This window comes from Flavobacterium sp. RHBU_3, assembly GCF_046613565.1.
Classification (GTDB): domain Bacteria; phylum Bacteroidota; class Bacteroidia; order Flavobacteriales; family Flavobacteriaceae; genus Flavobacterium.
The window spans coordinates 1-115,343 of record NZ_JBKJHC010000010.1; the positions used below are offsets into that span (position 1 = coordinate 1).

The 115,343-nt window shown below is 43.8% G+C and carries 101 protein-coding genes and 1 tRNA gene (1 of these 102 running past the window's edge); 53 read left to right on the forward strand and 49 right to left on the reverse strand.

Going from position 1 to position 115,343, the window contains the following annotated elements; genetic code table 11:
- Positions 1–184 precede the first annotated feature (184 nt).
- The 3 genes from ACLI1A_RS14140 to ACLI1A_RS14150 all read left to right on the forward strand — a co-directional run bounded on the left by ACLI1A_RS14140 (position 185) and on the right by ACLI1A_RS14150 (position 4,605).
- On the forward strand, positions 185–703 hold the full coding sequence (locus tag ACLI1A_RS14140; RefSeq protein ID WP_411409489.1) for an RNA polymerase sigma factor: 519 nt from the start codon (positions 185–187) through the stop codon (positions 701–703).
- Positions 687–3,506 carry a YfbK domain-containing protein gene (locus tag ACLI1A_RS14145; protein WP_411409329.1) on the forward strand — a complete coding sequence of 940 codons (2,820 nt, stop codon included), beginning with the start codon at positions 687–689 and terminating at the stop codon, positions 3,504–3,506. Before ACLI1A_RS14140 ends, ACLI1A_RS14145 begins: the two co-directional genes overlap by 17 nt.
- 103 nt (positions 3,507–3,609) lie before the next feature.
- Positions 3,610–4,605 carry a hypothetical protein gene (locus tag ACLI1A_RS14150; protein WP_411409330.1) on the forward strand — a complete coding sequence of 332 codons (996 nt, stop codon included), beginning with the start codon at positions 3,610–3,612 and terminating at the stop codon, positions 4,603–4,605.
- A 37-nt stretch (positions 4,606–4,642) separates the two neighbouring features.
- On the opposite strand, the gene ACLI1A_RS14155 is transcribed toward ACLI1A_RS14150, so the two are convergent.
- Entirely contained in the window at positions 4,643–5,293 is a 651-nt protein-coding gene (locus ACLI1A_RS14155) for a hypothetical protein (RefSeq protein WP_411409331.1), read from the reverse strand.
- A gap of 71 nt (positions 5,294–5,364) precedes the next feature.
- A complete protein-coding gene (locus tag ACLI1A_RS14160; protein ID WP_411409332.1) occupies positions 5,365–5,622 on the reverse strand; it encodes a hypothetical protein in 258 nt (85 codons plus the stop codon).
- Positions 5,623–5,774: 152 nt separating this feature from the next.
- On the opposite strand from ACLI1A_RS14160, the gene ACLI1A_RS14165 reads away from it, so the two are divergent.
- On the forward strand, positions 5,775–5,984 hold the full coding sequence (locus ACLI1A_RS14165) for a hypothetical protein (RefSeq protein ID WP_411409333.1): 210 nt from the start codon (positions 5,775–5,777) through the stop codon (positions 5,982–5,984).
- A gap of 59 nt (positions 5,985–6,043) precedes the next feature.
- On the opposite strand, the gene ACLI1A_RS14170 is transcribed toward ACLI1A_RS14165, so the two are convergent.
- The gene (locus ACLI1A_RS14170) at positions 6,044–6,469 is read right to left on the reverse strand and encodes an Hsp20/alpha crystallin family protein (protein WP_411409334.1); all 426 of its coding nucleotides are present in this window, start codon (positions 6,467–6,469) and stop codon (positions 6,044–6,046) included.
- Positions 6,470–6,724: 255 nt separating this feature from the next.
- Here ACLI1A_RS14170 and ACLI1A_RS14175 point away from each other — a divergent pair, with 255 nt between their 5' ends.
- From ACLI1A_RS14175 to ACLI1A_RS14190, 4 genes are all read left to right on the forward strand, one after another.
- Positions 6,725–7,510: a sterol desaturase family protein gene (locus ACLI1A_RS14175; RefSeq protein ID WP_411409335.1), complete on the forward strand. Its 786-nt coding sequence runs from the start codon at positions 6,725–6,727 to the stop codon at positions 7,508–7,510.
- A 46-nt stretch (positions 7,511–7,556) separates the two neighbouring features.
- A complete protein-coding gene (locus ACLI1A_RS14180) occupies positions 7,557–8,741 on the forward strand; it encodes a DUF1624 domain-containing protein (protein WP_411409336.1) in 1,185 nt (394 codons plus the stop codon).
- Positions 8,742–9,281: 540 nt separating this feature from the next.
- A complete protein-coding gene (locus ACLI1A_RS14185) occupies positions 9,282–10,544 on the forward strand; it encodes a dipeptidase (protein ID WP_411409337.1) in 1,263 nt (420 codons plus the stop codon).
- Positions 10,545–10,649: 105 nt separating this feature from the next.
- Positions 10,650–11,090 carry an HAD domain-containing protein gene (locus ACLI1A_RS14190; protein WP_411409338.1) on the forward strand — a complete coding sequence of 147 codons (441 nt, stop codon included), beginning with the start codon at positions 10,650–10,652 and terminating at the stop codon, positions 11,088–11,090.
- A gap of 1 nt (position 11,091) precedes the next feature.
- Here the strand turns inward: ACLI1A_RS14190 and ACLI1A_RS14195 are convergent, their stop codons facing one another.
- Positions 11,092–11,376, reverse strand: coding sequence for a hypothetical protein (locus ACLI1A_RS14195; RefSeq protein WP_411409339.1), 285 nt, complete (start codon positions 11,374–11,376; stop codon positions 11,092–11,094).
- A 133-nt stretch (positions 11,377–11,509) separates the two neighbouring features.
- Entirely contained in the window at positions 11,510–12,607 is a 1,098-nt protein-coding gene (locus tag ACLI1A_RS14200) for an AI-2E family transporter (RefSeq protein WP_411409340.1), read from the reverse strand.
- Positions 12,608–12,706: 99 nt separating this feature from the next.
- Here ACLI1A_RS14200 and ACLI1A_RS14205 point away from each other — a divergent pair, with 99 nt between their 5' ends.
- Both ACLI1A_RS14205 and ACLI1A_RS14210 read left to right on the forward strand, forming a co-directional pair.
- Positions 12,707–14,575 (forward strand): ABC-F family ATP-binding cassette domain-containing protein, encoded by a 1,869-nt coding sequence (locus ACLI1A_RS14205; protein WP_411409341.1) that lies wholly within the window; start codon positions 12,707–12,709, stop codon positions 14,573–14,575.
- 305 nt (positions 14,576–14,880) lie between these two features.
- Positions 14,881–15,501 carry a hypothetical protein gene (locus tag ACLI1A_RS14210; protein WP_411409342.1) on the forward strand — a complete coding sequence of 207 codons (621 nt, stop codon included), beginning with the start codon at positions 14,881–14,883 and terminating at the stop codon, positions 15,499–15,501.
- Positions 15,502–15,523: 22 nt separating this feature from the next.
- Here the strand turns inward: ACLI1A_RS14210 and ACLI1A_RS14215 are convergent, their stop codons facing one another.
- Positions 15,524–16,636 (reverse strand): polysaccharide lyase family 1 protein, encoded by a 1,113-nt coding sequence (locus ACLI1A_RS14215; RefSeq protein WP_411409343.1) that lies wholly within the window; start codon positions 16,634–16,636, stop codon positions 15,524–15,526.
- Positions 16,637–16,891: 255 nt separating this feature from the next.
- On the opposite strand from ACLI1A_RS14215, the gene ACLI1A_RS14220 reads away from it, so the two are divergent.
- A complete protein-coding gene (locus tag ACLI1A_RS14220) occupies positions 16,892–17,482 on the forward strand; it encodes a Crp/Fnr family transcriptional regulator (protein WP_411409344.1) in 591 nt (196 codons plus the stop codon).
- 58 nt (positions 17,483–17,540) lie between these two features.
- Here the strand turns inward: ACLI1A_RS14220 and ACLI1A_RS14225 are convergent, their stop codons facing one another.
- Positions 17,541–18,215 (reverse strand): hypothetical protein, encoded by a 675-nt coding sequence (locus ACLI1A_RS14225; protein ID WP_411409345.1) that lies wholly within the window; start codon positions 18,213–18,215, stop codon positions 17,541–17,543.
- Positions 18,216–18,538: 323 nt separating this feature from the next.
- On the opposite strand from ACLI1A_RS14225, the gene ACLI1A_RS14230 reads away from it, so the two are divergent.
- On the forward strand, positions 18,539–19,651 hold the full coding sequence (locus tag ACLI1A_RS14230) for a DUF4476 domain-containing protein (RefSeq protein ID WP_411409346.1): 1,113 nt from the start codon (positions 18,539–18,541) through the stop codon (positions 19,649–19,651).
- A 211-nt stretch (positions 19,652–19,862) separates the two neighbouring features.
- Here ACLI1A_RS14230 and ACLI1A_RS14235 read toward each other — a convergent pair whose 3' ends face one another.
- From ACLI1A_RS14235 to ACLI1A_RS14265, 7 genes are all read right to left on the reverse strand, one after another.
- Entirely contained in the window at positions 19,863–20,975 is a 1,113-nt protein-coding gene (locus tag ACLI1A_RS14235; RefSeq protein ID WP_411409347.1) for an ATP-binding protein, read from the reverse strand.
- A 261-nt stretch (positions 20,976–21,236) separates the two neighbouring features.
- A complete protein-coding gene (gene secA / locus ACLI1A_RS14240) occupies positions 21,237–24,614 on the reverse strand; it encodes a preprotein translocase subunit SecA (RefSeq protein WP_411409348.1) in 3,378 nt (1,125 codons plus the stop codon).
- A gap of 106 nt (positions 24,615–24,720) precedes the next feature.
- Positions 24,721–24,942, reverse strand: coding sequence for a DUF2795 domain-containing protein (locus tag ACLI1A_RS14245; protein WP_002986941.1), 222 nt, complete (start codon positions 24,940–24,942; stop codon positions 24,721–24,723).
- A gap of 196 nt (positions 24,943–25,138) precedes the next feature.
- Positions 25,139–25,711, reverse strand: coding sequence for a cob(I)yrinic acid a,c-diamide adenosyltransferase (locus ACLI1A_RS14250; protein WP_411409349.1), 573 nt, complete (start codon positions 25,709–25,711; stop codon positions 25,139–25,141).
- A 113-nt stretch (positions 25,712–25,824) separates the two neighbouring features.
- Entirely contained in the window at positions 25,825–26,526 is a 702-nt protein-coding gene (locus tag ACLI1A_RS14255) for an ABC transporter ATP-binding protein (protein WP_411409350.1), read from the reverse strand.
- Positions 26,527–27,116: 590 nt separating this feature from the next.
- Positions 27,117–27,413 carry a DUF721 domain-containing protein gene (locus ACLI1A_RS14260; protein WP_411409351.1) on the reverse strand — a complete coding sequence of 99 codons (297 nt, stop codon included), beginning with the start codon at positions 27,411–27,413 and terminating at the stop codon, positions 27,117–27,119.
- Positions 27,413–27,832, reverse strand: a complete 420-nt coding sequence (locus ACLI1A_RS14265) for a lipocalin family protein (RefSeq protein ID WP_411409352.1) — start codon at positions 27,830–27,832, stop codon at positions 27,413–27,415. The genes ACLI1A_RS14260 and ACLI1A_RS14265 overlap by 1 nt, the downstream gene beginning before the upstream one ends.
- A gap of 333 nt (positions 27,833–28,165) precedes the next feature.
- Here ACLI1A_RS14265 and ACLI1A_RS14270 point away from each other — a divergent pair, with 333 nt between their 5' ends.
- Positions 28,166–29,227, forward strand: coding sequence for a serine hydrolase domain-containing protein (locus tag ACLI1A_RS14270; protein WP_411409353.1), 1,062 nt, complete (start codon positions 28,166–28,168; stop codon positions 29,225–29,227).
- A gap of 60 nt (positions 29,228–29,287) precedes the next feature.
- On the opposite strand, the gene ACLI1A_RS14275 is transcribed toward ACLI1A_RS14270, so the two are convergent.
- The 11 genes from ACLI1A_RS14275 to ACLI1A_RS14325 all read right to left on the reverse strand — a co-directional run bounded on the left by ACLI1A_RS14275 (position 29,288) and on the right by ACLI1A_RS14325 (position 37,122).
- Entirely contained in the window at positions 29,288–30,526 is a 1,239-nt protein-coding gene (locus ACLI1A_RS14275; protein ID WP_411409354.1) for a hypothetical protein, read from the reverse strand.
- Positions 30,527–30,631: 105 nt separating this feature from the next.
- Positions 30,632–31,861 carry a hypothetical protein gene (locus ACLI1A_RS14280; RefSeq protein ID WP_411409355.1) on the reverse strand — a complete coding sequence of 410 codons (1,230 nt, stop codon included), beginning with the start codon at positions 31,859–31,861 and terminating at the stop codon, positions 30,632–30,634.
- 13 nt (positions 31,862–31,874) lie between these two features.
- Positions 31,875–32,198, reverse strand: a complete 324-nt coding sequence (locus tag ACLI1A_RS14285) for a hypothetical protein (protein WP_411409356.1) — start codon at positions 32,196–32,198, stop codon at positions 31,875–31,877.
- A gap of 148 nt (positions 32,199–32,346) precedes the next feature.
- A complete protein-coding gene (ftsY, locus tag ACLI1A_RS14290; RefSeq protein ID WP_411409357.1) occupies positions 32,347–33,300 on the reverse strand; it encodes a signal recognition particle-docking protein FtsY in 954 nt (317 codons plus the stop codon).
- Between the two features lie 100 nt (positions 33,301–33,400).
- Positions 33,401–33,553 (reverse strand): DUF4295 domain-containing protein, encoded by a 153-nt coding sequence (locus tag ACLI1A_RS14295; protein WP_074961599.1) that lies wholly within the window; start codon positions 33,551–33,553, stop codon positions 33,401–33,403.
- A 13-nt stretch (positions 33,554–33,566) separates the two neighbouring features.
- Complete coding sequence (gene rpmG, locus ACLI1A_RS14300; protein WP_411409358.1) at positions 33,567–33,749, reverse strand: 50S ribosomal protein L33; 183 nt, start codon at positions 33,747–33,749, stop codon at positions 33,567–33,569.
- A gap of 36 nt (positions 33,750–33,785) precedes the next feature.
- Complete coding sequence (gene rpmB / locus ACLI1A_RS14305; RefSeq protein WP_054409746.1) at positions 33,786–34,022, reverse strand: 50S ribosomal protein L28; 237 nt, start codon at positions 34,020–34,022, stop codon at positions 33,786–33,788.
- A gap of 79 nt (positions 34,023–34,101) precedes the next feature.
- Positions 34,102–35,349: a CinA family nicotinamide mononucleotide deamidase-related protein gene (locus tag ACLI1A_RS14310; protein WP_411409359.1), complete on the reverse strand. Its 1,248-nt coding sequence runs from the start codon at positions 35,347–35,349 to the stop codon at positions 34,102–34,104.
- Between the two features lie 3 nt (positions 35,350–35,352).
- Complete coding sequence (locus tag ACLI1A_RS14315) at positions 35,353–35,697, reverse strand: Hpt domain-containing protein (RefSeq protein WP_411409360.1); 345 nt, start codon at positions 35,695–35,697, stop codon at positions 35,353–35,355.
- A gap of 14 nt (positions 35,698–35,711) precedes the next feature.
- On the reverse strand, positions 35,712–36,323 hold the full coding sequence (locus tag ACLI1A_RS14320) for a fumarylacetoacetate hydrolase family protein (RefSeq protein WP_411409361.1): 612 nt from the start codon (positions 36,321–36,323) through the stop codon (positions 35,712–35,714).
- Between the two features lie 22 nt (positions 36,324–36,345).
- The gene (locus tag ACLI1A_RS14325; protein ID WP_411409362.1) at positions 36,346–37,122 is read right to left on the reverse strand and encodes an exonuclease domain-containing protein; all 777 of its coding nucleotides are present in this window, start codon (positions 37,120–37,122) and stop codon (positions 36,346–36,348) included.
- 193 nt (positions 37,123–37,315) lie between these two features.
- On the opposite strand from ACLI1A_RS14325, the gene ACLI1A_RS14330 reads away from it, so the two are divergent.
- Complete coding sequence (locus tag ACLI1A_RS14330; protein WP_411409363.1) at positions 37,316–38,881, forward strand: T9SS type A sorting domain-containing protein; 1,566 nt, start codon at positions 37,316–37,318, stop codon at positions 38,879–38,881.
- A 4-nt stretch (positions 38,882–38,885) separates the two neighbouring features.
- Here ACLI1A_RS14330 and ACLI1A_RS14335 read toward each other — a convergent pair whose 3' ends face one another.
- The 5 genes from ACLI1A_RS14335 to ACLI1A_RS14355 all read right to left on the reverse strand — a co-directional run bounded on the left by ACLI1A_RS14335 (position 38,886) and on the right by ACLI1A_RS14355 (position 47,170).
- Complete coding sequence (locus tag ACLI1A_RS14335; RefSeq protein ID WP_411409364.1) at positions 38,886–39,506, reverse strand: M15 family metallopeptidase; 621 nt, start codon at positions 39,504–39,506, stop codon at positions 38,886–38,888.
- A gap of 83 nt (positions 39,507–39,589) precedes the next feature.
- Positions 39,590–42,049, reverse strand: coding sequence for a hypothetical protein (locus ACLI1A_RS14340; protein ID WP_411409365.1), 2,460 nt, complete (start codon positions 42,047–42,049; stop codon positions 39,590–39,592).
- Between the two features lie 47 nt (positions 42,050–42,096).
- Entirely contained in the window at positions 42,097–44,553 is a 2,457-nt protein-coding gene (locus ACLI1A_RS14345; protein ID WP_411409366.1) for a hypothetical protein, read from the reverse strand.
- A gap of 77 nt (positions 44,554–44,630) precedes the next feature.
- Positions 44,631–45,938 (reverse strand): dihydrolipoamide acetyltransferase family protein, encoded by a 1,308-nt coding sequence (locus tag ACLI1A_RS14350; RefSeq protein WP_411409367.1) that lies wholly within the window; start codon positions 45,936–45,938, stop codon positions 44,631–44,633.
- Between the two features lie 92 nt (positions 45,939–46,030).
- Positions 46,031–47,170 (reverse strand): glycosyltransferase family 2 protein, encoded by a 1,140-nt coding sequence (locus ACLI1A_RS14355; RefSeq protein WP_411409368.1) that lies wholly within the window; start codon positions 47,168–47,170, stop codon positions 46,031–46,033.
- A 156-nt stretch (positions 47,171–47,326) separates the two neighbouring features.
- Here ACLI1A_RS14355 and ACLI1A_RS14360 point away from each other — a divergent pair, with 156 nt between their 5' ends.
- Both ACLI1A_RS14360 and ACLI1A_RS14365 read left to right on the forward strand, forming a co-directional pair.
- Positions 47,327–49,171 carry a patatin-like phospholipase family protein gene (locus ACLI1A_RS14360; protein WP_411409369.1) on the forward strand — a complete coding sequence of 615 codons (1,845 nt, stop codon included), beginning with the start codon at positions 47,327–47,329 and terminating at the stop codon, positions 49,169–49,171.
- Positions 49,172–49,219: 48 nt separating this feature from the next.
- On the forward strand, positions 49,220–50,836 hold the full coding sequence (locus ACLI1A_RS14365; protein ID WP_411409370.1) for a M1 family metallopeptidase: 1,617 nt from the start codon (positions 49,220–49,222) through the stop codon (positions 50,834–50,836).
- A 277-nt stretch (positions 50,837–51,113) separates the two neighbouring features.
- Here the strand turns inward: ACLI1A_RS14365 and ACLI1A_RS14370 are convergent, their stop codons facing one another.
- Together ACLI1A_RS14370 and ACLI1A_RS14375 are read right to left on the reverse strand one after the other, a co-directional pair.
- Positions 51,114–52,178, reverse strand: coding sequence for an AMP-binding protein (locus tag ACLI1A_RS14370; protein ID WP_411409371.1), 1,065 nt, complete (start codon positions 52,176–52,178; stop codon positions 51,114–51,116).
- Positions 52,179–52,198: 20 nt separating this feature from the next.
- Positions 52,199–53,107 carry a lysostaphin resistance A-like protein gene (locus ACLI1A_RS14375; protein ID WP_411409372.1) on the reverse strand — a complete coding sequence of 303 codons (909 nt, stop codon included), beginning with the start codon at positions 53,105–53,107 and terminating at the stop codon, positions 52,199–52,201.
- Positions 53,108–53,197: 90 nt separating this feature from the next.
- Here ACLI1A_RS14375 and arsC point away from each other — a divergent pair, with 90 nt between their 5' ends.
- Both arsC and ACLI1A_RS14385 read left to right on the forward strand, forming a co-directional pair.
- Positions 53,198–53,539 carry an arsenate reductase (glutaredoxin) gene (gene arsC / locus ACLI1A_RS14380; RefSeq protein ID WP_411409490.1) on the forward strand — a complete coding sequence of 114 codons (342 nt, stop codon included), beginning with the start codon at positions 53,198–53,200 and terminating at the stop codon, positions 53,537–53,539.
- Positions 53,540–53,626: 87 nt separating this feature from the next.
- Complete coding sequence (locus ACLI1A_RS14385) at positions 53,627–56,209, forward strand: TonB-dependent receptor domain-containing protein (protein ID WP_411409373.1); 2,583 nt, start codon at positions 53,627–53,629, stop codon at positions 56,207–56,209.
- A gap of 84 nt (positions 56,210–56,293) precedes the next feature.
- Here the strand turns inward: ACLI1A_RS14385 and ACLI1A_RS14390 are convergent, their stop codons facing one another.
- Both ACLI1A_RS14390 and ACLI1A_RS14395 read right to left on the reverse strand, forming a co-directional pair.
- Positions 56,294–56,707, reverse strand: a complete 414-nt coding sequence (locus ACLI1A_RS14390) for a hypothetical protein (RefSeq protein WP_411409374.1) — start codon at positions 56,705–56,707, stop codon at positions 56,294–56,296.
- A gap of 51 nt (positions 56,708–56,758) precedes the next feature.
- A complete protein-coding gene (locus tag ACLI1A_RS14395) occupies positions 56,759–57,184 on the reverse strand; it encodes a hypothetical protein (RefSeq protein WP_411409375.1) in 426 nt (141 codons plus the stop codon).
- Between the two features lie 140 nt (positions 57,185–57,324).
- Here ACLI1A_RS14395 and ACLI1A_RS14400 point away from each other — a divergent pair, with 140 nt between their 5' ends.
- Both ACLI1A_RS14400 and ACLI1A_RS14405 read left to right on the forward strand, forming a co-directional pair.
- A complete protein-coding gene (locus ACLI1A_RS14400) occupies positions 57,325–58,662 on the forward strand; it encodes a sensor histidine kinase (protein WP_411409376.1) in 1,338 nt (445 codons plus the stop codon).
- On the forward strand, positions 58,655–59,356 hold the full coding sequence (locus ACLI1A_RS14405; protein WP_411409377.1) for a response regulator transcription factor: 702 nt from the start codon (positions 58,655–58,657) through the stop codon (positions 59,354–59,356). The genes ACLI1A_RS14400 and ACLI1A_RS14405 overlap by 8 nt, the downstream gene beginning before the upstream one ends.
- 319 nt (positions 59,357–59,675) lie before the next feature.
- Here ACLI1A_RS14405 and ACLI1A_RS14410 read toward each other — a convergent pair whose 3' ends face one another.
- The 3 genes from ACLI1A_RS14410 to ACLI1A_RS14420 form a co-directional block, all read right to left on the reverse strand.
- Positions 59,676–60,059, reverse strand: coding sequence for a hypothetical protein (locus ACLI1A_RS14410; protein ID WP_411409378.1), 384 nt, complete (start codon positions 60,057–60,059; stop codon positions 59,676–59,678).
- A gap of 9 nt (positions 60,060–60,068) precedes the next feature.
- Positions 60,069–60,275, reverse strand: a complete 207-nt coding sequence (locus tag ACLI1A_RS14415; RefSeq protein WP_411409379.1) for a hypothetical protein — start codon at positions 60,273–60,275, stop codon at positions 60,069–60,071.
- Between the two features lie 84 nt (positions 60,276–60,359).
- The gene (locus tag ACLI1A_RS14420) at positions 60,360–61,631 is read right to left on the reverse strand and encodes a Glu/Leu/Phe/Val family dehydrogenase (protein WP_411409380.1); all 1,272 of its coding nucleotides are present in this window, start codon (positions 61,629–61,631) and stop codon (positions 60,360–60,362) included.
- A gap of 352 nt (positions 61,632–61,983) precedes the next feature.
- On the opposite strand from ACLI1A_RS14420, the gene ACLI1A_RS14425 reads away from it, so the two are divergent.
- The 4 genes from ACLI1A_RS14425 to ACLI1A_RS14440 all read left to right on the forward strand — a co-directional run bounded on the left by ACLI1A_RS14425 (position 61,984) and on the right by ACLI1A_RS14440 (position 65,966).
- Positions 61,984–63,393 (forward strand): MBL fold metallo-hydrolase, encoded by a 1,410-nt coding sequence (locus ACLI1A_RS14425; protein WP_411409381.1) that lies wholly within the window; start codon positions 61,984–61,986, stop codon positions 63,391–63,393.
- Positions 63,394–63,435: 42 nt separating this feature from the next.
- Positions 63,436–64,608, forward strand: coding sequence for a redoxin domain-containing protein (locus ACLI1A_RS14430; protein ID WP_411409382.1), 1,173 nt, complete (start codon positions 63,436–63,438; stop codon positions 64,606–64,608).
- Positions 64,609–64,822: 214 nt separating this feature from the next.
- Positions 64,823–64,903 (forward strand) — tRNA-Tyr (locus tag ACLI1A_RS14435).
- A gap of 61 nt (positions 64,904–64,964) precedes the next feature.
- Positions 64,965–65,966, forward strand: coding sequence for a phosphotransferase enzyme family protein (locus ACLI1A_RS14440; protein WP_411409383.1), 1,002 nt, complete (start codon positions 64,965–64,967; stop codon positions 65,964–65,966).
- Positions 65,967–66,219: 253 nt separating this feature from the next.
- On the opposite strand, the gene ACLI1A_RS14445 is transcribed toward ACLI1A_RS14440, so the two are convergent.
- Both ACLI1A_RS14445 and ACLI1A_RS14450 read right to left on the reverse strand, forming a co-directional pair.
- Positions 66,220–67,023 carry a polysaccharide deacetylase family protein gene (locus ACLI1A_RS14445; RefSeq protein WP_411409384.1) on the reverse strand — a complete coding sequence of 268 codons (804 nt, stop codon included), beginning with the start codon at positions 67,021–67,023 and terminating at the stop codon, positions 66,220–66,222.
- Positions 67,024–67,041: 18 nt separating this feature from the next.
- Positions 67,042–69,009 (reverse strand): sialate O-acetylesterase, encoded by a 1,968-nt coding sequence (locus ACLI1A_RS14450; RefSeq protein WP_411409385.1) that lies wholly within the window; start codon positions 69,007–69,009, stop codon positions 67,042–67,044.
- Positions 69,010–69,192: 183 nt separating this feature from the next.
- Between ACLI1A_RS14450 and trhA the strand changes: the two genes are divergently transcribed.
- Positions 69,193–69,837 (forward strand): PAQR family membrane homeostasis protein TrhA, encoded by a 645-nt coding sequence (gene trhA / locus ACLI1A_RS14455; protein WP_411409386.1) that lies wholly within the window; start codon positions 69,193–69,195, stop codon positions 69,835–69,837.
- A 201-nt stretch (positions 69,838–70,038) separates the two neighbouring features.
- A complete protein-coding gene (locus ACLI1A_RS14460; RefSeq protein WP_411409387.1) occupies positions 70,039–70,773 on the forward strand; it encodes an alpha/beta hydrolase in 735 nt (244 codons plus the stop codon).
- A gap of 2 nt (positions 70,774–70,775) precedes the next feature.
- Here ACLI1A_RS14460 and ACLI1A_RS14465 read toward each other — a convergent pair whose 3' ends face one another.
- The 3 genes from ACLI1A_RS14465 to ACLI1A_RS14475 form a co-directional block, all read right to left on the reverse strand.
- Positions 70,776–71,696, reverse strand: a complete 921-nt coding sequence (locus tag ACLI1A_RS14465) for a tetratricopeptide repeat protein (RefSeq protein ID WP_411409388.1) — start codon at positions 71,694–71,696, stop codon at positions 70,776–70,778.
- A gap of 90 nt (positions 71,697–71,786) precedes the next feature.
- A complete protein-coding gene (locus ACLI1A_RS14470) occupies positions 71,787–72,200 on the reverse strand; it encodes a DUF6691 family protein (RefSeq protein WP_411409389.1) in 414 nt (137 codons plus the stop codon).
- A 1-nt stretch (position 72,201) separates the two neighbouring features.
- Positions 72,202–72,765 (reverse strand): YeeE/YedE family protein, encoded by a 564-nt coding sequence (locus ACLI1A_RS14475; RefSeq protein WP_411409390.1) that lies wholly within the window; start codon positions 72,763–72,765, stop codon positions 72,202–72,204.
- A 114-nt stretch (positions 72,766–72,879) separates the two neighbouring features.
- Here ACLI1A_RS14475 and ACLI1A_RS14480 point away from each other — a divergent pair, with 114 nt between their 5' ends.
- From ACLI1A_RS14480 to ACLI1A_RS14550, 15 genes are all read left to right on the forward strand, one after another.
- Positions 72,880–73,329: a 2-dehydro-3-deoxyphosphooctonate aldolase gene (locus ACLI1A_RS14480; protein WP_411409391.1), complete on the forward strand. Its 450-nt coding sequence runs from the start codon at positions 72,880–72,882 to the stop codon at positions 73,327–73,329.
- Positions 73,330–73,420: 91 nt separating this feature from the next.
- Positions 73,421–74,239: a 3-deoxy-8-phosphooctulonate synthase gene (gene kdsA / locus ACLI1A_RS14485; protein ID WP_411409392.1), complete on the forward strand. Its 819-nt coding sequence runs from the start codon at positions 73,421–73,423 to the stop codon at positions 74,237–74,239.
- A gap of 40 nt (positions 74,240–74,279) precedes the next feature.
- A complete protein-coding gene (locus ACLI1A_RS14490) occupies positions 74,280–75,140 on the forward strand; it encodes a hypothetical protein (protein ID WP_411409393.1) in 861 nt (286 codons plus the stop codon).
- 118 nt (positions 75,141–75,258) lie between these two features.
- Complete coding sequence (gene ligA, locus ACLI1A_RS14495) at positions 75,259–77,259, forward strand: NAD-dependent DNA ligase LigA (RefSeq protein WP_411409394.1); 2,001 nt, start codon at positions 75,259–75,261, stop codon at positions 77,257–77,259.
- A 38-nt stretch (positions 77,260–77,297) separates the two neighbouring features.
- Positions 77,298–78,029, forward strand: coding sequence for a hypothetical protein (locus tag ACLI1A_RS14500; RefSeq protein ID WP_411409395.1), 732 nt, complete (start codon positions 77,298–77,300; stop codon positions 78,027–78,029).
- Positions 78,030–78,096: 67 nt separating this feature from the next.
- Positions 78,097–78,570 carry a 23S rRNA (pseudouridine(1915)-N(3))-methyltransferase RlmH gene (rlmH, locus tag ACLI1A_RS14505; protein WP_411409396.1) on the forward strand — a complete coding sequence of 158 codons (474 nt, stop codon included), beginning with the start codon at positions 78,097–78,099 and terminating at the stop codon, positions 78,568–78,570.
- 243 nt (positions 78,571–78,813) lie between these two features.
- Positions 78,814–79,512, forward strand: a complete 699-nt coding sequence (locus ACLI1A_RS14510) for a phosphoadenylyl-sulfate reductase (RefSeq protein WP_411409397.1) — start codon at positions 78,814–78,816, stop codon at positions 79,510–79,512.
- A gap of 20 nt (positions 79,513–79,532) precedes the next feature.
- Positions 79,533–80,438, forward strand: coding sequence for a sulfate adenylyltransferase subunit CysD (gene cysD, locus ACLI1A_RS14515; RefSeq protein ID WP_411409398.1), 906 nt, complete (start codon positions 79,533–79,535; stop codon positions 80,436–80,438).
- A gap of 18 nt (positions 80,439–80,456) precedes the next feature.
- Positions 80,457–81,719 (forward strand): sulfate adenylyltransferase subunit 1, encoded by a 1,263-nt coding sequence (locus ACLI1A_RS14520; RefSeq protein WP_411409399.1) that lies wholly within the window; start codon positions 80,457–80,459, stop codon positions 81,717–81,719.
- A 7-nt stretch (positions 81,720–81,726) separates the two neighbouring features.
- On the forward strand, positions 81,727–82,977 hold the full coding sequence (locus tag ACLI1A_RS14525) for a TSUP family transporter (RefSeq protein ID WP_411409400.1): 1,251 nt from the start codon (positions 81,727–81,729) through the stop codon (positions 82,975–82,977).
- Positions 82,978–83,078: 101 nt separating this feature from the next.
- Entirely contained in the window at positions 83,079–84,908 is a 1,830-nt protein-coding gene (locus ACLI1A_RS14530) for a cytochrome-c peroxidase (RefSeq protein ID WP_411409401.1), read from the forward strand.
- Between the two features lie 4 nt (positions 84,909–84,912).
- The gene (locus ACLI1A_RS14535; protein WP_411409402.1) at positions 84,913–86,874 is read left to right on the forward strand and encodes a cytochrome-c peroxidase; all 1,962 of its coding nucleotides are present in this window, start codon (positions 84,913–84,915) and stop codon (positions 86,872–86,874) included.
- 401 nt (positions 86,875–87,275) lie between these two features.
- On the forward strand, positions 87,276–95,399 hold the full coding sequence (locus ACLI1A_RS14540) for a LamG-like jellyroll fold domain-containing protein (protein WP_411409403.1): 8,124 nt from the start codon (positions 87,276–87,278) through the stop codon (positions 95,397–95,399).
- Between the two features lie 60 nt (positions 95,400–95,459).
- The gene (locus ACLI1A_RS14545) at positions 95,460–96,362 is read left to right on the forward strand and encodes a leucine-rich repeat domain-containing protein (protein WP_411409404.1); all 903 of its coding nucleotides are present in this window, start codon (positions 95,460–95,462) and stop codon (positions 96,360–96,362) included.
- A 60-nt stretch (positions 96,363–96,422) separates the two neighbouring features.
- Complete coding sequence (locus ACLI1A_RS14550) at positions 96,423–97,169, forward strand: DUF434 domain-containing protein (protein WP_411409405.1); 747 nt, start codon at positions 96,423–96,425, stop codon at positions 97,167–97,169.
- Here the strand turns inward: ACLI1A_RS14550 and ACLI1A_RS14555 are convergent, their stop codons facing one another.
- Genes ACLI1A_RS14555 through ACLI1A_RS14570 form a run of 4 tightly spaced genes read right to left on the reverse strand, consistent with a single transcriptional unit; the run spans position 97,170 to position 99,273 of the window.
- Entirely contained in the window at positions 97,170–97,607 is a 438-nt protein-coding gene (locus ACLI1A_RS14555; RefSeq protein WP_411409406.1) for a DUF6526 family protein, read from the reverse strand.
- Positions 97,608–97,612: 5 nt separating this feature from the next.
- Positions 97,613–98,182: a YdeI/OmpD-associated family protein gene (locus ACLI1A_RS14560; protein ID WP_411409407.1), complete on the reverse strand. Its 570-nt coding sequence runs from the start codon at positions 98,180–98,182 to the stop codon at positions 97,613–97,615.
- On the reverse strand, positions 98,175–98,870 hold the full coding sequence (locus ACLI1A_RS14565) for an HAD family hydrolase (protein WP_411409408.1): 696 nt from the start codon (positions 98,868–98,870) through the stop codon (positions 98,175–98,177). Before ACLI1A_RS14565 ends, ACLI1A_RS14560 begins: the two co-directional genes overlap by 8 nt.
- A gap of 31 nt (positions 98,871–98,901) precedes the next feature.
- Positions 98,902–99,273, reverse strand: coding sequence for a nuclear transport factor 2 family protein (locus tag ACLI1A_RS14570; protein WP_411409409.1), 372 nt, complete (start codon positions 99,271–99,273; stop codon positions 98,902–98,904).
- A 109-nt stretch (positions 99,274–99,382) separates the two neighbouring features.
- Between ACLI1A_RS14570 and ACLI1A_RS14575 the strand changes: the two genes are divergently transcribed.
- Positions 99,383–100,270, forward strand: coding sequence for a hypothetical protein (locus ACLI1A_RS14575; protein WP_411409410.1), 888 nt, complete (start codon positions 99,383–99,385; stop codon positions 100,268–100,270).
- 18 nt (positions 100,271–100,288) lie between these two features.
- On the opposite strand, the gene ACLI1A_RS14580 is transcribed toward ACLI1A_RS14575, so the two are convergent.
- Positions 100,289–101,608, reverse strand: a complete 1,320-nt coding sequence (locus tag ACLI1A_RS14580) for an erythromycin esterase family protein (protein ID WP_411409411.1) — start codon at positions 101,606–101,608, stop codon at positions 100,289–100,291.
- A gap of 10 nt (positions 101,609–101,618) precedes the next feature.
- Positions 101,619–102,908, reverse strand: a complete 1,290-nt coding sequence (locus ACLI1A_RS14585; protein ID WP_411409412.1) for an erythromycin esterase family protein — start codon at positions 102,906–102,908, stop codon at positions 101,619–101,621.
- A gap of 88 nt (positions 102,909–102,996) precedes the next feature.
- Between ACLI1A_RS14585 and rmuC the strand changes: the two genes are divergently transcribed.
- The 5 genes from rmuC to ACLI1A_RS14610 all read left to right on the forward strand — a co-directional run bounded on the left by rmuC (position 102,997) and on the right by ACLI1A_RS14610 (position 109,364).
- Positions 102,997–104,388: a DNA recombination protein RmuC gene (gene rmuC, locus ACLI1A_RS14590; protein ID WP_411409413.1), complete on the forward strand. Its 1,392-nt coding sequence runs from the start codon at positions 102,997–102,999 to the stop codon at positions 104,386–104,388.
- Positions 104,389–104,405: 17 nt separating this feature from the next.
- The gene (locus tag ACLI1A_RS14595) at positions 104,406–104,957 is read left to right on the forward strand and encodes an acyl-CoA thioesterase (RefSeq protein WP_411409414.1); all 552 of its coding nucleotides are present in this window, start codon (positions 104,406–104,408) and stop codon (positions 104,955–104,957) included.
- Positions 104,958–104,994: 37 nt separating this feature from the next.
- A complete protein-coding gene (locus ACLI1A_RS14600; RefSeq protein WP_411409415.1) occupies positions 104,995–106,080 on the forward strand; it encodes a hypothetical protein in 1,086 nt (361 codons plus the stop codon).
- A gap of 144 nt (positions 106,081–106,224) precedes the next feature.
- A complete protein-coding gene (locus tag ACLI1A_RS14605) occupies positions 106,225–107,313 on the forward strand; it encodes a hypothetical protein (protein WP_411409416.1) in 1,089 nt (362 codons plus the stop codon).
- Positions 107,314–107,351: 38 nt separating this feature from the next.
- Complete coding sequence (locus ACLI1A_RS14610) at positions 107,352–109,364, forward strand: FG-GAP-like repeat-containing protein (RefSeq protein WP_411409417.1); 2,013 nt, start codon at positions 107,352–107,354, stop codon at positions 109,362–109,364.
- A 68-nt stretch (positions 109,365–109,432) separates the two neighbouring features.
- On the opposite strand, the gene ACLI1A_RS14615 is transcribed toward ACLI1A_RS14610, so the two are convergent.
- Entirely contained in the window at positions 109,433–110,698 is a 1,266-nt protein-coding gene (locus tag ACLI1A_RS14615) for an aminotransferase class I/II-fold pyridoxal phosphate-dependent enzyme (protein ID WP_411409418.1), read from the reverse strand.
- A gap of 242 nt (positions 110,699–110,940) precedes the next feature.
- Between ACLI1A_RS14615 and ACLI1A_RS14620 the strand changes: the two genes are divergently transcribed.
- The 6 genes from ACLI1A_RS14620 to ACLI1A_RS14645 all read left to right on the forward strand — a co-directional run.
- The gene (locus tag ACLI1A_RS14620; RefSeq protein ID WP_411409419.1) at positions 110,941–111,276 is read left to right on the forward strand and encodes a TM2 domain-containing protein; all 336 of its coding nucleotides are present in this window, start codon (positions 110,941–110,943) and stop codon (positions 111,274–111,276) included.
- A gap of 6 nt (positions 111,277–111,282) precedes the next feature.
- Positions 111,283–111,690 carry a DUF2752 domain-containing protein gene (locus ACLI1A_RS14625; RefSeq protein WP_411409420.1) on the forward strand — a complete coding sequence of 136 codons (408 nt, stop codon included), beginning with the start codon at positions 111,283–111,285 and terminating at the stop codon, positions 111,688–111,690.
- Positions 111,687–112,148: a DUF4870 domain-containing protein gene (locus tag ACLI1A_RS14630; RefSeq protein ID WP_411409421.1), complete on the forward strand. Its 462-nt coding sequence runs from the start codon at positions 111,687–111,689 to the stop codon at positions 112,146–112,148. Before ACLI1A_RS14625 ends, ACLI1A_RS14630 begins: the two co-directional genes overlap by 4 nt.
- 14 nt (positions 112,149–112,162) lie before the next feature.
- Complete coding sequence (locus tag ACLI1A_RS14635; protein ID WP_411409422.1) at positions 112,163–112,735, forward strand: non-canonical purine NTP diphosphatase; 573 nt, start codon at positions 112,163–112,165, stop codon at positions 112,733–112,735.
- Between the two features lie 99 nt (positions 112,736–112,834).
- On the forward strand, positions 112,835–114,625 hold the full coding sequence (locus ACLI1A_RS14640; RefSeq protein ID WP_411409423.1) for a DEAD/DEAH box helicase: 1,791 nt from the start codon (positions 112,835–112,837) through the stop codon (positions 114,623–114,625).
- Between the two features lie 75 nt (positions 114,626–114,700).
- On the forward strand, positions 114,701–115,343 hold the 5' portion of the coding sequence (locus ACLI1A_RS14645; protein WP_411409424.1) for a carboxypeptidase-like regulatory domain-containing protein. Its footprint extends 113 nt past the window's final position; only the first 643 of its 756 coding nucleotides appear in the window; it begins with the start codon at positions 114,701–114,703; the stop codon falls past the right edge of the window.

The window sequence follows — 115,343 nt, forward strand, 5'->3', positions numbered from 1 at the left end:
AATATCAAGGAACAATTTAATCTATTCAGTAACAATAAACTATAAACGCATCAGTAATAATCTAAAATATAAAATCTGAAATAAAAAATTTCACTCCCTTCCCAACCTTTTGCCAACTTATGTTATCTATATAAAAAAAGCCACGATAGTGATAGCAGAAACACTCATAATAGCATGCCGGAAAATGCAGCGCGATGCGCAGCGGCAGGTGTACGAGCTGTTGTCGCCCAAGTTGTACCATACCTGTAAGCGGTACCTGAAAAGCGAGGAAGAAATAGAAGAAGCCATGGCCGATGCCTTCTTTAACATCTTTACCAAACTGGACCAGCTGAAGGAGGACAAAGCCTTTGAGGCCTGGGCGCGAAAAATAGCCGTAAACCAATGCCTGCATACCCTGAAACGCAAAGTGAACTTTAATATTTATATAGAAGACATGGGGCGCAAAGACGAACCGTCTCAGCACTACTCATCGGGGCTTGAAGAAGAAGACCTGATGCACCTGCTTACGTACCTGCCCGAGGGCTGCCGTACGGTTTTTAACCTGTTTGCCATAGAAGGCTACTCGCACAAGGAAATAGCGCAAATGCTGAATATTACCGAGGGCACCTCTAAATCGCAACTAAATGCCTCACGCGGCAAGCTAAAAGAACTGGTACAAACCATGTATTATCAAAACGACAAGAGTCATGGAAAAACACGATAAACTATACTCGCAATTTGAGGAAGCAGCCCGCAAGCAGGAGCAAAAGGGCTTTGACCGCATGGACGCCGTATGGAACCGTGTGGAAGATAAACTGGATCGCGAAAAAGAACGCCGCGCCGCTACCCGATGGAAATACATGGGCATAGCTGCCATGCTGCTGCTGTTCCTTACCATAGGCTTTACGCTGATGCAAAATGACCACAGCAGCGCACCGATAGTAACCCCGGCACAACCTCAGGTTACCGTAACACCGGCGATAGATACCCAAGCGGTTAAGGAGGCCGTACAGCCTAAAGCTGATATTAAGCAAGCGAAGAATACTGTTGCTTACGAAGATACCCAAGCTGAAAAGACTGAGGAGAGGGATACACAAGGAAGGATCATTGAAGCTGATTCTATTCATTTTGATGCTAAACCAAAAAGGTCGCGGGTATACTTTAAAGATGATAAATATAAAGATGAAGCTGTAGCAAAAGGTAATGCTACTCCAGCCCAATCACTGGAGAAATCATTGCCTGCAAACAATGCATTGGTACAAAACTACCTCTCAAACAGTGCCATGGCCGACCCATCAGGTTATTTTGCTAATGCCAACAAACCCGGTGATAAGAGGTTTAACAATAGTATTGCTAAAGAAGCCGCACCTGAAGTAAAGAAAAACCTTGTTGTGGCTACGTATACGGGTACTGTTGTTTCTGCTACAGACGGACAGCCTATACCCGGCGTAAACCTCTACATAAAAAACACTACCAAAGCATGGGCCACAGATATGGATGGAAAATTCTCCATTGAAGCCAACAAGGGCGATATACTGGTAGTATCATTTATAGGGTTTACCACGCAGGAAATTAAGCTTGGCGACAAGATGAATTTCACAGTAAAATTACAGGAAGACTCTCAGGCTTTGGAAGAAGTGGTGGTTATAGGATATGGAACCAATAAAAATTATAAACCTTCTAAAGCTGAAAAGCTAAAAATGGAAACTTTCCGTAGGGATGATATACGCACTAAGCCATTAGCCACAAACAATACATATACATGGAGCAATGCCGACAAAGACGGCAAAGCTGAAGAAGAGAAACAACAAGATGATGACATAACAGCCGGCTACCTGGGCAATATGGAAGCCGATACCAATCCGCTGTATATTATAGATGGTATTATGGTAAAGGCCGGTATTGTAGAACAGCTGGATCCGGCTTATATAAAATCGTATAAGATTATTAAAGAGGACGATGCCATTAAAGTATACGGCGGCAAGGCAGTAAACGGTGCAGTAATCATCAAAACGCAAAAGCTGGGCAAGCAAAAACAGGAAAAGCTGAACAAAATTATTGATGAGTTCCGCATTAAGGAAGACGAGCTGCGCAAATACGACGAGGGCTTTAAGATACCGGTAGACAACAACGAAGAATACGGTTCGTTTGAGGAAAACCGCTTCGAGAGCCCGGCTACTGCGCCGCTGTCTACCTTTGCCATAGATGTGGACAACGCCAGTTATACAAACATCCGCAGGTTCATCAGTATGGGGCAAACCGTGCCTAAAGATGCGGTACGTATAGAGGAGATGATTAACTTCTTTAAGTACAAATACCCGCAGCCTAAGGGCGACGACCCTATCTCTATAAACAGCGAATACAGCAGCTGTCCGTGGAACCCGCAGCACACTCTGCTAAAAATTGGCCTTAAAGGCAAAGAGCTCAGGGAAAGCGAGCTGCCATCAAGTAACTATGTATTCCTTATAGATGTATCAGGCTCAATGTCAGATGAAAACAAGTTGCCATTACTTAAAAAGAGTATGAAGTTACTGGTAGACAAAATGAAAGCCAGCGACCACCTGGCTATTGTTACCTATGCAGGTTCGGCACAGTTGGCTCTGGATTCTACCCCCGGAGACCAAAAGGAAACTATAATGCAGGCCATATACAGGCTTAAGGCCGATGGCGCCACAGCAGGCGGCGATGGTATAAAAATGGCATACGATATAGCCGAGGAGAACTTTATAGACGACGGCAACAACCGCATAGTGCTGGCTACCGATGGCGACTTTAATATGGGAGCGTCGTCTGATAAGGACATGCAAACACTAATAGAGGAAAAACGTAAAACAGGTGTGTTCCTTACCTGCCTGGGCTTCGGTATGGGCAATTATAAAGACAGTAAGCTGGAAACACTTGCCGATAAGGGCAACGGCAACTACGCCTACATAGACAACTTTGACGAAGCCGACCGTTTTTTGCGCAAGGATTTTAACGCCTCTATGTATACCATAGCCAAAGACGTGAAGATTCAGATAGAGTTTAACCCTGCCAATGTACAGGCGTACAGGCTTATTGGCTACGAAAACCGCAAGCTGCACGACGAGGATTTTGCTAATGATGCCGTAGATGCCGGCGAAATGGGCAGCGGGCATACCGTTACCGCACTGTACGAGATTATACCCGTGGGGGTTAAGAGCAGTTTTTCTCCGGTTCCGGAACTGAAATATACACTTACAGGTGAAACCAATACCAAATTTGGGCACGAACTGGCTACGGTAAAATTCCGATACAAGCAACCGGATAGCGATACCAGCACCGAAATGACCGAGGTTATAGCCAATAAAAAAGCTGTGCTTGCTGATACGTCTTACGACTTTAAGTTTGCTGCTGCCGTGGCTTGGTTTGGTCTCAAATTAAGAGACAGCAAGCTGGTACCAAACAAACAAACACAAGCTATAATAGAACTGGCAACGGAGGGCGTAAAAAGAAACCGCGACAGTTACAAAACCGAGTTTATAAAACTGGTAGGAAGAGTAGAATAGACTAACTAACCAATTATATTTTCTCTGTAGGCAGGGCTGCTTTTTAGGCAGCCCTTTTTTTGCACATTGCAGTTATTAGCTATATTTGCCAAAAACCAACCGTATGCTTAACAGAATTATATACCCGATAATAACATTATGCCTTGCCGGGCTTTTTGCATTTTGCATTGATATTTTCGATTTCTACCAATGGAATACCCTGTTTACCATAGTAGGCGGACTATGCACCACGGCTGCACTTGCACTATCGCTTAGTGCATGGCTGCTTAAAGACCGTGAACTTACTGATGCACAGGAAAAACAATTTAAAATTGTGGTATGGGCAGCATCTATAGTGTTCCTACTTGGGTTTGGGTACTTCCTTTCGCATGATTCCAAGAAACAGGTAATGGCAGCACTGGACGAAGACGGGGTTTATGCCACAGGGACTTTGTTAACCGGACGATCTGACCATTCGTTAAAGACCGATGATAAATTTATCCTTGTAAATTTCTATGACGGCAAACGTAAAAAGCAGGAGGCTCAAATCTATGTAAATGACTCCGTATTCAGCACTTTCCTGAAAGGACAGAAGATACCTTTGATTTACCACCCGGAACACCCGGAGCTGGTCAGGATGCTGCTTACCAATGAAGACCTTAGCCGATACAGTGGTTTTAAAAACAGGCCTTTAACGCTAACGGACATGATGAAAATGGTTGATTTAAAACCGGGTAAGCAAATACAAAACTACCTTAACGGTGTAAACCTGCAATGGCGCATACTGCCCGGTTACTACGAAGACAATTACCGATATTTTAACGAACTGAAATTGCTTTTAGTGGCCTCTCAGGACGGAATAATACGGTACATGCATAACGAATTTAACCCGGCTCTTTTTAACCGCGAATTGAAAAAATACGGTTTTAAGCAAGCTGTAGTAATGGGTGAAAAAGTATATGTAAACGACAAATACGTGGTAGCCATACGATCTGAAGAAATACCATTGGTACCTAAAGACTACGACGAAATTGATTACTCAGACGCCCACAGCGGCGAAAATATGAGGAAAGTAAGTGCATTTGCAGTAACGCACAAAAGTACCTTAGGAGTAAAATAATTCATTTTATTTCAGAATAAAGTACTCTAAAAACAGCTTATTCTGTTACGGTATAGTCCATGTCTTCGTTACTGAAGTATTTTTCGGCAGCCTCTGCAAAGCGCGACATGGTAACGTAGTTAAACGTGCCACCCACTGCAGCCCCGATACCAAAAGGCACCAGTGTACCCAGCGCTACCCCTCCACGTTTAGAGCCATATTTGGTAACCAGTTTGCGGCCTATTTTTTGGTTCATGCGGTTACGGATACGGTCGGTTATATGCTGGTCAAAGTGCTTTACGGTAATGCGTTCGCCCACGGTAAGTGCTGCTTTTTCGGGCACTACTACCCCACTCCACAACCCCAAAACCACAGTAAACCGATCATCAAAATCGGTCTCGGTATCCTGCCCGTAAATAAGCCCTGTGCCGTAGCATAACGATGCCATCCAGCGGAGCATGAGCAACACATCAGCCGAAATAGCTCCGGCTTCTATAGCCACCTGTGCGGCAGTACCCAGCCCGGGTATTACCCCCGGCAACGCACTAACTACACCTACCGAGGTATACTTGCGGCGCACCTGCCTGCGGTATAGCCCTGCAAGTTCCTTAGGGTTTTTACCGGGATGCTTAAACTTTAGCGCGGCTATTTCCTTGCGGACTTCCATAAACGGAGGCATCAGTTTTTTTATAAGGGTATTGAAATCCATGACTGTAATTTTACTTAAAGGTAAGAAATTACGGGTAGTTATTAAACGGTTTTAAGATGGCATTGGGAATTCTAAGCCCTGAAATCCAGCATCCTGTCTACGGGGTATTTATCTAAATACTTCTCCAATAACTTGCCTTGTTTAAAACTCAACTTCCACAGTATCTTATTAGTAGCCGTATGGCACCACAGCTCTACATAAAAATTGTCTATGGCATAGAGCAATTTGCGCACATGCCCTTCCAGGCAGCCGTCTATCAGTTCGCCCTGTGCCCATAGCACCCGGTACTGTTCCTCATCATTCAGCTTCTTATACTCATACAGTTTCATAGGCTCTAAAATACAAATTATCTTATTACGTTAAAAGCCGGCTACTTCATTAAAGATTAAACGGACTTTTAACGCTTTATTATGAGAGCATTGGCAAAAATTAATAGTTAAAAACCTGACCTTGCACTTAGAAACCTATAAATGAAACGATTATGAGACTGATGATTCTACTACCGTTCCTGATTATTGCCGCCATAGCCGGCTATAACTTTATAAACGAACTTCAATCAGATAGTACCTATTACATGGTTGCTGCGCTGCATGCAGTGGTAACGCTGGTGTGCCTGGGTATAAGCAGCTATATCGTGGGTAATGCATTCCGCATAAAACGTACCGAAATTAAAGAGCCGCAGTTGGCATAAAATAAGGAAGCGCCCCATTACAGGGCGCTTTCCTAAAAAAACCAACTAACCAATCATCATTATGAAATCTCTATCAACCTTTTGGCTTTAGGCTGTGCTTCTTCTTTTTTAGGCAACGTAAGGGTAAGTATACCATCGGCATAATTAGCGTTTATACCTTCCTCGTTTACCGTTTCAGGCAATGTAAATGCCCTTTTAAATGAAGTATGAATGTATTCCCTGCGGGTATACTTGCCGTCTTCCTGTACGTTTTCTGCTTTCACCTCACTCGAAATCGTAAGAAGACCTTTGTCTACTTCTATATTAAAATCCTCTTTTTTAAGGCCCGGCGCCACAAGCTCTACATTAAATGCTGTTTCGGTTTCCTTAATATTAACCGGGGGTACTACCCTGTTTACCAGTTGGCTACCACCTCTCCAGTCTTTAAAAATTTCGTCCATTACATGAGGGAATGCGCTACCGTGTTGTCTCTTAATAAGGTTCATATGTGTAATCGTTTTTATAAGTTAGAAATCTTGTTTACGCTTAATAAATAGACAAGCTTTGTACCAATACATTTTTTAATAACAAAACGTCAGTTTGAGTGACTTTTTGTCATTTTTACTTGTTAACACATTCATAAACAAGACATTTTTGCAGTTAAAAACCCAAAACAAACCTGAACAGGACATATCAGCAAATGAGCGGACAGCCCCGTATTGCATTGAAAACTAACTTTGTATTACAATAAAAACGAGGTCATGGACAATGCAGCAAGGATAATAGCAGGAATTACAGGAGCAAACATTATACGCTATTTTGCAATAGCCGGACTGGCTTTTATACTGTTCTATAAACTGTTTCCCAAACAGTTACAGCATTTAAAGATACAGGCACGGAACGCCCGCATAAAGGACTTCACCCGCGAAATAGGGCATTCTATGCAGTCGGCGGTGGTGTTTGGGCTGGCAGCATTTATTATACTGAGAAGCCCACTACGCAATTACACTCTGATTTACAACAATATAACCGATTTCCCATTGTGGTACATACCCATTAGCCTGATACTGGCGTTGGTAATACAGGATACCTACTTTTACTGGATGCACCGGTTGCTGCACAATCAGCAACTGTACAAGTACACCCATGCGGTGCACCACCGGTCGGTAAACCCATCGCCGTTTACAGCGTATTCGTTCCATGTGCTTGAGGCTGTGGCAGAAGCACTGGCACTAGTACCCATTGTACTACTGCTACCCATACACAAAATAACCATAATACTATTCACACTTATCGGCTTCATTATCAATGTTTACGAGCATTTAGGCTACGAAATAGCTCCCCGTTGGTTACGCTATACCCCACTTTTTGAAGTGCTTACAACATCAGTATACCACAACCTGCACCACAGCAAGTTCAGGGGGAATTACGGGTTGTATTTCAGGCTTTGGGACAGGCTCCTGAAAACGGAAAACCCTGATTATGTGAGGGAATACGACCGTATACAGGCACAACGCTTTGCAAAACAAGCATCCGCAAAGCATTGAAAATAAACAGTTTTAACTATATTTACATTGTTAACCAACAGTGTATATGGACACCATTAAAAAAAGGATACTAAGCATAGACGTACTACGGGGAATCATTATGGCTATTATGGCGCTGGATCACACCCGTGATTATTTCCACCTTGATGCAGTAACACAAGACCCTACAAACCTTACCACCACTACACCTATATTGTTCTTCACCAGGTTTATAACCCACTATTGTGCACCTACGTTTGTATTCCTTTCGGGGTTATCCATCTACTTACAAAGCCTTAGAAAGAATAAACCTGAGCTATCCAAATTCCTGCTAACAAGGGGGTTATGGCTGGTTATCATGGAGTTGACTTTTGTAAACTTCGGGTGGAGTTTTAACATCTACTTCAATTTTGCATTCCTGCAGGTTATATGGGCCATCGGGTGGAGCATGATATTCCTTGCCGCACTAATACGCCTGCCTTACCCTGCTATTGTAGTTACCGCGTTGTCTATCACACTGTTACACAACCTCACCGACATCTACAAACCCATAAACGAAGAGCTTTACGTGGCTTCTAACTTCCTGATGTTCACTGATTTTACACTCTACCATATAGGCCCGGTTAACATAATAAGCGCCTATGCCATACTGCCCTGGACGGGCGTAATGCTGCTGGGCTACAGTACCGGAAAATGGTTTGAAAGTGAACGTGTTAGCCCTGAAAAACGTCAGCGTTTACTCATCATTAGCGGGCTATCGCTCATAGTGCTTTTTGTAGTATTAAGGCTTATAAACGGTTACGGCGACCCAAGCCCGTGGAAACCGCAAAAAGACAGCGTATATACCTTATTATCAATACTAAACATTACAAAATACCCTCCGTCGCTTATGTACGTATGCATAACCCTAGGGCCGTCGTTACTGGTGCTGGCAGCCCTTGAAAACGTGCAGGTTAAGGGCTTCTGGAAGGTAATGAACACCTTCGGGAGGGTACCGTTTTTCTATTATCTACTGCACGTGTATATCATTCATTTACTGTGTGTTGTGGTGTATTTTGCACAGGGTTATACCCTTGGCCAACTGTTTACAATACCGCAGCAATTTGCCTTCAGGCCAAATGAAAACTTCGGGTTTTCACTGGGTTATGTATACCTTATGTGGCTGCTGGTTTTGGTGCTGTGTTACTTCCCGTCACGGTGGTACGACAGGTATAAAACCGCCAACAAAAAATGGTGGCTCAGCTACCTTTAAAATTTGTCGAAAACAGCAAAATATTTTTTTGTGATATTTCTAGCGTGTACACACCATCAACAATGTGTATACAATGAGTGAACATAGTGTATACAATGGTGCAACAGGCCAATTAACAAAAAATCATAATGCGCTAAAAATCAAAGCATTAATAAATAACCAAATTTCAAGGTGCTACAGTGTGTATTCGCTTTTTTTACTGAACACACGGCTTCAGTACTTTGAACGAGTTTATTGTTTACGGTTCGCCGTTCTTTGTTCGCCGTTCATTGTTCCAAAAAAACTGAACGATTGCCTTCAGTACTTTAATATAGTTTATTGTACATGGTTCATGATTTTTAGCTACTGAACGAATGCCTTCAGTACGCTTCACAATAAAACCAGCAACCAGCAACCAGCAACCAACAACCAGCAACCAACAACCAGCAACCAGCAACCAACAACCAAAAAAAAAATCACCGGGCTATTAAACCATTCCCCACTCTTATAGTCATACTAAGGTTAACACACCACACACTACCTTAAAAACTATATTAAAATATGGGGATTTACGATTACCAATGGTCGCGCCGAAAGTTCCTGGGCTCTGTAGCCGGCACCGGTGCCTTAATGGCACTAAACCCGTACCTGAGTTGGGCACTGGAAAACGAAGACCCTAAAGTAGCCGCCATTGTGGCTAAAACCATGGGCATAGACACCCACAACCACGTAGATGTACCGCTTAATGCCGCCGAACTTCCCGGCCCTAAAGCCGATCTTGCAAGCGAACTGAAAAAATCGGGCTTATCAGCTATTTGTGCCACCTTTGCCGTGGATTACCAAAAACTGGTAAACCCGGGCGATGCCTACAACCGTTTCATTACCGGGCTCGATGCTATGGATATAATGCTTAAGGATAACGGCATGAAGCGCGCCCTGAACATGGCCGACCTTACTGCCGCTAAAAAAGCGAAACAGCCTATTGTAATTCAGTCCGTTGAGGGATGCCATTTCCTGGAAGGCGATGCCGGCCGTGTGCAGGTAGCCTACGACAGGGGACTGCGCCACCTGGGGCTGCTGCACGATAACGATGCCTCAGTGCCGCTGGGCGATGTATATACTAACGACCCTAAATACGGCGGACTAACAAAACTGGGCGCCGATACCATAGCCGAATGCAACCGCCTGGGTATAGTAATAGACCTGGCACACGCCAGTAACGATACTATAGACATGGCGTTTAAAGTCAGTAAAACCCCAATGTTTATCAGTCATACCGGGCTAAGCACCCAGCTGGGCGCCAACCCGTTTATGGCCAAGATGATGCGCCCGAGGCTCATAAGCCCCGAACAGGCTAAAAAAGTAGCCGATGCCGGTGGCGTAATTGGCGTATGGACGCACCTTGCCGATACCCCGGCAGAATTTGCCAAAAACATGCGCGCTATGGTAAATGCCGCAGGTATTGAGCACGTGTGCATAGGTACCGATACCAAGATAACTGCCCCGTACCGCTCCCCTAACGACAAATGGGGCGGACCTGGCGGATCCGGTGGCGACAAAAAACCCGAAGGGCAGCCCAAAGAAGGTGACAAACCGCAGGGCAAACCCGAAGGTGATAAAAAAGACGGCGGAAAACCACAGGGTGGCCCCGGAGGCAAACGTGTGGGCGAACGCACCAACGAAGCCTGGGCCGACCAAAAGACCGGTTTTTATTACGCTGTGGTAGACGCACTGCTGAAAGAGAAATTTACCGAAGAAGAGATAGGCAAAATAGGCGGCGGAAACTTTTGCCGTGTATTTAACGATGCCACAAAAGGACACTAATAAAAATTTGCTCCATTAAACTATCCCTATTTTACTAATGGCGAGAGCTGCCCGCAATGGGCAGCTTTCTTTTTTATAGAATCCTTATATTTATCAAAATTTAAAATGAAAATATTCCTGGACATTGATGGCGTAATGGTGCATGCTAATCCTGCATTGAAAGTAGAAGCGGACACTGATGGATTTTATAAATTCAGCACTCCAGCTATCGATGCCTTACTATTGCTTTTGAAAAAGGTTTCCGAACCTGAAATCATACTTACCACCTCACACAGGTTTAGGTACAATATTGATGAATGGAAAGAAATCTTTAAAACTCGAGGTATAATTATTAATAACCTCAGCCGTATAGAACGGGAAACACCATTTAGTGAAAGCCGAAAAGAAACCTTGTTAACCCATTTCAATAATTTTAATATTTCAGCAGAAGATATTTTAATAATTGATGATGACCGATCACTAAACGGCTTACCCATCACACTAAAAGAAAGGCTTATACTAACAAATACGCTTACAGGATTAACGATGAAGGATGTGATATTATAAATTACTTATATACTCCATAGCGTTGCATCCCATACTCAAACTTAGTAAAATCAAAATCCAAAGGTTCTTTGAGAAAACTATTCAATAATACAGATTGCTCTTTATTTATAGCGTATGCCCAAACCAACTCATAATCATCTTCCGGCTCTGGAATAAATACTTTCAATAAATTTTCAAGGGACACATAACTAATATCGTACTCCTCTAATATTTCATCTCCATCCGGATAAGCCACCTCTATATAGGTTTCAATACGTTCAAGATTTTCGCGGGTGTATTTAGACATCGTATTTAAGATTGGTTTGCTTCAAAAATACAAAACATTCGTGCTAATTCCTGGCATTGCTTTATTTAAGGCGTGTGCCGTGGCAAACAAACCCCTTCCCAAAAATTCTGACCTCTGACCTCTGACTTCCAATTTACTCCAAAGGCGGTAACTCCTCATCAGCCGGGATAGTAACCTGTGCAGCAGCCATATCGTCTTCGCCCAGCACCATCCCCCAGGGTTTCAGTCCCTCCACCCTATCAAAAATTACCTTGGCAATGGCTATAACCGGTATGGCCAGGAACATGCCTGTAACACCCCACAGCATTTCGCCCACCACAAGGCCCAGCACGGCGGTAAGGGTATTCAGTTTTACCTGGCTGCCCACAATTTTTGGCATAATATAGTTTCCGTCTATCAGGTGTACGCATACTACCGCAATGGCTACAAACAGAACGTGCGCGGCATCTCCGGTGGCAAACGTAACCACTGCCGAAAGCACCAGCGACGTAAATATACCCACATACGGAATTACATTGAGTATCCCCGTAAGCAGCCCCAGTAAAAAGGCGTACTTAATACCCAGCAACATAAAAACAGCACAGGTAAGTGTGGCTACAATAGCCATTTGCAGCAGCAGCCCCACAATATATTTCCTAATGATGTACTGCACACGTTCTACCACCTCCAGTACTACCGGGCTGTGGTTTTCATTAAACAGCGCCACCATAAAACGCAGCAGCAACCCCCGGTGCAGCAACAGGAAAAATGTGTACAAAAAGGTAAACACCAAAAACAGCAACGACGATGATAGTGATATAAGCGTGGTGCTTATAAACTCGGTGCCGTGCCCCAGTGCCGTTTCGGCAGTTTGGTTAATGTACGCTGCCTGCTGGCGGTTGTTTATATTAAACGAATGCGAAATCCAGTGTTGCAGGTCGTCCAGCGAAAGCATCAGCTGTTTCTGGAATGCAGGCAGCTCCAGCGAAAAATCAGACATTTGGCTCCCCAGCAATACCATAAGCCCCACTACGCCACCCGTAATTACCAGCAGTACTGTAAAGGCCGCAGCGGCCCTCGGAAACCTGAGCTTTCGTTCTAAAAAAGAAGCCGAAGGTATAAGCAGTAACGCAATTAGCAGTGCTATAATAAGCGGTGCCAGTACGCTTTTGCCTATTACTGCAATAAAGCCTATGGCCAGTATACTGATACTGATGTGCGCCAGCTTGGTGTAAAACGGGGTGGGTTTCATAACTGTGGTTTGCTCCAAAAATACAAAACATTGGTGTCAATTAGTGTAATTCGTGCCGAATACAATTAAAAGGTTATTTTTGCACAAAACTTAGTAACTGTGAATTACCTTTCAGTAGAAAATATAGCCAAGTCGTTTGGCGAACGCACCCTTTTTGAAAACCTTTCCTTTGGCATCAACAAAGACCAGAAGATAGCCTTTGTGGCCAAGAACGGTACCGGGAAAACCTCCATCCTTAAAATCATTACCGGGCAGGATAACCCCGATGCAGGGCAGGTGGTAATGCGTAAGGAAATAAAGATGGAGTTCTTAAGCCAGGAACCAAACCTGCAGCCGGAGCTTACCATAGAGGAAAGCATTTTTGCCAGCGACAACGACATACTGAAGGTAATAGAACAATACGAAAAGGCGCTTGAAAATCCTGAAAATGAGGAAGCCTATCAAAAGGCTTTTGAGAAGATGGAACTGTACAACGCCTGGGATTTTGAAACCCAGTATAAGCAAATCCTCTTTAAGCTGAAGCTGGACGACCTGAAACTGAAGGTTAAAAACCTATCGGGGGGACAAAAAAAGCGTTTGGCACTGGCCATTATCCTGATAAACAAGCCCGATTTGCTTATCCTGGATGAACCTACCAACCACCTTGACCTGGAAATGATTGAGTGGCTGGAAAATTACTTTGCCAAAGAAAACATGACGCTGTTTATGGTAACGCACGACCGTTTCTTTTTGGAGCGCGTGTGCAACGAAATCATAGAGCTGGACAATGGAAAACTATACCAATATAAAGGCAACTACAGCTACTACCTGCAAAAAAAGGAGGAACGCCTGGCTGCCGAAAGTGCAAGCATAGACAAAGCAAAAAACCTCTACGTAAAAGAGCTGGACTGGATGCGCCGCCAACCTAAGGCACGTACCACTAAGAGCAAGAGCCGCCAGGACGACTTCTACGTAATAAAGGAAAAGGCACACAGCCGCCGCAAGGAGCAGCAAGTAGAGCTGGAAATAAACATGGAGCGCATGGGCAGTAAGGTGGTGGAACTGCACAACCTGGGCAAAACCTTTGGCGACAAAAAGATTGTAGACGGTTTTAACTATAACTTTAAGCGTGGAGAGCGCATAGGTATCATTGGTAAAAACGGTACGGGTAAAACCACGTTCCTGAACCTGCTTACACAAACCATGGAACCCGATAGCGGTAAGGTAATCGTAGGCGATACCATAAAGCTGGGATACTATACCCAAAGCGGCATTAACCCGAAACCGGAGCAAAAAGTAATAGACATAATTAAGGAATACGGCGAATACATTCCGCTGGCTAAGGGCAGGATGCTGTCGGCAGCACAGTTGTTGGAGAAATTCCTGTTCGACCGAAAAAAGCAATACGACTTTGTAGAAAAACTAAGCGGTGGCGAACTAAAGCGCCTGTACCTGTGTACGGTACTGATACAAAACCCTAACTTCCTGATACTGGATGAGCCTACAAACGACCTTGATATTGTAACACTAAACGTACTGGAGCAGTTCCTTATAGACTATCCGGGCTGTTTGCTGGTGGTAAGCCACGACCGTTACTTTATGGATAAAATTGTAGACCACATGTTTGTATTCCGTGGTAATGGCGAAATTGAGGATTTCCCGGGCAACTACAGCGACTGGCGTAGCTACGAAGACAGCGCCGAACCTGTAAAAGACGACAAAAAAGCCGATAGCGGTAACGATAAAAAAAGCTGGAAACAAAACAATGTAAAGGCCGGGCTTAACTTTAACGAGCAAAAGGAGTTTGACAAAATAGAAAAAGAAATAAAAGACCTGGAGCGTAAAAAGGTGGAGATAGAGCAGCACTTTAGCGACGGCACTATAGCGGATAAGGATATTGCTGCAAAAGCCAATGAACTGCAAAAGGTACTGAACGACATAGAAACCAAAACCGAGCGCTGGTTTGAGCTTAGCGCGAAGATGGAGTAGCCCCCTAACCCCCGAAGGGGGAATTGTAGATTTTAGATTGAGCTTCACTCAGGGTGAAATTAGTTTACAGTCGCAATTAGTAGATACAGTCATTAAGAGAGAGGCACGACCGCGGCAATCTATAGCAACAGCAGAGTGGCATTCCCCTCCTACGGAGGGGTGGCTGAAAGCCGGGGTGGATATAAATTTTATCACGAATATTTCCCGCCCCGCCCTGCGGGCACCCCTCCGTAGGAGGGTATAGGAAACCGATAAAACTGGCAGCTCCCCATAAACAAATTAACACATTAACGAATTAACAATAAATGAGTTACTTATCCTTTCTTTGGAAATCGACTAACGACCACGGCATCCATTCGCCGTTTGTATACTCATTTATAAGTACGGCGTTTTATAACGGCCACCAACTGCCCGAACTAAAAAGGGCTACAGGATCGGCTGCGCTGAACAAGCAGGCACTGCAAACGCTGTACAAAATCATTGCAAACAAAAAAGCATTCAAGCTACTGGTTTTAGGCGATAATGCCACCGAAGTTACCGATACCATACGCAATGTAGCCGAGCAGAAAAACAGCCAGTTGTGGTTCTTTTCTCCATTGGCCTCTGTACCGGGCGGGCTCGATTTGGGTATTATTACCGGCACTAACAGGCAGGCTGTAATGGAGCAGCTGCACCGCCTGCAGGAAGACGTAAACCAAAAGAGCATTATAGCAATACCAAACATACATGCCACACCACAAATGGAACAGGCATGGGAAACCATAAAAAAAGACCCAAATGTTACGGTAACTATAGACACGTATCATTTGGGCCTTATATCACTGCGAAACGGGCAGGCCAAACAGCACTTTCTTATCCGCCCGTACAAATCGTTTTTTACCGATGCTCTACTGGGCGCACGCAGGCTGTGGGGTCTTTTAGGCTAAGCAGCTATCAATATTTTACTGCTTAAAACGAACCGCAGATGTTTCCGGTAAGGGTAGCGCCCGCACCTGCCGTAACATTAGACTCTACAGACGAAGCCGATAGCAGCACTATAGAATACGGTGGCGTAAAAGCCGTACCGCTGCCGGCCGTAGTACCAGTGGTACTGGTAAACGTATTTCCGGTAGAAGTTACCGCCGTGTAACCACTTAACAGGTAAATAGGATTGGCCACGTTTTTAAACACGTTGTTTTCCACCCTTATATTCGCCTGCACACCCGCCTGAATACACTTGCTGCTCACAGTACTGTTAAACAGGCTGTTTACCACGTGTACTTTACCAAAACGCACCCTTGGCATACGCTCTTTACAGCCGCTTGCCCACCAACAGCGCGCAAAGGTAACATTCAGTTTACCTGCATCGCTTGTGGCGCTGTCGCTTGAGCCTATCAGGTTAGAAAACCTGTGGTCGTCTGTTCCGCCCGATCCACCCGCTGTAGGTGCCTTAAGGTAAGTAAACTTAGTGTAGGATACAGTGATGTAATTCGACTGGTTTTTAATATCCAGGTTACCGTCTACCCCATCGCGAAACTCGCAGTGGTCTACCCACACGTTTTGGCAGTTGTCCAATACGGCGTTATCCCACCCATCGGTATCATACGCGCCGGGACCTTCAAAAATCAGGTTACGGATGATGATGTTAGTACATCTTTTAATATTAAAGATACCCGAACCGGAAGCGGTTTGGTCTGTAGAAACCAGCTTGGCACCCGGGGCGCCGTAAATGGTTTTACCGCTTTGGTCCTGGAATGTTATGCGGGTAGTAACAGTAATGGTACCCGACACTTTTATCACTTTTACAGACGAGCTTTCTACCGCGGTTTTTAACTGTGCATAGGTGGTTACCGTAGTTTCTGTAGCGCTGCCACCCCCGGTTGTACTACCGTTTTGCGATGCCCAGCCCGGTACTGCCGAACAGTCGCCTACAGCTGTAATGGCATAGCCGGTAGTATCGGCTTCGGGAGCAATAATAGCTTCGGTTTCAGGATTACCTGTTGCTATTTCATCTTTAGAACAACATACGAGTGTTAGCCCCGTTAGCGCAAGGGCTATGGGAAATACATACTTAAACTTCATAATAGTTTGGTTTTTTTAAATATTTTTTACAAAAGCATCCGGTAACAGAATCTGCAGCTACCCCACCGAAAGCCTCTCACTTAACAGCGGTAAAATTGTTTTTATATTTTTTATGAAAAATTGAACAAGTTTAATATTTTTATCAAAAAATATATGATATTTAGCAATATTCAATGCAATTAATGCAATAAAAACACACAATCTGTAACTATTAGATATTTTCACAAATAAAAAACTAAAACGCGAATAATCACCATGGATTTACTCAGAAAAAGCATAGAGCGTGTTACACCGCTTACAAATGAGGAATGGAAGCTTATTGTAGAAAAATCTAAACGCATACAATTAAAAAAAGGGGAGTTTTTGCAAACGCAGCATTCATTTGTAGTATATGAGTGCTTTGTTTTAACCGGAAGTTTTAAAACCTACATTATGGGAGAGAACGGAACAGAAACGGTTATCTTCTTCACCTTTGGTAATGAGTGGATATGCGACCTTAATGCTTTTTACCATAAAAAGCAGGCCAGCTACAACATACGGGCCCTTGAAGACAGCGAGCTGGTGGTAGTAACAAAGCCCGCCAAAGACGTACTGTTTAGCAAAATACCCAAGCTGGTAAACTTTCACATACACATGATAGAAAAGGCTAATATAGTGCTGCAACAGCGCGTGCTGGACCTTATGAATAAAACTTCTAAAGAACGCTATGTAGATTTTATTGAAAAAAATTCGGGGCGGCTGCAAAAAGTAAACAACAAAAACCTTTCGTCTTACCTGGGCATATCGCAGGAATTTTTATCCAAGATAAAAAGGGAGGGCGAAGTGTATAATGAAAAAGCCAGATAAAAAAAGGCACGCTATACAGCGTGCCTAAGGGGGAATTGAATGTAATAACTACCTTGTATTATTTGTTAGCCTCTTCTTTGGCTTCTTTGTTTTCTTCACCTTTTGCGGTAATGCGGTCCCACTTAAACATTGGGGCAAATTTTAGCTTAATAGCCGCAATTTTAGTGTTGTCTGATGCCGAAAGACCTTCTTTTTCTACAGTGTTTTTACGGGCATCAAGCGCCTCGTACCACGCCTTTATTTTGTCCAGGTCTTCACGCGAGTAAGAATCTTTGTTAGCTTTAAAGTTGTCATAAAAGCTTTGGTACACATTAAGAATGTTGTCCTTGTTTACCCAGGCAAAGCTTTTATCGTCGCCTACTACCTTACCGGCACCAAACAGTGCATCGGCAACAGCATTACCCGCAGCGGCAGTTTTTTGTTTAGCCACTTCAATAGAAACTGTTTTAATAGAATCGTACTTTACCTTGGCATCCTGTATTTTTTCGCTGGTTTTAGCGTCGTTTTCCAGTACTGCCAATGATGAGTCGGCCTTAGCGGTCATTGCCTCATATTCATTTTGGATAGCTTCCCAGTTTGCAGCCCTTTCTTCGGCGGCAATATTGTTAACCGAATCTATGAAGGCCACATATTGGTCTACTTTCTTTTCGGCATTCATTTTAGCTTCATCTTTACAAGACGTTAGCGAAAGCGCCCCCAGGGCAACTACCGCCATAACATTTAATTTTTTCATGGTTATAATTGTTTTATTTTGATGTTACTTACAGGTAAAATTAGCCATATGATAAAACAACACACACCGAATTAAGAATACTTTAAATTATTTAAGTATGTTTTAGCATTTTTAATAATATTTTAAAACTTTACAAATCTGCCCTTACAAAAAAAATCTCCGCTGTAAACTCCCAGTAAACACTGGGCTTTTTAACAATGCAGGGTAGTATTTTATCATAAATTAACATTTTTGGCACGTAAGTTGTTTTTCTTCTATCAGGAATTAATATTTTTATTCCCAAAAAAATGAAGTAACCGATATCATACAAACAATTAATCAGCATGAAAAAAATTACCCTACTCTTAATCGTACTTGTGCTACAATCTTTTGCGGTTAAAGCACAGCACTACCCTACCGGTAACCTGACTATTTTTAGCGAAGACGGCAGTCCGTTTTACCTGATACTAAACGGCCAGCGCTATAACGACAAGCCACAGACCAATGTGCGCCTGGAAATGCTACCGGACCCCTACTACAGCTGCAAGATTATATTTTCTAACACCAAAATTCCGGCCATAAGCAAGAACATACAAATTGCCGATGTAGACGATATAATGCAGGATGTAACCTACCGCATTAAAAAAGACAAAAAGGGAAAACGCTTCCTTAAGTTTTATTCGCAAAGGCCTGCCGAACAAAACATGATAAGGCCAAACAACTGTGCCGTATACCACTATGGAGAACCAAATGATATGTACGTAGGTCCGGACGGCACTATTTACCATGAGGAAATAACCACTACCACCACTACATACGGCGGCGGAGACAGTTTTGGCATGAATGTAAATATGGGCGGCGTGGGCATGAGCGTAAACGTACCCGGCGATAACGTAACCACTACCACAACAACTACCACTACCACCACTACCGGAGGTTATCAGCAAAACGGCAACTATAATAACGGTGGAAATTATAACAATGGTGGTTACAATAACGGAAATGGTTATAACAACGGAAATGGAAACGGTTATAACAATGGCGGAAACTACAACAACGGTAATGGAAACGGCTACAACAACGGAGGCAACCATAACAATGGAAACGGAAATGGCTACAACAATAATGGCGGTTATAATAACGGCAACAATAACAACGGAGGTTGCTATGCCATGAGTAATGCCGATTTTGAAGCAGCGGTAACCACCATTAAAGGCAGCAGCTTTGACGATACCCGCGAAGGCACAGCCAAACAAATACTGTCTAACAACTGCATGAACACAGACCAGATCATCAGCCTGATAAAACTATTAAGCTTTGAAGACAATAAACTGAGCCTGGCCAAATATGCTTACAACTACTGTGTAGACCGCAAAAACTATTTTAAGGTAGCCAATGCATTTACATTTGATGCCTCTAAACAGGAAATGAACGAGTTTTTACAAGGGCAGCGATAGGCTATTTTAAATTTTGAATTGAAGCCAGGCCAGCCTCATCCGGACTGTCATTGCCAAGAGGTACTACGAAGCAATCTCATAAAGTTAGTTTTTCACTTTACATGATGAGATTGCTTCGTTTCTAACAAAGACGGGACGTGAACTAAATGGTGTATAATCTCACCAAATACACGCATCCACAAATTAACGAATCCACATAAACAAAAGTCTTCTATAAAAAATCACGGAAATTATCCCGGTTAATTACTATCACCTCAGCATTATAGGCTTCTGTAAATTGTTTTGGTATTTTTACTTTCGCTATAGGGCTCCATTTAAATTCATATCCTGCAGGCTGGCCCGCAGTTGTTTCTATATAATCTATTTCCTGCTGCTGTGTAGTACGCCAAAAATATGGTTTGGCAAGTGAATCTTCATAATTCAGTTTCTTTATACGCTCGCTTATCAGGAAATTTTCCCACAATACACCTTTATCCTGTCGAACATCGAGGCTGTTAAAGTTTCCTATGACCATATTCCTTATGCCATTGTCATAAAAATAGATCTTTTGGTTTGTCTTTATTTCATTACGCAGGTTTTTGCTGAAACTTTTGAGTTTAAAAATTACAAATGCCTGCTCTAAAAGGTCTATGTAGTTACTTACGGTATTTTTATCTACACCCAGCAATTGTGCCAGTTCATTATAGCTTACCTCGCTGCCCACCTGCATGGCCAGCGCCAGTAAAAGCTTCTCTAATATTTCGGGCTTACGAATTCCCCCAAACGATAGCAAATCCCTGAAAAGGTAACTATTAGTGAGTTGTTTCAGTATTTCCAGCTCATCCCCTGCGTTGTTTATAACATCGGGGTACATACCGTACAGCAGCCTCAGTTCTAATTGCTGTTCTGCTTTTGTATAACCTACATAAGCCTCAAACTCTTTCCATGAAATGGGAAACAAGTGGTACTCCCATTTACGTCCGGTAAGTGGTTCATTAATTTTGTTATTCAGGTCAAAAGATGAAGAACCGCTTACAAAAAGCTGTACCTCCCTAAACTGATCGTTGATTATTTTAAGCGTAATACCAATGTTCTCTATACGCTGCGCTTCGTCAATAAACACAGTAGTATAGCTGCCAATGATACTACGCAACTCTTCCGTATTAGGATTTGTAAGCAATCGCCTTATTGTAGGGTCATCCCCGTCCAGGAAAAGGTAATTTTTATCCTCAATGATACTTTTTATTAGTGTAGTTTTACCCACCTGCCTTGGGCCAATAACTATGATGGATTTCCCTTTGCCAATTTTTTTTGAGACTTTATCGGTTATCGTACGAGCTATCATTTCATTTTAACTTTACACAAAAGTATAAAATTGGTGAATACAATCACTAAAAAAATAATATATTTGGTGAATACAATCACTAAAAAACACATTTATATGAAATGATTTCTGAGATTGCTTCATTCCTCGCAAAGATGGTACGTGAACTAAATGGCGTATAATCTCACCAAATACACGCATCCAAAAATAACCGCATAACCCCAAAAACAAAAAAGCCCGAAACAATACGTTTCGGGCTTTTGCTTTATATCTTAAAAGTAATTACTCTTCAGATTTTGTAAGGATCCATTCGCCTGTGTTTAGCAGGGTTTCGGCCTTTTTGTATTTCATAACTTCGGTTTTGCCGCTCATTATGTGCCTAACCGTTACGTTATCGTTACGGTTAATTTTTGGAGCATCCCTTACCACGGTTTCCGTTACCGGAGCCTGTTGCTGCTGGCTTTGTTTTGCAGCGGCCTCGCGTGCGTTTCTTTCCAGTTGCTCCTCGGTGTTCAGTACTTCTTCTTTAGATTCTATATACTGCTCCCTTGGTGGCTCGGGCATCCTGTTTTGCTGAATGTTAGTTACATTCTGTTGTGGCAGGTTAGCCCTGAACAGGAACGAAATCACCTCGCGGTTAATCTCAGTAAGCGTTTTACGGAACAGCTTGTACGCTTCTTCCTTATAAATAAGAAGCGGGTCTTTCTGCTCGTGCACCGCCAGCTGAACCGATTGTTTCAGCTCGTCCATTTTGCGCAGGTGCTTTTTCCATGCGTCGTCTACTACCGCAAGCGTAATGTTTTTCTCAAAGTCATCTATAAGAGATAAACCTTCCGTTTGGTACGCTTTTTCAAGGTTAGTAACCACGTTTAGGGTTTTAATACCGTCTGTAAACGGAACCACGATACGCTCGTACTGGCCGTTGTTGTTTTCGTATACGTTTTTAATCACTACAAACGCTTCAGAAGCATTGTGGTGGTTTTTGTGGTTATACGTTTCGGCTACAGCCTTATACACTTTGGCAGAAAGCTCCTGCTCAGACAGTTTATTAAAATCTGCCTCAGTAACCGGCGCACTCATAGAGAACGTACGGATAAGGTCGAACTCAAAGTTTTGGTAGTCGCGTACCGGCTTGTTATTGCCCACTATGGTTTCCACCATATCATACATCATGTCGGCAATATCTACTTTAAGCCTGTCGCCAAACAGTGCGTGCTTCCTTTTCTTATATACGTTTTCACGTTGCTTGTTCATTACGTCATCATACTCCAGAAGGCGCTTACGCTGGCCAAAGTTGTTTTCCTCCACCTTCTTCTGTGCACGCTCTATAGACTTGGTCATCATACCGTGCTGAATAACCTCACCTTCTTTAAGGCCCATACGGTCCATAACTTTTGCTACCCTTTCCGAACCGAAAAGACGCATAAGGTTATCTTCAAGCGATACGTAGAACTGCGAGCTTCCCGGGTCACCCTGGCGGCCTGCACGGCCTCGCAGCTGGCGGTCTACACGGCGCGAATCGTGGCGCTCTGTACCGATGATTGCAAGTCCGCCTGCAGCCTTAACATCCGGTGTAAGCTTAATGTCGGTACCACGGCCTGCCATGTTGGTAGCTATGGTTACCACACCCGGCTTACCGGCTTCGGCTACAATGTCGGCCTCTTTTTTGTGGAGCTTAGCGTTCAGTACGTTGTGGTTAATACCCCTCATTTTAAGCATACGGCTTAAAAGTTCAGATATTTCTACCGATGTGGTACCTATTAGCACCGGACGGCCTGCCTGTGCCAGCTGCACCGTATCTTCTATAACTGCATTGAATTTCTCACGCATGGTTTTATAGATAAGGTCGTCGTGGTCTTTACGGGCTATGCCGCGGTTTGTAGGTATCTCTACAACGTCTAGTTTATAAATCTCCCAGAATTCACCCGCTTCGGTAACGGCAGTACCCGTCATACCTCCAAGCTTGTTGTACATCCTGAAATAGTTTTGCAGGGTAATGGTGGCAAAGGTTTGCGTAGCAGCCTCTATCTTCACGTTCTCCTTGGCTTCTATCGCCTGGTGAAGTCCGTCTGAATAGCGGCGCCCGTCCATAATACGGCCGGTTTGCTCGTCTACAATCATTACCTTGTTTTCCATCACCACATACTCAGTGTCTTTTTCAAACAGGGTGTATGCCTTAAGCAATTGCGTAAGGGTGTGTATACGCTCGCTTTTTACAGAGAAATCGGCAAAAAGGGCTTCTTTTTCCTCAGTTTCCTGCTCTTTGTCCAGCTTTTTCTTTTCAATATTGGCTATTTCGGTACCAATATCCGGAAGTACGAAGAAATCACTGTCAGTATCCTGAGAAAGGAACTGTATACCATTATCAGTAAGTTCTACCTGGTTGTTCTTCTCTTCTATAACAAAGTACAGTGCCTCATCAACCTTGTGCATGTCGCGGTTGTTATCGGCCATGTACTGGCTTTCTGTTTTTTGCAGTAGCTGCTTTACACCTTCCTCACTAAGGAATTTAATAAGCGCCTTGTTCTTTGGCAAACCGCGGTGTACCCTTAGCAGCAGGAAGCCCGCTTCTTTGGTTTTACCTTCTTTCAGCAGTTTTTTAGATTCTGCCAAAACACCATTTAGCAGTGTACGTTGCAGGTTTACAAGGTTTTCTACCCTTGGTTTCATTTCGTTAAACTCGTGGCGGTCACCGTTAGGCACCGGACCCGAAATGATAAGCGGCGTACGGGCATCGTCAATAAGTACCGAGTCTACCTCATCCACTATGGCAAAGTTGTGCTTGCGCTGTACCAGGTCGTCCGGCGAGTGCGCCATGTTATCCCTAAGGTAGTCAAAGCCAAACTCGTTATTTGTTCCGTATGTAATATCGGCAGCATAAGCGCGGCGACGGCCTTCGCTGTTCGGCTGGTGATTGTCTATACAGTCTACGGTAAGCCCGTGGAACTCAAATAGCGGAGCTTTCCATGTACTATCGCGTCGGGCCAGGTAGTCGTTCACCGTTACCAGGTGCACACCGTTTCCGGTAAGTGCATTAAGGTATATAGGCAGCGTAGCCACAAGGGTTTTACCCTCACCCGTTTGCATTTCAGATATTTTACCCTGGTGCAGTACTATACCGCCTATAAGCTGTACGTCGTAGTGAATCATGTCCCAGGTAATTTCCTTACCTGCGGCATTCCACTGGTTAGCCCATACGGCGTTGTCGCCTTCTATGGTAACGTATGGCTTAGTAGCGCTAAACTCCCTGTCTTTAGGGGTAGCGGTTACGGTTACAGTGCTGTTTTCCTTAAAGCGGCGTGCAGTTTCCTTAACTACGGCAAAAGCCTCAGGAAGCAGTTCCAGCAGGGTTTTTTCAGAGATGTCATAGGCTTCTTTTTCAAGAGCATCTATAGACGCGTATATGTCTTCGCGTGCATCTATATCCTGGGTATTTTCTACTTCTTTAAGGTAAGAGGCTATCTTAGCGTCTTTATCGGCGCGGGCTTCCTGTATCTTTTCTTTAAAGTATACGGTCTTTGCCCTGAGCTCGTCGTGCGAAAGTTGTGCAAGGGCACCCTCGTACGATTTTATTTTCGTAACAAGCGGCTGAAGTGCCTTGATGTCTTTTTGCGACTTATCGCCCACAAAGGCTTTAAGTATGCTGTTAATTAAACTCATTATTGTATGTATATAATTACTTGTTTTATACTGATATTGCGGCAAATTTAACCAAAAAAAAAGCCTCCTGAAAGAGACTTTTTCTAATTTGATCTATTTTGTGCCTTTAATATTCATCCTCGTTCCAAAGATAATCTTCGTCGGTAGGATAATCCGGCCATATTTCTTCCATAGACTCGTATATTTCCCCCTCGTCCTCAATAGATTGAAGGTTTTCAACAACCTCAAGCGGAGCGCCGGTCCTTATGGCGTAGTCTATCAGCTCGTCTTTAGTGGCCGGCCACGGGGCATCACTTAAATAAGATGCCAATTCTAATGTCCAATACATCTTCTAAACGATTAAAGTTTATGCAAAAATAAATTTATTACTGAAAAAGTCAAGTAAAATTTTGCTTATTTTATTAAAATTAAAGAACGTTTTAGGGTTATAAGCTGAAAATTTACTATTTACAGTTTTCACAATGCTGCTTAGCCCCATATTTGTGCGTCTGCATTGGCAACCATCAACCATAAACCATGAACAATTACAGCTTTTCGGGTATCCACTTTACCTCATTGGCACCCAAATCTTTTGACAACTTCCGTGCCAATACAAAAAGGTAGTCAGAAAGGCGGTTTATGTATGCCAAAACGTTGTCATCAAACGGCTCTAACTCGTATAAATGCGTAGATAAACGCTCGGCACGGCGGCAAACACAGCGTGCTATGTGACAATATGACACAGTTGTATGCCCCCCCGGCAACACAAAATGTGTCATGGGCTCCAGCGCGCTTTCCATATTGTCTATTTCGTTTTCAAGGAGTTGGATATCCAGCTCCGTTATAAGCGGAATGTTCAGCCGGTCTTTACCGTTCTTTAAAATGGCCTTATCGGGCGCCGTTGCCAATATGGCACCTACGGTAAACAGCCTGTCCTGTATTTTTTCAAGGATTTTCTTGTACGAAGTGGCTATATTCTGGTCACGAATAAGCCCCAGGTACGAGTTTAGCTCGTCTATAGTACCGTAACTCTCTATGCGTATGTGGTGCTTTGGTACACGCGTACCCCCAAATAGGGCTGTAGTACCTTTATCGCCGGTTTTTGTGTATACTTTCATTTTTAGTTGTTGGCTGTCGGTTGATGGTTTTTAGTAGCTTCACTCTTAATCTATACGGTGTTTACGTATATGGGTTTGAGTGAGGCCAACAACTAACAACCATCAACCAACAACTATTTATGCGGATTAGGATTTACATTATCGCTTTCTATAACGCCGTCGCGCAGGCGGATAACACGGTGTGCGTAGGCGGCTATATCTTCCTCGTGGGTAACAAGGATTACTGTATTACCGCTAGCGTGGATATCACCAAATAGCTTCATGATTTCTATTGATGTCTTGCTGTCCAGGTTACCCGTAGGTTCGTCTGCCAGTATTATAGACGGGTGGTTTACCAGTGCCCTTGCCACCGCTACACGCTGCCTCTGCCCACCCGAAAGCTGGTTTGGCTTGTGATCCATACGGTCGTTCAGGCCCACTTGTGTAAGCACCTCGGTAGCACGGGCATTGCGCTCGGGCTTTTTATAGCCTGCGTATATCATGGGCAGGGCTACGTTGTCTAATGCTGTGGTACGCGGCAAAAGGTTAAACGTTTGGAACACGAAGCCTATCTCCTTGTTGCGTATGCCCGCCAGTTCGTCGTCGCTCATGTGGCTAACGTTTTTGCCGTTCAGCACATAGCTGCCGCCACTTGGCGTATCCAGGCAGCCCAGCAGGTTCATTAGCGTACTCTTCCCCGAACCCGAAGGCCCCATCAGGGCTACGTACTCGCCTTTGTTTATGGTAAGGTTTACGCCTTTCAGCACCTTTACAATTTCGCTGCCCAGCGGAAAATCTCTGGTAATGTCTGTTATTTCTATAATCGGTTTAGCCATTGCTACGGGTTATTGCGCTTTAAAATTACTAAAGTTTAGCCACGGATTACACTAATTTCCACAAATTTGGCAAGCCGTAACTATTAGACGCAATTATGGCGCAGGTGTTACAATTGGCGTTGTTAGATTTTTGGATTATTAGATTGGTTAGATTTTTTACACACCCCTAACCCCTCTCAAGAGCTATCGTGTGGACACATCTTTGCGACTTAGCGGCTTTGCGAGGATTTTTCTACCACAAGGTGCACAAAGTTTTTCACAAAGGGCACAAAAGACCTAAATAATGCTCAATACGAACACGAAGGCTTTCCTTTGGAAAGCAAAAAAGTTCACAAAGCGATTTGTGTCCATACGATAGTCTCAAGAGGGGAACTGCCACTCATACCCTTTAAACTTCACTCAAATTAGGCAACAATTTTTACATCAGAGTGAAGCTGTTCCCCTCTTGAGAGGGGTCAGGGGTGTGTTACGCTTAAGATACCCAACAAAAAATTGGATTCCCGGAGCACATCGCTTCCAAAAATCCAATCCTTCTATAATCTGACTTTCTAAGAAGTCCAAAAATCTAACAATCCAAAAATCCAAGTAGCCTACCTCAAAACCACATCGCTAACCACATCGCGGCCAAATGATTCGTTTATCATTTTTACAATTTTTTCGCGGCCATAGCTCAGTTCCTCGCGCAGCACCGCCGATGTTAGCTCTACATACAGCACCGTACCCTTTAGCACCACGCTGCGTGTATAGTTATTTACCCCAGGCCCCATAAGCGACGCCCAGGCATCTCGCACGGCTACCACGTCTATCCCCTTTTGCAGGTGGTTTTGTTGTATAAAAGCCTTCAGCACATCGCCTACCGCATTAGAATCGTTTAGCCGTTTTGCCATTATTTAAGTGTAAAAGGTTCTGATTTTTTATAGTGGTATTCCATTTGGTGCTGGTTTTTTACCACCAGTTCTTTATCATCTGCGCTCAGCAGGGTTTCATCCCACTGGGCATACGGCGTAGTGTAGTGCATTACCACACTATCCCCCTGGCGCTTTATGGTAAAGCTTTCGCTCAGGTCATTAGCACGGTAAGTGCCGTCAATCTGCGGCATGGCCTTTTTACGGAAACCTGCCGTATCTTTTACCTCCAGGTAGTCTATAGTCGGATTAGCACCATAGTCTTTCTCAGTACCATCGGGCAGTACCACTTTTTCTATTTCCCAATAGCCGTTCAGCTTGGCATAGCTGTTACCTTCAAAACGTTTTTTGCAGCCGGTCATTGTGGCCAGCGCTAAAAAAATAAAAACCAGTTTCTTCATAACCGTAAAAGTATAGTGGGCAAATTTACGCATAAATGTGGTGTGCAAACGAACAATCTGTATTTTAAAAATCAAGTAAATTTTTACCACTAAGCCCACAAGGTTTTTCACGAAGATGCATAAGGCAAAGCCTGTCCGCCAAAGGCGGAAGAACACTAAGCTTTGCGTTATGCCCCGTGTACTTCAATCCCAATAATGTGGGATTGGCAACTTTTGGCAATAAACTAAATAATGCCTTAGTGTCCACCGTGAAAAACTCAGTACCCTTTGTGGTAAAAACTATTAGCCAGAGATTGACCCAATTTATTATCTTTGGTATAAAACCGCTTGTTTATGAAAAAGATAGTCCTGTTTTGCGCCATGGCCAGCGCAGCACTTACCTGTTTTGGTTTTAAACAAAAGCCTGAAAACGATATGTATTTCCCGCCTGTAGGCTCGTCAAACTGGGAAACCGTAAGCATGGCATCGCTCGGCTGGAACGAAACGGCGGTTCAGCCTTTGTACGATTTCTTAAAAGAAAAAAACACCAAGGCGTTTATAATATTGGTTAACGGGCGCATAGCGGCAGAAAAATACTTTAACGGCGGTGGGCCTCGCAAACCCTGGTACTGGGCCAGTGCGGGTAAAACACTTACAGCTACCGTTTTTGGCATTGCACAACAGGAAGGCTATGTGAATATTGACGAAAAAGTAACAACCTACCTGGGCAAAGGCTGGACAAGCGTACCACCCGATAAAGAAAACCTGATTACCTGCCGCCACCTGCTTACCATGACCAGCGGCCTGGCCGACGGCGACAACGAAGTAACACCCGAAAAACTTACCTATAAAGCCGATGCCGGTACACGCTGGGCCTACCACAATGCCTATGTAAAACTACAGGATGTAATAGCCGCCGCTACAAAACAAAGTTGGGAAGAATACTTTAACCAAAGCCTGAAGGAAAAAATAGGCATGACCGGCGCGTGGACTAACCTGGGCAAGCACGACGTATTTAGCGTATACTGGAGTAATGCGCGAAGCATGGCACGTTTTGGGCTCCTGGCACTAAACAAAGGCAACTGGAACGGCACGCAGGTGGTAAACGAAGCGTATTTTACCGATGCGGTAAACACATCGCAGGAACTGAATAAATCTTACGGGTACCTGTGGTGGCTAAACGGCAAGGAAAACTTCAGGCTACCCACCACACAAATGGACTTTAAAGGTCCGCTGATACCTGATGCACCTGCCGATATGTATGCCGCCTTGGGCAAAAACGACCAAAAGATATACGTAATACCGTCGCGGAATATGGTAATCATCCGATTAGGAAATGCCGCCGAAGGGAAGAATTTTGCCAAATCGGGCTTTGACAACAACCTCTGGAAAAAAATAAACGACGTTATAAAATAACGCCGTTTATGGTATTTTTTTATGTTTACAATTTCTTGCAAAAACGCAGCCGTAAACTAATTACATCAATCGGTACAGCACGTTTAGGGTTACACCGGAGTTATTAAACGAGGTATTAATATAGTTTTCCAGGTAATTACGCTTAGGTATATAGCGTACCTCGGCACTGATTTTTTCAGTAATATAGTAACCCGCACCTACGCTAAAATACGCGCCACTCTCTGCATCAACACTCCAGCCTGTACTTGACGACACACTAGAGCTGGTCATTTCACGATTCATCGTTACCTTAGTACCCAGTGGTACCAGTATACCTATAGTACCATCTATGTAAATACGTTTTTCATCGTTAACAGAAAACGAATAACGCGGCCCCACAGCAATATCAGCCGAAATGCCCGAAACTTTATAAACGTCTTTAAATGTATACACAGAACTTCCTCCCGGAGCGTAGGTACCGGTAACCTCAGTATCCATATAGTCAAAACCTGCTCTTCCGAAAAAAGACAGTCCTTTATATTCATTATAAAAAGAAACCTCTACACCGGCACGGTAAGCCAAAGCACCATCTGTAGCCGAAAAATTATAATCGGTAGTAGATGCCTTATTGCTGGCAAACATAACCCCCGCATAACCCAAAAGCGCAAAGTGGCTATCGCTTTTTTCTTTAGCCACTTTTGGTATTTCAGATGTGTGGCCCGTACAGTCATTATAATGTTTTAAGGCATCGGTAAGTGCCTGGCGGCTGTAAGCGGTTTTAGCATACACCTGCGGGCTCTCGCCTTTGCACAAAAAGTTCTGCGCCAGCTGCCTCCTAAATTCAGTGTTTAATGCTTCCTGGCCGGTTTCCAGCTTATACCTGCGGTATACCAGCTGAATATACCTTACGTCACCTTCCTGCTTGTAAAAAAACTTTTCATTATCACTTACAGTATTCACGTATAATGATACATTACTTTTTAGCAGCAACTCTAAGTACACTTCTTTTTTTACATAATCAGCCTCTTTACTCAGGGCTAATTTATTGCTGCCTCCATCGGCATCAATATCAACAAGGAGCTTGGTAAATATGCGGCCACCCACACCGTACTCCTTTACATTTTCAGACGAAATTTTCTGGTAATCACCTTTTTCGCTTTCGCTAAAACGCAATAATGAAACATCGGTAAAATCGGTATACTTAAAGTATCCCTCTTTTTTCTGCCCTGTGGCAGAAACATAATATCCTTTTACACTTTCCTGCGCAAAGGCACACACTGCTGTAAAGAACAATACAGCTGCAAACAAGCATTTTTTCATGGTTAGTTAGTTATAAAATACGCGGCAATATATTAATTATCTAAGAATAAACCTGTAAATAATGTTAAATCAATTTACATAAGTTAATCTAAACTCTAAATCAGGTTAAAATGTATAACGAAGGTTTACCCACAACCTGTTTAGTTTCACAGTAGTTAGATCAACTCCGTCATACTCACGCGAAAAATCGGAATGCACTTCCACCCCATACTTGTTATTATACTGGTAACCAACACCTGCTGTATAAAAGAAATCGCTTTTTAGCGTATATTCATGATAGTAGGAAACAGTACCATCTACTGTTGTGGTTTGGTGCTTACGAGACGTATCCCCAAAAGGTATAGCTACGGCATAGGCCACATCTGCAAACAACGTGTGCTTGCCTGCAAAATTAAAGTTATAACGTGGCCCTATGTACAGGTCAGCAAAGCTGCTTTTTATAGTATGGGTATCTACACTGGTACGTGTAGGAGTTGTTGTTGTTATTTGAGTTTCTGCAGACACATCTTCGTACATTGCCTTAAAGAAAAACGAAAACATACCCGATGGCAGGGTCAGCGCCATTTCTGCACCACCGGTAAACAAAGTATTTGTTGTACTGCCCGGCACCGGATCTATATTGCCCGTTTCTACTTTGGTACTACCCGCACCGGCCAGTAATGTAAAAGTAAACTTAGATTTTCTGCTGGCAGTAGCCTCCAGCTCCTTTGTTTCTTTTCCGCTACCTGTACAGCTATTGTACTTACGGAATACATTTTGAATCTCCTTTTTGCTATAGTTTAAAGACGAATATGCAGACACGTTGTCGCCGGGGCAGCTTACACTATTATATAACTGCTGGCGAAACTGGCTATTCTCCCCTATGGCATTTTGCTTGGCCATATATTGCTTGTACACAAGCTGGTTTAAAGCAATATTTTTACTCTTTACATCAAAGAAATACTTCACACCCTTGTCACTGGTATACGAATACAGCGAAGCATCACCGTCTATAATTAAATTCATAAACACAGTCTTGGTAACCCATACCGGCATTTTTTCAGGGCCTACATCAGTACCCATAAGCTTACTGTCATCAAGCTGTACGGTAAACTTTTTAAAAACCACATCATCACCCGCACCGTATTCACTTACGGTCTCAGGGTCAACTTTAGCGTAATCGGTTCCGGTTTCAGCCGATGTAAACAACAGGTTGTTTTCGTTGTAAAAATTAACCGACTTGAAGTAGCCTTCAGTCCTTTGGCCTGAGGTGGTAATATAATACCCCTTTACATTTTGTGCGTTAAGGGCAAATGAAGCAAAAAACAGCATAATAGATAATGCAAATTGTTTCATAAGTATAATTGGTTTAGGAGATAAATTGGTAATAAAAACGCTCTGTAAGGTGGCCAATAACAATCAGTATTGCTCCTGCTACAACACTTAGGCGTGAAAATTTTGTGCTATACAGTGCCAAAACCTGCAATACTATTGCAGCCACATACATACCCGATGAATAATAGTACGGCGTAAGTATATGATGTAAAAGTGACTTAGGGATAAGAGGATTGGTCATATCACTCTTGGCATCAAAATAACGGATGCAGAAACGAACCAGCTCAAAAACGGCTATTGCCAGGATAATGTAGTGTGATTTCCTGTTATTGGTTGCTTGGTTTTCGGTTGGTTGCATAAACAGCTTTTATTGCTGTCCCATTTCGAGCGAAACGCAGTGGAGTCGAGAAATCCCTATGGTTCAATGAAATTAAATCTCTTTAAATCGAGATACCAATACTGAGATGTCTCCGCTACGCTGCGTTTCGGTCGACTTGGAAAAAATCTTATTTAAAGAAAGAATCCACAAATTCATATTTGTTAAATACCTGCAGGTCTTCTATGCCTTCGCCTACACCTATGTATTTAACCGGTATTTTAAACTGGTCAGATATTCCTATAACCACACCACCTTTGGCAGTACCGTCCAGCTTGGTTACAGCAAGGCAGGTAACCTCAGTAGCAGCGGTAAACTGTTTGGCCTGTTCAAAGGCGTTTTGCCCGGTAGAACCATCCAGTACCAGCAGTACATCGTGCGGGGCATCGTCTACCACTTTCTGCATTACGCGTTTTACCTTGGCAAGCTCGTTCATAAGCCCCACCTTATTATGCAGTCGGCCTGCGGTATCTATAATTACCACATCGGCGTTTTGTTTTACGGCACTCTGTATGGTATCAAACGCCACCGAAGCAGGGTCGCTGCCCATTTGCTGGCGCACTATAGGCACCCCTACCCTATCTGCCCATACCTGTAGCTGGTCTATGGCTGCCGCACGGAAGGTATCGGCTGCACCAAGCACCACGTTAAGGCCGGCTTTTTTAAACTGGTAGGCCAGCTTGCCTATGGTAGTGGTTTTACCCACACCGTTTACCCCTACCACCATAAGCACATACGGCTTCTTGTTGGCAGGAATTTCAAAGTCCGATGCATCGCCGGTATTGGTTTCGCTAAGCAGCGAACCTATTTCCTCGCGCAGTATGCCGTTTAGCTCATCTGTGCCCAGGTATTTATCGCGCGATACGCGCTCTTCTATGCGCTCTATGATTTTAAGGGTGGTATCTACGCCTACGTCAGAACTCACCAGTACTTCCTCAAGGTTATCCAGCACTTCCGAATCTACCTTGCTTTTACCGGCTACGGCTTTAGATAATTTAGAAAAAAAAGAGGTCTTCGTTTTTTCAAGGCCCTTGTCAAGGGTCTCCTTTTTCTCCGAAGAAAATATTTTTTTAAAGAAATTCATATATACAGTTACTTCGTCTTTAGTTTTATGGGATAAAGATAAAAACAAAAAAGCTACTTTCTTTAACTGAAAGTAGCTTTTCTATATATTGTAAGGATAATTATTTCTTCTTAAGAAATGCATCCACCTCTTCAGGAGACATTACGCTTTCAACGAAAGTATAAGCACCTGATTTAGGTGATTTTACCATCTTGATAGCTTTAGTTAACCTCTTTGAAGCTGTCTGTAACGTTGCTACGGTTTTCTTTGCCATGACTCAGTCCTGATTATTTAATTTCTTTATGAACAGTTACTTTCTTCAACACAGGGTTAAACTTCTTGATTTCAAGCCTGTCTGGAGTGTTTTTTTTGTTTTTGGTAGTAATATACCTTGAAGTACCCGGCATACCAGAAGCTTTGTGCTCAGTACACTCTAGGATTACCTGGATTCTGTTACCTTTCTTTGCCATCGTGTATTATATATTAAGGAGGTGTAACCGGATTAATTATTTAATGAACCCGTTAGCTTTGGCCTCTTTTAAAACCGCGGCTATACCATTTTTGTTAATCGTTTTGATTGTAGAAGCAGCTACCCTAAGAGTGATCCACCTGTCTTCTTCAGGAAGATAAAAACGCTTCTTAACTAAGTTCACACTAAACTTACGCTTAGTCTTGTTCATCGCGTGGGAAACGTTATTTCCAACCATCGCTTTTTTACCGGTAAGGGCACAAACTCTTGACATTATTTCTTGCTTTTATATCGTTATTCAAAATCAGGGTGCAAAGTAACAAAAAATAAAAATATTACGCAAACGTAATGTATTAGTTTTTTAAAATTTCCTTATAAAGCAGTTCCAGTGCCTTTTCAGATGCCCGTGCAATCACCTTTTCACGCGGTTGACCAAAGTCAAACTTATGACTGTAAACACCGTTAGGCGTAGCTACACCTATAAAAACGGTGCCCACATCGGCCGCAGCATCACCCTTAGAAGGCCCCGCATTTCCGGTAGTGGAAACAGCATAATCCGTCCCGAATAATTTTTTTGCGCGCGTAGCCATCACTTCGGCCACCTTAGCGCTTACCGGGCTGTATATATCTATAAGCTGGTGTTCTACACCCAGCACTTTAATTTTACTCTCTGTAGCATAGGTTACCGCACTACCCTTAAAATACGCAGACGAACCCGGCACACTGGTAAACAGCGTACCCACCCTGCCACCGGTACAACTCTCGGCAGCAGCTACGGTAACACCTTTTTCCTGCATCAGGCGGCCTATAACCACCTCTATAGGATCGTCTTCGTCCATGCCTACAATAATATCACCTATAATATCCTGTAGCTTGGCAGCCTCAGCTTCCACTGCATTTCGCAGTTCGGCCTCATCGTTACCATGGGCGCTCAGTCTTAACCTTACCTTACCGGGACTTGGCAGGTAGGCCAGCTTTATAAACTTAGGCAAATTGTCTTCCCAGCTCTCTATACGTTCGGCTACGAGGCTTTCGCCCTGCCCGTACGTAAGTATGGTTTTATGGATAATGTACGGACGCTCAAACTCGGCTACAAGCTTAGGCAGCACCTCATGCTCCATAATATATTTCATTTCATACGGCACACCCGGCAGCGATATAAACACCGTATCGGCTCTTTTCATCCACATACCCGGGGCAGTACCAACAGCGTTATGTAACACTTTGGCTTTGCTGGGCACCAGCGCCTGATCTTTGTTCATTTGGCTTGCGGGGCGGTTCATTGCCTTTTCTATAAGCTGAACCACATGGGCTTCCACTTCCTCGTTTCGCACAAGGTGGTCGTCAAAATATTCACAAAAAGTGCTTTTTGTAATATCGTCTTTTGTGGGACCCAAGCCTCCCGTAACAATTACAACCTGAACCCTGTTTTGCAAATACGCCAGCGTATCCAGTATGTGGCGGCGGTCATCGCTTACAGAGAACATTTCAAATACGCTTATACCTATTTTATCCAGCGACTTAGCTATATATGCCGAGTTTGTATCTACAATCTGGCCTATAAGTATTTCATCGCCTACGGTTACTACAGCAGCTTTCATATTCTACAGGTTATAGTTTTTTTTAACTTCCTTAAGTGTATTTTCTACATGACCCCTCAGACTTTTTACCACATCCTTTATTTCCTTTCGCCTGCCTTCGGCCTTGGTCCATTTTTCTATGGCCAGCACATCGTCATAAGCCAGTTCCATTCCCAGCAAATCAAGCGTAGGCTTTATTTTATGTGCCGCCTGGTATACCCTTTTATGGTCTTTATCTTCCAGCCCTTCGCGAATGTTTTTTACCTCCGCCGGAACCTCATCAATAAAAAGGGTTATTATCTGTTTTGCAAAATCCTGATCGTTATCAGAAATCGCATATACTTTTGATAAGTTGTAATGAAGCGCCATATCTCGTTTCCTTATTACTTTACCTGAATTTTAAACAGCTTTTTTCCTTCCAGGTAGCCTTCCAGCACATCGCCTTCAGCTACCTTACCCACGCCCTCAGGAGTACCGGTATACAGTACATCGCCGGTGCGCAGCGTAACATATTTACTCACTTCAGCTATAAGCTCGTTTATTTTCCAAATCATGTGGCTTGTATTGCCCTGCTGCACTATGTTACCGTTTTTGTGCAGTTCAAAGTTTATATCGTCTACCGATGCGTAATCGGTTTTCGGCACAAAATCGCCCACCACAGCCGAACCGTCAAACGCCTTGGCTTTTTCCCATGGCAGGCCTTTTGCTTTTAACGCGTCCTGAACATCGCGTGCGGTAAAATCAATCCCCACACTTATTTCATCATAATACTTATGTGCAAATTTAGCATCTATGTACTTACCTACCTTGTTTATTTTTACAATAACCTCTACCTCATAGTGTACCTCATCAGAAAAATCAGGGATAATAAAGGGGTATTGCTTTTGCAGTACGGCGGTATCGGGTTTCATAAACACCACAGGTTCTGCCGGACGCTCGTTTTGCAGCTCGGCAATGTGGTTTACATAGTTCCTCCCAATGCAGATGATCTTCATAACTATAAAATTGGATGGTGCGTTATGCTAATTTATTGTTTAATTTCCTAAGCTTAATGGCCGTTAATACTTTTTTAGTATACAACGGGAAATCAGCACTCTGAAACCAGCCGTAGTAGCCCGGTTCCTGCTGAAGCACCTGCTCTACTTTTACGTTTTTAAATTTGCCAAAGGTAAATACCTCCTGACCCTGATCGTCCAGCGCAATGAAACCGGCAAAGTCTACCGCTTTTTTGCGTGTGGTAAATTCCGACAGCAGTCGCATATCGTTTTCAAGATCGTCATAACGGTCCAGCTGAGCCTTAAGTATTTCGTAAGTAGCATTAGTATCGGCAGCGGCAGTGTGCGCGTTTTCCAGGGTTTGCCCGCAGTAAAACTTATAGGCAGCACTAAGGGTGCGCTCTTCCTTTTTATGGAAAATGGTTTGCACGTCTACAGCCACGCGGTTTTTCATATCAAAATCTACCCCGGCACGCAGCAGTTCTTCTGCCAGCAACGGAATATCAAAACGATCTGAATTGTACCCCGCCAGATCGGCATCCTTAATCATGGCATACACCTGCGCCGACAGTTGTTTAAACGTAGGCTCATTAGCCACTTTTTCATCGGTTATACCATGAAATGTAGTGGTAATGGGCGGTATAGGCCTTTCGGGATTTACCAGCCAGGTACGGCTTTCCTTGTTTCCGTTAGGATATACCTTTAATATAGCGATTTCTACAATACGGTCTTTGGTTATATCAGTGCCTGTAGTTTCCAGGTCGAAAAAACAAATAGGACGGTGCAGTTTCAGTTCCATACAACATTTATATTATAACAAATATAGGGCAGCAAAATTATAAAAAGAATAACATCGGCGTTATTTTATCTCAAATTCGACCCTGACACAATTCAATTACTGATGCACAACAGATTATTGCACATAAAGAACTGACACCACAAAAAGTGTTAAAAAATAATATATATTTGCGTGCAAGAATAAAACCTAACCAATGCACAATAAAATTATACTCTTTGTTTGCTCGCTTTTTTTTACTGCGATAACAACCGCACAAAGCGAGTTTTTAAATTCAGCTTTCGGAAATAACGGCTCGGTATGTATTACCACACCCGAAGAGTTTTCTCCTGTGGTAATGGGCGACCTTGTAAAGGTAGGCCAAAATTACTACGGCATTACAGGCTTTGGCGCATACTATCTGATAAAACTTTCAAGCACAGGTGTAGTAGACAGCTCATTTGGCACAAATGGATATATTCAGCTTAACCTTGGTAATCCGGGTGGCGGCCTGTATGATCTTAGCAGTACATTTATAAAACATACAGCAGACAACAATCTTGTTATAGTAAACAACTCCAGAGGGCTGGCCGGACATAGTTTTATGGTAAAGACCGACCTTGACGGTAATGTTGTAACCGGCTTTGGTACTAACGGATATATAGACCTGGTATGGCCGGAAAGACTAAACTTTATTACGGTAGATATATCAGGAAACGAAATTATACTAACAGGAACAAACGATTCTACAACAGGAGATGAGCCCTACCGCTATGTAATAGCATTAAAATACGACCTGAACGGAAACCCTGTTACAGCTTTTGGCAACAGTGGAAGCATGGTATTTTATCTTAACGACGTATATAGCTTCCCCAAGGCCGGATACTATGACACCGCAACCGGTATGCTTACTGTAAATGTAGACGGCTATGCCGATACTGATTTACAGTTTGGATACTCCGGCCTGATGCAATATGACATAGCCAATGGTACCCAAAACACATCTTTTGGTATAAATGGCATAGTATATGTACAAGATCCTTACGAGACTGCTACATATAGCGTGATTACTAATTTAACTGTTGACTCAGATGGCAATGTATATGCCGGCGGGCACATTACTGACGAACTTTCTGAAAGCCATGTATTCTTAAAAAAATACAACCCCTCAGGTATTGCCGACGCTTCTTTTGGCGACGCTGGAACAGCATTATTTGATATAGAAGGTGCCAATTATGAAGCTGTAAGTACAATAAACAAAACCGCAAACCATGTAACGATTACCGGTATGTTTAGTCCTGAAAATGCAGCTTACGAAAAGCTTTTTTTACTCCGCACACAAAACAATGGTGCCTTAGCAACCGATTTTGGCAATAACGGTATTGTTATAGATGAAACTCCTTCAGGTGTTGTATATACGGCGTCATATAAAACACTTGAGGAAAATCAAAACCTTATTACAGTAGCCACACTTTCTAATGCGTGCACAAACTCGCAACCAAAGCCGTCGGTAGTGCAATTTATAACCGGTACGCTTGCCGCTGCAACTGCTTCAACAAACAAAACAGTACTATACCCTAACCCGGTTAAAGCCAATCTTTATATTAATAGCACTACCCCAATAAAAAATGTAGAAGTGTATGATATTTCAGCAAAGCTGCTTAGCGTTCCTGTAGATATCAATGCCCAAAAAGTAGACTTTTCAACACTTAAGCCGGGCGTTTACATCTTAAAATTACATACTGTAGATGGCATTACAACTTCAAAAATTATTAAGGATTAGAGGCTTAGGGGCATTCCCACACATAGTTTGATGTTTCGTAGGTTTTCTGCTTATAATCAAAGTGCCACCACTCGCTTTCAAAGGGCGTAAAACCCGCCTCAATCATTATGGTACGCAGGCGTTTACGATTTTTTCGAGCCTTCCTCGGTATGTCCTTATACGCATAATGCGATATTTCCGAAAACTCATCAAAAGCCCCACCCATATCCAAAAGTTCGCCGTTTTCATCTGCCAGCGAAATATCTACCGCCTGCCCCCGGTTGTGGTTGCTGCCCTTACCCGGCTTGGCCACGTACAGGGGGTTGTTTACCAACTCATACATCTTATATTGTATAGGATACGGACGGTAGCAGTCGTACATCACGAGCCTATATCCTTTTTCGGCAGCCAGTACATTTGCGCGTTCCAATGCTTCGGCAACCTCAGGGCGCAGCAGGCAGCGCGCGCAGGGATATACCTTTTCGTGCATAAAATTAGCCGTATCGGCATACGCCATTTTATTCAGCGGCCCCAGCGAGTCAAACTGCACCTCAGCCCACTCATCACTGAGCTTGTGGGTTATTTTTGCAGGCTGGGCGAATGCGGTTATGGTAATAAAAAGGAGTATGTAGCGGAATAGTTTCATGTAAAGGGTTTGTGTAAATATAGGGGAATTATATAAAAACAGAAAATCCCGCATCGGCGGGATTTTCAATATTCTTTTTTTGCCTACATTATCTTTTTAACCAATATACTGCCGTCCTGCAACTTAGCCTGAACAATAAGCACACTGTCTGTAACACCTGCGTATTTTAAAGATACTTTGTTATCCTGAAGTTTATTTGCGCTGGCTACCAGCCTGCCCGAAAGATCGTACACAGTAACCGATGACAATGCCATGGTAGGACATTCTACATCTACCGTATTATTTTTCTTAAGCGCGATAAGCGATGGTTTTACAACAACCTCAGGGGTTGCTGTTTGCAGGGCTGCACCTGTACTGTTAAAACGGGCTATATTGCTGCGGTGGTTACCGTCATAACGGCTGAACCTTCCGCCTATAACCACTTTATCTTGCTGGTACAATACTGCATTTACTTTAGGGCTATATTCATAAATGGTGTGGTCGCCAAAAGTTTCATCTAAGGTACCATCGGCATTAAACCTTTTAAAAGAAGAGGTAAGCCCATCATTTTTTATAAAAAACATTTTGCCATCGCCTTGGATAAAAGATAACGAACCATAATCGTTTTCAGGCAACTCGAAATCTGTATCGTAAATCCCATTTGCATTCATCCTGCGGTATATGGTTGTATTTGGCACGCTTCCTCCATTATATATTCTTTGTGACGTAATGTATTTCCCGTTATTATCCGACCATAATTTTCTCGTATTAGAAAGATAATCCCCCCCTATAAAAGGGAAGCTATTATCAACACTACCATCACTGTTTGCTCTCGCTATCTTAAGACCATTAGTACCGCCATTTAAACTTAACAGCATTTTACCATCAGGTAAAATTTCTAAATATTCTAAGGGACTATATCCTGACGTAAAAAAATATGTGGCAAATAACTGAAAACTTTCATCCAGTGTACCGTCTGTATTAATACGACATACAAGATAAGTATTTACTGTTCCACTACCGTATATTACGGTAAGTCCTCCGTAAAGCAATAATTTATTATCAGACTGCAGTTTACCACCATACAAATATTGAGAATAAGGCCCTGAAAAGAGTCCACTTAAATCATACGACATATCCAGGCTACCATCCGCATTAATTCGGGCTACGTATTTACGGGCCACGCCGTTATAAGTGGTAAAATCTCCATAAACTATATACTTACCATCACTTTGACGAACAACACCATTAATATTACCATTTGGTCCTTCTCCCGGGTTAAAATCATCCAGAAGTTCTCCATCTTCATTTATAAGAGCAAGCCTGTTCCTGGCTTCTCCATTATAGTATGTAAAACTTCCGCCAACAAGCATGTTACCATTACCTGCATATGCAATTGCAGTAACTGGGTTATTAGCCCCGGTAGGCTGCACGTACCCCGTATAATCTGGCGTTCCATCATAGTTCAATGGGAAAATATAATTTGCCGGTGTGTTATTATAATTTATAAACATACCACCTAAATAAATATTATTTTCAGTAAGCTCCACAGCAAGTATACTACCAACCGGGTCTGTTTGCGGAGCAGTAAAGGTAGTATCTACAGTTCCGTCTTCATTTAACCTTAAGCTCCCTCGCGCATAATAATCACCTAAATTCGTTATCAATCCCACAAAAATAATCTTACCGTCCGGCTGAATTGCTATATCGGTCACAGTTGCATACATGCCCGTGCCTATAGCAAATGTAGTATCTTTAGTCCCATTGGCATTTATCCTTGCAATGCCTTTATGACTCACCCCATACAGAGTTTCAAAACTTCCGCCAATGACTATTTTGCCGTCAGATTGTAGTTCTACCGCTCTTATGCCATAATCTGTGTACACTGGTGTAAACGAAGAGTCGGTAGAGCCGTCTGTATTAAAACGCCTTAACTGAGAACCTGCAACTATTACTTTTCCATCTTCCTGTAAAGCAATATCTAATATATTTGAGAAGTTTACTGCAAGATTAAAAGTTGGATCAAGCGTTCCGTCAGTATTTAGCCGTATTACCATTTTTACAACAACATCATTATAAGTAGTGAAACTACCACAAACCAGCAGCTTATCATCGGCCTGTACTTTTATTTCATATACAGAGTTATTAAGCACACCACTTGTAAACGAAGTATCCAGCGAACCATCACTATTAAGGCGTATTACATTCCCCACAGGGGTATCATTATATAATGTAAAGCCTCCGGCAATCACTATTTTACCATCACTTTGTAATGCTGCGGCAGATACCCAACCGTTTAGGGCGCTACCAATGGCAAATGAAGTATCTATACTTTTATCTCCATTAATGCGAACAATATGGTGCGAATCTACATCATGGTATTTTTCAAAATATCCATAGATAATAAGTTTCCCGTCCGGGCATACTAAAAAATCTTGTACAGCCCCATCTGTGCTGGCACCAATAGAAGTATCTGCGGGGTTAAACGTAGCGTCGTTAGCGCCCTCCTGGGCATAAAGGGTAAATCCCAATAAAAATACAGCGAGTAATTTTAAGAGTTTCATATATGGTTGGTATTGAATATTCTAAAGTTTAAGAGTCAAAAAAAATCCTACATTATCTTTTTAACCAATGTACTGCCGTCCTGCAACTTAGCCTGAACAATAAGCACACTATCTGTAACACCTGCGTATTTTAAAGATACTTTGTTATCCTGAAGTTTATTTGCGCTGGCTACCAGCCTACCCGAAAGGTCGTACACCGCAACCGATGACAATGCCATGGTAGGGCATTCTACATCTACCGTATTATTTTTCTTAAGCGAGATAAGCGATGGTTTTACAACAACCTCAGGGGTTGCTGTTTGCAGGGCTGCACCTGTACTGTTAAAACGGGCTATATTGCTGCGGTGGTTACCGTCATAACGGCTGAACCTTCCGCCTATAACTACTTTATCTTGCTGGTACAATACTGCATTTACTTTAGGGATATACTCATAAATGGTGTGGTCGCTAAAAGTTTCATCTAAGGCACCATCGGCATTAAACCTTTTAAAAGAAGAGGTAGGTCCATCATTTTTTATAAAAAACATTTTGCCATCTCCTTGAATAAATGAAAGTAAACCATAGTCAACAGACGAAAGTTCAAAGTCATCATCAAATATGCCGTTTTCATCAATTTTCCGATAAGTTACTATAGTACTATTAGGATAACTGTAAGCCTCCTTAGAAACTATATATTTACCATCATTATCAGGAACAATAGCAGTATTAACACTCACCATATCATTTCCAATAAACGGAAAGGAATTATCAATACTGCCATCTGTATTTAATCTCACAATTTTAGACGACGAGTCTGTTCCATCATAATTTATCAAAATTTTCCCTCCTGGCAATAATACCAATTGCTTCAGAAATGAAATACTTCCACTCCCTAAAAAATTTGACATAGGAACCTTAAAATTCTGGTCCAAGGTACCATTTTCAGTAATACGACAAGCATAATAATATTGACTCGAAACCCCGTTATATGATATATATAATGAACCATAAAGTATTAATTTACCATCAGGCTGTAACACCCCATTCATTACATTTCCTAAATAACCTAAATCATATGATGTATCAAGGCTACCGTCAGTATGTAAACGAGCTACTCCATAACGAAGAATACCATTATAATTGGAAAATTTTCCAATTACAATATATTTTCCATCTGCCTGCCTACAAATTGAAGTTACTTCCTTGTTAAAACCTAAACCGGGATTAAAACTTTCAAGAAGTTCACCATTAGCATCTACGAGAGCAATCCTATTTCTGGTTTGCCCACCATACTCTTTAAATGCCCCTCCTATAAGCATATTTCCGCTATCAGTTTCAACAATACTATTTATAGGATTATTTGCCCCAGTTGGTTGCTCAAAATTTGTGTAATCTATTGTTCCATCAAAATTTAAAATCCTTAGATAATTAGAAGGCTGCAAATTATATGAAGTAAAAACTCCTCCAACTACTACATTATTTCCAAATCTTATAGCACAACTTATATAACTATTACCACCATCATAAACAGGTTGAACAAACATACCATCACAAGAACCATCTTCAAATAATCTAACAATATTGTTAGTCGAAAAATTACCGTAACCAAAAAAGTATCCCACAACAATAATTCCTCCCTCAGGTTCAGAGACAACATCAAAAATATCACCACTAATACCATTGCCTACTTCAAAAAAATCATCGATGGTACCATCGATATTAATTTTTGCAATACCATTAGAGGCTTGGCCATTAACCATATGAAACACCCCTCCAATAAAAATTTTTCCATCTGAAAGTATTTCAAGCACCCTTATTGTTAAATCTACTCCAACAACTGAAAAAGAACTATCTGCCGAACCATTTGCATTGAAACGTTTAACTTGCCAATTATTTAAAGCACCCGCCACAACAATTTTACCATCTACCTGTATACCAATATCTGATACGGCTTCATATGTTACAGCAAGACTGAAAGTACTATCAAGCGTCCCATTAGCATTTAATCGTATTACCTTTTTTACAGCAATCCCATTAAAAGTAGTAAAAGCACCACAAAGCATCAACTTATCATCATCCTGTACCTTTATTTTATATACGTCACTATTTGCAGTTCCGTTTGTAAAAGAAGTATCCAGCGAACCATCACTATTCAATCGTATCACATTTGCTACAGGAGCACCATTATATTCTGTAAAATAACCAGTAATTACTATTTTTCCATCACTCTGTAAAGCAGCAGCCGTTACTGTATTATTTAAGGCTGAGCCAATATTAAAAGACATATCTATACTCTTATCGGCGTTAATTCGCACGATTTTATAGGAATCTATATCATGATATTTCTCAAAAGCTCCATAAATAATCAGCTTACCATCAGGTTGATTTAAAAAGCCTTTAACCGGTCCGTCTACTGTGGTACCTATAGAAGTATCTGCGGGGTTAAACGTAGCGTCGTTAGCGCCCTCCTGGGCATAAAGGGTAAATCCCAATAAAAATACAGCGAGTAATTTTAAGAGTTTCATATATGGTTGATTTAGTTCCAAATATAAAAAAAGCCTCACAAAGTGAGGCTCCTATATAAAATAAAAAATTTAAAATCTTAATAGTCCCTGTTTACATCAAACGCCTCCAGGTATTCGGCAACGCGTTTTACAAAAGAGCCGCCCAGTGCACCATCTACCACACGGTGGTCGTAGCTGTGCGACAGGAACATCTTTTGGCGGATACCTATAAAGTCGCCATCAGGGGTTTCTATAACCGCAGGTACTTTGCGAATAGCACCCAGGGCAAGGATACCCACCTGTGGCTGGTTGATTATCGGCGTACCAAACACACTGCCAAACGTACCCACGTTGGTTACCGTATAAGTACCGCCCTGCGTATCGTCCGGTTTTAGCTTACCTGCCTTAGCGCGGTTGCCCAGGTCGTTCACAGCCTTAGCCATACCCACAAGGTTCAGTTGGTCGGCATTTTTAATTACCGGCACTATAAGATTACCATTTGGCAGGGCCGCAGCCATACCCAGGTTAATGTTTTTCTTTTTAATGATGTAATCGCCATCCACGCTTATGTTCATCATCGGGAAGTCCTTCAGCGCTTTGGCTACGGCTTCCATAAATATAGGGGTAAAGGTAAGCTTCTCGCCTTCGCGTTTCTCGAAAGCCGACTTCACCTTATCGCGCCATTTCACTATGTTGGTCACATCCACTTCTATAAAAGACTGCACGTGCGCCGATGTTTGCACGCTCTGTACCATATAGCCCGAAATAAGCTTACGCATACGGTCCATTTCCACAATCTCATCACCACCGTTTACCGATACCGGAGCAGCCTTTGGCGTTTCAGGTTTTGGAGCGGATACTACAGCCTCCACAGTTCCCCCTTTGGGGGTTAGGGGGCGTTTTTGAACATACTCCAGTATATCATTCTTGGTAACGCGGCCGTCTTTTCCGGTACCGTTTATGCTTTCCAGTTCGGCAAGGCTTACACCCTCCTCTTTGGCAATATTTTTCACTAATGGTGAGTAGAACTTATCCGTACCCGAAAAATCTACGGGAGCAGCTACACTTTCTACCGCAGCAGCAACCGATTTCTCTATAGCTTCCACATGGGTTGCAGTTTCGGCAGGAGCCGCTTCGGCAACCGGAGCCGCAGCTACAGCGCCGCCTTCGGTTTCTATATAGGCTATCGTCTGGCCTACCTGCACCACATCGTTTACATTAAAAAGTATTTCGCTCAGTACCCCAGATACTTCAGACGGCACTTCAGAATCCACCTTATCGGTAGCAATTTCCAGCACAGCCTCGTCGGCCGCGATAGGATCGCCTACTTTTTTAAGCCAATTCGTTATGGTTGCTTCGGCAACACTTTCGCCCATTTTGGGCAATTTAAGTTCAAACTTTGCCATATTGTTAATCAAATGGTGTATTTCAATTTTATGTTTGCGAATTTAATAAAAAATCAAAGCAAAAAATATTTCGAAAACATTTTTTATCATATTTACACGCTTCTTACTGTACCACGGTCGTCGCTGCTGTTGCTTCCTATGATAAAACCGGCACCTTCGGGCTTCATTTTATAGGTAAACGCACCGCCGTGTTTTTCCATAAAGGCTATCACCTGTCCGTAAGACACGGTAGCCGCATCAAAGATAACCTCGGCACCTGTATGCTGTAAAAATACGCTTTCTGTCTGTAAATCGGGTACGGTTAGCAGTGGTTTTTGCAAAACCTGTTTCAGCCCCTCGCCCAGCAGCGCATCTTTCGATACTAAAATATACGACTGCGGCACCACAACTTTACCCGTACGGTTCTTTTTTACAAACATAAAAGCAAACGCCCCCATGCGCATAAACAAATCGAAAACGGGGTACGACCTAAAGTGCTTTTTATAGAAAAACTGCATCGCCTCCCTAAAACGCCTCATGTATGTGCCGTCCTTTACCGTGCTTTCTCCCTTAAAGTGAATGGCTGTTGCCTTTCCGAAGTAATAATTTCCCAACCCCTTTTTGGTTACAGTATACGACAGGTCGAAATCATCGCTATACATAAAGCAGTCCTCGTCAAAGCCGCCCACCTCCAGGTACAGGTTGCGTTCCATAAACATAAAGGCACCCACCAGTATATCGGTAGTACCTATGCCATTTGTAGTAACGGCCTTGTTATAGTATTTGTTGAATGATTGTACCCCCGGGAACATCTTATACAGCCCCGATATTTTTGTAAATGCCACCCAGGGTGTAGGCAACCCGCGCTTGCTTTCCGGTAAAAAGTTACCACGCCCGTCTACCAGCTTTACACCTGTAATTCCGGCATTTGGGGTATCGTTTACAAATTGAAACAGCTTGTCAAATGTATCTTCAGCCACTACCGTATCGGGGTTTAGTATGCATACGTAGTCGCCTTTGGCAACAGCCACACCTATATTATTACCTTTCGGGAAACCGCTGTTTTCGGGGTTTTCTATCAGCACTACATCGGGGAAGTACTGCTTCACCATGGCGCAGCTGTCGTCGGGTGAGTTGTTGTCTACCACTATAATCTCCGCATCGAGGTGGCGGGTGGCATGCTGCACGCTTTGCAGGCACAGGTGCAAAAAATGGCGCACATTGTAGTTTAGTATAATAACCGATAAACGCATTGCACAAAGATAAAAAAAGATAATGTGGCTACGACACTCATAATATAACTATGAAAACGCCTATTAAAAAGTAGATAAAACACTAATTTACAAAACATTAATTCTGACTTCATTTTTATTATCTTTACAGAAATCAAACCTTAAAACCACAATATTATGCCAGAAAACAATACTTTTCATGCAGGTATATGCATGGCCGGGGCAGTATCTGCCGGGGCTTACACTGCCGGGGTAATGGACTATCTTATTGAAGCCCTGGAAAACTGGGAAAAAGCAAAAAAACTACAGTCAGAAGGAAAACTTAGCGGTATACCTAAACATAACTTTAAAATCGAAGTTTTAGGTGGTGCCTCGGCAGGCGGCATGACGGCTGCTATTTCGGCAAGGGGTTTACAGGAAAATTTTGAACCTATAACACAACAAAACGTAAATACTGCCGGCACCGCTAATGCTAATCCTTTTTATAATTCTTGGGTAAACCTGAAGGAAACTGCTAAAGCCGACATGATGGCGCTGATGCTTGATACATCGGATATTGACAAGGATATCAATAACAGCTTTAAAGAAGTGCGTGCAGGGCTTAATTCTTCCTTTATAAAAGACATTGCATCAGATCTTTTAGGTAAGCCTGTAACCAAGTCTTACACACGTACTTACGTAGCCGAAGACCTGGATATATTTACAACGCTTACTAATTTAAGGGGATTTCTATATGAAGTAAAATTTAAAACCGCAAGCGTCGACCGTACCCACCGTATGCGCATGCACAGGGATTATGCTTTTTTCTCTCTTGACAATAATAAAAACGGATATATCCCGCTTGATTTTAAACTAAATAATAATGCAACCGAAATACTTAAAGCCGCTGCCATGGGCACGGGTGCATTTCCTGTGGGGCTCGAAAGCCGTGAACTTAACCGTGAGGTTAGCTATATAGCAAACAACAAATACCTTAACCTAATGAAAAATAAGGGCGGGGCAAAATATGAGCTGGTGGCTGAAACCGGGAGTTTTGAATCACTGAATGTTGACGGCGGCGTTATTAACAACGAACCTTATGAAATAACTGAATCTTTACTGGAAGACCGTCAAGGTACTACTGACTTAAAACGTTCGGCAGCAACGTTTGACAGTGTGGTACTAATGATAGATCCTTTTCCGAACGATGATGAAATTTTACCTCCTTACAAAATAAAAAAAGCCTGGAAAAATGTACTGCCTTCAATACTTTCGGCTATGCGGGGGCAGCTGATGATGAAAGATGCCGAAATAGAACGGGCGTATACTGACGACGATTTTACACGTTTCATGATACTACCCGAGCGCTATAATAAAAACAATAAACGTCAAAAGTATACCATAGCCTGTGGAGCGCTGGGAGGATTTAGCGGATTTCTTAGTAAAGAGTTCCGTAAGCACGACTACTTTTTAGGACGAAGGAACTGCCAGCGTTTCCTTGAAAAATATTTTAATGCTCCCGAAAGCGCAAAAAATCCTATACTTGAATCTGGTTATGAAGAAGATACCAAATTTGGTATTACATTAACTAATGAGGGGAAAAAATTACTGGCTCTAATACCTGACATGAGGGTAGAAGGCAATGAAACTACAGGTTATAAAATAGTAGCCCCACAGGAGGAAGGTATATATCCTTATCCGAAACTAAGCCTTAAATATATTATAGGCCTCAAAGACAAAATTGAAAAAAGGCTGGAATGTATTATTAATAACGTTTTGAATGAATACAAAGAAGTGGAAACTGATGCTACCATAAAAATAGCAACCGATGCTGAAAGGCTTATAGCCAAAATGAATGAAAAAAGTTGGCTTGGAAAGAAAACCGATAAGCTAAAAAAACCATTCGTCAACTGGTACCTTAGCATAGGCAAAAGCAATGTTAAAGACCTTGTGGCCGATGCCGCGATTGAAAGTATTGTAACAGACCTTGCTACACGCGGGCTACTTAAGGATGATGTTTATGATACTCAAATTGGGCATTAAATGTAACAAATAACTACATTTAGTCACCAATAGTGTAAATACCCTTTTATGAAAAGATTTATCGTACTATCCGCTGTGTTCTTCTGTTTATCGACTTACGCCCAAAACTATACCCGCCGCGACAGCCTGCAGGGTGGCCTGCGCCCCGAGCGTACCAGCTACGATGTGCTGCGCTACGACCTTAATATTAGCGTAGACCCCGAAAAGAAGTTTATTAAGGGGTACAACGATATTACCTTTAAGGCCACCGAAGCCACCAGCCGCATACAGGTAGACCTTTTTGAAAACATGAAGATAGATGGCATAACCCTGGATAAGGTAAAACCCACTTATAAGCGCGATAACGATGCCGTGTTTATCACCTTCCCGAAACCATTAGAAAAAGACAAGGAGTACACGCTGCGTTTTTCATATTCGGGTAACCCGGTTATTGCAAAAAATGCCCCGTGGGACGGCGGTTTTGTGTTTACCCAGGACACTAACGGCAAACCATGGATAGGCGTAGCTGTACAGGGCACCGGTGCCAGCCTGTGGTACCCCGTAAAAGACCACCAAACCGATGAACCCGACCGCGGTGCAAGCATAAAAGTAGCAGTACCAAACGGCCTTATGGATGTGAGCAACGGCCGTTTTATGGGCAGTACCGACCTGAAAAACGGGTACACCCGCTGGGACTGGGAGGTAAAAAACCCTATAAACAACTACGACATTACCGTAAACATAGCCGACTACGAACACATACACGACGAGTACAACAGCCTGAGCCTGGACTACTACGTACTGCGTGGCAACGTTGACAAAGCCAAAACACAGTTTGACGAAGTAAAGCCGATGCTGCAATGCTTTGAGGAAAAATTTGGTCCCTACCCTTTTTATGAAGACGGCTATAAGCTGGTAGAAACACCGTACCTGGGCATGGAGCACCAAAGCGCCGTGGCCTACGGAAACAACTACCGCAAGGGCTATATGGGCATGGACATATCGGGTACGGGGGTAGGTATGAAATTTGACTATATAGTGGTACATGAAAGCGGCCACGAGTGGTTTGGTAACAGCATTACCAGCAAGGATATAGCCGATATGTGGATACACGAAGGGTTTACCACCTACAGCGAAACTGTGTATATAGAATGCCGCCAGGGCTATGACCAGGCCATGAAATACATTTACGGCCAGCGCCGCAGCGTAGAAAACCGCAAGCCGGCCATAGGCATCTTTGGGGTGAATAAGGAAGGCAGCGGCGATATGTACTTTAAAGGTGCCCTGATGCTAAACACCATGCGCAACATAGTTAACGATGATGCCAAATGGTGGAAACTGATATACAACTACAGCACCACCTATAAAAAGCAGGTTATAGATACCGAAACGGTAGTAAACTTTTTTAATAAAGAAACCGGCATAAACCTTACTCCTGTGTTTAACCAGTACCTGCGTTATGCAAAAATTCCTGTGCTGCAACTAAAACTGGAAGGTACTATACTGCAATACCGCTGGGTAACAGACGAACCTAACTTTGCTATGCCAATAGAAATATCTTTAGGCAGTAAAACCCTTAGGCTTGATGCCACTAACGACTGGAAAAAGGAAACAATTCAGGCTACATCATTAAGCGATGTTACTGTAGCGGATAAAAAGTTTTATGTAAAGGTTGAGAAACTGTAGTTTTTTCTCTTGCTATCCCATTTTTCACTTACTGTCAGTGCAAGAAACTAAACAATCTGAGAATTAATTCATTAATTTTAAAGATTGCCACGCTCCGTTGCACTTCGCTTACAATGACATGACGCATTCGCATGGATTAACGCGCCGTTTTTCACGTCCCGTCATTGCGAGGAACGAAGCAATCTTATAAGGTGGTTTTAGCCTGACGATGAGATTGCTTCGTCGTTCCTCCTCGCAATGACAGACGGAATTGGAGTCAGATATACATAAGTATAAACTACGCCCTTTCCTCAGTAAAAAGAATCTTTACCGTTTCGCTGCGCTGTATCTTACCGGTGCCGGTTTCTGCAAACTGTGCTACAAACAGTACCTCTTTAGGCTTTTCGTATTTATCAAGGGCTATGTAAGCATCACTGCTAATTATATAAGGCTCTCCCTCTACTACCAGCACCAGTCTTTCGCCTAAAATATCATCCTGAATGCCGTGTACAAAAAAGCGCTGCGAAATAAACGACGACAGCTTTTCCTCTATCTGTTCGGGGTACAGCTTTATGCCGCCGCTGTTTATTACATTATCTACCCTGCCCTGCCAGATGAAGTGTTCGGCATCCTGCACGGTAGCTAGGTCGTTTGTTACCACCGTGGTATCGGCTACATTTGGTGCATGTATTACCAGGCAGCCACGGGCATCGGTACTTACACTTACGCCCGGCAGTGTTGTAAACGCCACCTCTCCAATACGCTTTGCTGCAATATGGGTTACGGTTTCGGTCATGGCATAGGTTTCCCAAATTTCGGTAGACAGGGTTTGCAGTTTTGCCGCCAAAGACGGACTTACCCTGCCACCGCCCAGTATCAGTTTTTTTACCTGGCCCAGCTTTTCAAACGAATGTTCTGCCTGCAGGGGTACCATAGCAGCAAAATCGTATACCTTATCGTTCCCTTCCAGCGGATTAGACACCGGCGGAGCCATATCCAGCTTCCAGCCATTTATCATGGCACGCACCAACATCATTTTACCGGCTACATATTGGGCAGGCAGGCACAATAACGCTTTGGTATGGCTGTGCTCGTTAAAAAAATCTGCGGTAGCCATTGCCGAGTTTACCATATGCTCTTTTTTAATGCGTACAAGCTTAGGTGTACCTGTAGTACCGGAAGTACGTATGGCTACATAATCTCTGTCATCAAACCAGTCCAGCAAAAAATCGCCCACAGGTTTCTCATGGGGCTCACCCTCTTTTATAAGATCGTAAGCCAGTTTGCGAAGTTCCTCTGCCGACAGGCGAAAACCGTTCAGCCTGAAGTCGGGGTGTACAAATCCTGATTCGTGGTGGTGCATAATGTATCGATTTTAGGTTGTTAAGCCGGAACTTCCGGAAGCACTATCTTGCCTGTAAGGCGTTGTTTCCAGTTGTTCCATTTATATATTCTGGAGAAAATAAACAGCAATATAGGGTACAGTACCAGCACCGGCAAAAGCACATCTATACCTGCCGATGGTGCTGTAACGTCTTTAAACACAGACGGAGTTTGTATGGCGCTGTAATCGCTGGTAAGCAGCAGGCAGGCCACAAGGTTATTAGCCGCATGAAAACCCAATGACAGTTCCAGGCCTTCGTCCATAAGGGTTATAATCCCTAAAAAGAAACCCGTACCAATGTAATACAGCAGTACCAGCGGCCCCATGGCTGCCACCTCGGGGTTGGCTATGTGCATAAGCCCGAACATAACCGAGGTTACAATAAAAGGCACCAGCCTGCTACGGGTGGCAATGCCTATACCCTGCATAAGGTAGCCCCTGAAAAAATATTCTTCAAAGCTGGTTTGCATGGGCAGCAGCACTACAGATATGGCAGTAAGTATAAGGAACGGCTTTAAGTGAAAATTCAGCACAAAGCTTTCGGGGCTTGCATAGTACGACGCAAATATGGTAACGGCGTTAAATGTACCCCATATAAAAAATGAGGTAAAAATCCGTTTCCAGTCTACGCTGCTGCGCGATGTGGTAAGGCTGCGAACGGACTGATGATGCACCAGCATTACATACCCTAACAGCATAAGCAGGAAAATACCCATAGGCCCCACAGTTTGTACAAATACAGGCATTTCGCCAGATTGCTCTATCTCCTGTTGCATAACAGCATTCTGGTCTATGTTGTAATAAATAATCGCGGCAAGGTTAAGCAGTATTATAGAAATAAAAAATGCCGAAAATGGTATGTACCTGCTAAATTTAAAATTACTGCTGTAAGCCTGCTCTATAAACATTATTAAAGAATTGTTAGTTTTTGTATTAGTACATTAAATATACAATAATTTGTAATGATATTGGCATACCTTTGCAAAAAAGAATTAAAAGTGCTTACCATATACCATAATCCCCGTTGCGGCAAATCGAGAGAGGGACTACAACTTATTGAAAACCTAAACCTTCCGTTTACAACCATTAACTACATTAAGGAGCCGCTTACCCAAAACGAGCTTACTGCCCTTATAAAAAAACTGGGCATAGCGCCTATAGACTTAGTACGCACCAAAGAAGCCCTGTGGAAAGAACAGTACAAGGATAAAAACCTTACCGATGACGAGATACTACAGGCATTGGCACAAAACCCTGTACTTATAGAGCGCCCCATAGTAGTAAACGCCAACAAGGCTGTAATAGCCCGTCCGGCTGAGCGCATCCACGAAATTCTGTAATAGAATTTAACAAAGCTTTAAGAATTACAGATTAAACCTTTTGGTATACACAGCGTCAAATCACCTAAACTTACTATATATTATTTCATGAAAAAACATCTGTACACAACCTTTTTACTTGTGTTTATGCTTATGGCATTTACCGGTTTTGCGCAATCACCTGCCCAGCGTGGTGGTGGCGGTACCGTAAAAGTTACCGGTAAAGTAATGGAGCAGGACAGCAAGCAGCCCCTGGAATTTACAAACGTTATTATACAAACTACTGATAATGTAACCGTAGCCGGTGGCCTTACCGATGCTAACGGTCAATATAGCCTAGAGGTAAAACCGGGCACCTACAACATTAAATTCGATTTCATTTCGTTTAAGCCGCAGGTAATAAGCGGTAAACAAATAACCGGAGATACTAACCTGGGTGTAATAACCCTGGCACCCGATGCTACCGTACTTAAAGACGTGGAAATTACATCAGAACGTAGCACAGTAGAGATAAAACTGGACAAACGCGTATACAGCGTGGGCAACGACATGATGGTAAAAGGCGGTACCGTAAGCGACGTGCTGGACAACGTACCTTCGCTTTCTGTAGATGCCGAAGGTAACGTGGCACTGCGTGGTAACCAGAGTGTAACCATACTTATAGACGGCCGCCCCAGCAACCTTGCAGGCAGTAACGTAACCGAAGTGCTGCGCCTGCTTCCGGCAGACTCTGTGGATAAGGTGGAAGTAATAACAAACCCATCGGCGCGCTATGATGCCGAAGGCGGGGGCGGTATTGTAAACATTATCCTTAAAAAGGGTAAGGCAAATGGCTTTAACGGATCTGTTATAGCCAATACCGGCGACCCGGCTAACCACGGTATAAGCACTAACCTTAACTTTAGGGGCGACAACTTTAACCTGTTTAGCAACCTTGGGTACAACTATCGTAACAACCCGGGCAACTCGTTTACAAACAGCCGTTACCTTGATGAAGATAACAACACTACAAGCTATACAAACGAGCGCCGTACTAACGAACGCCTTCGCAAAGGCTATAACGCCAGCCTGGGCCTGGAGTGGTTTATAGACAGTACCTTTACCTGGACAAATACGGTTAGTTTACGCCGAAATGTGGGTGGAAACCCGGCAAAAACCTACTACGACAACTATTTTGCCGATGGCAGTTTTAACAACACCCGCTACCGCTACAACGACGAAGACGATAAGGAAAGTAACGTAAACTACGCTACAAGCTTCCTGAAGAAATTCAACAAAAAAGGACACGAACTTAAGGTAGATGCTTCAATTTCCAAGAATATGGATGATGAGGATGCCAATATTTCGGACATGATACTGAATGCTGCAGATACATCAGACGACACATACCAGCGCACCCGTAACGACCAGGACGAAACCCGCGGACTGGTTCAGGCCGACTATGTATTGCCTGTAGGTGAAAACGGAAAATTTGAAGCAGGGTACCGCGGCAGTTTTGCAACCATAACTACCGATGCCGTAGCCGAAAACCTGGAAAGCGGTGAATGGGTAAACAACGCAAACTACAGCAACCTGCTGGAGTACAAAGAGAAAGTAAATGCCCTATACACCCAGTACGGAAACAAAATAGGTAAATTCTCTTATATGGCAGGGTTGCGCTGGGAAGACTCTAACATAGATGTAAACCAGCTAAACCTGGACGACTACCACAACAAGCATTATAACAACTTTTTCCCAAGTGCATTCTTAGGGTACGAGTTTTCTAACGGTAGTAACCTTACACTAAGCTACAGCCGTCGTATAAACCGTCCGCGCGGCAGGTTCCTTAACCCGTTCTCGGGCCTTCAAAGTAACATTAACATCTTTAGGGGTAACCCGGAGCTAAACCCGAGTAAAACACACGCTATAGACCTTGCTTACCTTAAAAAGTGGGATAAGGTAACACTAAGCACATCTGCCTACCTGAACGTAACTGACGACAGTTTCCAGTTTGTAAGGCAGCTATCGGGCGATTATGTAACACAGGCCGTAGGCGGCGAAGATATTGTAAACCCTGACGGTTCTGTTACCGTAGTAGACGGACAGGATGTAAGGACACCGGTAATACTTACCACCCCTATTAACCTTGCCAGCGAATACCGTTTCGGTTTTGAGTTTAACATAAACTACAATCCGTTTAAATGGTGGAGAATAAACAGTAACTTCAACTTTTTCCGTAACCAAACCAAAGGTGACTACACCTTTAGCTACCAGGACAGCGATACCGGAGAAACCATTACCGACTACCAGGACTTTAACTTTACAGCCTATACCTGGACAAGCCGTATCAACTCTAAAATCACGCTGCCATACAAAATAGACTGGCAGCTGAACGGCCAGTATGAGGCGCCACAAAAAAGTGCACAGGGCAAACGCCGCGCGCAGGCAGGCCTTAACACAGCACTTAGCAAGGATATACTAAAAGACAAAGCTACCATAGCCCTGAATGTACAGGATATTTTCAACTCGCGTAAGATGAAGAATGAAACGTATATAGCAGGCCAGGTACAATCATACAGCGAAATGCAATGGCGTGTAAGGCAGGTAACACTATCGTTTACCTACCGTTTTAACATGAACAAAAACGACAGGCAGAAAGAACAACAACGCCAACGCCAGGACGACGGCGGCGGCGACTATATGGGAGGTTAATTATAACGAAAAGGAGGCTTTAAGGCCTCCTTTTTTTTGCAGCACGGGGGCTAAAGCCCATGCCGCTGTCAATCACAAAAACAATTAGTTTCCTTCCTCAACGCTTACTTGCGCCTGTTCCAGGATATTTAGTTCTTGTATCTTATTGCTTTTGGCAGCAATAAGCAAATTAGCCGGATACCTGAAATTGGCACCTTTTATAATAAAGTCTACCTTAATACGGATATTGCCATTCTCCTTCGTTTCACTTTTTATCTCGTAACTGTCAAATTTTGGCAACTGTTGCAGTATCTGAGGCAACAGTAAATCTTCAGTACCCGGTTCTAACTGGCCTACGGTGTAGCCTTCAGCCAAATAGCCTTTTAGAGCATCGGCATTTTGCGTATTCAGTGTAGTCAGCACGGCATCAACCTGGGCTTTGTACTCACTTTTTTTCTGAGCCGACACTGTTAATGATGCAAACAGTAGTATTAGCGGCAATATCAATTTTGTTTTCATGACTAATTTTGTTTAAAATATTTATGTGTAGTTAAAAATGTTGTTTAAGGATTAATTCTGCGCTGTAGGCAGTTTGGTGTCTACTTGTGCACCTTCAAGTACGTTAAGCTCCGCTATCTTTTTATTGCTGTCCAGTATAAGGAAGTTGGTAGCGTAAGCAAACATGCCGTAGTCTTTTATAAAGAAATCTACTTTAAGCCTTACACCGTCTTTCTCTTTGGTTTCAGAAATTATCTGGTAACTGTCAAAATCAGGTAATTGCTGCAATATCTGCGGAAGTGCTTTTACTTCAGTACCGGGAAATACTTTATTAATGGTATACGGATCGTTTATTACGCCGGCAATAGCCGATACATCTTTTGTAGCAAACATCTTTTCCACAGCGTCTATCTGCGGTTTATATTCGCTTATTTTTTGTGCCGAAGCTGTTAATGAAACTAACAGTAACACTAACGGTAATATCAATTTTGTTTTCATGACTAAATATTGTTTTAAGATTACAGTACAAATGTAAACCGCTAAAAAGCAAAGGATTGTTATGTAGTATTATCTAGTGTTATTTAGTGTTAAGCGGCAAAAACGCTTTGGTAAAATAATTACATTTGGGCATGAATAATATGAAACAAACAAAAACGGGGATGTTTTGGGTATGGCTCTACGCAGGGCTAATCATACTGTTTTTTACTGCATTTCAGGGCTATTGGCTTTTCGATGTATATAATAGCAGACATGATGTAACCGTGCAGGAAACCGAAAACATTATGAAAGAGTACGTACTGGGGCGTGATGCACTAATACTTACTAACAGTATTTCTAAAGACGTTAAGGTAGCACCCCAAAACCTGGGTGAAATGATGGCACTGAAACCAAAGTCGGCGGTACATGTAGAGGTAGTAAGCGGCGGCGACCTGGACGAAAAAAAACTGACACAGGCACTGGACAGCCTTATGAAAAAGGACAAGCTGGTTAACCTTGTAAACGAAATGCTGGAGCCGGTTATGAAAGCAGAAATCAATAAAAAATTTCCGGGGTTGGAATTCAGCCTGAAAAAAAATGCCCCGGCCACAAATAATATAGACGACATTAAGGTTGGGTCTAAAACAAACCCAAAAGACAACTACACCTTATCTTTTACAAACCTTCGTAATTTCCTTATATGGAATATGCGCGGCATTATACTATTGTCATTGCTTTGCCTTGCAGTTTGTGTTACATCGGTACTGCTTTTGGTAAAAAACATAAGCAAAAGCCGCAGGCTCATGGAAATGAAGGACAACTTTACCCACAACATTACCCATGAGATAAAAACCCCCATAGCCACGCTGTTTGCTGCCACTGAGGCACTGGACAAATACAATATGATACAGGATGAAAATATGTCGCGCGAGTACATAGGTATTATCCAGTCCGGACTGAAACGCCTGCAGTTTATGACCGAAACCATGCTGAACAGCGCCAGCCTTGCCGAAGGTAAACTACAACTGCAAAAAGAGGAAGTAAGTGTAAACAGCCTGCTGCAGGAAGCGGAAAAAACGGTTACCCCCCTGGCAGACAAGAAAGAAGCTACCATAACTTTTACCGGATTACACGAAGATATTAGTATATTAGCAGATAAAGAACACTTAACCAATGTGTTGTGTAATCTTATAGACAATGCCTTTAAGTACAGTAAAAAAGATATCCGCATAGCCATTAGCGCTACAGATAACAATAATAATGTAAGCATTAAGGTAGCAGATAACGGCATAGGCATACCCCAGGAATACCAAAAGGAAATTTTTAAACCTTACTTCCGGGTACCCGAAGGCGACAGGCATACCGTAAAAGGCTACGGGCTGGGCCTAAGCTATGTAAAGGATATTATGGAGCTGCATGGCGGAGGCATAAAACTGGCAGAAAGCAAATTAGGCGAAGGTACGGTTTTTGAAATAACAATTCCCAAAACAAATGGATGATATTAAGGTACTGTACGTAGAAGACGAGCTGATGCTGGGCAAGGTAACTACTGATGTGCTTACCCGAAACGGTTTTTCGGTACGGTGGTTTCATGACGGAGCCAAGGCACTGGAGGGTTTTGTACCCCATCAGTTTGATATTTGTGTGGTAGACATTATGCTGCCCGGCATAGACGGCTATTCTCTGGTAAAAGAGTTCAGGAAAACCGACCCCGATGTGCCTGTTATCTTTCTTACGGCGCGTTCGCTAACCGAAGATGTGCTTAAGGGATACGATTCCGGTGGCAACGACTACCTAAAAAAGCCCTTTAGCATAGAAGAGCTTATGATACGCATGAAGGAACTACTGAAACGCCATAACAAAACGGCTGTTAATACAGAAGAACCTGCGAGCCCTGGTGCAGTAGAAATTGCAGGCCTGCACTACAATTACGAAACCATGGAACTGGAACGCGACGGTAAAAAAATTCTGCTCACCCACCTGGAAAATGAATTGCTGCACCGCCTTATAACCCACAAAAACAAGATACTGGAACGCCACCAGGTACTTATGGAACTGTGGGGCGACGATACTTTTTTTAATGCCCGCAGCATGGATGTGTTTATTACCCGCATACGCAAGCACTTTGCAGGTATAGAAAGCGTATCACTGGTAAATATTCGTGGTATAGGCTATAAGTTTATAGTTAAGTAAGGAGCCCCCCTTCTCCGACAGCTATCGTGTGGATACATGTCGCTTTGTGGGCTTCTTTGGCTTTCCAAAGGAAAGCCTTTGTGCCCATATTGAGTATAATTACATGTTTTGTGTACCTTGTGAAAGTCTTGGTGAACCTTGTGGTGAAAAATTTCTCGCAAAGACGCTAAGCCGCCAAGATTTGTCCACAATATAGTCACCAGCAGAAAGAAAGCAACTTCACTCAAACATCAAAATCTGTGTGAATTCGTCCAATACGCGTCATCAGTGTTCAAAAAAAATCAGTCCCGATAGCTATCGGAATCAGTGTTCCCAAAAACTACTTGTTACTTTTAAAAATATAGATTTCGGTGTTGGTACCCGTAATCGCATTAATAATCCCCGATACTATATCGCCACCCTGGTAGTTATAAAACAACGGCGAGTTACCGGCTATGGGCATGGTAGGCACATAACGGCCATCGCCCAATGAGTAATAATTGCCATCGGGTGCGGCATAAATGCTGCGGTTGTTTATTGCACCCCTGTCAAAGGTGTACTGGAAGCGCCCAAAAACACTTTCGTAGTTTTTACTGAAATAACTAAAATCGGGCAACTTAAGTTTCAGGCTATCCTGTGGTATGGCAGTAAATGATAGCTTTTTCTGCTGCGCAAAGCCCGCCGTGGCAGTAATTAAAACAGCTATGATGAATATCTTTTTCATATACTTCGATTATTTAAACATATCCCTGTTTTTCAGAAAATAAAGTAATGTAGCAGTAAAGCAAAGAAGATGACCGGTAGCCATAACAGCTTTTCCAAGAGGATCATTTAAATCTCCTATCTGAACACCATAACTAATATACGCAATGATATTAAATATCAAAAAGCTAACGATAATATTCGTGCCAGTCAGCAGCTTACGCAATTTATCTTTCATAAATAATGATTGGTAATCAAATATATAAAAAAAGCACCTTAAATAAGGTGCTTTTGCTGTAGAATATATAATAAGAAGTTGTTTTTATGGGAAAATACCCCTCTGCTTGTACGCCATTTCTATCCTGGTAATCGCTACTATATAAGCAGCAGTCCTCCAGTCGGTTTTGTACTTGTCAGCGGTTTCGGCTACTTTACCAAAAGCGTCTTCCAGTTTCTTACGCAGTTTGGTAATCACGTCATCCATAGTCCATATCTCACCGTTACGGTTTTGCAGCCACTCATAGTAGCTACCTATAACACCGCCCGAGTTACACAGGATGTCCGGAATAATCTCTACGCCGTTAGCCAGTAGTATAGCCTCACCTTCAGTGTCTGTAGGGCCGTTAGCACCTTCAGCAATTACGCGGGCTTTAATAGTAGCGGCATTTTCTTCGGTAATCTGGTTGCCCAGGGCAGCCGGGATAACAATATCACAATCGATACCAAAGAAAGAAGCACTATCATAATCGGCAGTAAAGCCTTTAATTGTAGCATTTTTGCTTTGGTAGTCAAGCAGTGCTTCAGGGTCTATACCATCGGCATTGTATATGGTACCGGTGGCATCCTGTACACCTACAAGTATAGCACCGTTTTTGTTCATAAAGTGTGCGCTCCAGTACCCTACATTACCAAATCCCTGAATGATATACTTTTTACCTTCAAGCGAAGTATTGCGCAGCTTAGCCCAAGATTCAAGGGTTACCACCACACCAAAACCGGTAGCACGGTCGCGGCCTTCAAGACCACCCGAACCTACAGGTTTTCCTGTAACTACGTGTTGGTTTTTACTACGCTCCGCCGGACTCTTGGTACTCATATAAGTATCTGCTATCCACGCCATCATTTGGGCATTGGTATTTACATCCGGTGCCGGTATGTCATGCTCCGGGCCTATGTTATCACCCAGTGCAAAGGTAAACCTGCGGGTAATACGCTCCAGTTCGGCCTGGCTGTACTTTTTAGGATCAAGCTGAATACCACCTTTACCACCACCATAAGGCAGTCCGGCAAGCGATGTTTTCCAGGTCATCCATGTAGCCAATGCACGTGCTGCATCAAGGTCTACCGTTTCGTGGTAGCGAAGGCCACCTTTGTAAGGCCCCAGTGCATTGTTGTGCTGCACGCGGTAACCGGTAAATACCTGTACCTCCCCGTTGTCCATTTTTACCGGGAAGTGAACTACTATTTCATTATTAGTAAGAGACAGGATTTTCTTTAAACTGTCATCAAGGCCCATTACACCTGCAGCCTTTTCAAACTGGTTTTTTACGTTTTCATACATGCCCGTTCTTTTGGGCGTTGTGGTTGTTGCCATACCTATAGTTGTAGCTTAATAAGACAAATTTTATGTAAGTCAGTCTGTATCGTAAATACTCTAACAAAGTTACTTATAATTATTATATATGCAAATTTTATTCTATAATATTATGACATTTTTAATTGTAAAGTTATTTAACACCTATTTAATATAAAAATGATAATTTTATATTTTCATTAACACGCCTTTTCTTTCGGCAGGTATAACATTTAAGGGCAGAAATGTTACGGCGTACCTCCCCATAATTTTAGGGTTGCATAAGCTATAAATTGATATATTTGCATCAATACCCCAATGTTGTATTTGTAAATTACGAATATCGCTGCGGGGCATCACAAATCACTACAAAATGAAAATAGAACAAATATATACCGGATGTATTGCACAGGCAGCTTATTACCTGGTTAGCGATGGCGAGGCTGCCATTTTCGACCCGCTGCGCGAAGTACAACCCTACATAGACCGTGCCACTAAAGACGGTGCACAGATAAAATACATCTTTGAAACCCATTTCCATGCCGATTTTGTATCGGGACACCTGGATTTGGCTAATAAGACCGGAGCACAAATAGTATACGGCCCTACTGCCCAGCCCGAGTTTGATGCGCTTATAGCCACAGACGGGCAGGAATTTACCGTAGGCAAGTACACTATACGCGCCATACATACCCCTGGGCACACGCTGGAAAGCACCTGCTACCTGCTGCTGGATGAAGACAAAAACATTCACGGTATTATTACCGGCGATACCCTGTTTATAGGCGATGTGGGCAGGCCCGACCTGGCACAGGCACTTACAAGTGAGCTTACGCAGGAGGTACTGGCATCGCACCTGTACGACTCACTGCGCAACAAGGTAATGGTACTACCCGATGAAACCATAGTATACCCAAGCCACGGTGCAGGCAGCGCATGCGGAAAAAACATGAGCAAGGAAACCACCGATACACTGGGTAACCAAAAGAAAACAAACTATGCCCTTCGGGCAGACATGACCCGCGAGGAGTTTATTGCTGAACTGCTGGACGGACTGGGAAGGCCACCGGCATACTTTCCACAAAATGTACTGATGAACATTAAGGGCTACGACAGCCTGGACAACATTATACAAAAAGGTGCCAAAGCCCTTACCCCTGCCCAGTTTGAGGCTATAGCTACCGAAACCGGCGCCATAGTACTGGATGTAAGAACAGAGGATGAGTACATTAAAGAGCATATTCCGGGTTCTATATTTATAGGGCTGCACGGCGGTTTCGCACCGTGGGTAGGCGCACTTATTATGGATGTAAACCAGCCGTTAGTGCTTGTTACCCCCGAGGGTAAGGAAGAAGAAGCCGTAACCCGCCTGGCTCGTGTAGGGTTCGATAATTCACTGGGGTATCTTGAAGGAGGCATAGCAGCATGGAAAGCAGCCGGCTTTGAAACCGATAGCGTACGCTCTGTAAGCCCTGAAACCTTTGCCGCAGCGCTACAAGCTGAAGCCTGTACGGTGGTAGATTCGCGCAGGCCGGGCGAATATGAGGCAGGCCACGTGATTAATGCGCTAAACATACCTTTGGATTTTGTAAACGAACAACTTGCCGAAGTGCCTAAAGACAACAATTTTTACCTGCACTGCGCCGGTGGATACCGTTCTATAATCATGGCCAGCATCCTTAAGGCGCGCGGCTACCACAACATGATAAACGTAGAAAAAGGTTTTGGCGGTATTAAAAACACTACGGTAAAGACCACGCTAAACCAGGAAGCATCTTTATAAAATAAAACAAACAATCTCTTAATACAGAAGAATTAACAACAGATGAAAAAAATAGCTTTGCTACTGTCTCTTTCCCTGCTGGCCATATCGTGCAAGCAGCTTGGCGAAAAAGAATACGAAATTACCGGCACTGTAGATCCTTCATGGGAAGGCAAAATGGTAATCCTGGAAAGGCCGCTGCCAAACGGAACCACCCCAATAGATACGGTAATGATACACAATGCCGAATTTAAGTTTAAAGACACCATATCTGCCCCGGATGTATACTACCTGCGCTTTCAGCCAAAATCGGCAGAAACACTTGATTTTGTATTAGAGCCGGGCAGTATAGACATAGAAGTGGACAAAGACACCATTATAAAATCTAAACTATCGGGCACATACAACAACGAGAAGTTTGAAGACCTGAAAAGGACCTTTAAAACCCACCGTATGAAGCTGCAAAGCTTTGAAAAAAACAACCTGAGGCAGTACAAGATAGCCGAAGAGAAAAAAGATACAGTAACCACTAACAAGCTGATGAAGCAACGCAAGGAGCTTCTTGAAAAGCTGGAAACAGATATTACAAAATTTGTAACCGACAACCCTAAAGCGTTGGCCAGCCTTAATGGTGTTACTATAGTACACCGTTTTCACTTTAAAGACGACAAAGAGGTTAAAGCCATGTTTGATAAACTGGATGCTGCCGTAAAAAACACAGTGCAAGGCAAGCAGATAGCCGATTACTTTAAAAGAATGGAAGAAGTACAGGCTGCTGTACCTCAGCCCGCAGCCGCACCTGCTAAAACTACTGTAAAAGTAGGCGACACAGCACCTCAGTTCTCAGGTAAAACACCCGAAGGAGGCCAGTTAGCCCTTGGGCAGGTAATGGGTAAAAAAGCCACAATAATCGACTTTTGGGCATCTTGGTGCGGCCCTTGCCGTAAGGAAAGCCCGGCTCTGGTAGCGCTTTACAAAAAATACCACGACAAAGGCCTTAACATTATAAGTGTATCACTTGATGACAATGAGCAAGCCTGGAAAGACGCCATTAAAAAAGATGGCCTTACTTGGTCTCATGTATCAAACCTTAAGCGCTGGGAAGACCCTATTGCCTTAATGTATGGCGTAGAGCAAATACCGGCTCCGTTCCTTCTGGATGCAAACGGAAAAGTAATAGTACGCGATGTTGTAGGCGAAAACCTGGCTGCAGAAGTAGCAAAGCTGATTAAATAAGCATACCGCAAACACAATAAAGCAGCCCCATTTTGGGGCTGTTTTCTTTTAAGCACGGGTTATCTAAAAAAAGTTTCAGCCATTACACACTATACATCAGCACATTAAAAAATAGTTTAGTTTTTAGCGTATTTTTTGTTTGGTTACTAAAAAAACAACACTATATTTGCAACCGCAATGGCAAAAAAACGAAACTGTTTCAGTTGAGTTTTATGGGGAGATACTCAAGCGGCCAACGAGGACGGACTGTAAATCCGTTGGGAAACCTTCGCAGGTTCGAATCCTGCTCTCCCCACAAACCGGAAGTTTTAAAACTTCCGGTTTTTTGTTTTTAGTATATCCCAGACCTAATAATAATGAACCTTTTCCCTACCCAGTATTCCGTACTTAAAGCCGATGCTGTGGGCAGTTATATAGCCCATATGTATGGTTTTACAGTAACCGAATGTAAATTGCTTATACATAACGTAAGCGACACCTACATTGTAGAAACACCCGAAACCAAATACATCTTTAAAATATACCGCGACAGCCATCGCCCAGAAGCCGAAATACGCAGCGAGGCCGAATTACTTACCGCTTTTAAAGATAACGGAGCCAGCGTAGTCTATACGCTTCCTAACATATACGGAGACATGCTTACCGCCTTTAAGGCCGCCGAAGGGCAGCGTTTTGGAATGCTGTTTACTTTTGCCCAGGGAGCACCCGTGTACGACCTGTGCGATACCCAGCTAAAGCTATTGGGCACAGAGATGGCAAAACTCCACATCATTTCATCTAAAGCAAAGCTAAAGCACGCGCGCAGGGAGTACAACATAGACACCATGCTGCGCATACCTTTACAGGTTATAGCCCCGGATTTTGAACAGCTACCCGAAGAATATGCCTACCTTAAAGAAACAACGGCTTATGTAATTACCGAGCTGGAGAAACTCCCGCTACAGGACTTTCCTACCGGTTACTGCCAGTACGATTTCCTGCCGAAGAATTTCCATTTTTCGGGAGAGGATAAAATAACCTTCTTCGATTTTGATTTTGCGGGAAAAGGGCATCTTATAAACGACATTACCACTTTTTACATCCACTACTTTTTTGATGTAATGACCGGAAAACGAACCCGCGAAGAAGCCGACCGCTGTTTTAAAGTATTCCTGGAGGCTTACCGTAGCGTACGCCCGGTAAGCGATACTGAAATAAGTAGTATGAAACTGTTCGGGCTTGGATTTTTTATGTTCTATTTTGGGTTCCATCATGAAAATTTTGATGACTGGTCGAACTTCTTTTACACCGAACGCTTTATAAAGGAACGTGTTTCCGTCATAAAAAAATGGATGGCCTATGCACCACTGCCTTTGTAAGAAAAAAAACGCTACTGATTACAATAACCTGCTATTTAACAGCGTTATAACACTATCACCACTACTACAAACTTTTTAACAGCCTTTGCTAAAGCAGCATAAAGGCATTATACCTCATTTTACTATACCCTAAAGGCAACCCCTAAACCAATGGCAACTACCATTTGTGTTTTTTGCCCTTACTTCTACCCCTAAAGAAAAATCCCTCTGTACTAAGTACAGAGGGATTTTCGTTTTCTATACATCATGCCCATCAGCGCTTTGTAACCTGCATTTTTTGTATGTATACTGCCAGGTCTACCATGGTGGTAACCCATATATCCTTTTCTTTCTTTTTAAGGTATTCCAACAGCTTACGGTGCTCTTCAAGGTCTACGTTAAGCGGATGCTCGCCACCCACCCCATGAAAGATGAATACGATAAAAGAACCTGCTTTCTCTGCTTTTTCCACCTCAGCTATCATTTGCTCTGCGGTAGCGTTTATTTCGGCAAAGGCATTCACATCACTCAGGTTTACTTCCTTTGCCTGAAGGTAGCCCTGCGCCACACCACGCCCACAGGCAAATTCGGCCTTCACCCTATCATAAAACAGTGTATCGTTTATGGTAAGGTCGCCACACGGGTAGGCAAACGTACGCAGGCTTTTTCCGTCTATGGCTTTAAGAATGGTATTGGTAGCACGTATCTCGCTAACCGCACGCGCCACGGTATAACGCGCCAGGTCGGTTTCGGGGGTTATAAACCCACGCCCGGGCAGGCTGCCTATACACGGATGATTAAGGGTGTGGTTACCCAGCTCATGCCCCTGCTGTGCAGCCTTCCGCCAATCGTCAATGCGGTTGCTTACCACGGGCGCATTACCTATCAGGTAAAACGTACCTTTAAACCCAAAACTGTTCAGCTGCGGGATAACCTTATCAAGGTGCACATTAAGCGCATCATCATATGTAAGCACCACGGCGCATCTTTTACCGTTCCAGTTACGGGCAGCGGTTTGCCCCTCACAAACACCAGCAACCATAAGTGCGTACAGGCACAGTATCTTTACTAATTTCATATCGTAATGATTTTAGGGTTATTTCCTGCCGTCGGTTATGCCCGGCCAGTTGTCAGTACGGAATGATGTAGCCGGTAATCCCGAATCATTAGTAAGGTTACCCTGCGGGTTATCAGCCCAGTTGTAACGCACGGCCTCAGGATTCTTCACCTCAGGTGATGAAACCACTACCCTGCCGTCTACCACTTTGGCATCAGCCCAGTAGAACTTTTTATCGGCTCCGGCTATCGCAAAGCCTTTCAGTTCACCATCTTTAGCCTTAATACCCTCCCTGTGAACGAAATCAATCACTATGGTATTGCCTTTCTTGATGAATGACTTGTATATAGGCCCTGTAAACGCAACATTAACGCCGTACATTTTAGCCAGTGCTATTAATGCCAAACGACCACCCACATCCTGTTTGTTCGTTGGGTGAATGTTATCGGCAGCACCAATGTCGGTAATTACAGCCATACCGGTATACGGTAGTGCCAGTGTTTTAAACTGTGCCTCACGCAGCTCAGCCCATTCGGCATCGGCAGGCTGGTCTTTTATTTGTTTGTAGTTGGCCAACTGCACAAAGTAAAACGGTAGCGCAGGGTTGTTAAACTGCTTGCGCCAATCCTTAATCAGTGTAGGAAACACCTTTTGGTACTGCTGCGCACGGCTGGCATTGGCCTCGCCTTGGTACCAGATAACGCCCGCTATTTTATATTTCTGTATCGGGTGAATCATGGCATTGTACAGTACTGCAGGCCTGTTTTGGTTCTCCGGCATAGAAGGCTGCGGAGGTAGGTCGGCGCTGTTTACGCCTACTTTATATTTCCACTGGCCCGATAAGGGTACCGAAAGATTGCTGAATTTTATAGCAATGTTTTCTGGTGCGTAGATACCACCGCCACCGGCACCGTCAAAACTGCGGATGGCAATTACGTTTTCCCCTTTACGGAATACCGAAGCAGGTATGGTGTATTTCCTTTGGGTGTTGTAGCCACGCGTAGCGCCTACCTGTACACCGTTTATCCAGGTAATTTCATCGTCGTCTACGTACAGTTCCAAAACTCCGTCGCCGGGTGCGCCATTTGGCAGGTTAAAGGTTTTGCGGTACCATACTATACCGTCAAAATCTGGCAATACGGTATTTTCATAATACGCAGGCACCGGCATAGTAGGCCAAGCAGCATCATTAAAAGCCGCTTCTGCCCAAATCATTTTACCGTCTTTCATGCTGCCTTCCTTAGCAGTAAGCTGGGCATTCCAGTCGGCCATATCCTTGTCGTATTTTCGCTGAAGCGCATTCTTCACCTCAGGATCTTCCATGGCTTCTATAGCCTGGTCAAAATCGTGTATTTCCTTAAGCGCACCGGCACTGGTCCAGGCCTCGGCTACGGTACCGCCCCAGCTGCTGTGGATAAGCCCTATAGGAATATGTTTTTCCTGGTACACCTTACGTGCAAAAAAGTAAGCCGTACTGCTAAATTCGCCTATGGTAGACGGGCTGCACACCTGCCATCCGTCAAATTGCAGCTTAAGGTCATCCAGCGGTTTTTCGCTAAAAACATGCTCTGCCTGCAACAGGCGTATATCAGGGTATTTGGCATTGGCTATTTCTTCTTTGTAGTTGGCCACCTTGCCCCAGCCTTCTACCGGCATTTCCATATTACTCTGCCCTGAGCACAGCCATACTTCGCCAATAAGGATGTTTTTCAGTTCAATTTTATCCTTGCCGTCTTTAATCAGTATGGTATATGGCCCGCCGTAAACAGGCGTGGTAAGCTGTACTTCCCACTTACCATTGGCAGTAGTGGCGGTGTAGGTTTTCTTGTCCCAAGAGCTGGTAATGATAACTTCTTTGGCAGTACTGGTTCCGAAAAAAGGTACTACCGACTTTTGTTGCAGCACCATGTTACTGGTAAAAAAGCTTGGCAGGGTTACTTTGGCGTAGCTGGCAGGCAGGCCAAAAAGCAGGCATAATGCCAGCATAACAGTTTGTAAGGTTTTCATGTAATGAGTTTTGGTTATTTGCTATTGTGTGCGGTACTAATGTATGAACTAAATACGGTGCTGGCAAAAAAAACGGGTATTGTTCACAAAACCGTAAAAAACTGTAATTATACAGGCTCAATTTTAACCAAATCCGAAAATAGTCTGGCAGCATTATTGCGTAACTTTGTGAAAACAGACACTATGAAACCCTTAGCCAAAAAGAACCGTAAAAGCGAAGAACTGTGGAATGCCCTTACCCACGGCACGGGCGCGGTACTTTCTGTCGTGGCGCTGGCAGCCATGCTTGTATTCAGTATATTGAATGGTACTGCGGTGCATATAGCGGCTTCACTGGTTTTTGGCATCAGCCTTATATTGCTGTACACGGCTTCTACGGTATACCACTCAGTGTGGACGCTAAAGTGGAAACGCATACTAAAACAAGCCGACCACCTGTGCATTTACCTGCTTATTGCCGGCACATACACTCCCGTAGCCCTCATCGGGCTGAAAGGCGCATGGGGCTGGGCTATCTTCGGGCTGATATGGGCGCTTGCCATCGTAGGGTTTATATTTAAATTCACCTCGCTGCGCTACAACGACAAACTTTCGCTTACACTATACGCCCTTATGGGCTGGCTGATTATTGTAGCCATAAAACCCATGATAAGCAGCCTTTCTACAGGTATGCTGCTCTACATTCTGGGTGGAGGGTTGTGCTATACATTTGGTATTTATTTTTATGCCAAAGAGCGCATACCGTACAACCACGCTATATGGCACATGTTTGTACTGGGTGGCAGCGCACTGCATTTTACGGGTATCTTTTTGTATTTGATTCCCTAAAAAGCTGCTGAGCCGCTGAGCTACTGAGCTGCTGAGTTTTTTGGCTTTCTTCGGAAAGTTTTTGTCCTTATTGTAAAAATTCCTCGCAAAGCCGCTAAGTCACAAAGATGCATCTATACGATAGTCCGGTTGAGGGGTGGTAAAACAATTTATTTTAAATCCCGCCTGTAAATTATGCAGGTTTGCTGCAAACACACTGCTATGGAAAACACCAAAAACACCGCTGTAAACTTTTCTATTCATTCGCCGCAATTTGGTTCGGAACGGAAAATATGGGTACACCTGCCTGTGGGTTACAACACAAATGATTTTCGTTATCCTGTGGTGTACATGAACGACGGGCAGCACGTTTTTGGGCGGGCAGAAGAAAAGTTCAGCTGGATAGCCGATGAGCGGTTAAAGCACGACCCCGTAGATGCGATTATCATAGGCATTGAGCACGGCAAAAACCGCATAGCCGAAATGACACCTTTTAGGAATGAAGAACACGGCGGAGGCAATGCCGATGTGTATCTTGACTTCGTCATCAATACCCTGAAACCTTATATTGACAGCCATTACCGCACTTTACCCGAGAGCAGGAATACAGGTATTTTCGGGAGTTCTATAGGCGGGTTACTATCGTTTTATGCCGTACTGAAACACCCGTACGTGTTTGGCAGCGCAGTAGCATTTTCGCCTTCGTTTTGGTTTGGGGAGAAAATTTACACACAGGTAGAAAATACGCCCGAAATAACGGGCCGTATTTACCTTATGGCAGGCGACCGCGAAAGCCACAATACTATACCCGACCTGGAGCGTATGGAGCAGTTGGCCTTAGCACGTATAAAAGACAAAAGCCGCCTGTACAAAAAGATAGTGCATAACGGCCAGCATAATGAAAAGCTGTGGCGCAAGGAAATGATTGAAGCCCTGCGCTGGATTATAGCAGGCTGATATTATTTACAATATTTATCAAGTTTTTCTTTGGCATAGTCAGCACCAAGCTTGTATGCAGTTTTCCAGTCTTCACAAGCTCCGGTAAGGTCTTTAAGGTTGTATTTAGAATTACCCCTGTTAAAATAAATTAATTGTTCTTCCTCCTCATCGGCTTTACCAGTTTGCAAAGCTTTGTCATAATCTTCTATGGCCCCTTTATAATCGTCATGCTCATCTTTAAGCGCTCCCCTATTCAGTAATGCACTGATAAAATCGGGCGCTATTTCTAATGCCTTATCATAATCGGCAAGAGCCGCTTTCCATGTATACAATTCCTCTTTTACAATAGCGCGTGAATAATAGGCATCCACGTCTTGGGGATTTATAGTTAGTGCTAAAGACCAATTTATAATAGCCCCGCTTAGGTTGCCCTCATTGTAACATTCAAGTCCTTTATCAAAATAAATGCTTTCGTTCTTTTTATCAAGGTCGGGAAAATGTTGGTTTTTAGCATCGTTAAACGCTCCGTAAGCATCAAGGTAGGCATCAAATTCATATCCCCGCTTGTACATATCCAGCATCCAGTAAAGCAGATTGTTTGAAGTAACAGGTAGTTCATTGGTAACACCATTAAGTTCCCATATATCTTCAAATTGTTTTATCCCCTGTATTTTGTATGGGTAGTGTTCGGTTATAAATGTGCTAAGCGCTTCCAGGTTTTCTTTACTATCTGAAATGAAAGTAAAGTCCACCGGCAATAAGGCATTATCCTTCAAACCGTTGTCTACCATATTTCCATATACATCTTCAGCAGAAACCATTTCCTTACCAAAACCTTCAACGAAATCATCCCAGGTAAAATAAGTGTTATCCATTTTATTTTGTGCTTTTACGGTTAGTGTAACCATCATTAAAAATAACAGCAGGTATATAGGTTTCATTCTGAATGATTGGTTTACATGCCAATATTACAAATAAAAAAGGGAATCAACAGATTCCCCTTTTTTATCATTTTTTAATTAAACCCTGCATTAATGCGGTAGTTTCTTTTTAAGCACACCGTACAGCCAGGTACCCAGCAATGCACCGATAAGCACAATACCGATACCCATAAAGCCTGAGCCTATAAGTATAAATATAGGCCCCGGGCAGGTGCCCACAAGCCCCCAACCTAAACCAAAGATTAGTCCGCCCACAAAATAGTTGGTAAAACCTTTGTCCTTATCCGGTGGGGCTATAAGTTGGCCATTGGTATCTTTTACGCCTTTGCGTTTAAAAAGTTGCAGGCCTATAAGCCCGGTGCATACCGCCACGCCAATAATGCCGAACATGTGGAACGACTGAAAGTGGAACATTTCATATATGCGGTACCACGACACGGCTTCTGATTTTGTAAGCACGATGCCGAATACTATTCCTACGAGTATAAATCTCAATAATTTCATCTTATCCAAAAATTAAAGGCAACAAAAACCACGACATAATAAGTCCCCCGATAAAGAAACCCATAACAGCAATAAGGCTGGGCAATTGCAGGTTACTAAGCCCCGTAATGGCGTGCCCCGAGGTACACCCACCACCATAACGCGTACCGAAACCTACCAGTATACCGCCTACAAGCAGTATGGCTATAATTTTAGGGTCAGATAACGCATCGGTACCGGCAAGGGCATCGGGCAGTAGTTTACCGTTTGGTGCATCTATGTGCATTTGTTGCAGTTCGGTAACGATTTTAGGATTTAGCTGTACGCTTTTAGTAGTATCGGTAAGATAGTGCGTAGCTATAAAACCGCCCATCATGGCACCTGCCACTACGGCAAGGTTCCAGCGCTGCGCTTTCCAGTCAAACCTGAAGAATTCTGATGTTTTGCCCGCGCCCAGTATAGAGCACATGGTGCGCAGGTTGCTGCTCATACCAAAGGTTTTACCAAAGTAAACCAGCAGCAGCATTACCACGCCTATTATAAAGCCCGACAAATACCAGGGCCAGGTTCCGAAAAAACTGTACATATCATTATAATGTTGAGTCCGGCAAAAGTAGCCATTTTATTTCTTAAAAGATAAGCGGCATACTTTTTTAGGTTTATGCAAAAAAGTATACTTTTGGTAAAACAATTTTGCTTTATGAAAAAACTTTTGCTACTGGGATTCCTGGCGCTAACTGTGGCCTGCACAAGCACAAAGAACACCATACAAAACATAGACGACAACGCTGTAATGCCGGCACTGTCTAAAGAAAAATACTTTGTAATAACCGAAACCGCTACCGATAAAAAATACGGTTACAACCAGGATTACCCCATAAACCTGGGCTTCCTGCCGTTCCAGAGTGCAGAGGTAAATGTAAGGCGCTTTTTTGGCGGGCTTACCGGCCCCGAAGGGCAAACGCTTACCTACACCAAGGTAGACGCATGCTGCCCTTTCCCTACAAAAAAATTCAACATGGGTGCCGGACTGCTGGATGTGTATGAGGTAAGCTGGGAGGGGCTTAGCGAACCAAAAAAGCTGTACATAAACCTGTACGAAAAGGGTAAGGTAATGGCTCCGGTGGGTTTTGGTATAAAAAAGCCCTAATTTGGTATAATTTGCATTATAATACACAAAGCCTTCTGTAACAGGAAGGCTTTTTTCTTTGTATCTTTGCGCCACATTTTAAACATGGAAAATGGACTTAAACAACATCCCTAAAATAAAACACACCGATAGCGGTAATTTTTTCCTTTTATCAGGCCCATGTGCTATTGAAGGCGAAGAAATGGCTCTGCGTATAGCCGAACATATTGTAAAAGTAACCGACAGGCTAAAAATACCTTATGTTTTTAAAGGCTCATTTAAAAAAGCAAACCGCAGCCGCGTAGACAGCTTTACCGGTATAGGCGACGAAAAAGCGCTTAAAATACTGCAAAAAGTATCGGAAACTTTTGATATACCTACCGTTACAGACATCCACACTAATGAAGATGCAGCCATGGCTGCACAGTATGTAGATGTACTGCAAATACCGGCATTCCTGGTAAGGCAAACCGACCTTGTGGTGGCTGCCGCCGAAACCGGAAGGACTGTAAACCTGAAAAAAGGCCAGTTTATGAGCCCGGAGAGCATGAAGCACGCCGTACAAAAAGTACTGGACAGCAACAACAACAAAGTTATGGTAACCGACCGCGGTACCATGTTTGGCTACCAGGACATGATTGTAGACTTCCGTGGTATACCTACCATGAAAAAGTTTGCCTCTACCGTGCTGGACGTAACCCACTCATTACAGCAGCCAAACCAGGAAGCAGGCGTTACAGGCGGAAGGCCCGATATGATAGAAACCATAGCCCGTGCCGGTATAGCCACCGGTGTAGACGGTATTTTTATAGAAACGCACTTTGACCCGGCTAATGCCAAGAGCGACGGGGCTAACATGCTGCACCTGGATTATTTTGAGGGGCTTATGGAAAAGCTTACAGCAATAAGAACCACCATTAACGGGTTCTAAGCGCTGCATAGACCAATAACACACTCACACATCACATATAATGAAGCAACCTTTACTTAAGGTTGTACTAGCTTTTTGTGTTTTTTCACAGTACACCTTTGCACAAGACGTGCCTGCAAGTCCTGAAAAATACACAGCCCATAACAAAGGCAAATTTTACATTTACTGGGGCGGTAACCGCGACAGTTATTCGAAGTCGGACATTAACTTTACGGGAGACGGGTACAACTTTACCCTGCACGACGTTACTGCCCACGACAAACCGAAAGGATGGCATGTGGATTATATTAATCCCGCCAATATGACAATCCCTCAAACCAATTTCAGGGTGGGGTATTTTATTAACGACCATTACAACATTAACGCAGGTTTGGATCACATGAAATATGTAATGACCCAAAACCAAACGGTAAATGTAAATGGCTACATAGACCTGCCATCGGACCAGGCCGGAAGCGCGTTTAACGGTATATACAACAATGTACCTGTAAACATGACCGAGGACTTCCTTACCTTTGAACACACCGACGGACTTAACTACGTAAACGCCGGTATAGCCCGCGTAGACGACCTGTCTAAATACATAGGTATAAACAATACCGATAAAATTCAGGTAAACTTTACCGTAGGTGTAGACGGAGGTTTCCTTTACCCTAAAACCAATGCCAAGGTACTGGGTAAACAACGCCACGACGATTTCCACATTTCGGGATATGGTGTAGGAGCCAAGGCCGGGCTAAACATTACCTTCTTTAAATACTTCTTTGTACAAACCGAATACAAAACCGGTTACATAGAAATGAACGACATCCGTACTACGTACCAGGGTGCCGACCGCGCCTCGCAGCACTTTACATTCGCACAGCGTATTATAGTGTTTGGCGGTATTTTCAGGTTATAAAAAACTACAATACCACATATAAATGCCTTCCTTTCGGGAGGCATTTTTTATTACAGCCCCCAAAGTTTCAGTTTTCATAAACTTTGGCTAAATTAGCCGTATAAACAAACATTAGAGCATGGATATCCTCCAACAGATAACCGCACTACGCGACGAACTGAACCAGCATAACTACAACTACTACGTGCTTGATGCACCTACCATAACCGACTTTGAGTTTGACATGAAGCTGAAAGAACTTCAGCAGCTTGAAACACAGTACCCTGAATATAACGACCCTTCCTCTCCTACCCAGCGTGTGGGCGGCGCCGTAACCAAAAACTTTACTACCATAGCGCACGAGTACCGTATGTATTCGCTGGACAATGCCTACAGTGTAGAAGAATTACAGGACTGGGAAAAACGAGTACAGAAAGGCCTGGGCACTGATAACGTGCAGTATACCTGCGAGCTGAAATACGACGGGGCATCGATAAGCATATCATACGAAAACGGGCAGCTGGTAAAAGCCGTAACCCGTGGCGATGGTTTTCAGGGGGATGAAGTAACCACCAATATAAAAACCATACGTTCGGTTCCGTTGAAGCTGAAAGGCGATTTCCCTGCAAAGTTTGACATCCGTGGCGAAATTATATTACCGCTGGAAGGTTTTAATAAAATGAACGCCGAGCTTATAGAAATAGGCGAAACACCTTACAGCAACCCGCGAAACACTGCTTCGGGCAGCCTTAAATTACAGGATAGTGCCGAGGTAGCCAAGCGTCCGCTGGACTGCCTGCTATACTCGCTTATAGGTCCTAACCTGCCCATAGACACCCAGTTTCACGGTCTTGAAAAAGCGCGCGAATGGGGCTTTAAAGTACCGAAAGAATCAAAGCTGGCGGGCAGCATGGCCGATGTACTGGCTTTTATAGAACACTGGGACCACCACCGCCACGACCTGCCTTTTGAAACTGATGGCGTGGTAATAAAAGTAAACGACCTGCACCAGCAAGACGAACTGGGCTACACCGCCAAGAGCCCGCGCTGGGCTGTAGCCTATAAATTTAAAGCCGAACGCGTAAGCACCAAGCTAAATAGCATAAGCTACCAGGTGGGGCGCACCGGTGCCATAACCCCTGTAGCCAACCTTGAGCCGGTACAGCTGGCAGGTACTATTGTAAAACGTGCCTCGCTGCATAATGCCGACCAGATAGAAAAACTGGATGTACGCATAGGCGACGAGGTGTTTGTAGAAAAAGGCGGCGAAATTATTCCGAAGATTATTGCCGTGGATTTTACCAAACGCCCTGCCGACAGCGAGCCTACCGTGTACATAACCCATTGCCCGGAATGCAGCACCGAACTGGAACGCAAAGAGGGCGAAGCACAGCACTACTGCCCTAACTTTTACGGTTGCCCGCCACAAATTATAGGGCGTGTACAGCACTACATATCGCGTAAAGCAATGGACATTGAAGGCCTGGGTGGCGAAACCGTAGCCTTGCTGTACAATGCCGGACTGATAGAAAATTATGCCGACCTGTACGACCTTACAAAAGAACAAGTGGTACCACTGGAGCGCATGGCAGATAAATCGGCACAGAACCTTGTAGATGGTGTAGAGAAATCGAAAGAAGTACCGTTTGAGCGCGTACTGTATGCGCTCGGTATTCGTTATGTGGGCGAAACCGTAGCCAAGAAGCTTGCCAAGCATTATAAAACCATAGACAACCTTGCAGCAGCCACCTTAATGGATTTGATACTGGTAGATGAAATAGGCGACCGCATAGCACAAAGCGTGGTGGATTTCTTTGAAAATGAAAAGAACCGCACCATTATAGAGCGCCTTAAAGGCTATGGCGTACAACTGGAATCTACCGCTGTAGAGGTTACCCCTGCCAGTGATTTGCTTGCAGGTAAAACCTTGGTGGTTTCGGGTGTATTTACAAAATTCAGCCGCGACGAACTGAAGAATGCAATTGAAGCAAACGGCGGTAAAGTAGGCAGCTCTATCTCTAAAAAGACGGATTATGTAGTAGCCGGAGACAACATGGGGCCGTCTAAACTTGAAAAAGCAACCCAGCTTGGAGTGAAGATTATTAGCGAAGATGAATTTCTTGAGCTACTTAGCTCATAAGACGTTAAGCAATATTATAACCTAAAAACCAACCAACTATGAAAAACTTTTGTATTGTTATTAGTTATATTGTGCTATTGGTTTCGTGTAAATCTAAGCAGATAGATACTGTAAGTTCAAGTCCTTTAGCTGATGACGGCTATCCGCGTAAAAGTGAAAATTCTAATGTAGATGTAGCCATAAGGCAAGGCAGTTCTGTGCAAAAAAAAGAAGACAGCGTTGCCAAAATAAATCAATGGAAAATACTTAAAAACGGCTTTTTGTGGGTAAATAACAAAGGGGAGTTAGGGTTCATATCTTCCTATCGCGTAAATGAATTTTCATCTGCCGACACGTACCTAACGCATTTTACAAATGAGAATATTTCGTTGCAGTCTGTTATAGATACCTCTTCTTTCATGCAGGTTAAGAAGTTAAGTTCCAATAGAACACTATTCAGGGGTGCATATTTTAAAGATAAAAAAAACGTGTATCATTTCTCTAAAAACTATAACGATAAGCCCGATACTTTTACTATTCAAAAAGAGGCAGACCAAGCCACTTTTGAGGTTTTAAGTAACTGCTACGCCAGAGATAAAAACTACGTTTATGATTTGCATAACGGGAGAATGGACAGCATAGACCCAAAGAAATTTAAGGTTATAGTATACAAGGAACAATGCATTGGAAAATTTAATAATACGTATTACTATAATGGGCATATAATGTCTTTACAGATGAGGAATGGTGAAGAAATGCAGGAAATTATAAAACAATTTGATAAACTGTAACTAAGTTTAAAGTAGCAAAGTCCTCCTCAGAAGCTAAGCGGCTCAGTAACTCAGAAGCTCTTAAAAAATGAACATAAAACTACTTGCCATAGGCAAAACCGATAACAAAGCCCTGCAAACGCTGATTGATGATTACACCAAACGGCTGGGCTTTTATGTGAAGTTTGATTTGGAAATCATCCCGGATATTAAAAACGTGAAAAACCTGAGTGAGGCACAGCAAAAGGAAAAGGAAGGCGAACTGATATTGAGCAAGCTCTCCCCTACTGACCAACTTATTTTACTTGATGAAAACGGTAAAACATTCAGCAGTGTAGGCTTTAGCGATGAAATGCAGAAGAAGATGAACAGCGGCGTTAAAACCCTTGTATACGTTATAGGCGGCCCTTATGGGTTTAGTCCGGAAGTGTATGCCAAGGCACAGGGCAAGGTGTCGTTATCATCCATGACCTTCAGCCACCAAATGGTGCGCCTGTTTTTTATAGAGCAGGTATACCGCGCCTTTACCATTTTACGGAACGAACCGTACCATCATCAATAATCATTTTTCTACAAACTAACCCCTGACAAGTGCCTGACCAATGCAACTTGTCATTTATTTTTACTTTATTACCCTACTAAAACTATAGATTAAACATTTAATTATCAGTAAATTACACTTAAAACACTGATTAATAACACCATAAGCTTAAAGATTTTCTTTTTTTTGATGCCATTTATGCCTTATATTCGCACCAAACTCCGGTTTCACAGCCGGAGTTTTCGTTTAAAAACAGTAGAATTAATGGAAGAGCAACTTAAACGGCAATTGGAAAATTTACCGCTTCATGAGGGGCTGCAACTGCTTAACAACAGTATTAACGGGAAAATTGTGTTTTCTACCAGTTTTGGTATAGAAGACCAGGTGATAACCGATGCTATTTTTAAGCAGAAGTTGGATAATATTGAGGTTTTTACCCTCGATACCGGCAGGCTTTTTCCTGAAACCTATGCCACCTGGGATAAAACCCTGCTACAGTACGGCAAAAAAATAAAGCCTTACTACCCAGACAACAACCGTATAGAAGCTTTTGTGGAAACAAACGGCATCAACGGATTTTATAACAGTGTAGCATTACGCAAAAGTTGTTGTCACATACGTAAAGTAGAGCCGCTGCAAAAAGCACTTAGTGGTGCCGCGGTGTGGATAACCGGGCTGCGCGCCGACCAGTCGGCAAACCGCAGCGGTATGGAAATGATAGAATGGGATGAGGCGTACGGACTGTATAAGTTTAACCCGCTGCTGCACTGGAGCTTTAATGAGGTAGAAGCATACATAAAACAGAACGCAGTGCCTTATAACCCGCTGCACGACCAGGGATTTATAAGCATAGGCTGCGCACCCTGTACCCGGGCGGTGAAACCCGGCGAGGATTTCAGGGCAGGACGATGGTGGTGGGAAGACACCTCTAAAAAAGAATGTGGGCTACATACCCATAATTAACTAAAAAACATACTGTAAGCATGAGCAATACAGCACAATATTTAAAACAATTAGAAGAAGAAGCCATATATATACTTCGTGAAACCGCAGGCCAGTTTGAAAGGCCGGCACTGCTGTTTTCCGGAGGAAAAGATTCTATAACGCTGGTGCACCTGGCACTTAAGGCATTCCGCCCGGGCAAGTTCCCGTTCCCGCTGGTGCACGTAGACACCGGGCATAATTTCCCCGAGGCAATACAATTCAGGGATTACCTGGCTAATAAAATTGGCGAGCGCCTTGTGGTGGCATCGGTAGAGGAAAGCATTAAAAAATATAACCTTACCGAAGCACCGGGTCGTTTCCCGTCGCGCAATGCGCTGCAAACCTACGCGCTGCTCGATGTAATCCAGGAATACGGCTTTGATGCCTGTATAGGTGGTGCACGCCGCGATGAAGAAAAAGCACGTGCCAAAGAGCGTATCTTCTCTGTGCGTGATGATTTTGGGCAATGGGACCCGAAACTACAGCGACCTGAGCTTTGGAACATACTGAACGGCAAAATACAAAAGGGCTTTAACGTAAGGGTGTTCCCTATAAGCAACTGGACGGAGTTGGATGTATGGAACTACATTAAAAACGAAAATATAGAACTGCCCCCACTCTACTTTGCGCACGAAAGGGAATGTATAGTACACCAGGACAAGCTGGTGGCCATATCCGACTTTATTGTACCGCAACCCGGTGACGAGGTAGTTACCGAAAGGGTACGCTACCGCACTGTGGGCGACATGACCTGTACAGCCGCAGTACCGTCTGACGCAGATACTATAGACGACATTATTGCCGATATAGTGCAAACACGCATCAGCGAGCGCGGGCAAACCCGCCTGGACGACCAGGTGAGTGAAGCCGCTATGGAAGACCGTAAGAAACAGGGGTATTTTTAATTTTTGAAATTGCTAAGAATGAACACACTAAAATTTATAACGGCAGGTAACGTAGACGATGGCAAAAGCACGCTTATAGGCCGATTGCTATACGATTCAGACAGTATACACACCGACCAGCTGGGCGTACTGAAATCGCAGACCAAACAGGCCGGTACCGAAATAGACCTTGCACTAATTACCGACGGCCTCCGAGCCGAACGCGAACAAGGCATTACCATAGATGTGGCGTATAAGTACTTTTCTACCGCCAAACGTAAATTCATTATTGCCGATGCGCCGGGGCATGAGCAGTACACCCGCAACATGATTACCGGGGCTTCAAACTCGGATTTGATAATCATACTGGTAGATGCACGCAAGGGCATTACCGCACAAACCCGCAGGCATGCCAGCATAGCATCGCTTATTGGTATAAAAAAGGCGATTATTGCCATTAATAAAATAGACCTTACCGGATATTCTGAAGAAGTATTTAACGACATCAGGGATGATTTTGAAGCCCTGAAAAGCCAGCTTAATTTTGAAGAGATCATCTACATACCCGTTAGTGCGCTAAACGGTGATAACGTGGTGGAACGCTCTGCCGAAACCTATTGGTACAAAGGCGAAAGCCTGCTGCACCTCCTGGAAGGTATAGAGCTACCCGATAAGGACGACCTAGCTTCGCGCTTCCAGGTGCAATGGATTATCCGTCCGGGTAGTGAGGAATACCGCGATTACCGTGGCTATGCTGGCTTTGTGCAAAGCGGCGCTTTTACACAGGGCGATGCCGTAACCGTATTGCCCGCAGGCATACAAACCCGCATCAGCAAAATAGAAAAATACCCTGCCGAGATAGAAAAGGCCGTTGCCGGAGAAAACATAGTGCTGCACCTTGAAGATAATATTGACATTTCGCGTGGCGACAGTATTGTAAAATCGACAGAACTACCAGTTATAGGCAATGAGTTTAACACCTGGATATGCTGGCTGGGCAATGCGCCCCTGCAACCGGGTAAGCCGTACCTGCTGCAACACCACAGCCGCACAGTACGAGCCAAAGTACAATCACTGGGCAGCCTGTGGAATGTGAACGAATGGCAGTTTGGGGAAACCGAAGGCTTAAAGCTGAACGACATAGCGCAGGTAAGCATCCGCACAAACCAGCCGCTGGCTTACGATGCTTTTGCTGATAATGCCGAAACCGGCAGCGCTATACTTATTGATGAAACTACATTTGATACCGTTGCCGCCCTTATGTTCCTTAAACAGGAAGTGCCGCAACCGGACGACTTTTAATACACCAATGGATAAACATACTATGCTGCCTGTTCTGCTTAAAACCGACGCTCCCCGGTTCCTTATTATAGGCGGGGATGCAGCCGGTTTGCAAAAAGCCCAGGAACTGTTGCGGCAAAACCGCGACATCCGCCTAAGGGTGGTGGCGCGCAGTTTTTCACCTGCGTTTAGTAGCTTGCTTTCGGGTTACCCGCAGGTAGCGCTGCTGGAACGTGAATACGACAGCAACGACCTTAAAAATACCGACTTTGTAATTGTTGCGGCAAACGACACCGCACTGGAACACGAAGTAAAACAACAGGCAGACCACCAAAATGTGTGGGTACACCTGGTGCACCGCCCGGAACTGAGTGACTTTCACCTTGATGTAAAGCCTGCTAAAAAGCAGGACAACGAAAAGAAATACAGCAAACTGGCATTCCGTATTGCGGCAGTGTTCCTGGCGGTTTTCTTTGGGTACTCGCTTTCAGCAATCATCACTGTTGATCAATTGGGGCTGTACGCTTCGCAAATACCTGCTCCGTTTTACATTATGCTGGCAGTAGGTTTTTTTGCCCAGCTGGTAGACGGCGCTGTAGGATTAGGCTACGGCGTTACCTGTTCGACAAGCATGATGCTTTTTGGGGTAAACCTCGCATCCATAAGCGGCAGCATCCACACGGCAGAAATGTTTTCCAGCGCGGTTAGCGGGTATTCGCACTACCGTTTTGGAAACGTGAACAAAAAACTGTTCTTGTGGCTGGTTATACCCGGTGTTATAGGTGCAGTGGCGGGTTCGCTACTACTCATCTTTTTGGGAAATAAATACGAAGACGTAACCTATGCCATAGTATCTACCTACACCTTTATTATTGGTATACGCCTTATCATTATAGCCTTTAGGAAAAACATTGAAAAGAAACCCGTAAAAACAACCGGCATACTGGGTTTTGCAGGCGGCTTTTTCGATGCATTTGGCGGTGGAGGCTGGGGCCCTATTGTTACCTCAACCCTATTGGCTAAGGGGCGCAAATCAAAATACGTGGTAGGTACCGTAAGCCTTGCCGAATTTTTTATTACGCTTACGGCATCACTGGTGTTCTTTTCATCGCTTGGGGTTAAGTACGTATATATAGTAGCCGGGCTTATTATAGGTGGCATGATGGCTGCACCGCTGGCTGCACGACTGGCGGGTAAGCTTCCGCAAAAGGCCGCTATACTTGCCGTAGCCGCACTGGTTATGATTTCGAGCTTGAGGGTTTTCCTGCGGTTCCTATAATTTGCACAATCTGAAAATCACAATTCACGGTAAAGTAACGTTAAGGTAATGGCTACATAGGACAAGGGGAATAAGTTTGCGCTTTTTAAAATTCCCATCCCATGTTCTCTGCATACATCAAAACCATAAGTGTACTTTTTACCGCGGCACTCGCTTTAGCCCTATATCCCACTCAAGGCAAAAAAGAATACACAGAAACCGGCACACTGAAAAAATTCAGCCTTGAGTTAAACACCTCAATAGAACAGCTTGACGATGCTGCCCAAAAATATAAAGCCGGTACGCTTACCATAGCCCAACTTCAAAATGCCGTAACCGAAACCCGGCTGGCCTATAAAAGGGCTGAGTTTTATTTCGCGTTCTATTACCCCGAATATACTAAGGAACATTTTAACGGCGCTCCCCTGCTGCATATAGAAAAAGAAGGCTCTATGCCGAAAGTAATAAGCCCCGAGGGTTTACAAACTTTGGATGAGCTTGTATTTTCTGACGAAGCAGCCGAAGAAAAAGTACAGATAGCCGCCGTAGCCAAAAAACTGCATTCGGCTTACATCGACTTTTATGGCGGCCTCGGTGCACCCGACATGAAGGGCGCAAACGGGCTTACTGCCATGCGTATGCAACTGGTACGCATCCTTAGCATGGGGATTACGGGATTTGACACACCGGGTTCACTAAACGCACTGCCCGAAACAAAAGCCTCGCTTGAGGCTATGGCGCAGTTTTATACCGAAAACTACCCGGCAGCGGTAAAAGCAAAAAGCCTTTTTACCAATGCCATAAAATACCTGGATGCCAATAAGGACTTCGACAGCTTTAACCGCCTGGTGTTTATACGCGAGTATATCGATCCGCTGTATAAAACCTTAGGCGAAGGCGCGGGCAATGCTCCGAAGTTCTTGGGTAGAACCAGCGCCTGGAACACCGATAGCCAGTCTATTTTTGCGGAAGACTTCTTAAACCCCTACTTCTTTGCCACACTGAAAAAAGAGGAGGATACTGCCGAATTACGAAAATTAGGTCAATCGCTGTTTTATGACAAAGCACTGAGTACCGACGGCAGCATGAGTTGCGCCAGCTGCCACAAACCTGAACTTGCCTTTACCGATGGGCTACCGAAATCGGCCAGCAGTATACAGGGCAAAACTGTACTGCGCAACGCACCCACCCTGCTGAACGCCGCTTATGCCGACCGCTATTTTTACGACCTGCGTGCTTTTACGCTGGAACAACAAGCCGAACACGTAATATTTAACCCTGCCGAATTCAATACCGCTTACAGCGCCATCCTGAAAAAGCTGGGACAAAAACCGGAATACGCCGAAAGCTTTAAAAAGGTATTTGGCAAAAAAGGCATTAACCGCGAGAACTTCTCGAAAGCGCTTGCTTCTTATGTTTTATCGCTTCGTTCGTTTAACAGCCCTATGGATAAGTACCTTCGCGGCGAAACCATTGAACTGGACCAACAGGCAAAAAACGGCTTTAACCTGTTTATGGGTAAGGCTGCCTGTGCCACCTGCCACTTTGCGCCTACCTTTAGCGGGCTGGTACCGCCATTGTACAGCGAAAACGAAAGTGAGATACTGGGCGTATTGCAAGACCCTTCCGCCACCAGAAAAACCCTCGATGCCGATGGTGGCCGTCTGGACAACCTTGTCTTAACCGAGGAAGCCTGGATATACGACAAATCGTTTAAGACCACCACAGTGCGCAATGTGGCACTTACGGCACCTTATTTTCATAATGGGGCGTACAAAACCCTTGAAGAAGTAATTGATTTTTATAATGAAGGCGGTGGCAGCGGTATAGCGCTTACCGTAAAAAACCAGACCCTGGCTGCTGATAAGCTGAACCTTACCGCAAAAGAAAAAAAGGAACTCATAGCCTTTTTAAAATCACTTACCGATACGGCTGCGGCTGACAAAAAATAATCCCATGAAGTATCTTATTGCCCTGCCCGTAACAGTTATGATAGTACTGTTCGGGATAAAAAATAGTGTATCGGCTACCTATTCATCTTCGTATCAGGAAAATGATTTCAGGCCGCTGGTATTGCAAAACATAAAAGCCTTTAAAAAAGAAACAGCACTGCTAAAGGCTACTGCACTTGGTTTTGAGAAGAAGACCGTTACCCTTAAAGCTTTGCGCCAGCAACTGACCAAAACCCGCCTGGCCTATAAACAAAACGAGTGCATACTGGAATATTATTTCCCGAAGCATTGTAAGGCGTACCTTAACGGTGCCCCGCTAAAGCACCCCGACCCGCACCCTGTTGATGAAAAATACAACTCTCAAAACTATTACGGCATTACCCCGCAGGAATACAGCAAGGACATACCGCTCGACCAGATAGATACAGAGCACTATAAAGGCGCACGCCGTGTGGTAGACCCCGAAGGGCTGCAGGTGCTTGATGAGTTGGTATTCTCAGATGAGGAAGCTAACGAAGCGCAAAAAATAAGCGCCCTTGTCACCCGCCTGGATGATGCTGTTCCGGCAGTAGAAAACGCTCTGCAAAAGCGCAATTATTTCTACGACTTTGAGATTATAGAGGCAGCACGACTACAACTTGTACGCACCTTTAGCCTTGGGGTTACCGGTTTTGACACACCCGGTTCGGTAAATGCATTGCCCGAAGCCGTTGCTACTATAGAATCGGTACGCATACTGGTAAGCCCTTTTGTTACAAAGGCCAACCCTGCGCTAAAAGCTGAAACCGAAAAGCTTTTGGCCGGAGCCAAAAACTACCTTATTAAGAATAACGATTTTGACAGCTTTAACAGGCTCGATTTCCTTACCTTATATATTAACCCGTTGTATAAAAATTTGGGTAAGATTCAGCAGCAACTCCACCTTCCTTCTACTGCTGAGCGTTGGGGTAAAGTAGCCAGCTGGAATGCCGCAAGCGAAAACATCTTTGGTAATGATTTCCTTAACCCCTACTACTATTCGCTCTTACCACAAGATAAAGACAGCGAGGCACTAAGGGCTTTGGGCAAAAAACTGTTTTACGAGCCGCTACTCAGCAGCAGTAAAACCATGAGCTGCGCCAGCTGCCACAAACCTGAGCTTGCCTATAGCGATGGCCTGCCTACATCGGTATCATCGGTAGAGGGTAAAAATGTATTACGTAATGCCCCCACCCTTATTAATGCCGTATACTCAGACCGGTATTTTTATGACCTGCGCGCGTATGATCTGGAAGATCAGGCCGGCCACGTAATAGAAAACCACATGGAGTTTAACACCAGCTTTGATGCCATAGTAAAGCAACTAAACGAAAGCGCTACCTATAAAGCCGATTTTGAATCGGTATTTGGTAAAGGAAATAAAGTGACACGTTATTATTTTTCGCAGGCATTATCTTCTTACGTTATTTCATTGCGCGGCTACAACAGCCCTTTTGACAAATACATTCAGGGAAAAACCAAAACACTGTCGAAAGAAGTAAAAGACGGCTTTAACCTGTTTACCGGCAAGGCGGCCTGTGCTACCTGCCACTATGTACCAAACTTTAGCGGGCTGGTACCGCCGTTGTTTGAAGAAAACGAAAGTGAGGTACTTGGTGTGTTTAAAAATGCAACATCAAACGAGCCCGATACCGATGCAGGGCGCTTTAACAGCCCTGTACCTGAAGACCACGAGGAGATATACCGCGGATCGTTTAAGACCGTAACAGTAAGGAATGCTACCCTTACAGCACCTTATTTCCATAACGGGGGATATAAAACGCTTGAGGAGGTAATAGAATTTTATGATAAAGGAGGTGCTGCCGGTTTAGGCTATGAGTACGAGGTACCCAACCAAACCCTACCACCCGACCACCTGGAGCTTACCCCCTACGAAAAAAGGGCATTAATAGCATTTATACGCGCGCTAAACGACAACACCTATTAATATAATAGTCTTTAATTGAGAATCCTGCCCGAAACGGCAGGATTTTTTTATATGTTAAAAAAAGTATAATTGTTAAGAGCCATTTAACCATGTCATAATAACTCAACTCATGTTAATTAGACATTAATACAACAATGTTTAGTAGAATTTCCAACAAGACCTCATTAACAACCATCTCATTAAGAAACATATCTCATTTATTAGGATAAATAAGTGAAAATATCATATTTCATTAAGAAACAGGTGTAAAAATTATATAACAATGGTGCGTTTTAAATGATAAAAAAGTCACCTCGATTCACATTTACTTAAAACAAACATAAGTTTTGGTAAAAGCCCCAGCCTATTTACTAAAGGTACTTTTGCCCGTAATTAATAACTTTTCTAAACCATAACACAACATGAAAAAAAGCTTACTATTCTTAGGCTTAATGGCTTCGTTGGGTGGTATTTTCGGGGCTAAGGCCCAGACAGCCATCCCCGGCGATTCCATTGTTCATGGCCCCATGATGAGCCCTGTTTACAACAACAAGGTTCGTGTATGGGTGCTAACCAAGAACAGTACCGGCTCTGGAAACGAACTGAGCATTGGCCTTACTGCCAGTAATGCTCCGGGCACTTTCCTTACCGGAACCGTTCACAACCAGGACGACCGCCTGGGGTACAGCCTTCGCTCTTTTGAGTACGAAGGACTGGAAGAAGGTGTAACCTACACCGCAAACGTACTTGTAGATGGCCAACCAAGCGGCCGCACTGCAAACGTTACTAATGGCCAAAACACCCTGAGCGACTTTACGTTCCTTTCGGGAGGATGTGGCAGGATTTATGACCTTAGCCGTTGTATTGACACTCCGGAATCATTTACCCACGTAAATGGCGACCCGGAAATTTTTAATGTAATGGCACAGGAAGACAGCGATATGATGATATGGCTGGGCGATGCTGTATACCTACTGGGTCTGGAACACGCTATGGGGCAATGCCCTGATGGCGTAGACGACTGGGCTAACAAGGATATGGCCTTTGACCGCTATATGTTCTTCCGCCAGTTTCACGACCAGCTTATCTCGGCCATGCCGCAGCTGGCTATTACAGACAACCACGACACGGGGCCGAATGAATTTAACAAAACCATGCCTACCCTTGGGGAAATGCGTGAGATATTCATGGACTGGTGGCCAAACCCGGAGTACAATAGTACTGCCGAAGGACAGGGACTTTACTCATCTTACGTTTATAAAGACGTAGAGTACTTTTTGCTGGACAACCGCAGCTACCGCGACGGCATTAGCCAACACCTGGGCCCTGACCAGCTTTTATGGCTTAAAAATGGCCTGCTAAACAGTACCGCAACCTTTAAGGTACTTATAAACGGTACGCCGTCATTTGAGCGTAACTGTGGCGGACGTAACTTTTGTAATACCGCACAGGGAGCCGAAGTAATACAATATATACAGGACAACAACATTAACGGTGTGATTTCGCTTAGCGCCGACATTCATGAGCAGAAGTTCATGATACGCGAAGGCGACGTGAAATACCCGCTGTATGACGTGCTTTCGGGCAACCTTAACTCAGATGTGGGTAGTGGTGTTGTAACTACAAACTACACATCAGACTACATACTTACCGGAGTAAAACAATCGTACCTTAGAGTAGGCGTTTACGGAGAAGCGGGAGACCGCAGGATGAAAGTAGAATACGTGGGCCTTGACGGTAACCCGTATTTTGAGGAAATCATCCACCAGGATATGCTTACAAGCCAAAACAGCGACGCGCTGAAACTGTCTCTTGGTTTTAACAACGACCTTGCCGATGCTTCAGAATTTGCACATGAGTTTACCACTACAGGCTATACATTTGCAAACGGTAAAGACGATGTGGCTAACGGTGCCGTACACTTTACTGCAACTACAGATGTACACACTGCCGCAGCAGTATCACTAGATTTCCACGACAGGCCATTTAGCCTTGTAGCGTGGGTAAACCCGGATAACATTCCGTCTAATGGCGCTACTATTCTTAGTAACGGTGCTGCAGGTGCAGGTGTAAGTATGGGTATAGACGGTACAGGTAAACTTACCTTTACTAACCATACTGCTAACGTTACCTACACCAGCCAGTACAGCGTACTGCCTAATGCATGGAGCCAGATAGTATGGAAATACGACAACGTAAGAAGGAAAATATCGTTGTACTACAATGGTTTCCTTATACAAACATGGAACAACGTAGTTACTCCATCGGTATCTTCGGCTAATGTTCAGGTGGGTAACAACTTCCAGAACAAGCGTTTCATAGGCCGTATGGATAACCTTACCCTTTACGGAAGGATTATATCTGACGAAGAAATACTTGCCGATGCCGATGTAGAATCGAGCCGTGGCGGTACACTAAAAATGAGTGGTGCAGCAAATATGGCTATCCCAGGTGAAGCTGTAAACACTGCACTTGCTAATGACTTTACTATAGAGTTTTGGGCTAAGCTTAACGGCGACCCCGGTACAAACTATAAGATACTTGCCAGCAATGGCCGCGTAAACAACCTTAGTACAGGTATCTCTTTTGAGTACCCTGACAGCAACAAGCTGAATGTGGTTGTAGGTAACAACACTTCGGGCTGGAGTACTATAAGCGAGCAGGGCGATGCATGGAACGTAGGCGAATGGAATCACGTAGCCGTAAGTGCTGTTAAAAACGGCCAGATTAAGTACTACGTAAACGGTACGCTTGTAAGCCAGGCTGCCTTTGGCCAGTACATACCTAACTCATGGGGCATTGGTTTTGGCAAGAGCCCGGCATACTCTGGTGGTATATACGGCGAACTTGATGAAGTACGTATATGGAGCAGGTCGCTATCTGCCGAGGAAATTCAGGCAGGTATGCACGTAACCCTTAGCGGTGACGAGCAGGACCTTGCACACTATTACAACTTTAACAGCGAGGAAGAAAACACTACCATAGCCGATGACCTTGGTGCTGCCAATATGGATGTTACCCTTAGCGGTGCACTGCTGGCTCCTGCCACTTCACCGGTTAGTACGCTTGACGCCGACCACCGCGATGTAATAAGCGGTAAGTGGAGCAAGAACAATACTGTAAACAATACAGGCCTTAGCTTTCCCGATGCTATTACAAACTACAACGCTAACATAGTAGTGGGTAAAAACAACGCTACTGAAATTGCAACTGTTCCGGGCAACAACGAAATGTCTTATGTTACAGGTGGCTGGGTTATAGATGCTGTAAACAACCCGTTTGCAACCATAAAAATAAACCTTGCACAGGCCATACCTAACTTTGACACAGTTAACAACACAGCAGGCGAATTCTTCCTTATAAAACAAGAAGAAGACGGCAGCTACACTAACGTGGCACAAGGCAGCTATGACGGCCAAAATGCTTCGTTCTACAATACTAACCTTGCTGTAGGCACGTACTACATAGCATGGTCTGAAAGTGAATTTACAGCAGGCCGTGGCGGAGCATTGTCGCTTGCCGGTAACCACCAGGTACAGATACCGTCTGCAGACATGAATGCTGTAATGAACGGTGCTTTCACTATAGAAACATGGGTTAACCTTACGGCAGATCCGGGTAACAACACCCCGCTGCTTTCTAACCATGGTAGGATAAACAACCTTACTACAGGTTTCTCTCTTGAATTACCGGCTAACAACTCTGTTTCAGCAGTATTTGGTACAAATACCAACAACTGGAACAGCATTAACTCGGGTTCTACCCTTAACGTGGGCGAATGGAACCACATTGCTGTAACTGCTGAACCTGGCCAGAAAATAAAACTGTATATAAACGGTGAGCTTAAAGCTTCTGCCGATTATACAGCTTTTGTAGCCAACAGCAGTTGGAACTTTGCGCTGGGACGCAGTATTAACTACAACAGCCAAACCACTTCTATGATGGATGAGTTCCGCGTATGGAACGTAGCCAAAACTCAGGCACAGATTATAGAAGGTATGCACACTATTGTAGAAGGTGAAAACAGTAACCTTATTTACAACCTTACCTTTAACCAGGAGGATAACGGTACTATAGATAACACCGGCGTAAACGGTGATATTACCTACACCAGCGCTTCAATTATAGATTCTACCAGCCCTGTGGCCGAGGTAGTAGCTGATTTTGATCACGAAACTACAGGTAACTGGAGTATTGCCAATGAAACTGATAACGGCCTGTACCTTGCAGCGCCAATAACCAGCTTCATAGAAAATGTGGTAATAGGCCATAACGACGACAACACTATACAGCCGTTGGGTTCTGTAGAAGATACTTCTTACGTAGCAGGCGGATGGCACATTAACTCACTGGGCATAGAAACTGCTAACCTGCAGGTAGACCTTGCAGAGGTATTTGAAAACCCTGCACAGACTAATACTACCGTTGAACAGTACATGCTACTTAAAGGCGACCCTGCCAGCAACTACGAAATTGTAGGTACTGCTACAGCAGAAGGCCTTGTTGTAAACTTTGAAAACGTAGCCCTTGACCTGGGTAACTACTACCTTGCCTTTGAAACTGACGTTAACGCAGTTATAGGCGAGCAGGGTGGCGCACTTTCACTGGAAACAGGCCACCAGGTATATGTACCGAAAGAAGGTGTTAACCAGGCGCTATCGGGTTCATTTACCATAGAGCTTTGGGCACGCCTTAGGGAAACCGCAGGCGCTAACACTAAGCTTGTAGGCTTTACTAACTTTGGCAGTGGCGAATACGGCTGGGAAATGGAGTTCCTGGGTAACCAAACGCTGCAAACCATTACCGGTAAAGGTGCTGCCGGAGGATGGAACACCCTAAACTCTGCACACGTATGGAGCCACGACGAGTGGAATCACGTAGCGGTAACTTTTGTACCAAACGGCGAATTTAAGTTCTATGTAAACGGTGAACTTGCCAGCAGCATGCCGGTAGGTACATTCCAGCCGTGTGCTAACGACCTTGCCTTTGGTAAAAACATTGCAAACAACGCTCCTACACAGAGTGATATTGACGAATTCCGTATCTGGACAACGGCTAAATCTCAGGCAGATATAAAAAGGGATATGTACCTTACCATGCCTGTAGGTACCGATGCACTGGCGTACAACTTTACGTTTAACCAGGACGACAGCGGTTATCTTGTAAACAGCGGATCTGTTGCGGTAGAAGTACCTTATACTGATGCTACCATAATACCTGCTACAGACCCTGTAAGGGATATGGAAGCCGCTTACCGCACTAACGTAGGCGCTAACTGGAGTGTAATGAACGACAGCCGCAACGGCCTGTACCTTTCCGACGTAATTCAGTCTAACGACCAAAACGTTGTGGTAGGTAAAGAAACCGGAAGCGAAATCCTTGTACTTCCTAATGCTGAAAACCTTGATAAGAAATTCCTTAACAGCCGTTGGAAATTTGAATCGCTTTATGTAGAAAGCGGCTCACCAAAGGCCGACCTTACCAAGATATTCAGTAACCTGAACGATGTAAACGTTCTTGCTAACGAATATTACCTGATTCAGGGCGACCCTCAGGGAACCTACACTGTAATAGCTACAGGTACTAAAGAGAACAACATAGTAAGCTTCTCTGAGGTAACCTTTAATGATGAGCCGGTATACCTTGCATGGCTTACAGATACAGCTTATCCTGTAGGCAGTTTCCCTGTAGAACCACAAAGCCTATGGAAATACAGCGACCTTGGTACAGACCTTGGCACAGACTGGAGAACCAATAACTATGACGACAGTTCATGGCTGTTTGGTAACGGTATCCTTGGTTACGGAGATAACAACCAGAGCACACTGCTTAGCTATGGTAGCGACGCTAACAACAAATACCCTACTACCTACCTAAGGCATACCTTTAACGTAGAAAACGCTGCACAATACGGCTCGCTATTGTTTGACGTACTTAGGGACGACGGTGTGGTAGTATATGTAAACGGCGTAGAAGCGTTCCGTAACAATATGCCTACAGGTGATGTAACCTACAACACCTACGCTTCATCGCAAATAGGTGGTGCAGACGAAACTACGTATATTGAAGTAGTAACTGCTAACCTGCTTCAGGATGGTGAGAACGTGATTGCTGTAGAGCTTCACCAGGGTGCAGCAAACAGCTCAGACCTTAGCTTTGACATGCAACTAAGGGGTCTACCTCCTGAACTTGAAGCTACTGCCTTCCCTATCCCGAAGGATAACGAGTGGCATTACCTTGATAACGGTACCAGCCTTGACGATGTAGAATGGGGCGTACCTACGTACACTCCGGGATGGCTTTCAGGCCGTGCTCCACTGGGTTACGGCGACCCTGTAAACACAGTGATAAGCTACGGAGCTGATGCATCTAACAAGTACATAACATCTTACTTCTACCGTAACGTAGACGTTAACCTTGCCGACCTTACTGACCTTGTGGAGTTTGGTATCAAGCGCGATGACGGTGCTATTGTATATGTAAACGGCGTGGAAGCATTCCGTGAAAACATGGCTGAAACAGGTGTTACATACCTTACACACTCATCTACAACAGTAGACGGTGCCGATGAAAACAGGTATTTTGTACACTTTGTACCTAAAACCATGTTCCAGGATGGTGTAAACAGGATTTCGGTAGAAATACACAACCGCGACGGATCGAGCTCAGACCTTAAGTACGACATGTACGTGAAGAATGCGCAAGACCTTAGCGTAATATGTGATGCTCCGCATATTGCCTGCTTTACATCGATTAACCCTACAGGACAAACTCCTCAGCTTATCATCTCGGCAGCACACCGCTTCCAGCAGATATTTAAAGAAGGAGATGCGTACATGACAGGTACGGGTAACATACCGGGTAACCATGACTATACCGCTTATGTAGCTATAGACGGCAGCAGCGAAACAGGATACCTTTCGGTTAACCACGAAAACAACCCTGGTGGTGTAAGTATGCTTAACATACACCTGGATACTGAAAACAACAACCTATGGTCTGTAGATAACAGCAGGAAAGTAGACTTCTACAACAACGACCTTGTTACTACAAACAGGAACTGTAGTGGTGGTATTACACCATGGGGTACTGTAGTTACATCTGAAGAAGCTACCGATGCCGGTGATGTAAACGGCGACGGCTACCAGGATGTGGGTTGGCTTGTGGAAATAGATCCTGTAACTGCTCAGGTGATGGAACACGGCAACGGCATACAGGAAAAACTATGGGCTATGGGCCGTATGAACCACGAAAACGTGGTGGTACGCCAGGGTGGTGCCGCAGCGTACTATGGCGAAGACGGTGGTACACACTGTGTATACAAATTTGTACCTACCGTACCGGGTAACCTTTACTCTGGTAGTGTATATGTACTAAAACTTGACCTTGCACTATCATCAGACGAGCCAAGCTCTTCTACAGCTACATGGGTACAGGTACCAAACACTACCCAGGCAGACCGTAACAACCTTGCCACAAATGCATCTGCACTTGGTGGTACAAACTTTAACGGTGTTGAAGACGTGGAAATAAGCCCTCTTGACGGCAGAATCTATTTTACCTCTAAAGGTAAAAACCGCATCTACCGCTTTAAGGATGATGGCAATACCGTAAGCGAATTTGAAGTATTTGTAGGTGGTATGAGCTACCCTCTTGAAACAGCTTCAGGTACCGTAACCGAGGCTTGGGCCGATGGTAATGACAACCTTGTATTTGACGATAAAGGTAACCTTTGGGTATGCCAGGATGGTGGACTGAACTACATTTGGGTAGTAGCCCCAGACCACAGGCAAGATGCACCTAATGTAAAACTGTTTGCTTCTATGCCGGCAGGTTCAGAGCCTACAGGACTTACCTTTACTCCTGATTACAAATACGGTTTCTTCTCTGTACAACACCCAAGCGGCAGCAACACTGCACAGCAGGATGCTACTTATGGCAACGTAACCTTTAACGCTTCAGCTTCTGTAGTGTTCTCGCTTGCCGAGTTCCTGGGCCCTCAGGCTCCGGTAACCGATTTCGTAGCCAGCCAGGTAACTGTAGCTCCGGGACAAACGGTAAGCTTTACCGACCTTTCTACAAACAACCCTACCTCTTGGTCGTGGACGTTTGAAGGTGGTGAACCGGCTACTTCTACAGAGCAAAACCCTACCGTAACCTACCCTACTGCCGGTACATACACTGTAACCCTTGCCACTACTAACGTAGCCGGTAACGATACAGAAACCAAAACCGAGTACATACTGGTAGAGGAAACTAACGGTACTGATAACCCTATTGCTGCAGATGGTGTTAAAGTATACCCTAACCCTACCCAGGGCCGTGTAACCATAGAACTGAACAGCGCCACTACCGGTGACAATGTTACAGTTGCGGTATACGACCTGCTTGGAAGGGAAATACTAAGCAAAGGAAACATCAAGACTACAGGCACAGGCCAAAAGATAGAACTTGACCTTTCTGCTTATGCAGGTGAGCAGGTATTTATTGTTCGTGTAAACATGGGCAATGCTACAGGCGCATACAAACTACTTAAAGTTAAGTAATGTATTTATAACCATAAGGGGCCGGGCTTTATGTCCGGCCCTTTATTATTTTTATGCAACATGAAATTGAAACTACTATTGCCCGTTATGGCGTTTAGCACCATAGCCCTGGCACAAAACCATAATCCTAACAGTGCGGTGTACGGCAACATAGAAGATGCCCTGGCACATAAGGCTACTGCCACACAGCTCAACTTCAGGGATAAAGGAATATTTTTCATCCCACAGGAAATAACACAGCTACGCGATTTACAGTTCCTGAACCTAATGGGAAACAACCTGGAATTACTGGATGAAAACCTTTTTACCCTTAAAAAGCTTGAGGTACTGAACCTGAAACTGAATGCCCTGCACTACCTGCCCGATGAAATAGGCAAACTAAGCCACCTTATTCGCCTGGATGTGTCGGATAATAACATCACTGCATTGCCCGTAAACATTGAAAAACTGCAAAAGCTGCGTTTTATACACCTGTCTTACAACAGCCTTACTGCCCTGCCCGACGAAATAGGACAATGCAGCAGCCTGCAGGCCATAGAGGCTTCGGGAAACCAGCTGAGCACGTTACCCGAATCATTATCAAAGTTAAAGGGATTAAAGGCATTGCAATTGGGCTACAACCAGTTCAACGAATTTGACAGCAGTTGGCTGCTGATGCAAAACCTTAACGAATTGAACCTTGAATACAACCAGCTGAAAAAACTTCCGGAAGACATCGGCAGGTTGAAAAATCTGAAATCACTGATTGTAAACAGTAACAGGCTGGAAGCATTACCCGAAGGCGTTACAGCCCTGCAAAACCTGGAACTGTTGTCTTTGTCAAAGAATAACATTACTAAACTGCCAGCTACCCTTACGGGATTACAAAACCTGAAAACGCTTATCCTTACGGGTAATCCTATTGCCAAAACCGAGCAGGAACGCATAAAGAAAGCCCTGCCTGAATGTAGTGTGTATTTTTAAAGCAAACTATTTTTGGGACGAATTAAGCAATATTTATCGTGATTGTTTAATTTGCACCCGATGGAACAAGAACCTACCGCCCGCCGCAGCCGTGGCAAAAGCTCTGAAGATGATGCACTTTTTGGCAATATCCGCCAGCAGGATAAACTCCGGGAAGCCTTGCAGGATATGTATTACCTGCTAAGCCGTGATTATCCGGTAAAGGCATCACTGATACTTACGGGCAACCGCTACCGCCTTAAAACCCGCCAAATAATAGCACTACAGGGTATGGCATGCAGCGCACAGGATATTGCACTGAGGCAGAAAAAAGCACTCCTGCCCCACCAGCTTGAAGGCAAAACCCTTTACCTGGACGGTTTTAATATTCTGATAGTATTGGAAACATTACTTTCGGGTGGGTATGTATTTAAAGGGCTTGATGGTTGCTACCGCGACATATCATCGGTACACGGTACCTACAAACGGGTACAGCAAACCGAAGAGGTTTTAACATTGGCAGGCAATGCGCTACAGCAACTTAATGCAGCCCGTGTGGTATGGGTATTTGACCAGCCTGTATCGAACAGCGGCAAAATGAAAGCCCTGTGCTATGAAACTGCCGAACAATACGGTTATAAGTGGGATGCAATCCTGGACAATTCCCCCGATAAGTTTCTGGCAGAAGATAACAGGCTTGTAAGCTCCTCCGATGCATGGGTGCTTAATGAGTGCTACGAGTGGTTTAACCTCACAGGCTACATAGTACAACAACTGTTGGAACAGCAAAACAATTTCAGCATCATTGCTCCCGAAATTGTTTTGTAATTACACCCTGCGGTAATCACCTTTCCAGTTTTTAATAGCCTTTTTTATTTCGTTTGGCGAAAGCTTCTCGGCAACAGCGCGTTCGGAAAGGGCTACAAACTCCTCATCCGGAGCAAAGCGCAGCGCAAAAACCTGCCCGTCGGTAAGATTCGCTTCGAGCAATTCAAAACGCTTACCTGTCAGCACAAAATAACGGTAGCGTAGTTCGGTAAGGATAAGGCGGTTTTGCAGTGTAAGGGCATAATGCTGTCTTAGCATATACGCCAGCCAAGAAATGGTAAAAAACGCTATACCCAGCATTGTCCATACTTCTTGCGAACAATTATTACTAAATGCTTTATAGGCGCAAAACCCCATAAGAACCAGCATTACAGGATAAAATACAAAATGGTGCGGCGCATACCAGCGTATGTGGTTGTTATAGTTTTGTTGGCTCATAATTATTAACGGATTCGTTTGTGTTGTTTACTGGCCTCCAGGAGCTGTTCAAAACGCTGGCGGCGTGTTTTTTCCTGCTTGGCAGCCGTTACCCAGTGCAGTATGGTTTTCTTTAACCCCGGCGGATACGTATTAAAAAACTCCCATGCAGCTTCATTGGACTTAAATTCAGCTTCCATATCGGGTGGCAAAGTAGCAACCTCATCCTTCTCATAGGAATAGATACGCGATTTGTGTTCCTGTCGCTTTTCAAAGGCCGCAAGCCCCATAGGGTACACCAGTCCGGCTTCAAGCAGCTTTTCTATTTTATCTATGTTAACGGCGCTCCATATACTGCCCGGCCTGCGGGGCGTAAAGCGCCTGCGATAAGCATGCTCGTCTATATTGTGTACCACGCCGTCTATCCAGCCGAAGCACAGCGCCTGGTCTACCGATTGGCTCCACGTCATGGACGGCCTGCCCGAACTTACTTTATAATACCCTACTACAACTTCATTGGCAGTTTCATGGTGTTTCTCCAGCCATTGCCTGAAGTCGGTTTCGGTTTCAAAGAAAATCGGCTCCACTTTACTCATTTTTCGGAAGTAATGAAAGTACTTCGCGCACATCCTTAAACGCCCAGAAGTTGGGGTGCCTTACTTCGTGGTCTATACGCTCGTGTGCCCAGGTAGTATGGAATGGTATGTGGCAGGCATAGCCGCCTATTTCCAGTACGGGCAACACATCGCTCTTCAGCGAATTGCCTATCATCATAAACTCATGCGGTTCTATTTCCAGGCGTTTCAGTAGCTTCTCGTAGTTTAGCGCCTCCTTATCAGCCATTACCTCAATATGGTGAAAGTAAGGCCCCAGGCCGCTGTCGTGCAGCTTGCGTTGCTGGTCTTTCAGGTCGCCCTTAGTAGCCACCACAAGCTTGTAGTCGCCGTGCAGGGTTTTCAGGGTTTCCTCTACCCCATCTATAAGTTCTATGGGTTTTTGCAGCAGTTCCTTGCCCAGTTCCAGTATGCGGGTTATGTGCTTGTTGGTTACCGTACCGCCCGAAATGTGTATTGCGGTTTCTATCATACTAAGTATGTATGCCTTAATACCGTAGCCGTACAGCGGCAGGTTTTTTATCTGGTTAAGGTACACCTCCTGGCTGATGCTCTTATGGCTAAGGTAGTCTTCCATAAGTACGCAAAACGCCTTTTCGGTTTCTTCAAAATACGGTTCGTTTATAAATAGGGTGTCGTCAGCATCAAAGGCTATAACTTTTAGTTTCATGCAGTGGTGTTAGTTGTATAATGACGTAAAGCTACGAAATAATCTGGCTTATATGCCCGGCTATTACTTTCCAGCCGTCGGTAAACTGTTTCCATACACGGGTATAGCGGTAAATACCGGTATAGGCATGCCCGTCTGAACTGCCGCTAACATCCTGCACCGTGCTTACCACAGCCACATCGCCTTCTACCATTATCAGTTGGGCGCTAACTTCCAGGCTGTATATTTCCAGCTTGCCGTCGCGGTGCATGGCTAAGTCATCGGCTTTGGTTACCAGATGTCCGAATTGGTTTGTAAATATAAGCGTATCCGACAGCAGTAAATCAAGCTCGGCTACATTACTGGTTTTCATGGCTTCTACAAGGCGACTGTCTAAAACAGCAATTGTTTCACGGGTTTCCATATTGCAAATTTTTCCTTACTAAATTACGGAATTTGCAGGGGAGATAAATCAGTTTTAGGAGAGTTTTAGTAATTTTAAAACCTGATGAACAGGCATAGGCATTAGCTACATGAAAAAATATCTACTCATTTTAGCGGTTATAGTTATGGGCTGCTCCCTACACCGGGAACTTAAAGTTCCTGCTGTGCAGTTTCAGTACATAGACCATAAAACAAACCCTTATGTAAAGCTGCTGCATCTAAAGGACAGCAATGCCCTTATATTAAAAACCTGTATTAAAGACTATTCATCGCCATACGCGGGCGATTTTTTGGTAAAAGACAGTAACGGCAACCTTACGTTTTATATGCTGGTTACGGGTGATAGATATGATACCTTGTTATACTCCAGAAAATTACCCAAAGTACAACGCGACAGCCTCTCAAATGTTTTTGCTGAAGCTGCCTCGGTAAATAAGGCAGTTGTAGAGGACTATACCGGAGCCTATGTATCTGATGGAGATGAAATTGAATTAGAACTGTACCAAAACAGATACTTTACCAAAATTTGCTCATTCTATCCTGAGTTTTACGTCAATGAAAACATTGGTATGGAAGAAAGAAAGAAGCTGCTTGCTGTTGTTAAAAAAGTCGGTAGAGTAAGCCAGCTGCCTGCTAAAAACATTAAAGACATTGAAAAATTCGATACCCTTTACGTGCACTTTACCTATGATAAGTTACAAACAAAAGAGCCCCGGTTTAAAAACGTAACTATTAAAGAATATAGGTTTTGGAGAGGAAGTCTTTCAAGCGATGTTTTCTTTCAACAAGGCAAGGACTCTGTTGCAGTAACCCGCAATTTTTTAAAAACACACGAAAAGCAAATCGTCGATTACTTTTTCTTTCTGAAAAACCATATCAGTACCTTTCAATTTAAAAAAAAGACCGTCATCTTAATTGATGATAACGGAAAAGAACTTTATTTAAAAAAAGTACAGCATGTTCGCCCTTTTAAATAACCCCGTTTAAGCGCTAAACTATTCTATATAAAACCGCACGGGCATGGCTTCTTTAATATAATGTGGTACAGAAATGGTTTTTACGAAAATAACCCCATCGTACTCCTCCGGGTATTTTAGTTTTTTAGCAGCATGATCTTTTAAAAAGCCTCCATTACCGGCATAGTACTGTTTCTTGTTACTATTCAGGAATTTTTCCATAACCGGAGAACGCTCTGCTGTAGTCATATCTATAAAAAACACATCGTGTTTGGCCTGAGAAAATGTAAAAGCATAGGTTTTTTTCTCGGTTTCATCTAACGTATAAACCGATGCTTTTGAATTTTCAGCCTTATCGATTGTAGTAGTATATAACCTGCCTTTGCTAAAATCAAACGCCATGCTGTAATAAGCATCGCCATAGTACTGTTTTAGCCTGCTCCCTACCGACGGCACATTGTACCCCGCCATGCCTTTCTTGTTTATATGCCCGTTATGCGCCCATATAAAGGCTTTACTACCTTGGCGTTCCTGTTGCATAATCCACTGTACATTTTGGTACATGTGTTCATCGCGCAGCGCAATACCCGGTGTTGCAGTAAGCCTTATATACTGCAACAGTACATCTATGGCATGCAGGGTTTCGTTGGCTACCGTTTTATCTGTCCCTGTAAAAGAAACGGTTGCTTTTTCTATAGCTAATTTTAAATCATCTAACTGGGTAGCTTTATTTTCCAGCCACTTACGTTCAGCCTTTATATTACCGTACTGTAACGCCGAGCAACTGTCGGCTGCCATAAGCTGTTGCTCCGGGATGTTCAGCTTATACTGTGTTACAAACTGCCTTACCTGTTTATTAATGCCATGGCCAAACTGGTCGTCCATACCATAAAACCGTATACGTTCGGCAACCGGCTTACCTCTATTATAATCTTTCATCCATTGCAACAGGTCGGTCATTTCTTCACACATCCATATCAGGAACCCCAGCTGCCGGGCCATTTCCCTCGATGTTTTAGTCCCTTCATCCAGCCATAGGTTTATCTCACGGCAATTGCTGTACCCGCTTTCCAGAATAAACACTTTCACACCTTGGTTTTCCACCAGGTACTTAAAAAATTTCGCTTTCAGGTCGAAAAACTCCTTGCCGTGGTGGGTAGCCTCCCCAAACCCGAAAATACGGGCATCCTTAAACTTTTGCGGTACACTGGCAGCAAAGGCCGTAGGCGGTGTGGTTGGGGTAGCATCTTCAATCGGGGTGGCATTAGCATCAAGCCATGCCACTACGTTTTTATCCTGCGCGCGTGTAAGTGCCACAATAAACAGTAGTATGTATATTGTAAGGTTTTTAATTGTCATTGAATGGTTGTTAAAACGAAAAATCATAAGTAGCCGGCAAAATGTTTTTTACAAAAATGATACCGTCATAATGTTCGGCAAACTTCACTTTCATAAAAAAGGGCTCATCGGGGTTGTATCCCGGGCCACCTAAAAACAGCTGTTTTAGTTTCTTATTGAAAAACTTGGCAGCATCTTTATTAGTATTTGCAGTATCCATGTCTACAAAAAAAACATCGGGTTGAGCCTGTACCAGTACCTCGGCATGGGTGCCTTTGTAAGGCGTTTTAAAGTCGTAGTTTTTCCAGCCATTCGCTTTTTTATCTTTTATAACAAGACCCGGCAGTATTCCGGCACCAAAATCGAAACCCACAGCATAATAGGCGTCAGCAAAATGCTCTTTAAGCCTTGCCCCCACCGACAGGCTACTATAATGCCCGTACGATTTCTTGTCAATGTGCGCATTGTGCGCCCATACAAACGCCTTGCTATTTGGCCCTTCGTGCTGTAATATTTCCACTACGTTGTTGTACATATCCCTATCGCGGCTTTGTGAATACGGAGCCGTAACAAACAAAGTATATTCTTCCAGATAGTTTAGCGCACGCATCGTGTCATAATATTCCTCACTACCGGCAGCCGATAACCTCCCCGACTTACTTTCCAATACCTTGCGCACCTGTTGCAGCTGAGGATGCATTTTGTCTCCCCAGCCTTTTAGTCCGCCAGCTTTAAGTTTAGCGGCGGCGCAACTGTCGGCAGCCGTGAGCAGGTTTTCATCAATGCTTATGTTGTGTTTTTTTACGTAGTTGCGCAGTTTTGTATTCAGGCTGTCACCCATCTGGTTGTCCATTCCGTAAAAGCGCACCTGCTTTTCGCGGGGTTTGCCTGCATTGTAATTGCGCATCCATTGCAGCAGTTCCACTACTTCCTTATTGTGCCATATAATTAGCCTAAAATTGTCCTTTATGGTATTGATGTCACCCTCACCTCCCGAAATCCAGCGGTTAATACCCTCTTCGGCCTGATAGCTTTCCTCCATTATAAAAAGCGTTACGCCCTGGTTCTCTACCAAATACTTGAAAAACTTCGCCTTTAGGTCGAAAAACTCCTTTCCGTGGTGGCTGGCTTCCCCAAATCCGAACACACGGGCATCTTTAAACTTTTTGGGCACATTGGCAGCAAAGGCCGCGGGCGGAGTGGTAGGTGTGGCATCTTCTATAACAATGGCATTGGTGTTTATCCATTCTACTACGGGCTGGTTTTGTGCATGTAACAATAACGAACAAAAAGCAGCTATTGAAAAAAGTAGTTTTTTCATGAAAAGGTTTTGGTTTGTGTATTATAAACGGCTGGCGGCGCGAATTATTTTTGCGTACTTTTACATTTTGCAAACACAATTTTTTCAAATGCCCGAAACCCTTACCCTACTTATCGCTTTTATTGTTGCGCTTATTATAGGCATATTCATTGGCAAACAGATATTTGCAGCGAAAGCGGCTGCCGACCAAAAAGTGCTGGAAGAGCGCCAGGCCAGCCAGCTACAGCTTATAGAACAGCTAAAAATACAATCAGGAAACGAAAAGCAGCTTACCGAAAAGCAGCTTGCCCAAACCGTAGCAGAGCGCGATGCCCTGCGTAGCGAAAAAGACGCCCTGTCTATTCAGCTTACGAAATCGGAAACCGACTACGACAACCTTGTGGAACGTATGCGCGAACAGCGCCAGGAAACCGATGAACTGCGCGAAAAATTCACCAAGGAATTTGAAAACCTAGCCAACAAAATACTGGAGGAAAAATCGAATAAGTTTACCGAACAGAACCGCGAAAACCTGAAAAACATCCTTTCGCCACTACAGGAAAAGATACAGCTTTTTGAGAAAAAAGTAGAAGATACCCATAAGGAGAGTATTGATTACCATGCGGCATTGCGCCAGCAAATTGTAGGCCTTAAGGAAATGAACGAGGTAATGAGCCGCGAAACGCTAAACCTTACCAAAGCACTAAAAGGCGATACCAAAATGCAGGGTAACTGGGGCGAGCTGATACTGGAACGCGTACTGGAAAAATCGGGGCTGGAAAAAGGCCGCGAGTATTTTGTACAGCAAAGCCACCAGCTGGAAGACGGCAGCCGCGTGCAGCCCGATGTGGTAATAAACCTGCCCGACGGTAAAAAGATGGTAGTAGACAGCAAAGTATCGTTAGTGGCCTACGAACGCTATGTAAACGAAGACGACGACCCGCTGAGGCTGGAACACCTTAAGGAGCACGTAAACTCTATACGCCGCCATGTAGACCAGCTGAGCGCTAAAAGCTACCATGACCTGTACCAAATGGAAAGTCCTGATTTTGTGTTGCTTTTCATACCTATAGAACCGGCGTTTGCAATAGCCCTTAATGAAGACACTAAACTATACAACAAGGCTTTTGAGCGCAACATAGTTATTGTTACCCCAAGCACCCTGCTGGCTACCCTGCGTACCATAGACACCATGTGGACAAACCATAAAAGACAAGAAAATGCCAATGAAATAGCCCGACAGGCCGGTGCACTGTACGATAAATTCGAAGGTTTTATGAATGACCTCATCGGTGTCGGAAAGAAGATGGATGAAGGGAAAAAGGCATATGAAGGGGCAATGAATAAACTATTTGAAGGTAGAGGTAATTTAATTGTAAGTGTACAAAAACTGAAAAAATTAGGTGTAAGTCCCAAAAAAGAACTACCCGAGAATATTTTGAACCGGGCTTTTAAAAATGAAGATGAAGATTTGACTGATAATAGCTCTTTAGACCAATAAAACAACACACTATAATTATGGAAGAACATTTTCGCAGGGCAAATGAGTCGAGGGTAACCATCTCTGAACTGATGCTGCCTTCGCACCAAAATTTCAGCGGCAAGATACACGGAGGATATATATTAATGCTTATGGACCAGATAGCCTTTGCATCGGCATCGCGCTACAGTGGCACCTACTGTGTTACTGCCAGCGTAGACACGGTAGACTTCCTGAACCCTATAGAGGTGGGCGAACTGGTAACCATGAAGGCATCGGTAAACTACGTGGGCAACAGCTCTATGATTGTAGGCATCCGCGTTACATCTGAAAACATTCAGACAGGTGTAGTAAAACACTGCAACTCATCTTATTTTACCATGGTGGCAAAAGACGCCTCCGGAAAAACAGTACAGGTACCTGCCATAGAACTGAACACTCCTACCGAAATACGCCGTTTTTGCAACGCTTTAAAACGCCTTAGCCTGAAAAAAGAGCGCACGCTTCACGAAGAAACCTTTGACCACACCAGCTCCGAAGCACTGGACGAATTAAAAGGACACAGGGTAAAACTGCATTTAAAACATTAATGCTATATTTGCCGCCAAACACTACTGCTGTAACCCTATGAAACACACTTACCTGTACCGTTGCCTTCTTTTATTGCTTACTGCATGGATCATAGTTTCGTGCGGAAATGACGACGAAGCATACACACCGGTACCGGTATCTCCGGTAGAAATGGATCTTACACAGGTGCCTTACGACAGCCTGAGCAAATACAAATTCTTTGAAGGCGAACTGAAAGACCGAGTACCTGCTTATGGTGTACTGCCGTATGACCTGAACAGTACGCTGTTTACAGACTACGCCCACAAAGAACGATTTGTATGGATGCCTGCCGGAACACAGGCCACGTATACTACCGATGGGCAGGTGCTTGATTTTCCTGTAGGGGCAGCGCTTATAAAAACATTCTATTATGATGCTCTTGAAGAAGGCGACCCCACTAATGTTGTGGAAACCCGCGTAATGATAAAAAAGGAAACCGGCTGGATATTTGCTGATTATGTGTGGAACGACGAAAAAACAGAGGCTACAATAAATACGGTTCAAATAATAAAACGTGTGGGCTGGATGGAAAATGGTGTACTGCGCCAAACCAACTACCGTATACCGGCCGCAAACCAGTGTAAACAGTGCCACCAGATGGACAATGCAGGTATACCTATAGGCCCTAAACCGCAAAACCTGAACAGGAATTACACCTATACAGACGGCAGCCAAAACCAGCTGAGCAAGTGGATGAGCTTTGGCTATCTTGATACCGCACCACAAAATATAGTAAGCACTGTAGACTGGAAAGATGCAGCGCAGCCACTGGAACTGCGTGTACGCTCTTACCTGGATATTAACTGCGCCCACTGCCACATTGATGGCGGTTTCTGCGAAAACTCACAAACGCGCTATGCCTTTAACGAAACTACTAATCCTGAAAGTTTTGCATTTTGCGTTCCTTCAAACGAGATTTTTATAGACGGACAGGAAAACATTGTACAAAAACAATCTGCCGACCATTCGTTGATGTACTACCTTATGGAAAGCACCAACCAAACCCTGCTTATGCCGGTAATAGGCCGCACTGTAAAAGATGCCGAAGCCAATGCCCTTATAAAGCAATGGATAGACAGTATGGAATCTCCCTGCGAATAACCCACACCCTACCCGGAAAAAAAGTGACAATATCGGTTGCGGTGTGTTAAAACCACATTTTGAACAACTTAGCACGTTAATATTATGTTAACGTTAGTTTTTTTCATATATATTTGTCAATAGAGAACCAATTGCAAAAATTCTATGAAAAAAACACTATTATTTAACAAGTGGCTATTGCTGTCTTGTAGCCTTTGCCTATTGTTTTCCTGTGGTTCAGACGATTCTAAAGAGTACGTACCGGTTTCGCTTGTAAATGTAGACCTGGCTACAGTACCGTATCAAAACCTTAGCGACTATAAGTTTTATGAAGGTGAAATGAAAAACATGGAGCCTGCTTATAAGGTTTTACCATATGATTTAAACAGCACCCTTTTTACCGACTATGCCCACAAAAAACGCTTTGTATGGATGCCCGACGGTACTAAAGCCACCTATAACGGAGACGGTAAAGTACTGGAGTTTCCTGTTGGCACGGTACTCATAAAAAACTTCTACTACGATAATGTATTACCGGATAATGTTACCCGCATACTGGAAACCCGCCTGCTGATAAAGAAGGAAACCGGATGGATATTTGCCGATTACATTTGGAACGAAGCCCAAACTGAAGCCACCCTTAATATGGATGGCAGTTATGTAGACATTAGTTGGCAGCAAGATGGCACCACCAAAAGCGCCAGCTACCGCATACCAAATGAATCCGAATGCCTTACCTGCCATAAAAGCGACAATGTTCCTATACCTATAGGCCCTAAGCCACAAAACCTGAACAAAAATTACGCTTATACCGATGGCAGCCAAAACCAGCTGAGCAAGTGGATTACCGAAGGCTATCTTGACGAGGCTGTACCCCAAAACATAGTAAGCACGGTAGACTGGACCGACACATCGCAACCGCTGGACTTGCGTGTACGCTCGTACCTGGATATAAATTGTGCGCATTGCCACAGCGAAGGAGCGCACTGTTCATACCGCGTTATGCGTTTTGCTTTTAGCGAAAGTACTACAGACCATAACCTGGGTATATGCATAGCTCCACAGGAATCCATAAACCCAGCTTTAACCTATATTGTCTCAAAACAGAACGTAAACCGTTCGGCGCTGCATTACAGGATAAATACTAATGAAGTATCCGAACGTATGCCACTACTGGGTCGTACCATTGTCCATACCGAGGCTGTAGCCATGATAAAAGACTGGATAAACAATATGGATGCCCCCTGCCAGTAAAACCAAGAAAAACTTTTATAACCATCAAACTATTAATTATGAAACACCTTTTTACCCTTGCTGCCATTACAGTATGCTGCACTGCACTGGCACAAACCACCTGTAGCAACGCGCCTGCCGCATTACCCGACACAGTCTACGAGGCAGGCTATACAGACGGAAGCGAACTCCCTACCCCTTATTGCCTTAGCAACGGCAATAATGCACCTACCCTGGGTACATGGTATACCTATACCCCCACACAGCTTTATACAACTACACTTAGTACTACAGTAACAGGATATGAAAATAAAGACACCCGCGTACACATATATAGTGGTACCTGCGGAAGCCTTACCTGTGTGGCCGGAGACGATGATTCTGGACCGAACTACTCTTCCATAGTTAGCTTCACGGCACAGGCAAACACTACTTATTATATAGCATTTGACAACTACTGGAACAGTGATAATTTCCACTTTTTAATTACAGAAGAAGAATATTCGCCGCCTATGTTTACACAGCAGGCTATAACTGTCAGTGGCACAGTTTACGGGGTTGTAGACATGAACGGCGATTACCTTGACGACATAGTAGCACCCGGCACCAGTAGTGTAGGCATGCTGTACCAGGCCACTAACGACAGCGGTTTTACAAGCGCAACCCTTACAACAACGGGGGTAAGCAATACTGCCAACTGGAGTATGGCGGCAGGTGATTTTGATAAAAACGGCTATAACGACCTATTGTATGGTGGCGGTAGCGGAGCCGATATAGTACTGGCAAACAATGACGGTACGGGTTTTGGCACCATTCACCACAGTCCGCAATACATATTTTCGCAAAGGACAAACTTTGCCGATATAAACAATGATGGTAATCTTGATGCCTTTGTATGCCACGACATACAACCTAATGTGTATTTCCTGAACGATGGCGTGGGCGGATTTACCTTCCACCAGGGTGGACTTGGCGATGTATCTACAGGGGGCAACTACGGTTCTATATGGATAGATTATGACAACGACGGCGACAGCGACCTTTTTATAGCCAAATGCCGTGGCGGATCTCAAAACCCTGCAGCAGTAGACGAACTGCACCGTAACAATGGTGACGGTACGTTTACCAATGTAGCCTTAGAAGCGGGCTTTGTAGATTACCAGCAATCGTGGTCTAGTGCTTGGGCCGATTTTGATAACGATGGCGATATGGATGTGCTTATAGGTGCCAGCAGTGATACAGATGGTAGCCATAAGCTAATGCGCAACAACGGCGATGGAACTTTTACCAATGTTACTGAAGGTTCGGGGTATGATACAAACTTAATGCTCAATATAGAACACGTAGCCTTTGACTTTAATAACGACGGTTGGGTAGATGTTATTGGCGGCGGTAATAAACTGATGCTTAATAATGGGGATATGACATTTTCACCAAAACCGGTTACTTTTGGCAACGGCCCTATTGGTGACCTTAACAACGACGGTTTCCTGGATGTGGTAACCGGCAGTAATGTATACTTTAATTATGACAACGGTAATCACTGGATAAAAATAAACATGCAGGGCGTAGCCAGCAATAGTAATGGTATAGGCGCCCGTGTAGAAGTACACACTACAGGCCCAGGAATAGAGAAACAAATACGCGATGTAAGAAGCGGCGACGGCTTTAGGTACATGAATACCCTAAATCCTCATTTTGGTTTAGGTACTACCGATGCTATAGAGCAAGTGGTAATAAAATGGCCATCGGGTACCATAGATATTTTTGAAAACCCTGAAGTAGACACAGCCCTGCTTGCCGTAGAAGGCAGCACACTTGGGTTAAATCAAAACAGCAAAGAACTTTTTACTCTATATCCTAACCCTGCTAAAGATGTACTGAACATTAAAAACACCGGGAGCTTTACCCCTACAGAAGCATCAATATTTACGGTAGAGGGCAGGCTGGTAAGTACAGAAAAAATTAAGGATGGTAAAGTAAACGTACAGCACCTTGCCAAGGGCACTTACGTAATACAGCTTAAGGCAGCTTCGGGTAAGCAGCTTGGCAGCAGGTTTATAAAAGGATAAAAACCAAACAAAAACAATGAATAAGGGCCGCAATTGCGGCCCTTGTTTTTTTATATAAAGTAATAAAATTACTCAGCAGAAACGTCTACGGTAGTTTGTGCAGCGATAGCTTTATACGTACCGTTTGCCAGCTTTTCGCGAATGGCTTCATACGCAGCCAGGGTTTCATCTATATCCTGTTTAGTATGTGTAGCCGTAGGTATCATCCTAAGCAGGATAATTCCTTTAGGTATAACAGGGTACACTACTATACTAAGGAATATACCATAGTTCTCCCTAAGGTCGTTTACCATAACCATGGCTTCCGGTATGCTTCCTTCAAGGTATACAGGTGTTACACAGGTATTGGTATCACCTATATTAAAGCCTTTTTCTTTAAGTCCGTTTTGCAGGTAGTTAACGTTTTCCCACAGCTTGTCTTTAAGTTCAGGCATGCTGCGTAGCATTTCAAGGCGCTTAAGGGCACCTTTTACAAATATCATAGGCAGTGCCTTAGCAAACATTTGCGAACGCAGGTTGTATTTCAGGAAGTCAATAACATCCTTATCAGCGGCAATAAATGCACCTATACCCGCCATAGATTTGGCAAACGTAGAGAAGTACACATCTATACCATCCTGGCATCCTTGCTCCTCACCTGCTCCGGCACCGGTTTTACCCAAAGTACCAAAACCGTGCGCATCGTCTACAAGCAGTCGGAAGTTATATTTTTCCTTCAGTGCTACGATTTCTTTAAGTTTACCCTGCTGGCCACGCATACCAAATACACCTTCGGTAATAAGCAATATACCACCACCGGTAGTTTCGGCCATATTCCTGGCGCGCTCCAGGTTTTTCTCAATACTTTCTATATCGTTGTGCTTGTAGGTAAAACGCTTACCCATGTGCAGGCGTACACCGTCTATAATACACGAGTGGCTGTCTACATCGTATACAATAACGTCGTTTTTGCTTACAAGGGCATCAATAGTACTTACCATACCCTGATAACCGAAGTTTAGCAGGTAAGCCGATTCTTTGCCTACAAATGCAGCAAGTTCCTGCTCCAGTTTTTCGTGCCAAGTTGTGTGTCCACTCATCATACGGGCACCCATTGGGTATGCAGCGCCATATTCGGCAGCGGCTTCGGCATCAACCTTTAATACCTCGGGATGCGCAGCAAGACCAAGATAATCATTTATACTCCAGTTTATTACACTTTTCCCATGAAACATCATGCGGTTTCCAAGCGGACCTTCAAGCTTAGGAAACACAAAGTAACCTTCGGCTTGTGATGCCCATTTGCCAAGAGGGCCTTTATTTTTCTGTATCCTCTCAAACAGATCTTTTACCATAATCAGAATTTTACATTGGTGTTTAAAAAACGCATCAAAAGTAACCATAATATTACTACTATCATAATATTTTAGATGCATATGAAGTAACATAAAAAGCTTTTTCATAAAACAGCTAACTATCCTTACGTTTCTACGACATCAATTGCGAATGTTGAAAAAGTTTTATGTTAAAAAAACGTTTACATAAAATATTTTTTTAGTTTTATACTTTCAACAACCTTAACAAATAAACACCAATTATGGACTCTCAAAAAGTAGACATGTACATGATGGCTAACGCCAAGTATTTTCAACCGGCTCAAATCAGCTTTATCCGCGAAAGGCTTCTTGCCGCAGACGAATCTAAATGGGCTATGATAAATAGTGTAGAACTTAAAGACCCTTCTACCACTCTTATCGTATCTATATTTGCCGGTAGCCTTGGTATAGACCGTTTTATCATTGGCGATACCGGACTTGGAGTAGGTAAACTGCTTACAGGCGGTGGCTGCGGTATATGGTGGCTGGTAGACCTATTCCTTATTCAGGATGCTACAAAACAGAAAAACATAGAAAAACTACAGATGTATCTGTAAAATTTTATGAGCAGGAACAAGCTATACCTGTCGTTATCCATACTGCTTACCCTATCATATATTTATGTAGGCTGGTCATTAACCCACGCCCACAACCATAATAATTTTACGGTATGTATCTTTAAAAACGCAACAGGTATAGCCTGCCCTTCCTGTGGCAGTACACGCGCTGTACTTTTACTTGCACAAGGCCACATAGCACAAGCCGGACTCATGAACCCTATGGGATATACCATAGCCCTGTTTATGATTACAACACCATTTTGGCTGCTGTATGACTTTGTATTAAAAAAGAATACCCTTTACACAAGGTACAAAGCCGCCGAAAAGGTGTTTTCTGCAAAATGGCTTATCGGCCTGCTTATACTCCTCGTTTGCCTTAACTGGGCATGGAACATACAAAAAGGATTATGACCACCAACACGCAAACTTACCAGGTACAACCCTACGAGTACGAACCCGCCGCAAATGCCTATCTTATGAGCATAGCCGGTATAGTATGCGGGCTACCCCTACCCATAGTAAACACCACAGCCTCTATAATCTATTTTTTAGCGAGAAGAAAAAGCAGCTACTTTATACGCTGGCATGCTTTACAGGCATTATTGGCGCAGCTTGTTGTAATGCCGTTTAACAGCTTGTTGCTAGGATGGACAATAAGCATATTTATAAAAAATGGTGAATTTAGCGAAAGGGCTATCCGTTTCGGTAAAGACATACCACAACTCTACTGGGCATACCTTATCTTCATTATCATCATTAATATTTTCGAGTTTATAGCCGTTATAACTGCTTCGTCTGACATACACAAAGGTAAAAACGTGCGTTTTCTTGGTATTGCAACAATTACTGACGTACTTTGCCGTAAGTAAACAATACCACTATTATGAAACTGGTTTTTGCATCAAACAACAAAAACAAACTACAGGAAATAAGGCACCAGCTGCCTGCCGACATAGAACTGCTAAGCCTGGAAGACATAGGCTGTACCGAAGACATACCCGAAACTGCCGAAACCATAGAAGGCAATGCCATACTGAAAGCAAACTATGTAACCGAAAAATATGGCTACAACTGTTTTGCCGACGATACCGGCCTGGAAGTAGACGCCCTTAACGGTGCGCCCGGCGTATACAGCGCACGCTATGCCGGCGAAGCCAAAGACGCTAACGCTAACATGGACAAGCTTTTGACAGAACTTAGCAACAACCCAAACCGTAATGCCAACTTTAAAACCGTAATAGCGCTGAACCTTGATGGCGAGCAGCATTTGTTTACCGGAATTGTAAACGGAGTTATTACAACCGAAAAGACTGGAGAGCAGGGTTTTGGCTACGACCCTGTATTTCAGCCGGAAGGTTTAGCCGTTACTTTTGCGCAAATTTCTCTTGATGAAAAAGCACGTTTAAGCCACCGCGGCAGGGCCGTAAAGCAGCTTATAGATTTCCTGAAAAAATAACCCCTTGATTTACAATTATTAGCCTTAAAATAAATCTGCAAATCGCATTAGCTATTGTAGTTAATAAAACGTACCTTTGCGGCTTATTTAAAAGCATATATGAACAAATTTGAACTATTGGGGCTAAGCGAGCCGCTTGTAAAGGCGATTAACGACCTGGGTTTTGAAAACCCGTCGGAAGTACAGGAAAAAGCCATACCCCTACTATTGGAAAAAGATACCGACATGGTGGCTCTGGCCCAAACCGGTACCGGCAAAACTGCAGCCTTTGGATTTCCGCTTATCCAGAAAATAGATCCTGAGAACAGGAACACACAGGCGCTTATACTATCGCCTACGCGTGAACTGTGTCTGCAAATTACAAATGAAATAAAGCTTTACTCTAAATACGTTAAAGGACTGAACACCGTAGCCATATATGGTGGTGCCAGTATAAACGACCAAGCGCGCGAAATACGCAGAGGTGCACAGGTTATTGTAGCTACCCCGGGCCGTATGCAGGACATGATAAACCGCGGAATGGTAGACATAAGCAACATTGACTTTTGTGTACTTGACGAGGCAGACGAAATGCTAAACATGGGCTTTTATGACGATATCGTTTCGATACTGTCTACTACGCCCGATGAAAAAAGCACATGGCTGTTTAGCGCCACTATGCCACAGGAAGTGGCTCGCATAGCACGCGAGTTTATGCGCAAGCCGCTTGAAATTACCGTAGGGCATAAAAACCAGGGATCGAGCACTGTATCGCACGAGTTTTACCTTGTAAACGCACGTGATCGTTACGAAGCCCTTAAACGTATAGCCGATGCTAACCCGGATATCTTCTCGGTAGTATTTTGCCGTACAAAAAGGGATACCCAGGCTGTAGCCGAAAAACTTATTGAAGACGGATACAACGCTGCTGCACTACACGGCGACCTTAGCCAGGCGCAACGTGATGCGGTAATGAAATCGTTCCGTGGCAGGCAGATACAAATGCTTGTTGCTACAGACGTGGCTGCACGTGGTATAGACGTAGATAACGTAACGCACGTAGTAAACTACCAGTTACCTGATGATATAGAAACCTATAACCACCGAAGTGGCCGTACAGGTCGTGCAGGTAGGTCGGGTACTTCTATTGTAATCATTACAAAGACAGAACTACGCAAGATAAACGCCATTGAAAAAGTAATCAAGCAGAAATTTGAAGAGAAAAACATTCCTTCAGGTATCGAAATCTGCGAAATTCAGCTGCTTCACCTGGCTAACAAAATACACGATGTAGAGGTAGACCACGAAATAGACGCTTACCTTCCTGCCATTTATGAAGTAATGAAAGATCTTTCTAAGGAAGAACTTATCAAGAAAATGGTATCGGTAGAATTTAACAGGTTCCTTAACTACTACAAGAAAAACAAAGACCTTTCTGCCAGCAAAGCAGGTAAAGAGCGTAGCGAAGGCAGCTTTAGCGGTAGTACCGATGGTGCTGTACGTTTCTTTGTAAACATAGGTTCTCGTGACGATTTCGACTGGATGAGCCTTAAGGATTTCCTACGTGATACCCTTGGCCTTGGCCGTGATGACATCTTTAAAGTGGATGTTAAAGAAGGATTCTCTTTCTTTAATACCGATGGCCAACACGCCGATATGGTACTTAACACCCTGAACAGCATGCACCTTGAAGGCCGCAGGCTGAACGTAGAAATATCTAAAAACGACGGTGGAAGCCGCAACGGCAACCGCCGCGACCATAACGGACGCAGTGGTGGTTTTGGCGGCGGCAGCCCACGAGGCGAACGCCGTGAGGGAGGCTTTAACAAAGGCCCTCGCAGGGATGGTGGATCACGTCCGCCACGCCGTAGCGACAGCGCTCCTAGAGACAGGAAACCACGCCGCAGCTAAAAAATATTTCTTTCCTTATATACTAACTACAAAATATCGCGTTTGTTTATTACTTTTACAACTCATAATAAGCCAATGAGGTATTTTGTAGTTTTTTTTATCACACTGCTATCACTTAGCGCCAACTGTCAAACCAAAGTTTCGGGTACCATAGTATCAGATATAACCATGCTACCTATATCGGATGCAAGCGTTATCAATATTAACAAGGTAAAAGGTACCACCACCGATATAAAGGGAAACTTTACCATTGAAGCATCGGTTAACGACACACTTCACATATCTTTTATTGGTTATCAGCCGCTAAAGGTACGCGTTACTAACGACTGGATTAAAAACGCCACCGCAACACGTATTCCCCTTACCGAAAAGGCAAAAGTGCTTGATGAGATATTCATTAACAAATATAACCTAACGGGTTACCTGCAAATAGACGCTAAACTGGCACCGGTACAGGATAAAAACTACCGCTACAATATAGCAGGCCTTCCGTACGGGTATGAAGGAGGAAACAACTCCCCTAACGCGTTTAACCGCATTGTAAGCTCGGCATTTAACCCTGCCGACCTGTTGCACAATGTATTTGGTAAAAAACCTACCGAAATGCGCAGGCTGCGCGAAATGAAGAAGGACGATGCCGTGCGCAATGCACTGGCTAACAAATTTGACCGCGAAACACTTTCTGCCCTACTGGGAGTAACCAAAGACGATATAGCCG

Coding starts and splice junctions, on each gene's coding strand:
- ACLI1A_RS14140 (WP_411409489.1), top strand. CDS start 185: ATGCAGCGCGATGCGCAGCGGCAGGTGTACGAGCTGTTGTCGCCCAAG.
- ACLI1A_RS14145 (WP_411409329.1), top strand. CDS start 687: ATGGAAAAACACGATAAACTATACTCGCAATTTGAGGAAGCAGCCCGC.
- ACLI1A_RS14150 (WP_411409330.1), top strand. CDS start 3,610: ATGCTTAACAGAATTATATACCCGATAATAACATTATGCCTTGCCGGG.
- ACLI1A_RS14155 (WP_411409331.1), bottom strand. CDS start 5,293: ATGGATTTCAATACCCTTATAAAAAAACTGATGCCTCCGTTTATGGAA.
- ACLI1A_RS14160 (WP_411409332.1), bottom strand. CDS start 5,622: ATGAAACTGTATGAGTATAAGAAGCTGAATGATGAGGAACAGTACCGG.
- ACLI1A_RS14165 (WP_411409333.1), top strand. CDS start 5,775: ATGAGACTGATGATTCTACTACCGTTCCTGATTATTGCCGCCATAGCC.
- ACLI1A_RS14170 (WP_411409334.1), bottom strand. CDS start 6,469: ATGAACCTTATTAAGAGACAACACGGTAGCGCATTCCCTCATGTAATG.
- ACLI1A_RS14175 (WP_411409335.1), top strand. CDS start 6,725: ATGGACAATGCAGCAAGGATAATAGCAGGAATTACAGGAGCAAACATT.
- ACLI1A_RS14180 (WP_411409336.1), top strand. CDS start 7,557: ATGGACACCATTAAAAAAAGGATACTAAGCATAGACGTACTACGGGGA.
- ACLI1A_RS14185 (WP_411409337.1), top strand. CDS start 9,282: ATGGGGATTTACGATTACCAATGGTCGCGCCGAAAGTTCCTGGGCTCT.
- ACLI1A_RS14190 (WP_411409338.1), top strand. CDS start 10,650: ATGAAAATATTCCTGGACATTGATGGCGTAATGGTGCATGCTAATCCT.
- ACLI1A_RS14195 (WP_411409339.1), bottom strand. CDS start 11,376: ATGTCTAAATACACCCGCGAAAATCTTGAACGTATTGAAACCTATATA.
- ACLI1A_RS14200 (WP_411409340.1), bottom strand. CDS start 12,607: ATGAAACCCACCCCGTTTTACACCAAGCTGGCGCACATCAGTATCAGT.
- ACLI1A_RS14210 (WP_411409342.1), top strand. CDS start 14,881: ATGAGTTACTTATCCTTTCTTTGGAAATCGACTAACGACCACGGCATC.
- ACLI1A_RS14215 (WP_411409343.1), bottom strand. CDS start 16,636: ATGAAGTTTAAGTATGTATTTCCCATAGCCCTTGCGCTAACGGGGCTA.
- ACLI1A_RS14220 (WP_411409344.1), top strand. CDS start 16,892: ATGGATTTACTCAGAAAAAGCATAGAGCGTGTTACACCGCTTACAAAT.
- ACLI1A_RS14225 (WP_411409345.1), bottom strand. CDS start 18,215: ATGAAAAAATTAAATGTTATGGCGGTAGTTGCCCTGGGGGCGCTTTCG.
- ACLI1A_RS14230 (WP_411409346.1), top strand. CDS start 18,539: ATGAAAAAAATTACCCTACTCTTAATCGTACTTGTGCTACAATCTTTT.
- ACLI1A_RS14235 (WP_411409347.1), bottom strand. CDS start 20,975: ATGATAGCTCGTACGATAACCGATAAAGTCTCAAAAAAAATTGGCAAA.
- secA (WP_411409348.1), bottom strand. CDS start 24,614: ATGAGTTTAATTAACAGCATACTTAAAGCCTTTGTGGGCGATAAGTCG.
- ACLI1A_RS14245 (WP_002986941.1), bottom strand. CDS start 24,942: ATGTATTGGACATTAGAATTGGCATCTTATTTAAGTGATGCCCCGTGG.
- ACLI1A_RS14250 (WP_411409349.1), bottom strand. CDS start 25,711: ATGAAAGTATACACAAAAACCGGCGATAAAGGTACTACAGCCCTATTT.
- ACLI1A_RS14255 (WP_411409350.1), bottom strand. CDS start 26,526: ATGGCTAAACCGATTATAGAAATAACAGACATTACCAGAGATTTTCCG.
- ACLI1A_RS14260 (WP_411409351.1), bottom strand. CDS start 27,413: ATGGCAAAACGGCTAAACGATTCTAATGCGGTAGGCGATGTGCTGAAG.
- ACLI1A_RS14265 (WP_411409352.1), bottom strand. CDS start 27,832: ATGAAGAAACTGGTTTTTATTTTTTTAGCGCTGGCCACAATGACCGGC.
- ACLI1A_RS14270 (WP_411409353.1), top strand. CDS start 28,166: ATGAAAAAGATAGTCCTGTTTTGCGCCATGGCCAGCGCAGCACTTACC.
- ACLI1A_RS14275 (WP_411409354.1), bottom strand. CDS start 30,526: ATGAAAAAATGCTTGTTTGCAGCTGTATTGTTCTTTACAGCAGTGTGT.
- ACLI1A_RS14280 (WP_411409355.1), bottom strand. CDS start 31,861: ATGAAACAATTTGCATTATCTATTATGCTGTTTTTTGCTTCATTTGCC.
- ACLI1A_RS14285 (WP_411409356.1), bottom strand. CDS start 32,198: ATGCAACCAACCGAAAACCAAGCAACCAATAACAGGAAATCACACTAC.
- ftsY (WP_411409357.1), bottom strand. CDS start 33,300: ATGAATTTCTTTAAAAAAATATTTTCTTCGGAGAAAAAGGAGACCCTT.
- ACLI1A_RS14295 (WP_074961599.1), bottom strand. CDS start 33,553: ATGGCAAAGAAAACCGTAGCAACGTTACAGACAGCTTCAAAGAGGTTA.
- rpmG (WP_411409358.1), bottom strand. CDS start 33,749: ATGGCAAAGAAAGGTAACAGAATCCAGGTAATCCTAGAGTGTACTGAG.
- rpmB (WP_054409746.1), bottom strand. CDS start 34,022: ATGTCAAGAGTTTGTGCCCTTACCGGTAAAAAAGCGATGGTTGGAAAT.
- ACLI1A_RS14310 (WP_411409359.1), bottom strand. CDS start 35,349: ATGAAAGCTGCTGTAGTAACCGTAGGCGATGAAATACTTATAGGCCAG.
- ACLI1A_RS14315 (WP_411409360.1), bottom strand. CDS start 35,697: ATGGCGCTTCATTACAACTTATCAAAAGTATATGCGATTTCTGATAAC.
- ACLI1A_RS14320 (WP_411409361.1), bottom strand. CDS start 36,323: ATGAAGATCATCTGCATTGGGAGGAACTATGTAAACCACATTGCCGAG.
- ACLI1A_RS14325 (WP_411409362.1), bottom strand. CDS start 37,122: ATGGAACTGAAACTGCACCGTCCTATTTGTTTTTTCGACCTGGAAACT.
- ACLI1A_RS14330 (WP_411409363.1), top strand. CDS start 37,316: ATGCACAATAAAATTATACTCTTTGTTTGCTCGCTTTTTTTTACTGCG.
- ACLI1A_RS14335 (WP_411409364.1), bottom strand. CDS start 39,506: ATGAAACTATTCCGCTACATACTCCTTTTTATTACCATAACCGCATTC.
- ACLI1A_RS14340 (WP_411409365.1), bottom strand. CDS start 42,049: ATGAAACTCTTAAAATTACTCGCTGTATTTTTATTGGGATTTACCCTT.
- ACLI1A_RS14345 (WP_411409366.1), bottom strand. CDS start 44,553: ATGAAACTCTTAAAATTACTCGCTGTATTTTTATTGGGATTTACCCTT.
- ACLI1A_RS14350 (WP_411409367.1), bottom strand. CDS start 45,938: ATGGCAAAGTTTGAACTTAAATTGCCCAAAATGGGCGAAAGTGTTGCC.
- ACLI1A_RS14355 (WP_411409368.1), bottom strand. CDS start 47,170: ATGCGTTTATCGGTTATTATACTAAACTACAATGTGCGCCATTTTTTG.
- ACLI1A_RS14360 (WP_411409369.1), top strand. CDS start 47,327: ATGCCAGAAAACAATACTTTTCATGCAGGTATATGCATGGCCGGGGCA.
- ACLI1A_RS14365 (WP_411409370.1), top strand. CDS start 49,220: ATGAAAAGATTTATCGTACTATCCGCTGTGTTCTTCTGTTTATCGACT.
- ACLI1A_RS14370 (WP_411409371.1), bottom strand. CDS start 52,178: ATGCACCACCACGAATCAGGATTTGTACACCCCGACTTCAGGCTGAAC.
- ACLI1A_RS14375 (WP_411409372.1), bottom strand. CDS start 53,107: ATGTTTATAGAGCAGGCTTACAGCAGTAATTTTAAATTTAGCAGGTAC.
- ACLI1A_RS14385 (WP_411409373.1), top strand. CDS start 53,627: ATGAAAAAACATCTGTACACAACCTTTTTACTTGTGTTTATGCTTATG.
- ACLI1A_RS14390 (WP_411409374.1), bottom strand. CDS start 56,707: ATGAAAACAAAATTGATATTGCCGCTAATACTACTGTTTGCATCATTA.
- ACLI1A_RS14395 (WP_411409375.1), bottom strand. CDS start 57,184: ATGAAAACAAAATTGATATTACCGTTAGTGTTACTGTTAGTTTCATTA.
- ACLI1A_RS14400 (WP_411409376.1), top strand. CDS start 57,325: ATGAAACAAACAAAAACGGGGATGTTTTGGGTATGGCTCTACGCAGGG.
- ACLI1A_RS14405 (WP_411409377.1), top strand. CDS start 58,655: ATGGATGATATTAAGGTACTGTACGTAGAAGACGAGCTGATGCTGGGC.
- ACLI1A_RS14410 (WP_411409378.1), bottom strand. CDS start 60,059: ATGAAAAAGATATTCATCATAGCTGTTTTAATTACTGCCACGGCGGGC.
- ACLI1A_RS14415 (WP_411409379.1), bottom strand. CDS start 60,275: ATGAAAGATAAATTGCGTAAGCTGCTGACTGGCACGAATATTATCGTT.
- ACLI1A_RS14420 (WP_411409380.1), bottom strand. CDS start 61,631: ATGGCAACAACCACAACGCCCAAAAGAACGGGCATGTATGAAAACGTA.
- ACLI1A_RS14425 (WP_411409381.1), top strand. CDS start 61,984: ATGAAAATAGAACAAATATATACCGGATGTATTGCACAGGCAGCTTAT.
- ACLI1A_RS14430 (WP_411409382.1), top strand. CDS start 63,436: ATGAAAAAAATAGCTTTGCTACTGTCTCTTTCCCTGCTGGCCATATCG.
- ACLI1A_RS14440 (WP_411409383.1), top strand. CDS start 64,965: ATGAACCTTTTCCCTACCCAGTATTCCGTACTTAAAGCCGATGCTGTG.
- ACLI1A_RS14445 (WP_411409384.1), bottom strand. CDS start 67,023: ATGAAATTAGTAAAGATACTGTGCCTGTACGCACTTATGGTTGCTGGT.
- ACLI1A_RS14450 (WP_411409385.1), bottom strand. CDS start 69,009: ATGAAAACCTTACAAACTGTTATGCTGGCATTATGCCTGCTTTTTGGC.
- trhA (WP_411409386.1), top strand. CDS start 69,193: ATGAAACCCTTAGCCAAAAAGAACCGTAAAAGCGAAGAACTGTGGAAT.
- ACLI1A_RS14460 (WP_411409387.1), top strand. CDS start 70,039: ATGGAAAACACCAAAAACACCGCTGTAAACTTTTCTATTCATTCGCCG.
- ACLI1A_RS14465 (WP_411409388.1), bottom strand. CDS start 71,696: ATGAAACCTATATACCTGCTGTTATTTTTAATGATGGTTACACTAACC.
- ACLI1A_RS14470 (WP_411409389.1), bottom strand. CDS start 72,200: ATGAAATTATTGAGATTTATACTCGTAGGAATAGTATTCGGCATCGTG.
- ACLI1A_RS14475 (WP_411409390.1), bottom strand. CDS start 72,765: ATGTACAGTTTTTTCGGAACCTGGCCCTGGTATTTGTCGGGCTTTATA.
- ACLI1A_RS14480 (WP_411409391.1), top strand. CDS start 72,880: ATGAAAAAACTTTTGCTACTGGGATTCCTGGCGCTAACTGTGGCCTGC.
- kdsA (WP_411409392.1), top strand. CDS start 73,421: ATGGACTTAAACAACATCCCTAAAATAAAACACACCGATAGCGGTAAT.
- ACLI1A_RS14490 (WP_411409393.1), top strand. CDS start 74,280: ATGAAGCAACCTTTACTTAAGGTTGTACTAGCTTTTTGTGTTTTTTCA.
- ligA (WP_411409394.1), top strand. CDS start 75,259: ATGGATATCCTCCAACAGATAACCGCACTACGCGACGAACTGAACCAG.
- ACLI1A_RS14500 (WP_411409395.1), top strand. CDS start 77,298: ATGAAAAACTTTTGTATTGTTATTAGTTATATTGTGCTATTGGTTTCG.
- rlmH (WP_411409396.1), top strand. CDS start 78,097: ATGAACATAAAACTACTTGCCATAGGCAAAACCGATAACAAAGCCCTG.
- ACLI1A_RS14510 (WP_411409397.1), top strand. CDS start 78,814: ATGGAAGAGCAACTTAAACGGCAATTGGAAAATTTACCGCTTCATGAG.
- cysD (WP_411409398.1), top strand. CDS start 79,533: ATGAGCAATACAGCACAATATTTAAAACAATTAGAAGAAGAAGCCATA.
- ACLI1A_RS14520 (WP_411409399.1), top strand. CDS start 80,457: ATGAACACACTAAAATTTATAACGGCAGGTAACGTAGACGATGGCAAA.
- ACLI1A_RS14525 (WP_411409400.1), top strand. CDS start 81,727: ATGGATAAACATACTATGCTGCCTGTTCTGCTTAAAACCGACGCTCCC.
- ACLI1A_RS14530 (WP_411409401.1), top strand. CDS start 83,079: ATGTTCTCTGCATACATCAAAACCATAAGTGTACTTTTTACCGCGGCA.
- ACLI1A_RS14535 (WP_411409402.1), top strand. CDS start 84,913: ATGAAGTATCTTATTGCCCTGCCCGTAACAGTTATGATAGTACTGTTC.
- ACLI1A_RS14540 (WP_411409403.1), top strand. CDS start 87,276: ATGAAAAAAAGCTTACTATTCTTAGGCTTAATGGCTTCGTTGGGTGGT.
- ACLI1A_RS14545 (WP_411409404.1), top strand. CDS start 95,460: ATGAAATTGAAACTACTATTGCCCGTTATGGCGTTTAGCACCATAGCC.
- ACLI1A_RS14550 (WP_411409405.1), top strand. CDS start 96,423: ATGGAACAAGAACCTACCGCCCGCCGCAGCCGTGGCAAAAGCTCTGAA.
- ACLI1A_RS14555 (WP_411409406.1), bottom strand. CDS start 97,607: ATGAGCCAACAAAACTATAACAACCACATACGCTGGTATGCGCCGCAC.
- ACLI1A_RS14560 (WP_411409407.1), bottom strand. CDS start 98,182: ATGAGTAAAGTGGAGCCGATTTTCTTTGAAACCGAAACCGACTTCAGG.
- ACLI1A_RS14565 (WP_411409408.1), bottom strand. CDS start 98,870: ATGAAACTAAAAGTTATAGCCTTTGATGCTGACGACACCCTATTTATA.
- ACLI1A_RS14570 (WP_411409409.1), bottom strand. CDS start 99,273: ATGGAAACCCGTGAAACAATTGCTGTTTTAGACAGTCGCCTTGTAGAA.
- ACLI1A_RS14575 (WP_411409410.1), top strand. CDS start 99,383: ATGAAAAAATATCTACTCATTTTAGCGGTTATAGTTATGGGCTGCTCC.
- ACLI1A_RS14580 (WP_411409411.1), bottom strand. CDS start 101,608: ATGACAATTAAAAACCTTACAATATACATACTACTGTTTATTGTGGCA.
- ACLI1A_RS14585 (WP_411409412.1), bottom strand. CDS start 102,908: ATGAAAAAACTACTTTTTTCAATAGCTGCTTTTTGTTCGTTATTGTTA.
- rmuC (WP_411409413.1), top strand. CDS start 102,997: ATGCCCGAAACCCTTACCCTACTTATCGCTTTTATTGTTGCGCTTATT.
- ACLI1A_RS14595 (WP_411409414.1), top strand. CDS start 104,406: ATGGAAGAACATTTTCGCAGGGCAAATGAGTCGAGGGTAACCATCTCT.
- ACLI1A_RS14600 (WP_411409415.1), top strand. CDS start 104,995: ATGAAACACACTTACCTGTACCGTTGCCTTCTTTTATTGCTTACTGCA.
- ACLI1A_RS14605 (WP_411409416.1), top strand. CDS start 106,225: ATGAAAAAAACACTATTATTTAACAAGTGGCTATTGCTGTCTTGTAGC.
- ACLI1A_RS14610 (WP_411409417.1), top strand. CDS start 107,352: ATGAAACACCTTTTTACCCTTGCTGCCATTACAGTATGCTGCACTGCA.
- ACLI1A_RS14615 (WP_411409418.1), bottom strand. CDS start 110,698: ATGGTAAAAGATCTGTTTGAGAGGATACAGAAAAATAAAGGCCCTCTT.
- ACLI1A_RS14620 (WP_411409419.1), top strand. CDS start 110,941: ATGGACTCTCAAAAAGTAGACATGTACATGATGGCTAACGCCAAGTAT.
- ACLI1A_RS14625 (WP_411409420.1), top strand. CDS start 111,283: ATGAGCAGGAACAAGCTATACCTGTCGTTATCCATACTGCTTACCCTA.
- ACLI1A_RS14630 (WP_411409421.1), top strand. CDS start 111,687: ATGACCACCAACACGCAAACTTACCAGGTACAACCCTACGAGTACGAA.
- ACLI1A_RS14635 (WP_411409422.1), top strand. CDS start 112,163: ATGAAACTGGTTTTTGCATCAAACAACAAAAACAAACTACAGGAAATA.
- ACLI1A_RS14640 (WP_411409423.1), top strand. CDS start 112,835: ATGAACAAATTTGAACTATTGGGGCTAAGCGAGCCGCTTGTAAAGGCG.